The organism is Paenibacillus sp. FSL P2-0136, assembly GCF_037975325.1.
Classification (GTDB): Bacteria; Bacillota; Bacilli; order Paenibacillales; family Paenibacillaceae; genus Paenibacillus_AQ; species Paenibacillus_AQ silagei.
The window spans coordinates 173,015-288,357 of the sequence record NZ_CP150244.1; the positions used below are offsets into that span (position 1 = coordinate 173,015).

Genomic DNA, 115,343 nt, shown 5'->3' on the forward strand with positions numbered 1-115,343 from the left:
AATATTGAGCATCTGCGGCTGTTCTCCAGCAATAAGAATGTGCATGAGCTATGGCCGGTTATTTTCAGTGAGGACCGGGTATCGATGGAACCGTGGTTTCAAAAAGCGCTGCAGATGGAGGGACAGCATTACTGGTCCTTTCAGAAGCGGGATCCCGACCTCATGAAGCGCTACGCAGGGGAAGTGGAGGCTGGTCCGGCCAAGGTGTCGCTGCTTAAAGAGAAAAGCATTCCTGCCGGGCATCATGTCGGGATGGTGCAGGTCGATATGCAGCTGAGCAAGTTCGCACCTAAGGCGTTCACCTCTGTACAGGACAATGAATCGCAGATGATGATCGCAGATGAGGAGCTGAACCTGTTCACCCGGACGGACCACTCCTTCTTGGAGGAGAATCCGGGACTCTCTGCGGCCGTTAAAGAACGGCTGGATGTCTACCGTAAGATGGGCGGATGGGAGATGGATTACGAGGAGAACGGGAATTCATTCCTGCTGATTCAAGCGCCGCTGGAGCAGATTAATGCTTCCCTGGTCACGGTGGTCTCCATGAAGGGATTAATGAAGGATATTTCGCGTACCCGCAACCTGATTATTGGGGCGAATATCGTTTTTATTTTCCTGGTAACGATCATTGCCTATATCATGAACGCATTTATTCTGAAGAATCTCCGCCGCCTGACCGAGACGATGAAGAAGGTCCGCAGAGGTGAGCCTTACGGCAGCATCCGGGTCAACGGCGGCGGTGAGGTCGGGGAGCTGGCCCATCATTTCTCGAAGCTGCTGAATACGATCAATACGCTGGTGGCCCAGGCGGTCCATAAGCAGGCGCTCTCCAAGGAAGCGGAGCTGCGCACCCTGCATAATCAGATCGATGCCCACTTCCTCTATAATACGCTGGAGAATATCAAGATGCTGGCCGAAATCGAGAACCAGCGGACCATCTCGGATGCATTGACCCGGCTGGGCGGCATGATGCGTTATAATTTCAAGTGGAGCGGAGAATACGTCAAGCTGAGGGACGAGATCCGCCATATTGAGAATTATGTGGAGGTTATGAACATCAGGTTCGAGCATACCATCCGGTTAGAGCTGGATATTGACAGCGCTTATCTGGAAGTGGAGGTGCTTAAAATGTCGCTGCAGCCGATTGTCGAGAACAGTGTGAAGCATGCCTGGAACGCGGACGGAGTCGAGCTTACGGACCGCGTGGTGCGGATTAATCTGACGGAGGTTGGGACGGAGATTCTCATTGTCGTGCGCGACAATGGTCTGGGACTGACGCCGGAGCGGCTGCTGGCGCTGCATGAGGCGATCTATGCGAAAGAGGAGCCTGGAGCGGACGCTTCCGGGATCAGCAGCGGAGGATATAAGGCGGGCGGCGTCGGACTGCGCAATGTGCATCAGCGGCTGCAGCTATTCTACGGTGAAGCCTACGGGCTCGAGGTACAGAGCGAAGCGGGAAAATGGACGGCCGTGTACATGTCACTGCCCAAAGTTCTATTGACGGGGGATAACAGCTATGACTAATCTGCTGATTGTGGATGATGAAAAAATGATCCGTTTAGGCCTGAAGGCGATGATTGAACGGGAATATCCGGCTGTCTACAGCATATCGATGGCGGGCAACGGCGCGGAAGCACTGGAGCTGTACAAACAGGAGCGGCAGGATGTGATTATCACCGATATCCGGATGCCGATCATGGACGGAATTACACTGCTGGCGCGGCTGTCTGCGGAAGCAGCGGCGGATGAAGCTCCGGCTGTCATTATACTCAGCGGCCATGATGATTTCGAATATGCCAAAAGCGCGATCCGCTACCGCGTCAAGGATTATCTGCTGAAGCCGATCCGCCGTGAGGAGCTGTTCGAGATTCTGGAGCGGATAGCCAAGGAAGGGGAAGAGCGGGAATCCAGCAGCCACAAACAGCTGCAGGAAGCAGAGGGCTACCGCCGCGAGCTGCGGGCGGCCCGTCTGCGCAGCCTCCTGATGCAGCAGGAGAGCGAGGTATCATCTGCGCAGCAGGAGGAGCTTGCGGGGCTTGCGCTGCCTTTTACAGTAGGGGTGCTGAACTATTATCACAGTGACGGTACACGGATGAAGCCTGGAGAGGTGCAGGGGCTGCTGGAGCAGCTCAGCGGACCGCTGGAGCACAAATTCAAGGAGATCCTGACGGACGGGGATGGGAAGCTGGTGCTTGTCGGAGAGGGGGAGAGCTTCCTGGAGCTGGCAAGGAAGGCCGAATCCAAGGAGCTTACGCGGCTGCTGCTCGGAATCAGCAGCGAGAGCCGCAGTGCCGGGCAGTTCCGCGCCTGTTATCTGGAGGCTTGCCGGGCGCTGCAGTACACCTTCCTGTCGCCGCAGGCCAGCTTCGTGGACTATGCGGATATTCAGGCCGGACGGCTGAGCTTCCCGCTCCCGGAGGAGGAGCTGCGGAAGCTGCTCAATATGCTCGGAACCGGGCGGGAGAAGGAGATCAAGGCGTTGCTTGGGGTTATTTTTCAGACGGAGCATCTGCTGAGGCTGGATCTGAGCTACCTGGAGCATGTCGGGCGGAGTATGAATGAACGCGTACTGGATGAGGTGTTCCGTACACATGGCGAAGCTTCGGTGGAGGTGCTGAAGCTCTACCGCCAAGTGGGCAACCTGCATAACTTCCGCCATTTCCACGACTATTACCGTGCGCTGGAGCATCTGCTCCTGAGCGTTAACGATTATATTATAGGCATCAAATCCGCCCATACCGAGCATGCCGATATGGAGGAAGCGCTGGCGTATATCGAAGCGAATTATGCGCGTCCGCTGAACATGGCGATGGTCAGTAATTACGTGTCCCTGAACTATTCTTATTTCAGTGAGGCCTTCAAGGCCTATACCGGGGAGAGCTTCGTGCTGTATCTCAAAAAAGTCCGCATCCGTCACGCCAAGGAGCTGCTGGCCGATAACCGGGTCAAGCTGGCCTCCGTCTCTGAGTCCGTCGGCTTCGAGAACAGCAAGCAGTTCGCACGGGTATTCAAGGAGCTGGAGGGCATCTCCCCCGGAGAGTACCGGGCGAAGCTGCTGATGGGGCGTTATCCCGGCCAGGCTGAGGATAAGGAGTCTTAGGGCTAGGGCAGATGCTGGAACGATAATGAGCGGGAGTTAAGGGCCGGGTGGCAAGACTTGAGGTTCTGGTCTATGATAGGATAGATGGAAGGTCTGGAGGTATTTGTATGGAAGAGATCCAAGGAACACTGATTACGGCAGATAGGCTTGCCGCCGATTTCCGGCAGCTGGGTGTGCAGGAGGGGATGACGCTGCTGCTGCACTCCTCCTTGAAGTCACTCGGGCAGTGGGTGGCAGGCGGACCTGTTGCCGTGATCCTCGCGCTGGAGCAGGTGCTGGGCGAGGAAGGAACGCTGGTGATACCGACGCAATCCTCATGTCTGACCGATCCGTCAGGCTGGAGCAGACCGCCGGTGCCGGAGGCCTGGTGGCCGGAGATCCGGGAGCATATGCCGGCGTACGACCCGTACCTGACGCCTATTCGCGGTATGGGGATTATCCCGGACTGCTTCCGCAAGCAGCGGGGTGTGCGGCGCAGCAGCCATCCGATTGATTCTTTTGCCGCCTGGGGGAAGCACCGGGATGTCATTATTGACAGCCATAGCCTGGAATATGCCTTCGGAGAGCGGTCGCCGCTGGCCCGGATCTATGAACTGGGGGGAAGCGTGCTGCTGCTTGGCGTGGACCATGGGAACAATACCTCGCTGCATCTCGCGGAGCACCGGGCCGATTATGCAGGGAAGCAGGAGGTTATCGCAGGTGCTCCGATGCTGGTGGATGGCGTCCGGCAATGGGTGGAGTTCAGTGATTACAACTGGAATTCGGATGATTTCGCTCAGCTTGGCGCGGACTTTGACAAGGAGACCGGGCGGATTGCCAAGGGCTTCATTGCAGCATCTGCGGCGCAGCTGGTCCCGCAGCGGGAGATTGTCGATTATGGGGTGAAGTGGCTGGAGCGCCGCCGCAGGTAGACCCTGAATGAGACGATTGGCACATGCTGGTGTCATAGCGGCCGGAATGGTCCAATCATCGATACATAATTGGGTAAAGGGGAATCGGAATTCATGACTACAACGGTGTATATTACAAGACACGGGCAGACGGAATGGAATGTGCAGAAGCGGATGCAGGGTCATCAGGATTCGCCGCTTACGCCACTGGGCGTCCAGCAGGCGGAGTGGCTGGGCAAGGCTATGAAGGATGTCCATCTGGACGCGGTCTATGCCAGCTCCAGCCCCCGGGCGCTGCGGACGGCAGAGATTATCCGGGGCGGGCGGGAGATCCCGCTTACCGCTTATGATGAGTTCAAAGAGATTAACCTTGGCGTCTGGGAAGGCCGGGAGGCCGGTGAGCTGGAGGAGCAGTACCCGGAGCAGCACCAGCTATTCTGGGGGGACCCGGCGCTGTTCAGCATCCAGGGCGGCGAGACCTTCGCAGCAGTGCAGGAGCGTGCGCTCGGCAAGTTGCGTGAGCTCATAGACCTGCACGAAGGCGGCACGATCCTTATTGCCACTCATACGGTAGTAGTGAAGGTGTTGATGGCTTATTTTGAAGACCGGGCCATGGACAAGCTATGGGATCTGCCCTACATTCACCCTACCTGCCTATGCAGAATTGATATTACTGACGGCGTGCCGGAGATTGTGCTGCACGGGGACACCAGTCATTATGTGACCAGTGAGGGCGGGCTGGAGTCCTGAGTAGCAGTTACTGGATAGCAGCACAGCAGGTAGAGCTACGATAAACAGGCGATGCGCATGTGGCATCGCCTGTTTGGCGTGGGGCGGCATAAGGCGTGCGCGGGAATTTTGCACATTGTGCAACACTGGGGCTCGCTAGGGGGCAGTGTGTAGGAATCCTGCATGAAATGCAACAATGGGGCTCGATAAGAACGGCCTGTGCGGAGATCCTGCGCGAAATGCAACAATCCAGCTCCCGTTAGCCCCGAATCGCCCGAAATCCTGCAAAAGCTGCAACAATGTGCCATAACCAGTAACAAATTAAGAAAAATCTTGTATAAAGTGCAACACTGGAGCTTGATAGGGGCGATCTACGCAGAGATCCTGCACGAAATTCAACACTGTCAGCTCCTTAAGGTCCATCTACATAGATGCATTGCCCGTCAGCGCAGCCTCCTGGCGCTGGCGGTCCCGCTGCTCCAGCACAGACAGGTCGCCGTCCAGCGCTTTCAGGCCGGGCAGGCGCAGGGCCACTCCGGCGTAAAGCACTGGAAGAAGACCTGCGGCAATCAAAAGCACAGGAACCCCGTACAGCTCAGCGACCGTACCGGCTGCCAAGGCGCCAATCGGCGACAGGCTCCCGCCAATCAGGAAGCGGACCGAATTCACCCGGCCCTGAAGCTGACCGGGTACGAGCCGCCCGTGCAGGGAGGAGCTTAGGGAACTGAAGAACGGCCCCATCAGCCCGGCGGCGAATACGGCGAACAAGGCGAAGGCATAGCTGGGGATGAAGCCCCACAGCATGGTGACGATACCTGACAAGCCCAGGCTGCCCAGCATGACAGCGCGCCGCTGCTTAATCTCGCCCATGATGGAGATGACCCCGAGTCCGGTGAGATACCCAAGCGCAGAAGCTGTAGACAGCGTACCTACAGCCGCCGCATTGCGGTGCAGCACCTCGCGGACATAAGGGACCATCATCGTCCATATGGCTGTGGAGCTAAGATTGCTGACGGCAGCCATCATCATGATCGTCAGCATGGCCGGGAACCGCCGATAGAACGAGAAGCCTTCGGCTACCTCCCGCAGATAGCCGGACACGGAAACGGCAGCAGCAGGCGGCCCGGCGGGCTTGCCCATCCGGGGCAGCCACAGCAGCATGGCAATCGCAGCCATATAGCAGACGGCGTTGACCCCGAGCGCTGGCAAGGCGCCGCTGGCCGCGGTCAGGATACCGGCAAGCGCTGGACCGAGCAGCACGGCAGCGCCCTTGCAGCCGTCAATGATGGCGAAGGCACGCATCAGCTTGCCGGTTCCGGCGATTTCCGGGATGACGGCCATGGCCGTCGGCAGGAACAGCGCGGAGCAGGCGCCGCTCAGGCTGGCGGCCGCGAACAGCTGCCAGAGCTGGAGATGGCCGGCGAGGCCCATGCCGAGCGGAAGCAGGAGCGCCAGCAGCCGCAGCACGGCAAGGCAGGCCATGAACCGCACGCGGGGCAGCCGGTCGGATAGCGGCGAGCCGAGCAGGCGCAGTACTTGCTCGGGAATCATGGAGCTGAGCGCAAGCGCCCCCATTGCTACCTTGGAGCCGGTCAGGTCATAGACCAGCCACTCCATGGCCAGCAGCCCAAAGGCATCGCCGAAGGCGCTGAGTGAAACCGTGGATAACAATCCGTAATAGCTCCGTTTCTGCAACTTTCTCACCCCTTCAGGTAATCCTCAATTTGCCCAGGCAGATCGTCCAGAGCCTCCAGCCGCAGGCTGTAGGAGACACTTTTGCCGCTGGTGTGAACGATAACCAGACCTGCTGCGCGCAGCGCGATCAGGTGGTAGTGAATCGTGCTTTTGGACAGCTGGACCGCCTTCACAATCTCCGTGAAATTCATCTGGCTGCCGGTAAGCTGCCGGAGAATGAACAGCCGGGTCTCATCCGATAACGCCCGGGTAAGCCGCAGCAGCGCGGCAGCGGGCCGTCCTTCTCCGGGGGGAAGCGCATCACAAGAGTAGCTGGTGAACACAAACTCATCATATTGAGAGGAGATAACCAGCGGACGGGCATGATACTGCGGAGTGATAATAACCTGCTTCAGCGTCTTAGACGGATAGAGCCGCATCCCTTCGGTAGCTGCCTCGTAGATGGCCATATCATTCGTTCCGTCCAGCATCGCTGCCCGTGCTTCGGCCTCCTGCCGCAGCCCTTCTATGATGGCCGGTTCAATGCTGCTGAAATAGCTGTCATTCCACACCCGGATCACTTCAGCCGCAGCATCCCGCAGCCCGGCAAGATTCGCAGGCACACTCTGCCCGAACCGCCCGGCAATGTCGTAGAGCTCCCCCGGAGACAATTCTTCGAACCAATGCAGGAATTCCTCCGGCGTACGCTCTCCGGGACAGCTCCAGATGTAGGGTGAGAGACTGAAATTATCGGTGAGCTTCAGCACTTCCTTCATGCGCTGGAGCATGACAGGGGCAAACTGCGTCTGGACCTGGCGGACCCAGGAGGTCCCGGCATCCATAGCCGTATGATTTTGCTTGCCGATAAAGGCGTTCAGGCTGGTAATGCATTCATAGACAGGCGCGAAGTCCACAGTTACTTTATAATCCATAAGGAATTCCTGCTTTCTGGTGTAGTAGAGATAATTGTTCTATAAACATAGAACTTATATTTGTTTTATCATAAACGAACTTTTCTAGTTTGGCAAATCTTATTATTCAAAAAAAGGCGGTTCCCATCAGCGCATCATGCGCCTTGGGAACCGCCTTTACTGATTTAAACCTCGTATAACGCTGTAGCGTGCGTGCGTTAGTTAATGAATTGCAGCGACTTCAAGGTCTTCTCCAGCATCGTAGCCGCTTCCGCACGGGTAGCCAGCTTCGCCGGAGCGAACGCACCATCAGGGGTACCCTGGATGATGCCTGCGGCGGCGATCTCTGCTACCGCTGCTCTGGACCAGGCCGGGATGCTTGAGGCATCGCGGAATTTAGCCAGTACAGCCGAATCGGCCGTCAGGTTCTTGCCGGTGTATTTCATAGCTTTGGACAGGACGGCTGCCATCTCCTGCCGGGTAATCGGACTGCCCGGCTTGAAGCTGCCATCGGTATAACCGGTAATCAGACCCGCGGCTGCTGCTGTCTGTACAGCATCCGTGTACCATGCGCCAGCACGGACATCACTGAAGGATGTTCCTGTTGCTGCCGGTGCAAGCCCCAGCGAGCGGGTGATCAAGGCTGCGAACTCTGCCCGTGTTATGGACTGGGCAGGTGAGAAAGCGGTGCTGCTGGTGCCGGTAATCACCAGCTTCGAGGCCAGCAGCTCAATGGCCGATTGTGCCCAGTGTCCGGTAGTATCGCCGAAGGTCTTGGACGACTTCACCACAGTGTAATAGCTGTTGCTGTTGCGCTTGATCGTTACCTCTGTATGTCCGTCTGCCGGGCTTGCGAAGACAGAAGGCACGAAGGAAAGCTTGCCCGTGGCCGGGTCATAGGTGACCCCGGTTGCCTCCGAGGCATTCAGTGCGCCAGTGGCGGTAAGGGTCCGCTTCACATAGGTACTGCCGAAGCTGTTCAGCGGTACGCTGGTGGTGCCTGCCTGGGCAGTGACACTGAATTCAATGACGGGTGCAGCAACGGTGATAGTACCTGCCTGTGCGGCGATGGCCTTGTTCAGACCGTCAAGTGCAGCAGGTCCGGCCTGAAGCAGCGAGACAGTGACCGTGAACTCCCCGGTGCCAAGTCTTGCAGCCAGTGCTGATCCGTTCACAACGCTCAGCGGCAGGGAGTAGGAGGCTCCGCCTGATGAGGTAAAGGTAAGCACGGTATCAGGGCGGGCAGCCGCCTGCTGAACCAGCACACTGCCTGGCAGGACAACCTGTGCGCCTCCTGCCGACGCTGTAAGCGGGATGATCAGCTCACTAGAACCGGCTGGCAGTGCGGCCAGCTTCGCTGTAAGCTCTGCTGCTGTAAGCGTGGTAACCTGCGGTGCTGCCGCGCTTGGAGTAGAGGTTACTGATGGCGTTGCCGTAGGAGTCACTCCTCCGGTGCCCCCTGGGCTTCCGCCTTCCGGTGCCGTGGTTGGAGCCGGAGTAGGCGTTACAGTCGGACTTGGGTTTGGAACGGCACCCTTCAGATCGGTGATCCGTCCTTCAACGCTTGAATTTACCGGATTATGCTTCTTCAGATAGGCCAGCAGGACTTCGAAGTCGGGAAGACCCAGTTCATAATAACGTCCATCCGCCTTGGCTGAAGCCAGTGCGCGGTAGAAGTCCCCGCCGCCAGCCATGAAGGAGTTCGTGGACAGAATATAATAGCCTGCCGGATCAATCGGCTGGTAAGATCCGTCCGTCTGCTTGATCTCAACGGAGATGATGCGTTCCCCGGTCTGGGTCACCTGACCGGTCAATGAACTCACAATCTCTGGTTTTTTAGTCGAATCATACGTGTATTTCATCCCCGAGACATGGGCGAAACGTCCCTGGTCGGTTTCGAGGCCGCTGACTGCGTTCTCCAGAGAAGAGATGATCTCTGCGCCGGTAACCTTCAGGGCGACCAGGCTGTTATTGAACGGAAGAGTGGTCAACACTTCTCCCATAGTGATCTCGCCCTTGTCAATCGCCGCACGGATGCCTCCGCCATTCTGAATGGCTACGACGCCTTTGATCGTACCCAGCTCATCCTTGGACACGAAGTTAGGCATCAGCTCGGTGACCTTTTCCGCGATGCTGTCTGCAATCATGTTGCCGATCGGTGTCTCTTCCTTGCGCACCACGCGGACGGATTTCCCGTCAATGTCGCGGTTGGTGTAGAGGTCAACTTCGGAGCGGCCTACGACCTGGCTGCGGACCGCTTCGAGCTTGGAATCGTATGTTGAAGCCAGCTTGGCTTTGGCCGCCGGATCTTCAGCGTATTTGGCTACGTCCAGCAGCTTGCCATTGTACGATACAATGTCGCCGTTCTTGTCAAAGACAACGTTCAGCTCACCCAGATTTTGACCGTATTCTCCCGTCTGGACGACCAGCACAGGTTTACCTGTACCAACGTTGGTAACCGACTCAGGAGGGTTGTCGATCTTGGTATGAGAATGACCGCCGACAATGATATCAATGCCGTCCACAGCTGCAGCGAGATTCTTGTCTACGGTATACCCCAGATGGGTTACCGCGATAATCTTATTAACCCCTTTAGCTTCGAGCATCGATACAGTGTTCTTCGCGCTCTCAATATGGTCCTTGAAGCTAATCTTATCTCCCGGAGAAGATAATCCGACCGTATCCTCAGTGGTCAGACCGAAGATACCGACCTTTTCTCCGTAAACGTCTTTGATTACAGCCGGATAGATGTTCCCGTTATACGCGGTGTCACCTTCGCCGATGGTAACGATATCGTTGTGGTACCGGTCTGCAAGCTCACTGTTCTTAGAGGTAAAGTCAATGTTTGCGCTCGCGAACGGGAATTTCGCCGCTTCCACGAAATTTCTCAGGTATTCAGGATGATCCTTATTCTGATCAAATTCATGGTTGCCGAAGGTCATCGCGTCATAGCCGAGGTCGTTCATGAAATCAACATCCGCCATGCCTTTAAACGTAGTGGAATAGAGTGTCCCTGAGAACACATCTCCTGCATCTAACAGTAGAGTATAGGGATTGCGTTCCTGCTTGATCGCCGTAGCACGCTTGGCAATGGTCTCCAGATGTCCATGCGTGTCATTCGTGTGCAGCACACGCAGAGCGAAGTTGGATAGGTCGAACTGAGCGACTACCGGATCATGGTCGGATGCCCGTCCACGCGATGCCGGGAAGTCTGCATTAAGATGGACAACGTCCATTTCTGCGGATTTCGCAATATTTTTACTCGCCAAAATATGATCCAGTACCTGTGAGTTTCCGTCATACGTATAAGTGTACTGTTCATTAAGCGGCAGCTTGTCAATCAGATTGTCCAGCTCATTGCCTTTGAGAATGTCTACGGTCTTCGTGAATTGGAAATCATTCAAGTCGCCCATGGCAATAATATTCGCCGACGGGTTGGCTGCGAGCACATCCTTGACGAAGCCGTTCACGACGGCGGCAATCTTGTGACGCTGTGTCTCACTTGACAAAACCGGCGGCTGAACGTTCTCAAACGGGCCGTTATCCCCCGACTTGGAATTGAAGTGATTGGCAATCACAATGACCTTCTTGCCTTTGAACTCGAATTGAGCAGCCAGCGGTTTGCGGGATTCTTTAAAGGCATCGTTCGCCGGGTCAATTCTTCCCGGATTGTAGGTGAGCTTGTCCGCAGCCGCATTGTAGCTGACCGCTTGCAGAGCGGAACCCTTCTGTCCGCTGATGCTGTCAGACAGCTTGACTCTTGCCGGATTGTAGAGGAACCCGACCCGGATGTTACCGCCGGGAGCACCGCCGTCTGCTTTATCCGATGGAGCAATATCAATATACTGGTACGCCGGGCCTCCGGCGGTCTGAATCGCTTCGATCAGCTCGGCGGCATTGGCTTCCACGATACCGTTGTCCACCTCGCCGCTGCTGTCCTGCATTTCAACGACGCTGATAATATCCGGCTTCTGGAGATTTACAGCGATGGACTGAGCCAGCTTCTGAATCTTCGCGGCTCCTACGCCAGGGTAATAGTTCTCGATATTATACGAAGCCACCAGCAGCTTGTCCTCAGCTACAGCAATCGTAGAGGTCTCCTGTGTGAAGCTTCCTTGCGTAATGCCGGGCAGACTTCCATTCGCCGGAATAACCTTGAAATTTCCATTGTTGTAGCCGATTACTCCGGTCACATCACCGTTGAATGTATCACCGGTACCAACCTCTTGGCCGGGATTGCCATAGGCGATCAGCAGCCGCTGCGGATTAAGGTTTTTGGCGTCTTTTAGAACAAGTCCGCCTGCCGGTGTAATAACATCGTCCATCGTATTGTCCACTCTCGTAGGAATGTTATATACGGTGGAGGTACCGCCGCCGCTTGTCCAATACGGACTGAGAATCGTAGGAGTCGGAAGTGTAACGAGCATCCCCTCAAGCGATTCATAAAAGTCCATAGCATCCTCATCGGGCTGGAATTCGGTTAGTTTATCATCGTCGATGACTGAGGACGGGATGATCCGCCCGCCTTTGCCCAGAACTACAGGCTCAGGAAGTTTTACGTTTTTGGCAACCGTCTTGATTGTACTGAGTGTAATTTGGGTGGAGGTCAGATTCTTGCTGCTACCCTCATTGTACTCCGACACCATACCCGATACAGTCACATGATCTCCAATATCGGGTTTCAGGCTGGAGTTCGTGCTGTATACGAATATGCCTTCTGAGGTATTGTCGTTGGTATCCGGCTTAGGGTCCTGTATGAAAAAGCCTTTATAATTGCCGTTCGCAAATGTATATCCATACTGGGTAACAATCCCCTCGACATCCGTAACGGTCTGGCCGGCATATTCAGAGGCATGGGATTCCCCTTGAATATCATGGATGCGCGGAGGCGCTGAAGCGGTATAACTGAACGTGAATACTTTGCTGGTCTGGCCCGGAATGGAAGCGATAGCTTTAATTACAGTATCCTTAGTAATCGTAATCGGAACGGTATACAACGTACTGGACACGGTAGGTTCTGAGCCGTCGAGCGTATAATAGACAGCTGCTCCTTCTGTAGGACTGGATAGTGTTACAGAGCCTCCGCTAATGATTCGTCCGGCGCCGGGGCTGGCGGTCACAGAGAAGAGCTCTTCTACCAGACTCTCGGCATTCAGCGGAATGAATTGATAGATATCATTAAACTGTTCAATAACACCGGTGATTCTATCAAAATGCTTTTCTGCGGTCAGTTGAGGCAGGTCAGAGTAAATTCTGAACGGCTGCTCTGCTTGAATGGCGGTGACATTCTTACCGTCTTTACTTTTGATCGTCACATTCTCAAGTGTGACAAGTTTAGCCTCATAAGCTTCACCATTTGCTGTTGTCAGTTCTGCGGCGGTGATTAACTGGGGAGCAGGAACACCGGCATCCGGAGTCACTACACTGTAGTTAAGCCCAGCGGACGGTTTAAGTTCCTGGAGGTTACTGTAGATATCCATAACACCTTGAATATTAACAATATCTCCTGCTTTGGCGAAGTCAGGGTACCCGTACAGCACAAGGCCTGCAGTGCCATCCTGAATGTACATTTTTGCGCCGTCGATGTGTGTAACCGTTCCTTCCGTCCATACGTTTTGACCCTTAGGTGCCGGGCGGACAGAGGCAATATCCTGTTGTTGAAGCAGGGTGTAATCATAACTCCTTACCGTACTGTACACTGAATCCGATACGGCAGCATAGGTCTTGATGGTTGTGGGTGCATTCAGCAGTATGGGTCCGCTGTATGGCTTGAATGCCGCTTCGGCGCCGTCTATGTAGACTGCGGCGTACACGGATGCGCCAACGGTTGAAGTATTAAGGGAGATTTCAGTGCCTGTGGGCCAGGCATTGGCAGACGGAGTGGCAATAACCGGCGCTACAGTCTGACTGAGACCATAATGGCTATTGCGGGGATCAGGGGGCTGGACGGTGAAGTCCTTAGAGTTATTATCGGTATCGAAGGCACGGTTATCTGCAGGTGAAATGTCTGCGGTCTTGCGCACTGCGGCAAGGGTACTGCTTAGTGCGGCTGTAGCTCCGCTGCCTTCATAAGTAGTGGCAGTTCCGAAGCCAACCATATCAACACCTGCATTGGAGGCATCTACAAGGTCAATTTTGCCATTGGTAGCTCCAAGCTTTAATGTTCCTGTATAATCAGGGGCGGGCAATTCAACCGTACCTCCGGTACCAGCCGATTGCTGGATCAGAAAGTATCCCTTCGCGGCAATGGTTCCTGTTAATACTGAGATGTCGGATGTGTTACTTAGGTCACCATTGGCACTGGCATAACGCACCTTCCATCCCTCAAGACTCACTGCTGTATCCGTAGGATTGTATAATTCAATGAAGTCATTTTTGTATTTAGCGCCGCCGTTGCCGCCGCCACCGTAGACTTGTGAGATTACAATATTACTGTTATCCGCTGTTGCCTGTGCACTTTGTCCAGCAGGCGTTAACAGTCCGAGCAGCATTAGCACGGATAACCCTGCAGACAGCCATCTTCGCATCCTGTGAGAAATAACCATGATCCTAAACCCACTCCTCTCAAAACTATGATTGGCATTCCCCATTATTCTACCATTTAATTGTTAAATAAAGGGTCGCTTCATATAAATATATATTAATTTGAGACCAATTCAAAAGAATAATAGAGAAGTTTATTAGAAATGCATAAAAACAGTAGAAATGTTTAGTATAAAATCTATATAAATAGCCCTTCCCCAATATATGGGGAAGGGCTATTATCGATTATTAATAGAAAATCAATTATAGTCGACGTTGTAGAGCCGGAAATCAGCCGTGATTCAATCCCGGTTCAATCCGCTCTGCCCCGCCCATATAAGGCCGTAGTGCCTGCGGGATATAGATCGATCCGTCCTCCTGCTGGTGGTTCTCCAGCAGCGGAATCAGAATGCGCGGCGTGGCGACCGCTGTGTTGTTCAAGGTATGGCAGTATTGCAGCCGCCCCTCTTCATCACGGTAGCGGATGCCCGAGCGGCGGGCCTGGAAGTCGAGCAGATTGGAAGCCGAGTGGGTCTCCCCGTAAGCTTCTCTGCCCGGCATCCAGGTCTCGATGTCATACTGCTTATGGGTCTTCATCGCCATGTCTCCGCTACAGACGGCGACTACCCGGTAAGGCAGCTCCAGCAGCTGAAGAATATGCTCGGCATTGCCGAGAATCTCCTGGAGCATCTGCTCCGATTCTGCGGGATCATTCTTGCACATGACCACCTGCTCGATCTTCGAGAACTGGTGGACCCGGTACAGCCCGCGCACATCGCGGCCGGCCGAACCCACCTCACGGCGGAAGCAGGCCGACATCCCGGCCAGCCGCAGCGGCTGATCCAGCTCCAGAATCTCATCGCTGTACAGCGAGACCAGCGACACCTCCGAGGTCCCGGCCAGCCAGCGCTTCTCGCCTGTCAGCTCGTAGGTCTGGTCCCGGCCGCCGGGGAAGAACCCGGTCCGCTCCAGCGCTTCCGGCCGGACGATCACGGGCACATCCATCGGGGTGAAGCCGCGCTGCATCAGCACATCGAGGGCCAGCCGCTGCACGGCAAGATGCAGCAGCAGCCCGGCCCCCTTCAGCACATAGCTGCGGGGCCCTCCGGCTTTGACACCGCGCGGAAGGTCGATGATGTCGTGCAGCTCTCCGAGCTCGACATGGTCCCGCGCGCGGAAGCCGAACACCGGCGGCGCGCCATGCCGCCGCAGCTCCACATTCGCGCTGTCATCCGGCCCGATCGGCGTATCCGCCGACACGGGATTCGGCGCGAGCAGCAGCAGCTCGCCGCAGCGCTGCTCCGCATCCAGAAGCTCCGCCTCCAGCAGAGTCAGCTGGCCGTTGATCACCCGCACCTGCTCCTTGGCCAGCTCGCCACCCGAAACGTCGCCCCCGCGCAGCAGGCGCTCGACCTCCTTCGTCAGCGCGTTGCGCTCCGCGCGCCGCTGCTCGGTGGCCCGGCGTACCTCCCGCCGCCGGTCATCCCACTCCAGAAGTTCCTCCAGGGGGAACTTCAATCTTTTCCATTCGGCCGTCTTCCGTACAATGTCCTCATTCTCCCTGATCCAATTCATATCCAACATCTGCATCCGCTCCTTAAGTGTGGGTAAAAAAACGCAAAAAACGCCCTCATCCATGGGACGAGGAGCGTCAGCTCGCGGTGCCACCCAGGTTGACCTCATTCACGTATAGCAGCTAAGCAGCGCGGAATCAGGCCCTCTTTGGTCTTCGCGGTAACGGGCGAAACCCGGTAAACTTAGGGAACAGGAAGCTGCTCCGGTCGCAGACGCCTCGCGGTTGGATGCCGGTCGTTGGCCTGGTCGGGATATAGGTTTGCCGTTTATTATAACCAGAGCGGCAGCGGTTTGCAAGCATAAGAGGGGTTTGACAATATTCCTTGTACTCTGCTAGGATTATTACTAATTTAAAGTATTGATGCCCGGCGAAGCAGCCCGGTTTATCCTATTATGCGGACGGAAGAGGTGCGGAAATGGCCAAAATAGTCGTAATTAACGGAACACCCTCGCTGGTCTCACGGATCAATGCCGTGATTGAGTATGCAGAGAATGCCCTGCGGGAGCGCGGGTATGAAGTGGAGCGGATCAATGTGGCGGAGCTGCCTGCGGAGGATCTGATCCATACCAAATTCGAGAGCGAAGCCATCGTCAAGGCGAATGGGCTCGTAGCGGAAGCTGATGCGGTAATCGTAGTCAGTCCGGTATATAAGGCTTCTTACACGGGAGTACTGAAGACCTTCCTGGATCTGGTGCCGCAAAAAGGGCTGGCCGGCAAAATCGTCCTGCCGCTCTTCATGGGCGGAAGTCTTGCACATCTGCTGGCGATCGACTATGCACTGAAGCCGGTACTGTCCGTGCTTGGCGCCCGCTACATTCTTGGCGGCGTCTACGCCGTAGACTCCCAGGCGGTTCGTAACGACCAGGGCGTAGTTGAGCTGGCTGAAGAGCTGCGTTTACGCCTTAACAGCGTGCTGGAGGAGCTGGCGGAGGAGACGGAGCATAAGGTGGGGCGCAAGGCAGGACAGACAGGAGCCGCGGAATAAGGTTACGCTGCCGGTCCGATCATCCTGGTACAATCAAAAGGCACTAAACCACCCGGATGCGGGAGTTTAGTGCCTTTTTGGTTATATAGGAAACTATAATTCCTGCTGTTGTGGAAAAGGTGTGTGTAAATTTGTGATTAAGAGTTCTTTGGGTGATCCGTAGAGTGACTTTGATACTGAATGTGACTAAAGGTATGCTTAAAACCGAATAGGAATATGCTGGTACAATAGCATATGAACCAAATGTATGTGGAAAACAGCATACATTGTGTTCGCATGCAGGCATATGAACCAAATGTATGTGGAAAACAGCATACATTGTGTTCGCATGCAGGCATATGAACCAAATGTATGTGGAAAACAGCATACATTGTGCTCGCATGCAGGCATATGAACCAAATGTATGTGGGAAACAACATACATTGTGCTCGCATGCAGGCATATGAACCAAATGTATGTGGAAAACAACATACATTGTGCTCGCGCGAGTAATTTATATGCTTCGCGCTATAATTATCCTTATCTTTCTCGCTGAAACGGTACCGTCCTTTATAAGGACGGTACCGTCTCTACTTGATATGAATTTTATACCCCTTGAAAGCTCAGCTCCGGCTCCCACAGAACAACCCTATCTCCCGCCAGACTCGCCGGAATATCAATGATCCGCTGGTTGCTGCTTCCCCGGTAGGAGAGGGTAAGGTCTTTGAGCTCTTCGACGAACCGTCCGTCGATCACGACCTGGCACAAGGCCAGCAGCTTCCATTCCGCAGAGCCCGGGGAAGCCGTAAGCTCCTCGTACGTATAGCCGGTATAGATCCAGACCGGGAAGCCCGGCAGCTCGGCGCGCAGCTCGTGTATGAAGTCTGCAGCCTCCTCAGCCGAGAAAAAAGGGTCCCCGCCCGCCAGCGTCAAGCCGTCCAGCAGCGGATTGCCTGCAATCTCCTCTATAATCTCCCGCCGGCGCTCCGGGGTAAAGGCCTCCCCGTAGTTAAAGTTCCAGGTCTTCGGGTTGAAGCAGCCCAGGCAGCGGTGGCGGCAGCCGCTGATGAAGAGGACGGCCCGCAGGCCTTCCCCTTCATTGATCGACTCCGGGTAATATCCGCAGATGTTCATAGATGCTTAACACGGTCCCGGACTTCGGCTTGCTTGGCCGCATTGAAACGGGTCTGATAGTCACCGGTCAGATACCCGGTAACCCTGCGCAGACGGCGGATATGGGTGGTATCCTCATGGGCATTGCAGGTCGGGCAATTCGTGCCGATGACCCCTTCATAGCCGCAGCCGGAGCAGCGGTCAATCGGATGGTTAATGCTGAAGTAGCTGATATCCTGCTCCAGCGCGTATTTAATGATTTTGACGAAGGCTGCAGGGTTGCTCCGGGCATTGCCGTTCAGCTCGACATAGGAGATCGCTCCGGCGTTGCAATATTCATGGAACGGGGCTTCCAGGCTGATCTTCTTGGCTGCGCTCAGTTCATAGTAGACCGGAATGTGGAACGAGTTCGTATAGTATTCACGGTCGGTTACCCCAGGGATAGAACCGAGCACCTTGCGGTCGATCTTGGTGAACTTGCCGGAGAGACCTTCGGCCGGTGTTGCGAACAAGGTGATGTTGAGGTTAAGCTCCTCGCTCTTGCGGTCGCAATATTCACGCATGTGGCGGACAATGGCTACAGCCTTGGCGTGAATCTCCATATCTTCGCCGTGATGCTTGCCGTACATGGCTTTCATGCATTCGGCCATTCCAATGAAGCCCAGCGACAGACTGCCGTGCTTCAGCAATTCGCCTACGCTGTCATCAGGGGCAAGCTGCTCGCCGCCCTCCCAGACGCCTTCACGCATCATGAAATCGGAGGCTTTGGCCTTCTGGGAAGCCTGGATACGGAAGCGGTGCAGCAGACCGTCCAGCGCAATATCCATATAGTGATTCAGGTCGTCGAAGAACCCTTCTTCATCAGCAGCCAGGCGGCGGCCGGTTATCGTGCCGTGGGCCAGTCCAAGACGCACCAGGTTGAGCGTATTGAAGGACAAGTTGCCTTTGCCGGAGCAATGGTTGCGTCCGAAGCGGTCGCCGAGCACACGGGTCCGGCAGCCCATCGTAGCGAACTCGGTATCCGGGTCAGCCGGATCATAATATTGCATGTTCAGCGGAGCGTCCAGGTTGGCAAAGTTCGGATACAATCTGCGCGCCGAGCACTCCGCTGCCTTCAGGAACAGATCATAGTTAGGGTCACCCGGCTGCTGGTTGATGCCTTGCTTGCATTTGAAGATCTGAATCGGGAACACCGGCGTCTCCCCGCTGCCCAGTCCGTTCATCGTGGCTGTCAGCAGCGAGCTGATCACAAGCTGGCCCTCCGGGGAGGTGCAGGTGCCGTAGTTGATGCTGGTAAAAGGAATCTGGCCGCCGGAGCGGCTGGACATCGTATTCAGGTTATGTACCATACTCTCTGCGGCCTGCAGGGTCTCGCTCTGCGTCTCCTTCAGGGCAAAACGGAAGGCGCGCGGATACTGCTCAGCCAGATCGCTGCGGCTCATCGTAATCTCCCCAAGTTCTGAAACCTCTGCATTCTCCTCGAAATACTCCAGACCTTTGCGGAAGAGCTTGGAGAAGGACTTGGTCACATAAGGAGCCAGATCATAATCCAGCTTGTTGGCGGACACACCGCCGTACTGCGCATTCTGCTGCGACTGGAAAATAATCGCCACCAGCGACATCGCCGTCATAATCGAGTTGGGAGGCCGTACGCTGCCGTTGCCGGTGTTGAAGCCTTCACGGAGAAGCCGTTCGAACGGGATGAAGATGCAGTTGGTGGTTCCGATGGCGTATTGATCCAGGTCATGCACATAGACGACATTATCCAGGGTAGCCTGTACCAACTGCGGCGGCATGGTGAAGTTGCGGGCATACCATTTGGAGTATTCACTGCCGAATTTGCTCATTTTGCCGGAGAAGCTCTCCCCGTTCAGGTTGGCGTTCTCGCGCAGCAGATCCAGATCCCGGCTGTCGATAATATCCCGTCCCAGATGAATGACCTCTTCCAAAAGATCCTCCTGTGCAGCTTGTCCTTCGTTATAACGTTTCTCCAGCAGCGTCATTATATAACTCTCTCCTCTCGGGTATTGTAAGCGTTAAAAAAGCACCTCCGGCCGGGAAGGCCGGAAATGCCCGAATGCATGATGCAAAGATCCGGGAAGCGGAAGTTTGCCTGTGGTCTGGGTGGAATATACGAGCAGACACTGGGCAAATAGCTTACGCCCGTTCTTGTATATTCCGCAGAGCCGATACCTGAAGATAATCCACGATCGTCCTCAGGTATCGGCAGCCTCTGGCCCGATTGACGGAAGGCTAACTCTGCTATTGCAGGCCGCATACGGACACCTCCCCTGTTCCTCGCAGGAGTCTAAGCGGTGCCACCGAAACAGGCAGGTCTCCTGGCTTCCGGCAACTCCTCCGGCGCCTTCCCGGGGGGCTTATTCCGCCCCTTAGTGGCATTTAGCCGGAGAATGCGGCCCTGGGCATCGCACCCTGGGAGCATCCGGTTACAGTGGCGGGACCGCAGCGGTTTTGCACCGCGCTTCCCTATTAAGTCGCACCTCTATTACAAGGGGTGAAACACCCGTTTCTACTATATTTTGTTGTTATCTATTAAAGCTACCGCAATATATTGTGTTTGTAAATGTTTTTTTGCAATCCCGCACGGGGAGCGGGTTCGGCGCTTTTACTCACAGCTGATCCACAGTTAGTCCACAGGTAATCCACAACTTTCCTATGAATCTGCCGTGAATTTTTCATAAAATCTCCGAAAATACGCCACAAAGAATCCATAAATAGAGTGCGTCTAATCCTGGTAATCATTTTGACGGATATTAATAGAATGGAGAGGGTGCAGGTGATTTGTAGCAAGCCTGGCGAAGCGTTACAATAAGAGGATAAATAAGAGACTCAGGCACACCAGATAATTAGGAGGGAGATCACAATGGCAATTGGCGAAGTGACCGTTATTCCGATCGGGACAGGCAGCACCAGTCTCAGCAGCTATGTGGCCGAGATGCAGCGTGTGCTGCAGACGGTGGAGGGCATTACCTATGAGCTAACTTCTATGGGTACAATTATTGAGGGACCGGTAGCGCGGATTCTGGCTGCGGTAGAAGCGCTGCATGAGTCGCCGTTTACCGCCGGGGCACAGAGAGTCTCAACCTCACTCAAGATCGATGACCGGCGCGACAAGACCTCGACCAGCCGCAGCAAGCTGGAATCTGTGGAGCGCAAGCTACAGGGAGAGTAACCACAATAGTATCCAATCAGAATCAACCGATAAGGAGCGGATTCTTAATGACAGAAGCAGCACAGCAGATCGGAATTCAAATGTATACACTGCGTGACCAGACGGAACGCGATTTCCTCGGCACACTGGCCAAGGTGGCAGAGATGGGGTACCAGGCAGTGGAATTCGCCGGTTATTTCGGTGTATCTGCAGGGGAACTGCGCCGTAAGCTGGATGAACTTGGCCTGGCGGCCCCTTCGGCGCATGTAGGCCTGGACTTCAGCAGTCTGGATAAGATGGAACAGGCATTAGCCAAAGAGATTGAATACGGTGTAGAGCTCGGACTGCAATATATGATCACCCCGTCGGCACCGCTTCCGCCGAACCCTTCCATAGAGGATGTAACGAGAATCATTCCATTCCTGGAGAAGGCTTCCGCGATGGTCCGGGCGGCGGGGATGCAGTACGGCTACCACAACCATGATTATGAATTCAAAGAGGTTGACGGCAAGGCGGTCATCGATATCTGGCTGGAGCAGATTCCTGCCGAGCATATGCTGGCTGAGTTTGATCTGGGATGGGTATACAGGGGTGGAGCCTGGCCCGTTGATTATGTGTCACGGTACGCCGGCCGTGTTCCGCTGGTTCACATTAAGGACTTCGGAGCAGACAATGAGGAGACCGATCTCGGAAAGGGAGAGGTCGATTTCCGGAGCGTCTTCGAGATCGCGGAGCAGAGCGGAATTCTCTATTATATTGTGGAGCAAGAGGCATATGAGGTATCTTCTCTTGCAAGCGCTAAGCTCGCGCTGGATTATTTCCGCGGGCTGGGGCTGATGCAGGGCTGATGACACAGCAACCAGCGGAAAAAGGGCTTGCGTTTTCCGCTGGAAGAGTTATAATATTTTGTGTTTGGCAGGACAGCAAAGCCTGTTCGCTGGTGTAGCTCAGGGGTAGAGCAACGCACTCGTAATGCGTAGGCCGGGGGTTCAATTCCCTTCACCAGCATCCTTACAAAGTCGATAGTGGCGCGGGTTTCCGGTTCTGGGGACCGCGTTTTTTTATTGTATAGGAAACTATAGTATCCTGCTGCTGTGGAAAAGGTGAGTGTAAAGTTATTGAAATCGTATACAATTGGCTGGTACAGCGGCATATGGACTAAATGTATGTGAAAAACAGCATACATTATGCTCGCAAGTAGGCGCATGGCCCGATGTATGTGAAAAACAGCATACATTATGCTCTCAAGCAGGCACACGGCCCGAATGTATGTGGAAAACAGCATACATTGTGCTTGCAAGCAGGCACACGGCCCGAATGTATGTGGAAAACAGCATACATTGTGTTTGCGCGCAGGTAATCTCATTCACCCGCAGGGTAATTTTGTTCTTGGCCTTAAGCGTGATTATGACCGCATTCACTAACCGGCTTGGTGGCATCTCCCTGGCCGTTAGTACACCAGGATTGGGACTGGAAGGCCAGGAAGATAGCCACCCATCTGTGCTCATTCTCGAAATGAATAAGGACGCCGCCGTCTTGCCATGTGCCATTTTCACTGGCGTACCCGCCCGCATTGCCTTGGTTCATATGAATATTATGAACGCCCTGCCCAGGGGAGAAGCCGAAGTACTTATCGGGCTTATCCTCTTCGGGTCCCCAAGGCTCGCCGAATACGTACAGGGTTGCATCCTGTTCCTGTGCCTCCTTGAGATAAGAGGTGATTTTGTCATAAAGATTGTTGCGGGGATCGCTGTTTTCGGGTTCATTCCGGTTCGTATTAGGCAGAGCTACCATCTTACTGGGAATCACCAGGTTTCCCCTGATATAATCAAGGGCAAGGCTCCGGTTATGTCCGGTGATCTTCGTGAAGCCGGATTCAAGCGTGAGCCAACGGGCCGTTTCTTCCGCTTTGAAATCTTCGCCCACATAATAAAGCACCTGATTTGCAGTGTCCTCCGGTAAATGTTCCGCTTTTGCGCTTGATCTGATATTGATAGCCACCCTGTACTTTTTATTAATATCACCTTCAACCTCAACCAGTACCTGGACATGATTATTTTTGACACCTAGCTTATATATGGTATCCTCATTGGATAATTTGCATTTTAATACCCCGTACCCTTGATCTAATCCGTTACCCATAGTTCGTCAGTCCCCCTTCTTAGCTATTAATGTTTCCCATAGAAGGTCATAGTAATTCTAAGTAAAAGGTGTTCAACATAGGAGGTAAGCTGCATTATGAAATGCCTAACCATTCGCCAGCCGTGGGCCACGTTAATTGCGCTGGGAGAAAAACAAATCGAAACCCGGACCTGGCGGACCGCCCACCGGGGAGAGTTAGCCATTCATGCCGGGATGCAGGTGAATAAGGCGATCTGCCGGACGGAGCCGTATCAGTCGTTGCTGGCCCGTCACGGCTACACTGCGGACAACCTGCCGACGGGCAAGATCATTGCAGTCAGCCGCATTGCGGATTGCTGTGAGGTGACGCCGGAGCTTTCGCAGCAAGGCTGGCCGGGCGGCAATGAATATGTATTCGGCAATTATGCCGAAGGAAGGTATGCCTGGATGCTGGAGGAGGTTGTTCCGCTGGTACATCCCATACCTGCTAAGGGACGTCTGGGTTTCTGGGAATATCCGGTGCTGGAAGAGGAATTGTGAATTTTTTGACGGCAATGTGAAGAAAAATTGCTCCAGATTGGCTGTCAGCTGGTATAATTGGGATATTCGGCGGGAAATCTTCCTATATATAAGGAGAGTTGTGCTCTGAGGCGGTCTACCGCTGGAGAGGGGCAGAAATGCCGGGAAGGAGCGTATGCATAATAGATGGGAAGCCTTCTAATTGCATGGCTTTGTATGCTTTGTTTGTTTCTTGCGTTCAGGGATCAGGTAAGCCGGAGAATCCTGTACCCGGTAGCTGTGGTGGTGATATGCGGCACATTGGGGTATTGGACGTTGTTAATGTAACCGCATCCCGGTGATCATTTAATGCAGAAGTCTGCCGCTTGCGGCAGGCTTCTTTGTTAGCGCTGCTCCATCTTCTCCATACCCAGATATCTGCGCATATGCAGAGTGGCCTGGGCGGCAATCACATCATCCAGCAGCAGCATCCGTTCGTGATAGCCCCTGCAGACAAATTTGGCTTCAACACCCGTCTCCAACCGCTGCTGCTCATAGACCTTCAGACCACGGGCGCGCATTCCGGCACGGACCTCCCGCAGATCGGCAGAAGCGGCATGAGCGGCCGACTGGATTACCTCCAGATAAGGTGCAGGCGTGCGCAGCTCAGAGGCTATAGCAGAAGCATCGCGCTCGAAGGCGGATAGAATAAGCGGCAGCAAAATATAGGATTTGACCAGCAGGTTATCCTGGCTCTCTGCTCTTTGCATCCTTCTCAACCCCTCAAAGAGAACGTATATTCGCATTGTAACTCATCCTTCAAAAAATAATCAATGGTTTTATAAATTAACTCAAATAATGTGATATATTTCACAAAAAAATAAGATGAATTATTTTATATTAAAATTGAAATATTAAAGATTGATAAATAAATCAGCTCAAAGGAGAATGGCAATGAGTCATGAAGGAAGCCTCCGCCGTGGTTTGGTATTCGGGATCATTCTAAGTGTTCCGCTCTGGGTATCGATGATTGGCTGGGTTCAGCTGTTCGGGTCTGCCTAGGCGACATTTTATTCAAAATATATGAAGTCTATTAGCAGGTGTCGTCCCTATGGGCGGCACTTTTTTTGGAGCTGAGATGCCCAAAAATAGGTAAAATTGCATTGAACAGGAGCAGATAATGAGTAGGGGTGGGCTGAGGGCGATAAAATAGGACGAATGCATCAAATTTTAATGATATAAATTGATAGTATTATAGAAAAGAGAGACAAACGGCTATAGCCAATCCTCTGATTTCTCGACTTTTTTCGTCAGTAGATAAAAAAGAGACTCGCCCCTGAACCCTTATGGTACAAGGGATCAATGAGCAACCATCGTAAAAAATAATTTCAAAAAATATACTGGGAGTGGATTGACAATAGGGTGGGAGAGCGGATAAACTGAAATTAGTACAAAAGTAACAAATGTCATAGACTCAACAATGATCTTACATAAGCAAATCTCAATTGCATACCGAAATCATGTACAAACGCAAACCGTATCGAAAGAACGGGACGCAAAGTCAGGAATCTACTGTCTCTAAAGTTGAGGCTAGGGTCGTCCGGCCGCCGTGAAGCTAACCCTTCGTGGCGGTCTTTTTGTTGTTATAGTCGCGTGACAGATTCATAGAATAGTAACTAGGAGGTGTGGACTATTGAAAAAAGGAGTACGTAAAACAGCCGCCATCATTATGGCGGGCCTATTGACCGTATCCAGTGCTTTTACGTGGGGTACGGATGTCAAAGCAGCTTCAGGGGTGCCGTATACGCCAACACCGGTTTTGGGGGTCGCAGGGAATTTTAATGCTTTTATCCTCGGGGATTTTAAACAAGCCAATGATCAGATTGAAGGCCGCCTGGCAGCGGCGGGGGACATTACCCTCTCCGGAGGTTACGGAGTAGCTAGGGCATACAGGGATGCTTCGCCGACGGATGTACTTGTGGCCGGTAAGAATTTTGTACATTTAGGCAGTGGAGAGATCTATGGAAATGTGGTATTTGGGGATAGCTTTACAGCCAATGAGCCTGGTGTCAACATCAAAGGCGGGAAGAAAAATGCCAGCCCGATTGATTTTGCAGCCGAGCAGCAAGCTCTGATCTCCCGTTCCACAGAGTATGGGGCCTTGGCTGACACGAATGAGATCGGCAATAACAATTATGGACAGCTCAAGATAAGTGCACCGGATCGTTTCAATGTAGTTCATTTGGATGCCTCGACACTGGCGAAGACCAACTATATCGAATTCAACATTGCACAGAACGCTACGCTGATTATTAATATAAGCGGGTCTACAGTCAATGTGCCGAGCTTTGCAATGAATAACGGCAGAGCCAGTCAGGTATTGTTCAACTTTTACGAAGCTTCTGAGGTGAATATCGCTTATACCTCATTCTTCGGGACGATCCTCGCACCTAGAGCGGATGTTCATTATGCCGGAGCAGAGTTGTACGGGACTCTGATTGCAAAATCTTTTAGCGGCGGGGTAGAGATGCACCTGGGATTGTACGAGGGAGAGGGGCCGCCGCCGAGTCCGACGCCGACCGCAACGCCGACACCTAGTCCATCACCGACACCAACGCCGACAGTGAAACCAACACCGACGGTAACGCCAACACCGACTGTGAAACCAACACCAACGGTAACGCCTACACCTACAGTGAAGCCAACGCCGACGGTAACGCCTGCACCTACAGTGAAGCCAACACCGACGGTAACGCCGACTCCAACTGTGAAGCCAACACCGACCATAAAACCGTCACCTACACCTGTGTGCACTCCAACTCCAAAGCCAACGCCGACTGTAAAGCCGACACCAACGCCGACCGTGAAGCCGACACCAACGCCAACGGTGAAGCCGACGCCAACGCCAACTGTGAAGCCGACACCAACGCCGACCGTGAAGCCAACACCAACGCCGACCGTGAAGCCAACACCAACACCGACTGTGAAGCCGACGCCAACACCGACTGTGAAGCCGACGCCAACGCCAACCGTGAAGCCGACACCAACGCCGACTGTGAAGCCGACGCCAACGCCGACTGTGAAGCCGACGCCAACGCCGACCGTGAAGCCGACGCCAACACCAACTGTGAAGCCAACACCGACGCCAACCGTGAAGCCGACACCAACGCCGACCGTGAAGCCGACACCAACACCAACTGTGAAGCCAACACCGACGCCAACCGTGAAGCCGACACCAACGCCGACCGTGAAGCCGACACCAACACCAACTGTGAAGCCGACGCCAACGCCAACAGCTGTACCGACACCAACGCCAACAGCTGGACCGACACCAACACCGACGGCAGAACCAACACCAACGCCAACAGCGGGACCGACACCAACGCCAACGGCAGAGCCGACACCAACACCAACGGCAGTACCGACACCAACACCGACGGTAGAACCAACACCAACGCCAACGGCAGAACCGACACCGACGCCAACAGCGGGACCGACACCAACACCAACGGCAGTACCGACACCAACGCCAACGGCAGTACCGACACCGACGCCAACAGCGGGACCGACACCAACGCCAACGGCAGAGCCGACACCAACGCCAACGGCAGAACCGACACCAACGCCAACGGCAGAGCCGACACCAACACCAACGTCAGTACCGACACCAACGCCGACGGTAGAACCAACACCGACACCAACACCAACGGCAGAGCCGACACCAACGCCAACGGCGGTACCGACACCAACGCCAACGGCAGAGCCGACACCAACGCCAACAGCTGAGCCAACATCGACGCCAACGGCAGAGCCAACACCAACGCCAACGGCAGAGCCAACACCAACACCGACGGTAGAGCCAACACCAACGCCAACAGCTGAGCCAACACCAACGCCAACGGTAGAACCAACACCAACGCCAACGGCAGAACCGACATCAACGCCAACAGCTGAGCCAACACCAACGCCAACGGCAGAGCCAACACCAACACCGACGGTAGAACCAACACCAACACCGACGGTAGAACCAACACCGACACCAACGGTAGAGCCGACACCAACGCCAACGGTAGAACCAACGCCAACACCGACACCAACGGTAGAGCCGACGCCAACACCAACGCCAACACCAACACCGACGCCAACGCCAACACCGACACCGACGGCAACGCCAACACCAACACCGACGGTAGAGCCGACACCAACGCCGACACCAGAACCAACACCAGTAACAACACCAGCGCCAACATCGCCGCCGTTCAGTTTCCCTCCAGTGCCTACGCCGACTCCGATTATCGGATTTATCGTGAGCAATGATGTGGTTGTGAATGATGATCCGCTGCCGCTTGGACCTGTAGCAACTCCAATAGCTACAACAGTGCCGACGCCGACACCGGCTGTTGCGGTTGCGCAAATAGCAGCAACACCGGAGCCAACGCCTTCAGCAGAACCGGCACCCGGTGTAGTCCTTATTGATGATGAGGTTCCTCTAGGCGGTGTGCCTGTGGATGGAACCTTGCCGAAGACGGGCGAATCCAGTCCTGCGCCTTATTATTTTGCCGGTTTGGCACTCGCTGGTCTGGGCTTGATTCTTAGAAGAACCACCAGAAACAGCAAACGTAAGTGAGTGACCCGAACTGAGATTTATACAAACAAACGATGATCCTGTAATTTGACAAGGGCTGCTTTCGGAGAAGATGTTCTCCTGGAAGCAGCTCTTTTTTTCGTTGGAAATAAGTGCCCGGATACAGAATGTATGCGAAAAACAACATACAATGTGCCGGTGAGAGAGTCAGCGGACCAATGTATGCGAAAAACAATATACAATGTGCCGATGAGAGAGTCAGCGGACCAAATGTATGTGGAAAACAGCATACAATGTGCCGGTGAGAGAGTCAGCGGATCAAATGTATGTGGAAAACAACATACATGCAATCTGCTGCGGGAAGGCGAGTATGCTAAATGAGTCCACCTGCTTCTTTCAAGAGTCATGCAGAGTACAATGGAGTTGAAGTTTGCGCCTCAGCCGTATTTTTAGTTGGCCTAACTCCCATGCTATACTAGGCTCAAATTAATATGGTTGCTTACTGAAGGAGGAACGTTGATGTGGATGATATACCTGCTTGTGGTGCTGATCGTGGTGGCCGGAGGGGTGGGGTATGCAGGATTCTATTTTTATGGAGTAGCCATTAAACGGGCCCCTAAGGAATTCCTGGCCAAGACCCCAGACCTTAAGATCGATCCGCCGCCGGTGGCCGGAGCCTCGTGGGGAGAAGGAGCGGAGTGGGTGTCCCGGCAGACCTTCCGTGAGGTGGAGCTGATGTCTGAGGATGGGCTCAAGCTGCAGGGCTATTATCTGGCGTCAGAGCGTGCTGCCGGACGGACGGTCATTGTTGCCCACGGGTATTCCGGGAAGGCCAAGGATATGGGAGCGACTGCTAAGAACTATTATGAGAATCTGGGGTACAATGTGCTGCTGCCTGATGCCCGGGGACATGGGAAAAGTGAAGGCGATTATATCGGCTTTGGCTGGCCGGAGCGCCGGGATTATCTGAAATGGATCAGATTCGTCCTGCAGGAGAACGGTCCGGATGCGCAGATCGTGCTGCATGGTGTATCAATGGGCGGGGCTACGGTGCTGATGACGTCCGGGGAGGAGCTTCCTCCGCAGGTCAAGGCGATTGTCGCCGATTGCGGCTACACCTCGGTCAAGGCGCAGCTGTCCTATCAGCTGAAGCGGATGTACCGTCTGCCCAGCTTCCCGTTTGTGCCGGTGGCCAGTCTGGTGACCCGGATGAAGGCCGGTTATTTCTTCGGGGAGGCGTCTGCGCTGAAGCAGGTTCGCAAGGCCAAGGTGCCGATTCTGTTCATCCACGGGGATGCGGATAAGTTCGTGCCTTATGCAATGATGAATGAGCTGTATGAGGCCTGCCGGAGTCCGAAGGAGCAACTGGTGGTGCATGGAGCGGGGCATGGTCTTGCCTATGATACGGATAAAAGCACATACATCCGCACAGTAGGCGAATTCGTGGAACGTTATGTACACAGTCCGGCTGCCGCTGAATCTATACGGTAAAAAAGTCCGTAGAACGTAGACGCGCCCGATATCCGCTGACAGCGGTTATCGGGCGCTAATTATGTTCCACACATGGGGCCTTTCCCTGAAGAACAGAGAAGCAGCCAGCCATGTCTTATCGGTATATTAATCCCCCGCCGTCTGTGAGCAAGACGGGTGTCGTTATTCCTTGTTATTTCCAGCAGCCGTGTGGCGAGAATAATCCTTCCAATACGACAAAAGCCCTACCTCTCTTTTGTCCTTGCGGCTCCGTGGCCGCGCCAGTGTGAATCGGAATGCTATGTTCGAATTTAGTCTCATAAAAGGGATAAGTACTGCAAGAAAACGTAAGATATTGTGTCCAAACCGCCGATAATATAGAGAAGTGATTCATCGGCCTGACATCTTCTTGATGGGGATAAACATACTCGAAAACAAATATTATTTTATTATAGCATGGTCTTCACATAAATGCAACTGTATATTGGGCTGAGGCCGGACGGGGATGAGTGGACAGATGAGACTATACAGAAGCTTTTTGAGAAATCAGATCCGGAACTACATCTTCGGCTCAGCGGTAGCGGTACTCGCGGTCGGGAGTCTGCTTATGTTATCTTCCCTGGAGATCAGCCGGGTTGAATACTACCGCCTCTTACTGGTACTTGCTTGTTCTTTCGTAATAATGGCGTCTATAGAGATTACTGTCTTTCTCAGACAGATCAGGCCCATACGGGCTGCGCTCGTTCAGGAGAATGCTGCGCTATCGATGCTGGAAGAAGCATATCTGCATACGCACCTGCTGCCCAAACGGGCTATACAGCGGATTATGGGGCCGCATCTGCTCGGATTATCCGTTCCGGCTCTGCTGCTGTCGGTGTGGATGATCCATTCTGGCTGGGTCACGTTTCCGTACTTCTATCTGATTCTGGCGATGTGCTGCGCAGTGCTTGTGGCTTGTATGCATTCCCTCATTGAATTCTTCCTGACCTGCACCTCCATTATTCCGCTGATCAAGGAATTCAGGAACCGTGCGCTGGAGCAGTATGGTGTGGATTTTTCCCTGGAGGGCCATGTGTTCGTGCCGATACGCCCCAAATTCTTGGTAAGCTGTATGCTGATCGGCACCTTCCCGCTGTTCCTGTTTATTATGGCCACGCATATCCGTATGAACGGTGAAGGGGATTCGATAGTCGTCGTCGGACTTCAGAGCTACTGGGCCTGGGCGGGGATGGTGCTGCTGATCGGCACGCTGTTCTCCTCCATTGCGGCCTGGCTGCTGACGAACAGCGTACAGCATCCGATCCATGAGCTGTATCAGGCGATGAACCAGGTGAAGGACGGCAATCTGATCCAGGTGCAGGATGAGTACTCCGATGAATTCTCGAAGCTGGTGGCAGGCTTTAACATGATGGTCCGGGGGCTGCAGGCGCGGGAGCAGCAGAGCCGCCAGCTGCTGGACAGCTACTTCTCCACCCTTGCCGTGGCGCTGGACGCCCGCGATTCGTATACGGCAGGACACTCGCTCCGTGTAGCGGAGTATTCGGTGATTATCGGGCAGCTGGCCGGACTGAGGGGGCAGGAGCTGGATGATCTGCGCAAGTCAGCACTGCTGCATGATATTGGTAAGATCGGGGTGAGAGACAGCATCCTGTTCAAGGAAGAAGCCTTAACGGATGAGGAATTCCTCCAGATTCAGAGTCATACGGTGCTGGGAGAGAATATTCTGCGGCAGATTGAACCGGCGGACAAAATGGCACCCTATCTGGGCGGCGTCCGCTCGCATCATGAGCGTTATGACGGCCGGGGCTACCCGGATGGTCTTGCCGGTATGAATATTCCGTTGCACGGCCGGATTATCGCTGTGGCGGATGCTTATGATGCTATGACGTCCGACCGGCCTTACCGGAAAGGGATGGACCATGAACGGGCGCTGAATATTCTGGAGCAGGGCAGGGGGAGTCAGTGGGACCCTGAATTCGCCGGACTGTTCCTGGGGTACTTCGGCCGGAAGCCGGAAGCCTCTAAGGGTGCTCAGCCCGTCCAAGCCGGGTAATTCTATAAATGATTGCATTATCCTTATATTCCTTGCCGAAGCGGATACTATCCAGTTTATGGAGGATCCGCTTCAGCTTTGCGTGCCTATTTTGTGAACTGACATGGAATTACGACAATTAACGACTACATTCATTGAAGGATTGAGGGCAGACCGTTATAATTATTAAGTCTGGATTTTAATTAAAAAATAAGGGAGATTTCTATGAAACGCGCAGATGTGCTGCTGATTTCTATCGTTCTGATTGCTGCGCTCGCTTTTCTCGTGCCAAGATGGCTGTCAAACGATGCTGATAAAGGTGGGCCGGGCAAAGAACTCAAGGCCAACATCACGGTAGATGGTAAGTTATTCAAAACGATAACCCTTACCAAAGAAGAGCAGACTATTGAGGTCCGCACCGAACGGGGCTATAACATTCTTAAGGTGCATGATTACGGGGTCGAGATGTTTGATGCGGATTGTCCCGATAAGGTCTGTCTCGGCTTCGGATTCATCACGCTGCCGAAGCAGACCATCGTATGTCTTCCGCACCGGGTATTGGTGGAGATTGCAAGTGCGGCCGGGGAGGATGAAGTAGATGGCTATGTCCAGTAGTGAATCGGCTACAGCGCTGAAGCGGACCGTAATTATCGCTATATTCGCTGCCGTTGCTGTGGTGCTGAGTATTGTGGAGGCGCAGATCCCGCTCGCAGGAGTGGGGCTGATGCCCGGGGCGAAGCTGGGCTTCGCCAATATTATGATTTTGACCTGCATTTACTTTTTGCGCGGACGCGATGTATTGGTACTGGTGATCCTCAAGACCCTGCTGACCGCCTTCCTGCTCGGTACGCTGTCCAGCCTGCTGTTCAGCCTGTTCGGTTCCCTGTTCAGCTTCATCGTGATGTTCGCGCTGGTGAAGCTCGGCCGCAAAAAATTCAGTGTCATCGGCATCAGCATTGCAGGCGGATTGGCTCACAATACGGGGCAGCTGCTGGCAGCCTCGTTCGTGTTCAATTCAACGAGTATTTTCTATTACCTGCCGGTGCTGCTGATTACCGGTATTATTACGGGCATTGCTGTCGGCTTCGCCGTCCGGTATGTGGTTGACTCGCTATCCAAAATATCCTTGTTTGAAGAGTTCCTGAACGGACCGGGTCACTAGCTGCGGAAGGATGAGTAACATGAATCAAGCGTACAACGATACAAAAGCCGGTGAAAAGCCAGCGGTGATTGCCCTTGAGGGCGTATCCTTCGGCTATGACCCGGAGCATCCGATTCTCCACGATATCAACGTGTCGATCCCGCAGGGCCAATGGGTGAGCATTGTGGGGCCTAACGGCTGCGGCAAATCGACCCTGGTCAAGCTGCTGAATGCGCTGCTTCCGAAGAGTGCAGGCCAGATCTCTGTCTGCGGACATACGCTGCAGGAAGAGACGGTTCAGTCCATCCGGCAATGCATCGGAATGGTCTTCCAGAACCCCGATAACCAGTTCATCGGTCAGACGGTGGAAGAAGATATTCTCTTCGGCCTGGAGGGCCAGTGCCTGTCCTACGAAGAGATGAAGGAGCGGCTTGAATTCTATACTGGTAGGCTCGGGATTGGCCATCTGCTGTCGAAGCATCCCGGAGAGCTGTCGGGCGGGCAGAAGCAGCGAGTGGCCATCGCCTCGATTCTCGCCATGAAGCCAGGCATCGTCATCTTCGACGAGGCCTCTTCTATGTTGGACGAAGGCAGCCGCGATGAGCTGATGGGGATTCTGCGGGACATGCAGGCCGCGGGCAGCTACACGATTCTGCTGATTACCCATGATGCCGATGAGATTCTGGCTTCGGACCGGGTGCTTGCGCTGCACGGGGGAAGCATTACGGCAGATGTATCACCTGCGGAGCTGTTCCGTGATGCGGAGCTGCTGGAGAAGTGTCATTTGCGGGAGCCTTATACTTGGCAGCTAGCCCGTGAACTGGAGAGCCGGGGAATTACGGTGGATGTACCCGCCAGCGAAAAGGAGCTTATAGACACACTATGGCAATACAACTACAGCAAGTAAGCTACACGTATGCCGACCGCAGTATGTGGAAGCAGACGGCGCTGCACGGGATTAATCTGGAGATTGCCGAGGGTTCGCTGACCGGCATTGCCGGAGCCACCGGCTCCGGCAAATCTACACTGCTCCAGCTGTTCAATGGCATTCTTAAGCCGACGGAAGGCACGGTGCAGGTGCTGGATGTAACGATAACTGCTGGGGAGAAATCACCGAGGCTGCTTCCGCTGCGGCGGAGGGTAGGCCTCGTCTTTCAATTCCCGGAGCAGCAGATGTTCGAAGATACGGTGGAGAAGGATCTCTGCTTCGGGCCGCTGAACTTCGGAGTCAGTCTGGAGGAGGCCAAGGCACGGGCCCGCAAGTCGATGACGGACATGGGGCTGGATCTGGCGCTGCTGGAGCGCAATCCCTTCCGGCTCAGCGGAGGACAGATGCGCAAGGCGGCTATCGCTTCCGTGCTGGCAATGGACCCGGACATTGTGGTGCTGGATGAGCCGACAGCCACCCTGGACCCGGTAAGCCGCGCGGAGCTGATCGCGCTCTTGGAGCGGCTGTGCCGCGAGCAGGGCCGGACGATCATCATCGTGACGCACCGGATGGATGAACTGTTGCCGTATGCCGACAACTGGGTGCTGCTTAAGGATGGGGAGCTCGCCTTCCAGGGCAGCGGCGGTGAGCTGGCCGCTGATCCGGCGATTCTTACGCGCTGCGGACTGCGGGTTCCGCAGTCTCTGCGTTACTGGCAGGCTGCCGCCGAGCGCTTCGGCCTTAGCGGCGAGAAGCCGCTCCTTACAGCGGAGGGCCTCGCGGGGCGGCTTGCGGCCTTGCTGGAAGAGCGCCGCATGCTGAATGCCTCCGGCACGGAAGAAATGGGGAATGGCCATGAATGAGCGTCTGCTGCTGGGACGCAGCATTGATACGGGCTCCTGGGTCCATAAGCTGGATGCCCGGTCCAAAATCACCGGGATGCTGCTCTATGTAGCCATCATCCTGCTGTCCACTTCCTGGATATCGATCGGGCTGGTCGCGGTCTTCTCCATCGTGGTGATGGCGACGACCCGCATTCCACTGAAATATTTCATCAAGGCTGCGAAGCCTCTGCGTTATCTGATGCTGTTCATCTTCATCGTACAGGCGCTATCCGTGAAGGAAGGGGAGGTGCTATGGTCGCTTGGCTCGTTCTCGCTGCATGCGGGCGGCCTGCGGATGGGAGCATTTTCTGTCATCCGCATGTTATTCCTGCTGACCTTCACAGCCCTACTGACCTTCACGACGACACCCGCCAAGCTGAATCAGGGACTTGAGGGAGTACTGGCCCCGCTTAAGAAGCTCCGGCTGTCACCGGACCGGATTACGCTGATGATTAGCATCGCGCTCCGCTTCATCCCGACGATTCTGGATGAGGCGCAGATTATCCTGAAGGCGCAGGCCTCGCGCGGAGCGGATCTGAAGGAGCTGCCGCTGAAGGAGAAGGCGCGGATGCTTGTCTCGCTGCTGGTCCCGGTTATCGCCAGTGCGTTCCGGCGCGCCCAGGATCTGATCTATTCCATGGAAGCCCGGGGCTTCCGCATGGATGCGCCGCGCAGCCGGTATCACCGGCTCAGGTGGGGCGCGGCGGATACGCTTTTTGTTGCTATGTTTGTTGTACTGGGAGTTGCAGTTGTATTATTGTAAGACATTTAGGGGGATACGGGAATGGCACGTTATTTTAATGGTAAAGAAGTAGAGTTATTGGCACCAGCGGGAACCTTCGAGATCTTCAAGGCTGTTATTGAATCGAAGTGTGACGCGGTGTATTTCGGCGGTCCGGTGCTTAACATGAGAATGATGCGCAAGGGCTACAACTTGAGTCATGAAGAGATTATCGAAGCCCTGAATATCGCTCATAGTATGGACAAAAAAGTATATATCACGGTCAACAATCTGTTCAGCGAAGAGGATGTGGAAGAGGCCAGAGCGTACCTTAGCTTCCTGGACACGGCCCGCCCGGACGCGCTGATCGTGCAGGATATGGCGGTGCTGGAATTGATCCGCGAGATGGGGCTGAATCTGCCGGTTCACGCATCCGTCATGATGAATGTGCATAATCTGGAGATGATCCACGCGCTGAAGGAGCTGGGCGTCAGCCGGGTGGTTACCTCGCGGGAGATGGATCTGCAGACTGCGAAGCTGCTGGGCGCAAGAAGCGGTATGGAGCTGGAGTATTTCATCCATGGCGATATGTGCTCTGTCCACGGGGCGAACTGTTATTTCAGCTCTCAGGTGTTCGGGATGAGCAGCAACCGGGGCAAATGCATGAAGCCTTGCCGCTGGGATTACCGGATCAAGCGTGACGGCTATGTCTTCCCTGCGGAATATCCGCTGGCGGTGAAGGATATGTTCATGTATGAGCATCTTCCGGAGCTGATTGAATCGGGCATTACTTCCTTCAAAATCGAAGGCCGTATGCGCGATAAAGACTTCATGGTGATGCTGTCCAACAGCTACGGCGATGCGATTGACCGTTATATTGATGATCCGCTGGGCTTCGACCGGACCCAGGATTCCAAAGAGCTGTATAACAACCGTAAGCGTGATTTCTCCACGGCGTATGCTTTTGGCAAACCGGGACTGTCGAATATCAACCGCCGTTATGAGGGAACAGGCAAGTTCTACAGTACTGGCAAAGTATTCAGTACGCCGACTGCCGAGCGTGAGCTATCTGCAGAGCGGGTGACGGAACTGCGGGCACGAATGGCTGAAGACAGACGCAGTACCCTTATCAAGCCTGAGCTGGCAGTGCGTGTGAATAATATGGAGCAAGCGCGACTCGTACTGGAGATGGGAGTAGACAGCTTGTACCTGCCGGGCGATGTGTTTGAGCCGGACCGTCCTTTTACGAAGCAGGATATTAAGGATCTTGGAGCGGTAAAAGGCCATACCAAGCTATATCTGGGTCTGCCGCGGATGATGAACGAGCTGCATTTCGACCAATATGATCATCTGCTGAACGGGGAACGGCTGCCGATTGACGGCCTGATCATTACGAACCTGGGGGCGATCCGCCGTTACCGTGGCACCGGTTACCCGATGATGGGCGATGCCAATCTGAATGTATACAACCATCTGTCAGCCGGACTGTATGCCGGACTGGGCCTGACGAAGCTGACCGTTTCGCCGGAGATGACGCTGGAGCATTTCGCCTCCTTCACCTCGCACAGTGACTTGCCGCTGGAGGTTGTGGTTCACGGAACGCCTGCATTGATGTATATGGAGCATGATCTGTTCGAGAATACAGAGGTGATGGAGCCGATTGGGGAGGAAGACAACCAGTATGTCCGTAATGAAGTGCTGGTGCTCAAGACCGACAAGGGCGAGAACCCGGTCTACCGTGACCAATATGGCCGCTGCCATCTGCTGTTCGCCAAGGAGCTATGTTATCTCCCGATGCTGGGTGAAATGAACGGCCTGGGAATTACAAGCTTCCGGATTGAAGGTGCGACATACAGCATAGAGGAGCTGCGTACCATTATTGCTGCTTATCAGGCTGCAATGGATGGGGCGAAGCCGGTGGAGGAACTGCTGGGCGGGCTGAAGCCGGTCTATGCGGGATACACCCTCGGTTCACTGCAATTCAACTAATGCTAATAATTCAATTTTAAATTAACGCCGAGGAGAGTATAATAAGGGCATATGGCGCAATTATAAGTACCTTTTTTCACAAACTAATCATCTTGAATTATCAGCAGTTGAAAGTGAGGGATTTACATGGAACAGAGCGTCATCATTGGAAGAGAAGCGGTAGCTGCCAAAAGAAAGCAGTATTTCTACCCGTGTACCGCACATTTTTACCGGGATGCCCCGCAATTGGTGCGCGGAAGCATGCAGTATGTCTACGATGAGAACGGCAAGGAATACACCGACTTCTTCGCAGGAGTCTCAGTGGTTGCCTGCGGCCACTGTAATCCGGCTATTACTTCCCGTACGATAGCACAGCTTCAGCAATTGCAGCACACTTCGCCGATCTATCTGACCCAGCCGAATGTAGATTTGGCGGAACGCCTGGAAGAAGTGCTGCCGGGCGCGCTGCGCCGGACATTCTTCGTCAACAGCGGCTCGGAGGCGAATGAAGGGGCGCTGCTGCTGGCGCGGATGCATACCGGCCGCAAAGGCTTCATCGCCCTGGAAGCTGGCCTGCATGGCCGGACCAATCTCACTATGAGTGTGACCGGGCTGCAAATGTGGAGAACCGATGCCTACCTCGATGAGGATGTAACGTTCATTAAACGCCCGTATCATCCGGAATTGACGCTGGAGGAAGCGGCGGCGCAGTCGATCCAGAATCTGAAGGAGGTACTCGCTGCCCAAGGAGACACCATTGCCGCCATGATCGTGGAGCCGATTCAAGGGAACGGCGGGATCGTCATGCCTGCGCTGTCCTATTTCGGTGAGGTGAAGGCGCTGCTTGAGCAGTACGGTGTACTGCTGATTGACGACGAAATCCAGACCGGCTACGGCCGGAGCGGAGCTATGTTTGCGATGGAGCATTTCGGCGTCGTGCCGGACATTATCAGCATGGCCAAGGCGCTGGGGAACGGAGTGCCGATCGCTGCCTTTTCCACAACGGATGAGATTGCGGCATCGCTGAACAAGCCTTCCGCCTCGACGTTCGGAGGGAATCCGGTCTCAGCGGCTACGGCGCTGGCGGTGCTAGACTACATCCGTGATGAGCGGCTGGCAGAACGTGCGGCTGAGCTGGGCGGGCAGCTGAAGCAAGGCTTGCTTGCTCTCCAGGAGCGTTACCCTGCGTTGATTACCGACGTACGGGGCAGCGGACTTATGCTGGGGGCCGAGCTGGCCGGTTCGGAGACTGAGGATGCGGCTGCGGTGACAGACTATGTGCTGGAAGAGCTGAAGGACCGCGGATACCTGATCGGCAAAAACGGTATAGGCCGCAACGTCCTCGCCTTCCAGCCGCCGCTTGTGGTCACTTCCGGTAATATCGATGCCCTGCTGGATGCACTCCATGAAGTGCTGCAAGCGATCCACTGAGAAAGAGGCCTAACAATATGGTTATCATTAATGCTTTTAAACATACGGCGCTTAAAATGAAAATGTTCAGCGAGCTGGTGATGTTCTCGCATACGCTGTTCTCACTGCCTTTTGCCATCATCTCGATGGTCTGGGCGGCGGGAGGCTGGCCTTCCGGCCATATGATGTTATGGGGACTGATCGCGCTGATCGGGGCACGCAACGGGGCGAATGCGTTCAATCGTCTGGTAGACCGCACCTTCGACGGCAATAATCCGCGAACCGCCCACCGGCATCTGCCGCAGCGTCTGCTCGCAGAGAAGGAAGTCATTCTGTTCATTATCATCAATTATGCCCTGTTCATTGTGGCCTCCGGGATGCTGAACCTGCTCTGCCTGGTGCTGTCCCCGGTAGCCATTGTACTGATCTCATCCTACTCTTATACGAAGCGGTTCACCTTCCTGAGCCATCTGTATCTGGGCTTCGTGATTGCTTCGGCGCCGATTGGCGCCTGGTTTGCGGTTACCGGGAATATCGCGTTCACGCCATTCGTGATCGGAACCGTGGTGATGCTCTGGATTGCCGGGTTTGATATCATCTACGGGACTCAGGACATTGAGTTCGACCGGAAGAACGGCTTATGGTCCATCCCGAGCTTCTTCGGCCTGGAGAACGCGCTGCGGATCTCCAAGGGGCTGCATTTCATTATGGTTATGCTGCTGCTGTTCCTGTACGTCTGGCGTGATCTCGGCTGGATGTATCTGGTGGGCATCGGCATCGCTACGGTACTGCTTATGACAGAGCACAAGATTATCAAGCCTGCCAACCGTAAGCTGATGAAGGTGGCTTCTTATAATTTGAATCAGGTGATCAGTATGGTGATCTTGCTGTGTACGCTGATTGATTATTTTTACGTTAATTAGGTTGGGGGGGGGAAGGAGGGTGGGGAGCTGCACTGCGCGGAATGTTTGGACTTCCGGTCGCTGTTAACTTCGGATTCCCTGATTCGAGCCGCTGAACGCGGTAGGAATCCGAAGTTAAAGGCGAACGCTGCCGCTCCTACAGTTCCAAAATTCCTCTCCGTTCCGTCCTAACCTCTCCCTGAGCAACACTAACTTCAAAAAGACAACAGGCCTACCCAGCGGGGGGCGGCAGAAAAAGCGCGAATAAGCTTAGAGCTTCGCGCTTTTCTTCATTATGGGGGGGCAACCCCAAACCCCAAACCCCAAACCCCAAACCCCAAACCCCAAACCCCAAACCCCCAAAACCACAAATCACAAACCAATAGCTAAACTCACTCACGTACGCTCCGCTGCGTTCGCTATTTAGCGGATGGGTGAGATGTGGGCGGTTAAGTGTATTTCGTACAACTAAAAGACATCCAAAAAGCTAATTTCGTATGATACATGTATTCTGTACAACTAAAAATAATGAAAAGTAGCTTTTGAGGGCATTCCAGCCTAAATAGGTGTACAGAGTGCAATTAAAGCACCTGCCAGCTCATTAGAGGGGACTTTAGTTGTACAAAATACAATTAGCGCGGCGAAGTGTGATAAAAAACAAAAAAACGAGCCTTACTCAGGCTCGTTTACTTAATATGTGTTAATACAAATAGTGTGAAGGGTGGAGCGTACAGTATGAACTAATAAAGCAGCGTGGAGCTTGCAGCATCATAATACAGCTGAGCTACGTAAGCATTGTACGAAAGCTTACAGATGCTAACCGATTGCAACAGCCTTGGCCAGGTATTCTCTGCTGACGGCCACAATGCGTTAGAGCATCGCTGGCTATAACCCATTCAGTCCGGAGCTCAGCGGTCACGCCCAGCGAAGTACTGCAGCAGGGTTTCCAGATCGGCATGCGCCGGGAAGCTGGAGAGCTGCTCCACAATCGCAGCAGCCCGGGCCAGATAGTCCTGGCTGACGGCCTCTGAGCGGGTTAGGGCGTCACTGTTCCTTACCAGCTCCAGGACTTGTTCGATGTCGGCGGGAGATGAGCCAGGGCCTATTCTGCGGATGACAGGGGCAAGCTCGGCATCCTCTAAGGCAAAGAGCACCGGAAGGGTAACCTGGCCGTGGCGGAGATCGCTGCCGGCCGGCTTGCCTAGTACATCCGCCGATTGCGTGAAGTCCAGGATATCATCCTGGATCTGGAACGACATCCCCAGCGCTTCGCCGAAATCATAGAGGAGCTGGGCTGTCTCTGCGCTGCTCTCCGCCGACAGTGCGCCTACCCGCAGGCAGGTGGCCATTAGCAGCGCGGTTTTGTTACGGGATTTCTCCAGATATTGCTCCAGCGTAAGATCATAATCGAAGGCATGCTCTAATTGCTGATATTCGCCTAGACACAATTGGGAGGTGGCAACAGAGGACAGATCGTGAACATAACGGTCCTTATCCCCGGTGTACTTGCTGAGCAGTTCAATGATGCGGGCAGACATATAATTACCGATATGAACAGCGGATAGAATGCCTGTCTTGATATGAAGCGCAGGCTCGCCCCGCCGCAGCTCGGCGTTATCAATAATATCGTCATGAATCAGTGAGGCCACATGGATAAATTCAGCCGCAGCGGATAATTGCAGAGTTCGGCGTCCGGCAGGTCTCAGGCCAAACCGGCTGCCGACAATAACCATCAGCGGGCGGAGGCGTTTACCGCCGGAGCCTGTTAATTCAAGAATGCTCTGCGCCAGCTGCGACTTTTTGGGAACATCCTTATCATGGGTGACCAGATTCTTAATTTCACGGTTAATTTCATTCAGATCAATATTCAAGGCTTCATGCAGCTTCATCGTTCATGTTCCCACCTGTCAAATGGCTTTACTGGTACGGCTTCGTTGTCTGCGCTCCTGAATGAGGAATTCATCCAACTCCCGGGCCGGATTGTGTTCGGTGAACTCTCCATTTGAACGTGCGATCTGCATTTTTTTGATGGAAGGGGCCATGTAGGCCACCAGATCCAGCTCCCGGCATTTCACTGCAAACTGCAGATAGAAGCTGTACAGGTAATCTCCATCCAAAATGTTACGGGTCAGGTCAGGATGATGTGGGACACATTCCATATGGCGCTGTGCTGCCACGGTAAGAATGGTATAAATGCCTAGCAAATGGGTTTTGCGGTCATATTCCAGATCATGGCGTTCCAGTACCGAGAGCATTTGCTCACATTCTGCCGGAGAGAGAGACAACTGAATTCCGGCGATCTTAGACATCTCAGCCTGAAGCAACCGGAATGTATCTTGGGCGATTTTTTGGTTCACAAGCTTCTCTCCTTCATGTCGGTTTTGCTGGATGGAACCGAATCCCTGATTATCCCTACAAAACCATTTTGTTGAAATCGAACATATAAATGTACTTTCACCTCGTTAAACAAGGAGAGTAATGTGTCCTAGGGACACATTACTCTTAAGAATATCCTATTCAGCTTGCAGCAGCGCAGCTTGTGCATACGCCGCTGTTATAAATGAATGTAGTTCTTAACCACCGGTTACCCGGTTCATCAGTCGGTATACAGATACCAGCGCCGGACGAGAGGTATTCTCTTCCACTGCTTCTTGAGCCAAGGAAGAACATAGTAATCCAGGCTGAACACGGTGCCGGAACCGCCGATGCAGGCAATCGCTGCCCCAACATACCAGAGCATTTCTGTTGCTGCCATCTTGGTGGTCCAGATCATAACCGCCATACCTATCGTGGCTATAGCAGAGATAGCTGTGAACAGACCGACGATCAGCATTACACCGAAGACGATCTCGGCACAGACCATACCGATTTGGAACCATTTGGCCAGGAAGGTGTAAGAACCATCCGGGTTATAGAACATGAGATCCATGAACCAGTTAGAGATATCATAAATGAAGCCTGGAACCGGAAGAGCCGATACAGCTTCTTTGGCAGTGGATACTGCGGAAGCGGCAGATTGGGCATCTACGGTAGTTTTGACTGCATCCACAGCCTGACTTGCTGCCGATGTGGCGTCTGCATAAGGAGCCGCAGGAATCAGGAAAATCTTATTCGGATCAACCCAGATCTTGCGGATCTTCTCTATACCTTCATATAACCACATTCCCCCAAGGAGCATACGGAGCGGAACGAGCCAGAAGTTCGGCGAGCGCTTGGAGAAGTAACCGCCAACGAAGCTCTTGCGGTTCTCAACATGGAAGAACTCGTGCATCATGTAAGTCCAGACCTTATTGAAGCCTACAACCTGTGACAGATAGAACATATTGATGAAATGTTTGGACAACATAGCCATGAAGCCGGTCAGCATGAAGAACTTGCCCGGAAGACCAACGTTCGCTACACCGTAGCGGCTGCCGATCGAAACCATGGTGCCGTGGAAGCCTGGTTTGTATGCTTTTTTAGGCGTACCCTTGATGTCGGCAGTGATATTGCCTGCGATAACCGGAGCCGCTTGTTCAGCATTCTCAACCATTTGCGGAACTGGACGTTCTTCGCCTTCAGGGATGAAGAAGATGTTATCCCCTACAACATACACATTCTTATGGTCAACACTTTCAAGGTGTTCATTGGTAACAATACGTTTGCGGCCTTGCTGCTGAACATCAAGGTTGCCGACAATTTCGGAGCCTTCAACACCGGCTGTCCAGACAATTGTCTGTGCATCCACGATGTTCTTCTCGCCGAGGGCAACAGAGCCTGCGCCTACTTCGGTGATTTTGGCGCCTGTAACAATTTCTACCTTCAGCTTGCGCAGACGGGCTTCGGCTTTCTGGATCAGCTTATCCGGCAGGATAGGCAGGATCTTCGGAGCCATATCAGCCACGATTAATCTCACTTCGGAAGGATCGATGAAGAATTCTCTGCAGAGCTCATCGCGCTGCTCGGCCATTTCACCTACAAGCTCAACGCCGGTAAAACCGGCACCGATAATTACGAAGGTCAGCATAGCGCGGCGTGTAGCCGGGTTCTTTTCCTTCGCAGCTTTGGTGTACATGTCGCGGATTTGACGCTTCAAGGCAACTGCATCATCGTAGGACCAGAAGGAGAAGGTGTTCTCTTCTGCTCCGGGGATTCCGAAGAAGGTTGGCTTGCTTCCTGTGCCGATGACCAGATAATCATAAGCATAAGTGGCTTTGTCGGACTTCAGCTTCTTGTTCTTGAAATCAATGTTGCTGATTTCGTCCAGAACAACATCTACCTTCAGGCCGGCAAAGATTTTCTTCAAGTCAATTTTGATCGAATCCTCAGGTGCGCGATTCGCAGAAACCTCATGCAGCTCAGTCAAAAGAGTGTGGTATGGATTTCGGTCGATCAGTTTGATTTCTACATCTTTGTCGTTCTTAAATTTCTTTGCCAGTTTCTTAGCCGTGAGTACGCCGCCGTAGCCGCCGCCCAAAATGACTATTTTCTTCAAGAGAAACTCACCTCATTCATCTGATTAGCTGCAAAAGGGTAGCGAATAATTATTTCGCGCCTTCGAGTGCTTTTTGTGCAAGTGTGAAATATTCACCAACGTGGATGGATACGCCGGAGATTGCATCTGTTTTACCTTCAGCATCCAGGGTAGGAGCTACGCCTTTGTTCTCAAGGAAGTATTTCTCGGCAAGGGCGATTTCTTCATGCCATTCAGCAGCAGCGCCGCCGGCTTTCATGCCGTATTTGCCGTCTACAGAATATTGTTTCTTATCGTCGCCTGCAGCATTCACACCGCTGAAATTAACAGCTACAACGTTGCCGTTAGCAACAGAGAGAGCTACTGTGGACTTCCAGCCGGATGTAGCATCCATTTCGCCTTCAGCAGTATATCCGCCATCTTTGTATGGGCCTGCTTGTGCAGGGCCGGCAGCAAGTGCAGCCTGAGCCGCGCCAACGAAATCACTAACGTGTACGGATACACCGGAGATTGCATCTGTTTTGCCTTCAGCATTTACAGTGAGAGCAGCAGGATCTTGTTTTTCAATCAGGTAGGCTTCAGCAAGAGCAGCCTGTTCATGCCATTCGGACTTCGCTCCGCCGATTTTTACCAGGCCGTAGTTGCCGTCTTCAGATACTTTTTTCTTCAAATCGCCCGCTTTTTTAACATTGAAAGCATTCCAGTCAGCTTTGGTGATTTTGCCGCCTTCTACAGTCAGTTGTGTAAAGGTCTGCCAACCAGTCTCTGGATCGGCATCCACTGTACCGTAGTAGGTTCCGTCCTGGTACTTGCCTGTTTCGGCTGCAGGTGCAGTAGTTGCTTCAGTTGCGGCAGTAGCAGTTGCTACAGGTGCTGTTGTTGCAGCAGCGTTCTCTGCTTTGTTGCTGTTGCCACAACCTGCGAGTAAAGTACCCAATACCAGAGCGCTCGACAAGATTACAGAAGCTTTTTTCATTTTGATATGACCTCCAAGAAAATAGTTTAAAATATATATATTAAAATGTAAAACATTTTAATAGCGGTGGAAGTGATAAAAATCACTTTATAAATGATAAATGTCACTTTCATCTCGGTCTTAAGTCCCTTTTTGTAGCAGGCATACGACATATATCGGCAGGCAATAAGAAAAAATTTAATCATATCGTTTCTTGTTCGATGGCATTTTAGCACAAGCTATGGAACTATCATGTGAAAATAATCACTTAAATCATAAATAAATTTACTTCTGAAGTATATCAAATTTTAAGATAGTTGAATAGCTTTTTAAAAAGACTTTTATGTGACAAAAGTTGAGTTATTCTGCATGGCTTCATGCAATTGCAGGTGCAGCCCCTGCACAGCCAGGAGATTCAGCCAAAAGTCATGGGGGTAATAGTTCACAAGCAATTATAAGCTTTCGCCAGACATTAAATAGACAACTAAGGAGATGAGCTTGTAGTGGATAACAATGTGATCAAAGGTAAATGGCTGCAGATTAAAGGTGAAGCCAAGAAGCAATGGGGCAAGCTGACAGATGACGACCTGGATATCATCGATGGTGAAAAAGACAAGCTGGTAGGCAAGCTGCAGGAGCGTTACGGCCATTCCAAGGATGAAGCCGAAGCGGAGTACCATAAATGGGAGTCCTCCCACCGCAGCTAATCAGAAGGATAATTTAAAGCGTAGAACATATAAATTCTTATATTTCAAGGAAAAAGCGCAAATCGTATCTGATTTGCGCTTTTTTGCTGTCCCCCGGACATTCCGCAGCCATCACTCTCATACATATACATATGCAATAGCCCTCACGCTTCATGTTTTTCATTCCTCCAGTATGATACTATAAATATTATTGTGAACTTATTTTCGCTGCAGGAGTGAAGCCATGGAATATGTCAAAATCTTTTTTGTGAATACAGCTTTACTAATCACTCTGTCGTATCTGGCGAATCTAATATACAAGTACACTGTAACCCACGCATCCGAGCCTGTAAAAAGAGTAAGCTGGGTGCTGCTCGCGGTCTTTGCAGGGTGGATCAGTACCTTTTTCGGCTACAGACTGCATGAGCATGTCATTTTTGACCTGCGGTATGTACCGCTGATCATCTCTACACTGGCTTACCCCCAGCCCTTGGTCCTGATTATCATCGGAATCGCAACCGGGCTTACGCGCCTGACCTTTGGAGTGAACGAGGCAGCGCTGGTAGGCGTGCTGAATCTGACTATCCTGGGCTTTGTCTGTGCCGCGCTAAGCGTATGGATGAAGCGTTCGTCTGCGTCGGTGATGTATAAGGGGATTGCTACTATTCTGGTAGTCAATGTAGTGAATGTGCTGAATATTGCCGTATTTGGGGTCATTCCCACACATGATTACATAACGAAGATTCTGCCGGTTACCTTTCCCGCAGGCCTTGTCCTCAGTGCGTTGTTCGCGCTGATTATCCGCGATTTCCATCTGGACCTGATGCGTACAGGACAGATCATTAGAGCGAATAAGCTGTTGTCCGAGCAGACGGAGGAGTTGCATAAGAATAAAATTGTGCTCGAGGAAAGAGCCAAGCAGCTCATGCTAGCCTCACAGTTCAAATCGGAGTTCCTGGCGAACATGTCCCATGAACTAAGAACCCCGCTGAACAGCATTATCAACCTGTCCCAGATGATTGAAGAAGGCGATGAGTCCCTGAGTACGGAGGAACTTGCTGAATATGGCGGGATCATTCACCGCTCCGGGGAGGATCTCCTGTCGCTCATTAATGATATTCTCGATCTGTCCAAGGTGGAGGCAGGGAAGCTGGATATTATTATAGAGGATTTAAATACCAGCGAGGTCCCTGATCTGCTCGTCCAGCAGTTCGGCGTCTTAGCCAGACAGAAGCAGCTCACCTTCAGTGTCTCCCTGGACGAAGGGGTGCCTGCGGTAATCTACACGGACCCCCAGCGGGTGCAGCAGATTCTGCGCAATCTGCTCTCGAATGCGTTCAAGTTCACGATGACTGGCGGGGTCACTATGAATATCCGTGTAGTGGAACGTCAGGAGGGGTCTGCTGCACAGAAGTGGATTGCCTTTGAGGTGCAGGATACCGGAATCGGCATTCCCCCGGAGAAGCATGATCTGATCTTCGAGGCCTTTGAACAGGCGGATATCAATGTCAGCCGCAAGTATGGCGGTACGGGGCTGGGTCTGTCTATCAGCAATGATCTGGCCAGGCTCCTGGGCGGCTTCATTACCCTGCATAGCCGCGAAGGCCAGGGCAGTATATTCTCCTTACATTTACCACTGCATTCAGGCGCGTCCGTATAATCCCCGCAGCTCCAACTTTATTTGTGATTTCGGTGTATTGACAGGAACCTGGTGCTGAGTAGAATGAAGCAAAAGCCGCATCAAAGGAGAGTCAACACCCCATGAACATCATGAGAAACCGGCCGCTGCGGAACCGTTCCAAGGATTTGCGCAAGGTCTCCGTACACCGCAAGAATCTGCAGATCGCTACCTTTGAGGGGATACCATCCACCATATTCCAGGTGCTGCTGCAAGGCCAATTTCTTACAGGATTTTTGTTATACCTGGGTGCCAGCTCCAGTCAGATCGGATTTGTCCTCGCGCTTACTACGCTGGTGAACGTCGCACAGATCGGTGTGGCTTTCCTGATTCAGAGGCTGCCGAGCCGCAAGTGGGCGCTCGTGACTTTTATTGGCTTACACCGGCTGTTGTGGGGATCTACGGGCCTGGTTCCGTTTATTTTTCCGCAAGAGCACTGGGTTACTGCCTTCATCGTACTATATACCATTGCCTTCATTGCCAACACTGCCGGCGGTGTGCTCTGGAATTCGGTCATCAGTGACCTGGTGCCTGCAAGGGTCCGGGGCCGGTATTTCGGTATTCGCAATACGTTCCTTAATGCGCTGGGAAGCCTGGTGATGTACGGAGGCGGTATTATTCTTGACCGTTATCCGGGCGGACACGGATTCCTTATCCTGTATATTGTAGTGTGGATTTTCTCGATCTCGAATATTGTGGTGTTCTTCTTCTACCCGGATGTGCCGTTTGAGAAATCGGAAGAGAAGGACTTCCTGCCGATGCTCAGGAAGCCGCTTCAGGACAAGATGTTCATGAAATCCACGCTGTTCCTGTCTGCTTGGCTGCTGCTGCAGAACCTGACCGTGCCGCTGTATTCCTATGTCATGCTGCAGCTGCTGAATATCAATTATGAGAAGCTGTCCCTGCTGAATGTCGCGCAGACGGTCTTCATGATGGCCAGCTTCTATGTATGGGGCAATCTGAACGCCAGGCACAGCAACAAGAAGCTGCTGCTGTGGACGCTGCCGATTATCGCGGTCTCTTCCCTGATCTGGGGACTCTTGTCTGTGCTGCCGATGCTTCCGGTATTATTTGCGGCCCATATTGTGTTCGGCGTGGGTGTGGGAGGCTTCAACCAGCTCGCCTTCAACTTCATTATTGGCGATACGCCGAAGCGCGAACGGCCGATGTATATGGCGATGTATGCGGCGCTTACCGGTCTGGCGGCCTTCTTCGGCCCGCTGCTGGGCGGCCGTATCTATGAATGGATTAAGGAATGGCCCCAGTGGATGCAGATCTACGGCATGCAGTTAGTGGTAGGCGTGCTGATGATTCTGCTGGCACTGCTGCTGGGCCGCCGTATTCTGCGGGATGAATAAGGAGGAATAGAAGGAGGCTATTTCGGTGACAAGAATTGCACTGGTACTGGGAGCTACAGGGCTGGTCGGCAGTGCGCTGACCCGGGACCTGCTGGGCGGGAATTGGGACGAGGTCCGTGTTCTGGTCCGCCGTCCTCTTGCCCTTGAGCATCCGAAGCTGAGACAGATTCAAGTGGATTGGGACCGGCTTGAGCAATACAGCGAGCAATTCGCCGGTGTATATGCAGTATTCTGCTGCCTGGGAACGACGATTAAGCAGGCGGGCTCGCAGGAGCAGTTCGAACGGGTGGACCTGGAGTATCCGCTTGCGGCTGCGGCCCTGGCCAAAGAGCATAATGTGAAGCAGTTCCTGGCCGTGTCCTCTATGGGAGCCAGCGCCAAATCGCGCACCTTCTATAGCCGGATCAAGGGGCGGACGGAGGAGGGCCTGATTGCTGCCGGATTCCACGGCCTGCATCTGTTCCGGCCTTCTCTGCTCCTTGGGGACCGGGCAGAATTCAGGCTGGGTGAACGCGCCGCAGCTGTGGTTATGAAGGCGCTGGATTTCGCGATGGTCGGTAAGGCTGCGAAGTTCCGGGCCATTCCGGCTGCAACGGTAGCGCGGGCGATGATGAACATTGCCCTGGCCGATACAGGTGGCGTTCATATCTACACCAATGAGGTTATTCATGTGATCGGCAAGCATTAGCTGGGCATCAGGGTTTGCAAACCGCAGACCCCAGGACTTACAATAAGCATACGATTAGAATGTACATAGCGGTCTACAGGCCGCGTACAGCATGCAGGAGGCATTCACTATGACCAAAAAACAAGTAGCTACAAAGAAAGCTCCAGGAGCGATCGGCCCTTACAGCCAGGCCATTGTTGCCGGCAACTGGGTCTACACTTCAGGCCAGCTGGGAATGGACCCGGAGACGGCGGAACTGCCGGGCAGTGTGCAGGAGCAGGCACGCCAGTCGCTTAACAATGTGAAGGCCATCCTGGAAGAGGCCGGAGCATCAATGGATCAGGTAGTGAAGACAACTGTGTATCTGAAGGATATGAATGATTTCGCGGCGGTTAACGAGGTGTACAGCACCTTCTTCACCGAGCCTTACCCGGCCCGCAGTGCCGTTGAGGTAGCCCGTCTGCCGAAGGATGCGCTGGTCGAGATCGAAGCGGTAGCACGCAAGAAATAAGCCAGACCGGATGCATCCGGTCGAGGTAGGTTACAGGGAAATCCCCCGCACGTGAATCAGGCGTGCGGGGGATTTTGCGTGCATATATAAGCATATCTACATAGATTGAACTTTAAAACTTGAGGAAGGGAAAAGTGGCGGAAGGGAATTTTGGAACTGGAGGAGCGGTAGCGACCGCCTTTGTCTGCGGATTTCAACCGTTGAAAACGGGATAAATCAAGAAATCTGCAGACAACAGCGGCTGGAAGTCCAAAACTTCTCTGGAGTCACGGCTAATCCCAAAATAGAAAACCATTAGTTCAATTTATTTAGTATCTGCTGCGGGAACGGCGCGGAGTCAGCAGCAGCCAGATACTGTAGAGCAAGAGAAGGCCTGCTGCAATCAGGCCGGTGAAATACACCTCATTCGTGTCCTTATGCTCGATAGCAATGGCGATATAGGCCCAGACGAAGACGAGCGGATAGATGCTGTCACGGTACGGGTAGCTTACCAGCACAGCCAGCACAGCACCGACGCAGAGCATGATGACGGCCCAGAACGGGCCGCTGAGTCCGAAGCCTCCCCAGTCGTTCTTCACCAGCACAACGCTGACATTGACGATGGTGGCTACCGAGATCCAGCCGAGGTAGAGGCTGAACGGCAGTTTCACGAGCCATTTCTCGCCTGTCGTGGGATCTGCGATGAAGCGGGTTTTGCGGTAAATGACGATCAGGGAGAGCAGCAGAAGCACCATCGCCACCAGCGACAGCTCAATGTACAGGTAATGCCAGAGGAGCAACCAGCCCATATTGAAGAGACAGCTGAGCATGAACCAAATCCCGATTCGCTGGACGGAATCCCTGCCCCCGGTATCGCTTCGGAACTGATAAATAATGAATCCGGCCAGCAGCAGATAGATCAGGGACCAGATGGAAAAAGCATATCCGGCCGGTGTGAGGTACGTATGATACCTGTCCGAGATTTCGGCGGTGCTGTTCCCGCCAAGCGGCAGGACGACCGAAAGGGTATTGACGGCAATGACGCCGAGGAAGAGCAGTAAATTCCCCCACTTATAAGGATTAGTTCTAGTCATATGACCACTCCCTAACTTGTTTGATAACTACGTTTTGGCCTTGGCCTATATAGAATATACCCGCTGTGGCGGCAATTCAGACTAATCCGGCAAAAAAAATGACCAATTGGTCATAAGAATCGCGGATAGTATTCCTTAGGCCCGGGGTAATATGTAGTCAAGAAGTAGATCAGCAAGCAGCGAAGGGAGAGAAGATTCATGGAGAGCAGTGAGGCGATACGCCCCGAGAAGATGGGGCCGATGGTGATGAAGGAGACCTGGAACACGCCGGGCAGCGTGGTGTCCTGGGAACGCTCCGAGAATATCTACATCGTCCGGGGGGAATGCGCCGGGATGGCTTTTATCTTTCTGAGCGATGATATGTTCCGGATGAAGGTCTTCCATAGCAAGGTACCGGACCTGACCACCTCGGAGGCTGTGCTGAAGGAGTGCTGTATTCCGCATCTGTTTCCGGTAGAGGAGACGGAGGAGCAGCTCATTTTTTCTACAGGCGCCATCCGGCTGATTATTGAGAAGGCCTCGTTTCTGCTCCGTGTGGAGAATACATCCGGGAAGGTGATCATGCAGCAGAATCTGGCGAGCTGGAACCCGCGCGGCGCAAGCCATGCGGAATATGATATGCAGCCGGACTCGCATTTCTACGGACTGGGTGAGAAATCGAGCTTCCTGGACAAACGCGGGGAGCGTTATACGAACTGGAACACTGATGTGTTCGCCCCTCATCTGCCGGAGATTGAAGCGCTCTATGAGTCGATACCGCTCATTATCCACATGCACGGTGACCTCTCCTACGGGCTGTTTCTGGATAATACGGGCCGGAGTGATTTCGACATGCGCTCGCACGGCGTTGCTTTTACCATTGGCTGTTCTACGGGAGCGTACGATATCTATTTCATTAATGGGCCCGAGATGAAGGATGTCGTCCGAAGATACACCACGCTCACCGGCCGGATCGCACTTCCGCCCAAGTGGGCGCTCGGTTATCACCAGTCCCGCTACAGTTACATGAATCAGCAGGAGGTGCTGCAGCTGGCCAAGACCTTCCGTGAGAAGAACATCCCATGCGATGTGATCTATCTGGATATCCACTATATGGACGAGTACCGCGTATTCACCTTCGACCCTGTCAACTTCCCTGATCCGCAGAAAATGATCTCGGAGCTTGCGGAGCTGGGTGTGCGCATTGTCCCGATTGTAGATCCCGGCGTCAAAAAAGACCCCAAATACGAGGTGTATAAGCAAGGGGTGCTGGAGAAGCATTTCTGCCGCCGCCTGGAGGGCGATATTTTCTTCGGTGAGGTGTGGCCGGGGATCAGTGCCTTTCCTGATTTCAGCGACAGCCGGACCGCCGAGTGGTGGGGAGATCTGCACAAATACTACACAGAGCTTGGCATTCAGGGCATCTGGAACGATATGAACGAGCCTGCGGTCTTCAATGAGACCAAGACGATGGATCTTGATGTGATGCATTTCAACAACGGGCGGCCGGTGACGCATGAGGAATACCATAACCTGTACGGGATGATGATGTCCAAAGCGACCTATGAAGGGCTGGCCGAGCATATGGGGGGTGAGCGTCCCTTTGTGCTGACCCGTGCCGGGTATGCGGGCATCCAGCGCTATGCAGCCGTATGGACCGGCGATAACCGCAGCTTCTGGGAGCACATGGCGATGGCGATGCCGATGGTGCTCAACATGGGGCTGTCCGGGCTGGCCTTCTCGGGGCCGGATATCGGCGGGTTCGCCCATCATACGTCGGCGCAGCTGCTGGTGCGGTGGACGCAGATGGGCGTCTTTTTCCCATACTGCCGCAATCACTCCTCCATCGGTACGCTGCGCCAGGAGCCGTGGTCCTTCGGGGAAGAGGTGGAAGGGATTTTGCGTGAATTCATCGGACTGAGGTACCGCTGGATGCCGCATTTGTATAATCTTTTTCATGAAGCGGAAATGAGCGGTCTTCCTGTCATCCGTCCGCTGGTGCTAGAATATCCGCGTGATCCGCATGTCAGTAACCTGTGTGACCAGTTCCTGCTGGGTGAAAATGTGCTGATTGCCCCGGTCTACCGCCCGGATACGGATCACCGCTCCGTCTATCTGCCGGAAGGCTGCTGGCTGGACTATTGGGACGGGGAGATCCATGAAGGCGGACGGCATATTCTTGCGGCTGCACCGCTGCACATCATGCCGATGTATGTGAAGGCCGGCAGCTTCGTGGCCGAAGGCCCGCTGAGACAGTATGCGCTGGAGGACACGGAGGAGACGATCATCTTCCACCTCTACGGGGCGGAAGCGGCTGCGGGCTTCTCTTCGTCCTTCAAGCTGTATGAGGATGACGGCCACAGCTTCAGCTACCGCAAGGGGCAGTATACGGAGCTTGCCGTGCAGGCCGAAGGCGGGCAAGGTCTGCTTGCACTGAAGTGGGCGTATGCGGTGCACGATTATAAGCCGCGCCGGGAGATGCTCCGCTTCGCGCTCTGCTATCCGTTCTTCACTGTCGCTGCGGTGGAGGGACTGGCAGAGATTAGCCTGGAGCAGCTGAATGAGGGGGCACTGGGCTGGGCCCGGAACGGCAAGAACGGCGCGATCATCGTACAGGTAGCGGATGCTGCCGGGGGCGGGGAGCTGCGGATTCTGGCAGGTACGGATTAGAGGGCAGGTAGCTGTAGCCCGTAAGATTTTGGTAGTCCAGCACGAGTTGCTGCACAGGATTTCAAGACCGGCTAGCCTGGAGAGGGCGGGCCGGTTCTTTCTGCTGCAACGCTATCTGGACAGTAATCGCCTGATCTGAACAACAATCTGCTGAAAATCACAGAAAATGTGCAGAAAAGTTTTTAAATATAGGCTTTTTCGTATAAGATGAAGGGATGAAGAAAAAGTTGCAGCAGATAACGTAACAGGAAGGCTGTGCGGCTAGAGCTATTGCTGCCGGTGCAGCTTCATAATATATTTCTCGCGCAGCAGGAGGCAGTCTTCCGGATTGGAAGGGCTGCTCTTGCTGTTTGCTCACAAGAATGGAGATTAACCAACAATGATTAAGCATCTGTATGCAATATGGTTAGGGGACGTATTATTCTGCTTCTCGGGCGAAACCTCCGAGCCGAAGGTGGACGCATGGACACGCGTAATCAAACGGCTGGAGCTCCGCAGCGGCTGGCGTCCTTTTGCGGGTGCTGCACTGCGGCTGGCGGAAGTGAAGTATCCTGCGGCCGCCGCCGTGGAGGGCAAACCGGCGCGGCGCGGACTGCCCGGACGCACGCTGGAAGGGCTGGCGCTGTCGCCGAAGGATGCCTTCGAGCTGCTGCTGGCCTGGGATGAGCAGGCGAGCCGTGCCCAGGGCATTGAACCCGGGGGGGAGCTGCGCTACTGGTCGGCAGCCGCCCGCTTCGCGCTGGAGCTGATGGGCAAGGGCGGGATTGTGCCCGGCGCCCAGCCGCCGCGCAAGATCGGTTCGCGGCGGCGCGGCGGCGAACAGGCCGCTGCCGTATGCTGGTCACCGGCGTTCCGGGAAGAGGCGGATAAGGAGTTCTTCCTGCAGATGGCGGCTTCCATGCCGGTGCTTGCACTTGGCACACACGTAGCTGAGGAAGGCGACCTGTCCTCGCGGGAGGAAGCGGGCGGGTATGTGCTGTATTCCTTCCTGCAGGCGGTCATGACCGCCGAGATCAAGAATGTGGTTGCCGCCCATGAGAGCGTGCTGTCGCCGTATAAGGCTAATTACCGCCGCGGCTATTCTCCACTGACGGAGCTGTGGTGGAACAGTCTGCTCACGGGCAGCCGGGATATCCCCGTGCAGGGGACTCCGGCTGAGGTAACGGAGCTGCTGGCAGTGGTGAACGAGACGGCGGGCCATGAGGTGCCGCATTTCGAGACTGAGGAGGCCCGCAGCGGACAGCTAAGCCTGGGCCTGCGGCTGGAGCCTCCGGCGGAGGAGAGCGAGCTGTGGCAGCTGACCTTCTGGGCGGAGAGCCGGGAGGAGGGGGAATTCTGGATTCCGGCGGAAGCGGTGTGGAGCAGCCGGGAGCGGGAATTCACCCTATGGGGCAAGCGTTACCGCAATATTCAGCAGCAGCTTCTGGCTGCGCTGGGACGGGCGGCGAAGAGTTCGCCCGACATCCGGCGCTCGCTGGCTGAACCGGCCCCGCGCGGGATTGAGCTGCCGCCGGAGCGGCTGTATTTCTTCCTGAAGGAGAGCGTGCAGCAGCTGCGGGAACGGGGAATTACCGTGCAGATGCCTTCGCGCTGGAGCCGGGAGGGACGGCGGCGGATCGGCATGAGAATGAAGATGCAGCCCCCGGCGGGTGCAGCGGATGGCCCGGTGCAGTCTGCGCTGGGCATGGAAGAGCTGATCTCTTTCCGTATTGAAGCCTCTCTGGGAGATTCAGACATCACAGAGGAGGAACTGAATGCCCTGGTGGAAGCAGGCGTGCCATTTGTGCGCTTCCGGGGAGAATGGATTGAAGTGGACCCGAAGGAGGTTCGTCAGGTCCTGAGATATATTAAGCGTGGTGAGAGCGGAGAGATGACCGCAGCCGACTGGATGCGCCTGGAGGCTGAAGATGGTGAAGAGCGGCTGTGGAAGGGCATGTCGGTTACCGGCATGGAGACCTCTGGCCTGCTGGCCTCCCTCATGCACGGCGATGTGCTGCGCGGGATGCCGCTGCGTCCGGTGCCGGAGGATCTGAACGGAACGCTGCGGCCATATCAGGAGCGGGGTTATCAGTGGCTTACGGCACTCAGCAATCTCGGCTTCGGCGTCTGCCTGGCTGATGATATGGGCCTCGGCAAAACCGTGCAGGTCATCACCTGCCTGCTCGACCGGGCGCTGAATGCCCCGCCGGGCGAGAAGCAGGAGCCTGTGCTGATCCTCTGCCCGACCTCGCTGCTGGGCAACTGGCAGCGGGAATTGCAGCGCTTCGCCCCTTCGCTTAGCTTGCATATTCACCATGGAGGGCGGCGGGTGCGCGGCGAAGGATTCAGGGAACTGGCGGCCAGCCATGAGATTGTGCTAACTACCTACCATCTGGCGGGCCGGGACAGCGAGGATCTGGCCGGGGTACGCTGGTCCACGGTTGTGCTGGATGAAGCGCAATACATCAAGAATCACCGCACCAAGCAGGCGCAGAGCGTCATGAAGCTGAGCGCGCCGCACCGGATCGCAATGACCGGGACTCCGGTGGAGAACCGGCTGGGCGAGCTGTGGTCGATTTTTCATTTTCTCAACCCAGGTTATCTGGGGACGTATCATTCCTTCCGCCAGCGTTATGTGTCGGGAGAGGGCGGCGAACGGCTGCGTGAGCTGCACCGGCTGGTCTCGCCCTTCCTGCTGCGGCGTCTCAAGAGTGACCCGGATATCTCGAAGGATCTGCCGGAGAAGCTTGAGCTGAAGTCCTATTGTCCGCTTACGGAGACCCAGGCCGCGCTGTATCAGGGGGTTGTGGATGAGATGCTAGGCGTCATCGGCGAGCGTTCGGGCATGGCCCGGCGGGGGCTGGTGCTGTCTTCCCTGACCAAGCTGAAGCAGATCTGCGATCATCCCCAGCTGTTCCGCAAGGACGAGGGGCGGAGCCTGCGCAGTGAGCCTTCGGGCAAAATGGACGTCATGTTCGAGTTGCTCGACAGCATCTCTGAGCTTGGCGAATCGGCGCTGATCTTCACCCAGTATGTGGCGATGGGCGAACTGCTGGTCAGCCGGCTGGCCAGACGATACGGGCAGACGCCGCTGTTCCTGCATGGCGGCATCTCGAAGCGTGAGCGCGACGAGATGGTGCATGCTTTTCAAGAGGGGGACGGTCCGGCCTTCTTCGTTCTGTCGCTTAAGGCGGGAGGCGTAGGCCTCAATCTGACACGGGCGAATCATGTGCTGCACTATGACCGCTGGTGGAACCCGGCTGTAGAGAATCAGGCGACGGACCGCGCCTTCCGGATTGGACAACATAAGAATGTACAGGTGCATAAGCTGATCTGCCAGGGAACGCTGGAGGAGCGGATCGACGAGCTGATTGAACGCAAAAAAAGCCTGTCCGAGCAGGTCGTCGGCTCCGGTGAGAACTGGTTAACCGAGATGTCTAACCATGAGCTCAAAGAGCTGATTGAACTCCAGGGACAGGACTGGATGTAAACAGGGCAATACATTGTAAGGCAGAAGGAGGCAACATCTATGAATGAGCTGCTGGAGCTGCGGCTGGAGGTGCTGCCCGGGGTCATTAAGGCCACCGGGAGTGTGGGGCCTGCTGCTGAAGGAGCAGACAGACGCAGCAGCAAAGCCGGAGCAGAGATAGAGAAGCAAGGGGAACAGGGCCAGCGGGCGGAGCCGGTGCGGCAAGGAGAGCGGGTGGAGAATAAGCAACTGGTGCAGCAAGGGCAAAAAGAGCGGGTGGAAGCAGTGCCGCAGGTACGGCAAGGACAGCAGGCGCCACTACCGCAGGTGCAGAGGGAGGCTGTTACTCTGCATATTCCGCAGTGGACACCCGCCCGGAAGAATGAAGTGCTGCATCAGCTCGCTGCGCATCCGGGCGAATTGTATGATCTGCTGCAGGGCAGCCTGAATGGCGGGCTTGCTGCACTGGAGCTGCTGCCTGTAGATGACGAGCTGAGGCTGGCTGCAGAGGAACAGGGCACGGGTCTGTTGCCTGCTGAGGAGCTGGTGCAGCGGGTCCGGCAGCAGCTGACCCAGGAGCCGCTGCTTGCGTTCGCCCTGCGCGGACTGTCCAAGGAAGAGCTGCTCTCCGGCGTATTCGCCTTGTGGGCGGAGCAGGAGAACGAACGGAGCACTGAAGAAGACGCGCCTGCGTCTGTGTCGCTCGCGTCCGAGCTGGCCCGGCTGGAGCGCAAGGGTCCGGCCGTATCCTCTGGAGAGTGGCTGGCTGAGGCAGCGGCTGAAGGCTCTCTGCACCAGCCGGGGCCGCTGTTTCACGAGATCTCCTCACGTCCGTTTCCGGCTATGCCTGAGGTAATGGAGCCGGAGGAGGATTGGAGCGCACTCCTGCCACAGACACCCAAGGCGCGTGAAGGGCTTGCGCTGCTGATGCGCCGGGTCTCGGAAGCTGCTGCGAAGCGCGCGGCGGGCTTGAATAAGCTGTAGCTGAGCGGGTTCGTGAGATGGGGCTTGAGTAAACTGGAGGAGCACGGATAGGTGTGATGGGAATGAATGAGCAATAGGCTACATTGTTTATGCGGCGACTGAAACTGCTCTTTAAGTAATATAGAGGGTAAACTAGGCCAACTGGTGAAAATGGATCGGATGCCGGGCTCGAATGTAAGAGTTGTTCTACCAAGTAACATTAGTTTTGGGAGCAGTGCGCCGGGTAGGTTGCGAGGTGGCTGCACGGGATTAAAGTGGATAAATCCCTCTGGTTCAGCCAGAAGTCGGCGTGCGGACATTTTGCTACTATTCAGCAGGCGGGAATGAGGAGCAGAAGTGCTCCTGAATTGGATCAAACCGGGCGGTAGGCGGGAATGAGGGGCAGAATTGCCCCTGAATTGGCCCAAACGGGGCGGTAGGCGGGAATGAGGAGCAGAAGTGCCCCTGAATTGGCCCAAACCGGGCGGTAGGCGGGAATGAGGGGCAGAATTGCCCCTGAATTGGCTCAAAACGTGCTGGTAGGCGGGAATGAGGAGCAGAAGTGCCCCTGAATTGGCCCAAACCGTGCGGTAGGCGGGAATGAGGAGCAGAAGAAGTGTCAGAAGTGCACCTCACTCCCGTCCTGATCGCCAGAAAAAAGTGAGCAAAACAAAAGAGGAGCACACAAGTGCCCCTCTAGTAGCCGGATAAAGGCCTAGCTGCGGCCAGTTCACCCTAAGTTTATGTGTGTTCTGTGCTGCGCAATTAAGACTCGTTGCCGCCGCTGCCTTCTGACAGCTCCAGGATCTCCCGGCGCAGGCGGAGCATCTTCTGATCCAGCTCATCGGCAGCACGGGCGGCTTCCTTCAGCTCCTCGGCCACATGGGAGGGCAGCTGTTTGTCGAATTTATAGTAGAGAATATGCTCCATGCTGGCCCAGAAATCCATGGCTAACGTACGCAGCTGCATTTCTGCCTTCACCCAGCGGGTGCCATCAAGCAGTACCAGCGGTATAGCCACGATAAGGTGCAGGCTCTGGTAGCCGTTCGGCTTCGGGTGGGCAATATAATCCTTAATCTCAAGCACACGGATATCCTCGCGGGCGCACAGGTGGTCCACCAGCCGGTAGATATCCTTCACGAAGGCGCAGACAATCCGCATCCCCGCAATATCATGGATGTGCTGTTCCATATTATCCAGGTTAAGCTCATAGCCCTTACGCTGCATTTTTTGCACAATGCTCTTCGGTTCTTTGATCCGGCACTTCACATGCTCAATCGGGCTGAAGCCGTCACGCACCTGCCACTCGGTCCGGATGATATCGATTTTATTCTCAAGCTCATTCAGAGCATGACGGTACAGCGCCGGCAAAGCCTTGAAATTCTCAACCTGCTTGGCAAAATCCTCGTTAATCTGCCACTTCTGCATATCCTTCACATGGACCTGCAACTTGTTCAATGTTACTTGTGTACTATCATATTCTTCCACTGAAACTCTCCCGGTTTTCGTTATTTGTGACTGTAGACCATGAATGGATGACTACGGCAATCTTATACAGCGCTAGCTGCGGTTCTGATTCTATTTTAACCGATGTACAGCCCCGGAAGCAAAATAAAACCGTAACCCTGACCGAAGAGAAACATTCTTCCCTCCGGCGCGTATTAGCTCAGTATAGGCTTTAGGCCGTCCTTATGGTGCAGCTCCGTTCATCCTTATTTGTTGGTGGGAGAGCCTGTGCCGTAGCCTTCATCCTGATAGCCTGTATTCTCCAGCTTCTGCAGGACGTTCAAGCCTTCGATCTGAAGGCGGGTCTCGTCAGTGCCATGGTCGTGCAGATACTGGAACAGGCGGATGGTGGTGGCATCGAACTGCTCTGCGGCATCATCATGATCGGCTGACTTGTAGGGAACCAGAGCACGCCGGAAGGCGTAGTCATCCCCGCTGGCCAGATCGGCCAGAAGATCCTGAAGCACAGTCAACCCGTCACTGGACAGCAGAACCTCGTACTCACTGGAGTCGCCTCTCTCTTCCTGAATCAGACCGTGATTCACAGAGACGAAATATCGGTTAAGGTTATCGTCAGGCACAATTCATCCCTCCATCATTCGATAATGTACGGGTACGCAGGAACGGATCCAGCAGAAGGCAATATGTATGATTGCTTCTTCCGCAGCATACTCATTCCAATAAGAACGCTAACCGCCTCTACTTGGTATTTACCACATGACGACAAATAATGAATCTACCGTGGACTTTTGGTATGATAGAATCACGTTTCCGCTGCTGCGTGGGGCGGCAATCGGAATGTAAGGATATACGCGGCTGCGAATCAGCCTATTCTCACTCTGGAGAAGGAGGAACTACAATGAATTTACTGCAACGCATTAAAGACGGTGCCAGCCGGGTGAGTGAAAAAGCGCAAAGCTCGGTGGAAGTGAGCAAGCTGAATGGGCAGATTTCGGATATTGAGCATGAGATGCAGGTTGAATTTCTGAAAATGGGGAAGCTGTTCTACGAGGGATATCGTTCAAGGGATATGTCGGTGGCTGAAGGCCAGATGATCGAGCTTGCGCGGGGCTGTAACAAGCTGCAGGAGCAGATCGAGGACGTACGCTCAAGAATTGCCGAATTGAGAAATGAACGCTTGTGTGCCTGCGGTCAGATCGTAGGGCTGGATGCCAATTTCTGTCCGCATTGCGGACGTAAGCTGGAAGCACGCAAGCCGGAAGATAAGGAGATTTCACTGCGTAAAGAGCCGTCTTCGGCCGCCGCCGCTACTGCAGCACCGCCTGTGGTTACCGTACATACGGTGCTGGAGCATGAAGATGAGGAAGACCAGTACTACGGCGAGGAAGAGCTGACCGAAGCGGAACGGGAGCTGGCCAGAAGACCCGAAGCACGTGTGCAGTATGCGGAGGTGCTGCCTGAACTGGAAGAAGAGGCAGAGCTGGAGGATGCGGACCGGATGGCTCCAGGTTCTGACCGGAGCCGCCGGGAGGCAGATGAACTGGAACGGGAACGGGAGCGGCAACTGGAGCTGGACCGCCGGATCAGGGACTGGAAGGCAAGTGAGCCAGCCGAAGAGCGGGTAGCCGGAGACGCGGATACACGGGAGATTGTGAACTGCCAGATCTGCCGCGCCGATCTGCCGAAGGGCTCCATGTGGTGCCCGCGCTGCGGCTCGGAGCAAATATAGACAGTGTAGTACTGACAGCTTAGGGGGACAACATAGATGGAACAGTTGCTGCTGCATCTGCGCAATTTGGGTTTCACAGAGATGGAATCCAAAATTATGGTTGAGCTGGCCACCAAGGGCCAGGCTTCGGGCTACGAAGTGGCAAAGCAGCTAGGAGTATCAAGATCGAACGTATATGCGGCGCTTCAGCGCCTGACTCAGCAAGGCTACGTGCGCTGCGGAGAAGGGGAGCCGGCACGCTACAGTGTGCTGGACCCGGAAGAGCTGGCCACGATGATATCCGGCCGGGTGCAGGCCTCGCTTGCCTATATGGAGAGTGAAATGCCGCGCGGAGGTCCGGTCAGCCCCTCCTTCTACAACGTGGAGGGTGACCGGAATGTCATGGGAGAGCTGGTCCGCCAGCTGAATCTTGCCGCCCAGGAGATTGTAGTGGATGTATGGCGGGAGGAAGCCTCGCTGCTGCGCAGTGAGCTTGAGCAGGCGGAGAAGCGCGGAGTGAAGCTGCTGTGGGCTTTTGACGGCGGTGATGCTGTGCCAGCACCTTATCCGGTATGGCCGCCCCTGCCGGGGAAGCCGGAACGCAGCGGAGGCCGGAAGTTCTCCTTCGTCGTGGACCGGAGCTGGTGCATGCTCGGCATGCGTTATGAGGACGGGAGCGCCCAAGCCGTGATTACCGAGCATCCAGTGCTTGTGGAGCTGCTGCTCAAATCTTTTACACAGGAATTGGTATTGTTCGAGCTGGAGGAAGATATGGGCCCCGAACTGCAGCGACGCTACGGGGAGCGCTATAGCCGGATCTACAGCAAATATGTGCTGCATGATCAGGAGGAATCGGGGGAAGAGCCGGAGGAATAGGGCTGCAATAGTAAGTGCCCAAGTTCACTAAGCAAGGGAGGTGACAAGCATGGAGTGTATTGTACATTTTGAAGTGCAGCATGCAGAGGGCGTCAAGCCGCTGCGCGGACTGCTGTTCCTGGAAGAGGGCAAGACCCCGGGAGAGCGGGAGCTGGTGGAGATGTTCAAGGACATGAAGTTCAACGTCCGGCTGGATAACCGGGAGAAATGGATTTTCAAGCCCGTGGCTCGGGGAGAAAGTTATTCCGAGATCCGCATTACCAGCTTTGACAACGGGAAGAAAAGCAGCACGACGGAGGGTGAGCTGAAGTCGATTGTCGGCAACCTGCTGCCCCAGAAGCCAACCGGGATATAACCGGAGCAGCGGGGTTCCAGCGGTTTTTGTCCAAAGATAAGAATGTATATGCTTCGCGCTATAATTATCCTTATCTTTCTCGCTGAAACGGTACCGTCCTTTAAAAGGACGGCAAAGCCGGTTCAGCTTGGCCAGCAGAATTACTGCTGCTAGCGGAGGATATCTTTGTGAAGAAGGTCTATTCCTGCACGAAGCAGGAAACGGCCCCGGCGGAAACGTGAAATATGTAACAAGGAGCAGGCCCAGGGGAATACCCGGGGCCTGCTCTTTGTGTTGGGAAATATCATTCCAACTTCTTCATTAGCCAGACCAATCTGCTCCTAACGGACCTGAGAGACCTTATCCCCTGGAAAACACCGCTTTTGGTGTCTTATCGGACCGAGGTGACCTTAAGGTAGCTCAAAACGATACTTAAGAGCAGTATTTCAGAGAATAAGCTCCGTGTGGTCCGTTACCTGCCTAATTTATGACTTTCATCTAGAATAAGAGCGCCTCAGTCCGTTACGCGGAGCCACATATGTGCCCACCGCGCCCAGCCCCGCCGCGCCCAGCCCCGCCGCGCCCGTCCCGCCGCGCCCGGCCTAGCCGCCCGCGCGGCAGGACCCCGCGGCGTCGGCAGCCACCGCCGGGGCTGCCGCCAGCGGCGAGAGCACGCGCAGCGCGCCCGGCTCGCAAGCCACGGCCAGCGGCGCTGTGCCGAGCGCTTCGCCATCGCCGATGGCGTGGCGCGGCTGCGCGAAGTGCACGGCTACGCTGCGTCCGCGCAGCATGGTGACATAGGGCAGCTTCGTGTGCCTGCCCTTCACCACCGTCGGGAACAGCCGCAGCAATTGCCCGCGGCTGACCCCGTGCACGACGCAGACGTCAAGCAGGCCGTCGCCTGATTCCGCCTGCGGGCAGATCAGCAGCCCGCCGCCGTAGCTGGGCAGGTTGCAGACCGAGACCAGCCACGCCTGGTCGAAGGCCTGCTCCTTCCCGTCGCAGGTCACGCTGACGCGGCAGGGCTTGAAGGTCATCAGCGTATGCAGCACGCCGATGATATAGGCTAGGCGCCCGGCGCCAATGGCGTTGCACAGCCGCTTGTAGCGGCTGCCGTTCACATTGACGGCCACCTGCGCGTCGAAGCCGCTGGCCACCGCCGTCAGGGTGAGCCGGGCTGCCGCGCTGATCAGATCGGCTTCGATGCAGTGTTCCTGCAGCGCGGTGTCCAGCGCAGCCTCAGGCGCGAGCGGGATGCTGAACCCGCGCGCGGTGTCATTGCCCGAACCCGCCGGGATGACTCCCAGCGGGACCCCAGTGCGCCGCAGTGCGCCCAGCACACTGTGGATCGTGCCGTCGCCGCCGACAATGATGGCGGCGCGCCAGTCCTCGCGGCGGGCAAGCGCCTGCAGCACCTGACTCTCTGCACTGTCAGCGCTCTGGGTGAACAGCGCTTCATACGAAACAGTCCGCGCCGCAAGCAAGGCCTGTACGGTGTGCCAGGTCCGCCGTCCCGCCCCGCCGCCGGAGCGGGGATTTATGATGAACAAATACATGGATGCTTCCCCCAGCCTGTAGATTCCTGCATGTCTTATCCCATTGTAAGGAGCGGGCAGGCAAAAGGGAAACTATTTTCTGCTGCGCGGAGCTACATCTACAGCTACAGCTGCCGCAGCTGGCTTTCGGCGATCTCTCCCACCCAGGGGAGCTTGAACCATCTGCTGCCAAGGGCATGGTAGATCATCAGGAGCCAGACTGCGAAGCTGCATAGGGAGATCAGGGCGCCTGCCAGATTACCGAGAAGCGGAATGAAGCCGCTGAGCACATGGGCGATCATAAGGACTCCGAAGGCAATCAGGGATTGAAGCGAGTGGAACAGGACAAAGCGGCTGCGCTTCTCCAGTGCAAGGAAAATAATCGCCCCGATGAACGGGAAGAAATAACACAAGGCGGCGGCAAGGTTATCGGGCAGTCCGGTCGAAGATCTGAAAGGCGACAAAGGGCTCACTCTCCTTGGATTGTAGAAGAAAAAGGCAAAGATTATTCGTGCTTCTTCCCTACAAGCCTATGAGGTGTCCGGGCAAAGTATGAGCTGTGCGGAATGCTGTCCAATAATTTTTGGGGATAGGGGGCATACTATGAGTAGGTTCCCAAACGGGAGGTCAAGCATATACTATAAAAAATTTCCATTTGCATTTTTACATGGAAAGGTGGAAGTTAATCTGGAATATGATACAATATAACGATAAGGCCCGAAAGGAGTGATTCAGCAAGTGGCTCTTCGGGTAATTAAAGTGTCAAGGTGTCTTTGCAGTGGGACATCCTTACTCTCAGCCCAAATCACGACGAACCTGCTTCACCGGCAAGGCGGATTTCCAAGTTCATGGAATGGTAGTCTGGACGGGTAATGCAAGCCGCGTATGTGTAATGGTTTCTTACTTGCATTTCAAGGTTACGGCGAACTTTTCATCATGCATTCTCTACAACGGAGCATTCATTTTCAATGTTTTGGGAGGGAACTGATCATGGCAAGTAAAGGTCATAACGAAGTCAAGGAAAGTCTGCGGGAAATGACACGTATTTTCCGGCCCAAAGATCCCAAGAAATTTGTGAAAGAGTACGTCCGGAAGTATCGGATCACGGGAGGATACGAGGAAGAGCTGACCATGGTTGTGGAGCATGAGCTGGTTAGAATGAATTCTTCCGTCTCCTGAAGAAGCGGGCAGAGAGAGTGATTCTGTTTCGTGCTGTTTGATGCCGACAACTATACATTTAATCTACATTCAAGCGATAACATCCATGAGGATTCTCATAAACCGTGCCCGGGCAGCCTTCTGCTTCTGGAATCGGTTTTTTTTGTATGCATTTTGCAGATCATCTTCGTATGTCAAATGAATGTTTAGACACAAATACATATGAATACGCTTCAAAAGTAGTTTAACAGTTTTCCGGGAAAATTGAAAGCGCTTATAAAATCAGTATTGACAAGCTTTCCGCGACTTCAAAATGATTATGTGAATTTGTTGTGAACGATTGACAAAAACGTAGACCGAACTTATATTAATAGTGATTGTTATAATTGACAGGAAAATACTCTAATCTACGAATTCGGGAAAAGCGGGGTAGATCAATGATGAAAACGTGGCAGGCTGGTAAGCGGCTTCTTCCCATGACAGCAGCACTTGGACTCCTTCTGGCCGGATGCGGGCGGGAGGACTTGTCGGTACTCAGACCGCAGGGACCCGTAGCGGAAAGCTCTTACGGACTGATGAAGCTGTCGATCACGATCATGATTGTGGTGCTGCTGATCGTCTTCTCCATTGCGGCTTATGTATGGATTCGCTTCCGCCGGAAGAAGGATCAGGATGAGATTCCGAAGCAGGTGGAGGGCAGCTTCAAACTGGAGGTGCTATGGACGGTCATCCCGCTTATTCTCGTCATTGTGCTGGCGATTCCTACGGTGAAGGTGGTCTTCGCTGCCGGCAATGATCATTCGGATGACAAGGACGCCATCAAGGTCAAGGTGACCGGCCACCAGTACTGGTGGGAGTTCGAATATACGGATTACGGAATAACGACCGCGCAGGATCTGATTATTCCTACAGGTAAGCACATTGCCTTTGAGCTCAGCACCAAGGATGTGCTGCATTCCTTCTGGGTACCCTCGCTGGCCGGGAAAATGGACACCAATCCCGACGGCACGGTGAACCGCTTCAGCTTCAGTGCACCGAATGAAGGCGTTTACCGGGGGAAATGCGCGGAGCTGTGCGGACCCTCCCACGGGTTCATGGAGTTTAAGGTGAAGTCGGTCAGCGGTGAGGCCTTTGACAAGTGGGTGGCTTCAATGAAGGCGCCGGAGTCGGTGATGCCGGAAGATCCAGTACTGGCTGAGAAATTCAAGTCCCAGTGCCTGACTTGCCATGCGATAGGCAGCATGCCTGCATCACCGGTGGCTCCAAGCCTGACCGGAATCGGCTCCCGTGAATCGGTTGCAGGAATTCTGCTTAATGATGACACTCGAGAAGACGGGGCGCCGGTCCTTGAGAATCTGAAGACTTGGCTGCATGATCCGCAGAGCGTGAAGCCCGGCAACAAAATGCCGAACCCGAAGGATATGGGCTTAAGTGATGAAGAGATCGACGGCATTGCCGAATATCTGGCCGGTTATACGCTGGAATAGGGGCCTATGACTGAAGCGGAAGCAGCATATTTGATAAGGGGGTACATACCTTGGCTCACGCAGCGCAATCCTTGCAGCCCTCCCAGCCCTTGCAGCCCGGCCACAGCGCCAAGCGGCATACCGGGCTGATGGACTGGATTACCACCGTCGACCACAAAAAAATAGCCATCCTGTATCTATGGGCCGGCGGCCTTTTCTTCGGCATTGGCGGCCTGGAGGCGATCCTGATCCGTATTCAGCTGATTAAGCCGATGAATACCTTCCTGGATGCCCAGACCTTCAACGAGCTGATTACGATGCACGGCACGACCATGATCTTTCTAGGAGTCATGCCGGTTATTTTCGCGCTGATGAATGCGGTGATTCCGCTGCAGATCGGCGCGCGGGATGTCGCCTTTCCTTTTCTCAACTCGCTGGGCTTCTGGACCTTCCTGTTCGGCGGTCTCTTGCTTAACTTGAGTTGGGTGATGGGCGGCGCGCCGGATGCGGGCTGGACGGCCTATACCCCACTTTCAAGCACGGGCTACAGTCCCTCACACGGAGTGGACTTTTATACGATAGGGCTGCAGATTGCCGGACTCGGCACACTGATTGGCGGGATTAACTTCCTGGCTACCATCATCACGATGCGTGCACCGGGGATGTCCTTCATGCGGATGCCGATGTTCGCCTGGGCTACCTTCATTACCTCAGCCATTATTCTGTTTGCATTCCCTGCGGTTACCGTAGGACTTGTCCTGCTTACCTTCGACCGGATTCTGGACGCCAATTTCTTCAATGTTGCCGGAGGGGGCAATCCCGTGCTGTGGCAGCATATCTTCTGGATCTTCGGGCATCCCGAAGTGTATATTCTGATTCTCCCGGCCTTCGGCATCATCTCCGAGGTCATTCCGACCTTCTCGCGCAAGCGGCTGTTCGGGTACAGCTCCATGGTCTTCGCGACAATTCTGATCGCCTTCCTGGGCTTCATGGTCTGGGCGCATCATATGTTCACCACCGGCCTCGGTCCGGTCGCGAACGCCTTGTTCTCCGTCTCTACGATGCTGATTGCCGTCCCGACCGGGATCAAAATCTTCAACTGGCTGTTCACCATGTGGGGCGGACAGGTACGGTTCACGACCCCGAATCTGTTCGCGGCCGGGTTCATTCCTACCTTCACGATGGGCGGAGTAACCGGGGTGATGCTGGCCTCCGCGCCGGCGGACTTCCAGTTCCATGATACGTACTTCGTGGTGGCGCATTTCCACTATGTAATCGTTGGCGGTCTGGTGCTCGGGCTGTTCGCCGGGCTGCACTACTGGTGGCCGAAGATGTTCGGGCGGATGCTTAGCGAATCCTTGGGCAAGTGGACCTTCTGGACCTTCATTATCGGGTTCCACTTAACGTTCTTCGTGCAGCATTTCCTGGGACTGATGGGGATGCAGCGGCGCGTATTTACCTATTTGCCGAACCAGCAGTTCGATACGCTCAACCTGGTCAGTACGGTGGGGGCGTTCCTGATGGGAGTGGGCATGATTATCTTCCTTGTAAATGTGTTCTTGACCTCCAGACGACCGGCGGATGCGCCGGAAGACCCGTGGGAAGACGGGCGGACCCTGGAATGGACGATCCCTTCGCCGCCGCCGGAATATAACTTCAAGCAGACGCCGCTGGTGCGGGGCCTGGATGCTTTCTGGAAAGAGAAAATGGCCGGGCATAAGGCCATGACCCCGGCGGAGCCGATTGGTCCGATTCATATGCCGTCGGCTACGATTCTGCCGTTCCTGATGTCCGTCGGTATCTTCATTGCGGGCCTTGGCTTCATGTTCAGCCGCGATGAATTCAGCAGCAGCATCATGAGCTTCCTGTTCAATAATTATATTGTTACAGCGCTGGGGCTTCTTATTACCTTCGGATCGATGCTGATGCGGTCGCTGTTCGACGATCACGGCTGGCATATTGAACCCGAAGAGCTGGAAGGAAGGTGAGCAGAGATGACAACGGCACATGCTGAAGCGGCGGACGGTACACTCCCGCATGAACCCGAGAAAGCGACCCTGGAAGGACGCAATAAAGTGCTGGCCTTCTGGCTGTTCCTCGGAGGGGAAGCGGTGCTCTTCGGCACCCTGTTCGCTACCTTCCTGGCGCTGCGTAATCAGACGAATGAGGGACCCTCGGCGGCTGAGCTATTCCATCTGCCGCTGGTCGCGGCAGCGACCTTCCTCCTCCTGGTCAGCAGTCTGACCAGTGTGTTCGCCATTCAGGCCATGCACCGGGGAAATGTGGCCCAGCTACGGAACTGGCTGGTGGTGACTGTCCTGCTCGGCCTTGCCTTCCTGATCCTGGAGATCTACGAGTTCAGTGTATATATCCGGCATGAGGAATTCGGGATGACGACGAGTGCGTTCAGCTCGGCCTTTTATACGCTGGTCGGGTTCCATGGTGCCCATGTCGCCTTCGGGATTCTGTGGATCTCCGTGCTGATCGGGCAATTGGCGCATAAAGGCTTGACGGTCGTTACTGCACCGAAGATCTATGTCTCAGCGATGTATTGGCATTTCATTGATGTGGTGTGGGTCTTTATCTTCACAGTCGTATACCTGCTCGGAAAGGTGGGGTGAAGCCATGACGACGAAGCAGCCTTCTTCAGATTCTGCGGTGAAGCACCGGCACCGTCCGGAAGGACCGCAGCGGCATATTGTGGTGTTTGTGTTCTCCGTGGTGCTGACGCTGATCGCCTTTGCCGCGGTGGCGGCCGGAGGGGTGAATGCTACCTTTGCGATTATCCTGCTGCTGGTAATGGCTGTGCTGCAGGTGTTCCTGCAGATGGGCTTCTGGATGCATCTGAAGGACAAAGGGCATATGCTCCCGATTATCTTCATGCTGGGCGGATTTTTTATCGCAGGCACCTGTATTGTAATGGCGCTCTATTGGGTATGGTGGGATTGATTCTATCTCCGGGGAGGTCTTGAGGATGATACCGGGATTGCAATATTTCAGCTTTACGGAATTATGGAGTCCGTTGTTTCTGGCCCTGATGCTCCTCCTGACTGCCGGATATTTTGTGCTGATCGGTCCGCTGGCCTCCCGTTTTGAGGGCAGCACTGCAGTCCCCTTCTGGCGGAGGGGGCTGTTCTTATGCGGAATGCTGGCCCTCTATCTTGCGCAGGGAGGACCTGTCAGTCTGCTGGGACATATCTTATTTTCCTTCCATATGGTGAGTATGGCCTTATCCTATCTGGTGGCGGTCCCGCTGATTATGCTCGGTATCCCCGACTGGTGCTGGCGCGCTCTGCTGCGGGTGAATCCGCTGAAGGGACTGGCTTTTCTCGCGAAGCCGGTGGTGGCGGCCCTGCTCTTCAATGGCCTGTTCTCGCTCTACCACATCCCCGCCATCCATGATTATGTCATGCTGCATTTCACCGTTCACCGTCTGTATTATGGCATCCTGTTCCTGACCTCGGCGCTGATGTGGTGGAATTTGATCAACCCCTTGCCGGAATACCGGGCGCTTAGCGGTCTGGGGCAGGTGGGCTTCATCTTCCTGAACATGGTGCTGCTGACACCAGCCTGCGGGCTGATTATTTTTGCGGGCTCCCCCCTCTATGCTACGTATAGCGACCCGGGCACCTGGGCGAAGGCGATGGGCTACTGTGTACCGCAGAGTCCGGCTGCATTATTGCAGGCTTTTGGCGGTCCCGGCTTCTTCGGATCTCTGTCCCCCAAGGTAGATCAGCAGGTCGGCGGCATCGTGATGAAGTTCATTCAGGAATTTATTTTCGCCTCGATGCTTGCTTATGTGTTCTATCATTGGTATAAAAAAGAGAACGGACAAGAGGACACAGAAGTGTCCGCGTCACCCTCTGCCCTGGCGGAGGAGGTCTGAACTATAATGAGCTGGTAAGTACCGAGGGGGATATTCATGGATATTTTCACATTGTTTCCTACGATCAGTACATCGTTCATCGTCATAAGCGCGGTGCTGGTGGCCATCGGCTGGAGACAGATCATTCAAGGCAAACGCGAGGCGCATAAGAAGACGATGATTGCGGCTGCGGTGGCAGCGATTCTGTTCTTCCTGGTGTACTCGTCAAGAACGGTGTTCGTAGGCAATACCTCCTGGGGAGGACCCGATGAGCTGACGACGATCTACCATGTCTTCCTGATCTTCCACATCGTGCTGGCTACCGTCGCTGCCGTATTCGGCATCACCACGCTGACGCTCGGCTTCAAGGCCAAGTATGCCAAGCACCGCAAGTGGGGCAGAGTGACCTCCGTCATCTGGTTTATCACCGCTATTACGGGAGTCGCCGTCTATGTCCTGCTGTATATCTTCTATCCGGGCGGACATACGAAGCCGGTCTGGGAAATCATCCTAGGCGCTTAAGCCGAGGGAAGAGAAGCCCTGGATCATAGGGGAAAAGCCTGTCCATCTGCCGCCGCTGCGGGGGAGGGGCGGGTTTTTTTGGGATTAGGGGCTTGGAGTGGGCCGAATGTAATCGAAAAACCGATCACATTGGGCGGGCGGAGGGTGTGCGTGCGAAATGTAATCGAAAAACCGATCACATTGGGCTGGCGGAGGGTGTGCGTGCGAAATGTAATCGAAAAACCGATTACATTGGGCTGGCGGCGAGCGTATGGGCAAAATGTAATCGAAAAACCGATTACATTGGTTTGGCGAAAGCCTACCCGCCCCGGCTGATCCCGCGAGATAAATAAAAATACCTGCAAGCTCCGAAAGGGAGCTTACAGGCTGTTAAATGAACCAAGAGCTACAACCGGAACGAAGACACCGTGCTCTGCAGCTCCTCAGCCAGGCTGGCCAGGGACTGGGCGGAAGAGGCGGTCTCTTCGCTGCTGGCGGCGGACTGCTGGGTGGTGGCGGAGATGCTCTCCACGGCAGCGAGAACGTTGGTGGACTGGGCGGCTTGTTCTTCGCTGGCGGCGGCGATTTCGGATATTTTCTGTCCAGCGTTGTTGACCATCGTCACGATCTGATGAAAAGAAACGCCGGTCTTCTGCGACAGCTCCGCACTCTCCTGCACAGCGCTCACGCTGTAGCGTGTATTCACCTGCATCCCCTTGATGATGCTGGTGATCTGCTTAGTGGCCTCGCCGCTGCGCTCGGCCAGCTTGCGCACCTCATCGGCCACCACCGCGAAGCCGCGGCCCTGTTCTCCCGCTCTTGCGGCTTCAATGGCGGCATTCAGAGCAAGCAGGTTGGTCTGATCTGCAATATCCTCGATGACATCAATAATCTCGCCGACCTTCTGCGAGTCCTCCTCAAGCTTAGCCATCTGTCCGCTGACAGCCTGCATACTCTCCATCGACTCCTGAATGATGCTGTTCCCGTTCTCGGCAATCGTAACGGTCTCATCGGAGATGACCGAGGCCTGCTCGGTATTCTGGGCTACAGAGTGGATCGCGCTGGACAGCTCTTTGAATAACTCGCTGATGGTCCCGGCATCATCCGCTGTGGTCGTGCTGCCGCTTGCCACCTCTTGCGTACTGGCGGAGATCTCCTCGGCGGCGGCGGACAGGCTCTGGGAATGCAGCAGGATGGAGCCCACAGTGTTACGGAGGTTGCTGACCATCTCGTTCACCTTGGCAGCCAGGATGCCGATTTCATCTCTGGTGTCGATATCGGATTGGCTGCGCAGGTCGCCGTCAGCCACCTTCGAGAGAACCTTGACAACCTTCGCCAGCGGATTAGAAATAATCCGGGAGATGATATACCCTAGCAGGATGCACAGAATGACTGCACCGATAATGATACTGAGGGTAATATTACGCGAAGAGCTATAGAGTGCGGCTCCGCTCTGTCTGGCCTGATCCGCTTCCTTGGTGTTGGTGAGAATCAGCTCGTTCAGAATATTCTTCAAGGTATCGCCTTGGTTGTTAAGCGTGCTGCCGCGCAGCATCTCCAGCAGCTTCTCGTCCTGTCCCGTCAGGGAGAGGCTGACAAGAGAATCGTACGTTAACAGATAGTCATTCCATGCCGCTTCAAAAGGGGCAATGGCTTGAACCGATTCCGCGCTCAGCTTGGTTTTGCGGAAGGCCGCGATGTTATCGAGTACGTTCTGCTTCTCTTTTTTATAATCGTCCACCCGCTGCTGGCGTTCCTCAGGGGTCTTCTTAATGTACAGATCCCTGACGATAACGCGCATGACCGAGAAGCTGTTCTGTGAGCTTTGCAGGGAGGAGACGGGAACCAGATTGTTCACATACATATCGTCCAGACTGTTATTAATCGAGCCGAGGTTGCTGAGACCGTAGAGGCCCACGAAGGAAAGAATGACAGCGACGGTCAGGAAGGACGAGATTAATTTCACGCTTGTTTTTAGATTATAGAACCATTTCATACCTGTTTCCCCCAGTAAAGATGATTTTGTTAAGCGAAGACTCCCGTATTGAAAAATAAGCTGGCTGTATCTATGATCAGAGCGATATTGCCATTTCCCAGGATGGTAGCTCCTGATATGTTCTCAGTCTTGCCCATGTAGGCGCCGAGCGATTTGATTACGATATCCTGATTGCCGATAAGTGTATCCACGGCCAGTGCCAGCCGTTTCTCTCCCCGCCCCACGATAATCAGCGGAATGGATGCTGATCTGCCGCCCGCACCTGCGGGGAGCCGCAGGATATCCTGCAGCCAGACCACAGGTACGAGCTGCCCCCGTGCGGTAATGACAGGCTGGCCCCGGACAGAGCTGATCTCCTCTGGAGTGACGCGAACAATCTCGGCCACACTGCTCATGGGAATCACGAAGGTGGCTCCCCCGGCATGAACGAGCAGACCCCGGATGATGGCGAGCGTCAGGGGCAGACGAATCCGGAAGCGGGTGCCTTGCCCCCGCGTGGTCTCGATATCGATCATGCCGTTAATCCGTTCAATATCATTACGGACGATATCCATTCCGACCCCGCGGCCGGAAATATCGCTGATGTGCGGGGCGGTGGAGAAGCCGGGCCGGAAAATAAGCCGCAGCGCCTCATCCTCAGTCATCCCGCCGGCCTCTTCAGCCGTAATGATGCCCTTCCGCAGGGCAGACTCTGCAATCAGGCTGGAATCAATCCCGGCCCCGTCGTCCTCGATGACCAGGATGACCTGATTATCCTCATGGGAGGCCGCGACGCGGACGGTTCCGGTCTCGCTTTTGCCGGCGCTGCGGCGGATTTCAGGGGTCTCTATACCGTGATCAACGGCATTGCGCAGCAGATGGATCAGCGGGTCGCCAAGCTCTTCAATGAGCGTCCGGTCCAGCTCCGTCTCCTTGCCTTCAAGAACCAGTTCAACCTGCTTGTTCAGGGAGCCGGACAAGTCCCGGACCATGCGGGGCAGACGGTTGAACAGCTGCTCTATCGGCAGCATCCGCACCTTAATCATGCTCTCCTGCAGTTCCCCCGTAATCATAGCCAGATGGTCGGCAAGCTGGCCCAGCTCCTCTGTCAGATCATTGGTTCCGTATTGCTGGTGGAATCTGCGGTTCAGCAGATGGAACCGGGTCTGATCGATGACCAGCTCACCCGCCAGGTTCATCAGCTTCTCCAGACGCTCCACCTGGACGCGGATCGTTTGCGGCTTGGTTTTGTCAGCGGCAGACGGCGGGGATTCTGGTACTTCCGGGAGCTCCCGGCTCCCCGTCTCCGGATGGGGCGGTCTCACGAATTCACCGGGACGCGGGGAATCGTTAAGCACTTCTTCTATGTATATACGATCAACATCCATAATGGATAAGACCTCCTGACGGAGCTCCTCGATATCAATCTTAGGCGACAGCAACCAGGAGGCCTCGTCGATCCGGCTGTCGTGGTCCTCTATCTCTTCCAGCTCCGGCTTCATGCGCAGGACGGCAGCGACACTCCGCAGCTTGGCATCGATCAGGTGAAGACGGGGCAGCTTCATCTCACAGCCGGAAGAGAGCCACACATGCACCCAGAACAGCTGGAGGGGAAGCTCTGCCTGACTTGTCTGCACAGCAGGGACCTTATCCTCCGGCTTCTGCAGCTCCTCCGCTGCGAATGTACTCAGCCGCTGCACCAGACCGGACACATCTGTGGTCTCCTGATCCGTAGCAGCGATCTCGCTCTGCAGCGCGCGCATTCCATCCAGCGCTCCGAAGAACAGGCGGATCAGCTCCGACGTGACCGTCCGTTCCCCTCCCCGCATCTGATGAAGCAGATGCTCCAGATGATGCGTGACTTCCTTCAGCCCGTTGTAGCCCATAGAGGCCGAGGAGCCCTTAAGAGTATGGGCCGCCCGGAAGAACTGCTGGATTCCGTCTTCTGTCTCCCCGGTCTGCTCCAGCCTGAGCACCTCATCCTCGATCAGCTGCAGCTGGTCCTCCAGTTCCTCCAGAAATATCCCTCGGTATTCCGATAAATCAACCATGGTTCGCCTTCTCTCCGTTTAGCCTTTGTTTAGTCTCGCAGCAGGATCTCATCCAGTCGCAGAATGCCGACCAGCTCGGAAGAAGAGAAGCCTACTCCGTTGAAGAAGGAGCCGCTGACTCCAGAGAGGCTGCCCTGTGCAGGCTGAATATCGCTGAAGGTCGTCACTTTATTCACGTTGTCGACAATAACGCCCAGGGATTCCTCCTGGTGATGGACCACCAGAATGCGTGTGTGTTTGGTCGGCTCCACTTCTTCCATCTGAAGCAGCACTCTAAGGCTGAGCACCGGCACAATTTTACCCCTGAGGTTGATAATGCCCTTAACGTAGTGACGGCTGCTGGGGATTTCCGTTATTTCCTGCATTCTTATAATTTCATGAACATCTGAGATCGGGATCGCATAATGCTCGTGATCTACCCCGAATTCAACATATTGTTTCTGCAAAACGGTCTCCATAGTTACCCTCCGGCTTCTCATATTACTTAGCTGGCCCGCAGCCGCTATTCTGTCTCCGTCCCCCTCCTGAGTTCTTCGCGTTACCTTCTGCTGATCTTGTGTATTCCGGTCTTTGGCCATTCCTGTGTGATAATGGGACAAAATACCACAAAAATGTCGTACAATATCACTTATGCGACATGTCTATTCCTGAGGAGTGATGAAAAAAGAATGAGCCAGACCGAATTTAGCCGTACGGCGCTCAGCTTGGTGTACCCGGAAGAGGGCTACCTAAGCGATGATCAGATTGTTCAGATGTTTATGGCTACCTGCTGTACGAATGTTAATACAGGTCGGAATTATAAGCGGGCGATTGCCGATTTCCGCAGATTTATTGCAGGCACCTCCTTAAGGGCAGTGACCTGGAGGGAGATAGAGGCGTATAAGATTTTCCTGACGCAGGGGGGCTACAGTTATCAGAGGCAGCTGGCACCGGCAAGCATAGCGGCATTCCTTGCGCCGTTGAAGTCTTTTTATAAATGGGGGAGTGACCAGCATATCGGGATTTTTGCGGTGAATCCGACCTCTTCGGTACGCATCCCCAAAATAACCGTTACCAGCCGCAAAAACTTCCTGACCAAACGGGAGGTGGGGGAATTACTGAATGTACTGGAGAAGCAAGGACTGCGCAATTATCTGATCGGGCTGACGCTGGTAGTGCTCGGTCTGCGGGTGTCAGAGCTGACGGCGATGAAGTGGGGGGACTTCCATAATGATCTGCTGGAGACCTCGGTCTGGCTGACCGTGGAGAACGGCAAGGGGGGTAAGCCTAGAGAAATTAAGGTTCCGCCAACCCTGTGGCAGCTGTATTCCAAGTTGTCTGATACTTTGCCAGGGAAGGAAGAGGTCACCCCGGAGCAGCGGATGTTTCCGTTATCTTCACGGCAGGTGGAACGGATTATCAAGAATGCCGGAGAAGCCAGCTCAATTGAGAAAAAGCTGACCCCGCACTGGCTTCGCCACACGAATGCCACGCTGGCCTTGCTCCAAGGAGCGTCGCTTCAGCAGGTTCAGGAATCGCTGGGGCATTCCCACATCAACACCACTCAGCGTTATCTCCACACCGTTCAGCAGATTCAAAAGGCTGCCCCGGATTTTGTCGAGGACAGCCTGCGCACGTTCATTCAATAGATTAGATTCGACAAAAATTGCAGAAGCACGAATGGAACATAATTGTGGAAACAGAGGGGCTGATCCAGCGAAGTTTCTATACAGAAGTTAGGAAATGACCTATAATAAACGCATGGCTGCTTGATTATGCGCAAGTATGCATGGTTTATCGTATTTTACTCAAAAAAAGTCGCATAAGTGATATTGTACGACAAAAAACGTCAAAGTATACATACAGACTTAGCTTCATGTGGTTTGTTGCATCGAAATCCGGCCCTTGTGCCGCAAATCCCGCGTATGCTCCAATAATAAAGTCCAGACTCCGCCTATGTGCGGGGTTTTTTTCGTGCGTGGAATCGAAATACTAAGAATAGTAGAGTTTTTCTGTTGACAGTGGAAAACACAGGTCATATACTGTGTATATAGATATATACAGTAAGCACACACAGATACACACTGAGGCTAGCTGATCTGCCAGCTCCTGCCGTTCAAGACGAATAAAGCGAGGTTAGAAGTTATGACAACATTAAAGCAAGCGTGGGTCATCGTACGCAGCGAATTCCACGGTGACCGCTGGAAGCTGCTGTGGGCACTGCTGTTCTCGCTCCTGTTCATGGGATATTTTGCCGCACTGTCAGGAATGGTCATCGACGATACGCTAACAGGACATGACAAGCAGTTGCTCAGCGATGTTCTGATGGTTACGATGATGCTCATGCTCACGATCACCTTCTCTCGGCGGACAATGAAGTATATCTCGGAGGATTCCTATACCCGGATGCTGGCGTATATGCGGGCGTTGCCGGTACCGGTAGCAGCTATTCTCTGTAAAAGAAAGCTGGACACCCTGCTCGCCGTTGCCATGAACAGCACGTTGTTCTTCAGCCTGATCTATCTGCTCAGCCCCGGAATACGCGCTGAACTGCCGCCTGCTTCGTATCTGGCTTTTGCTTTTACCTGGATCGGTTACAGCCTGATTGTCGCTGGCATGTACATTATCATCGAGTTCTCAGTCAGCGGTGTTATGTACTTCTGGATCATCTCAGCCGTCATGCTGCTGGCGCTGGGCATGTCGGGACTAGTCTACCTGGCGGGAGGCAATATACTGCTCGCCACGGTCGCTGTATCCAAGGAGTGGGGCCTATTGTCTCCCTTGATGTGGGGGGCGCTGGCACTTGGCGTGCTATCGCTTCAGCTATTCTCCAGATGGACGATTCACCGGCTGAAGAGCCGTGATCTCGTATGAGACGGGGCAAGGCGTTCATCCGGGGGCCGGGCCTGGAAGGCAGGTGTAAATGATGTGGATACCTATACAAATTAATGAGAACAGCGCAGAGCCGCTGTACCATCAGATCGAGACGCAGCTCAGATCGCTGATTATCTCAGGTGCGATTACAGAAGGGACGCTGCTTCCTTCCATCCGCGAATTCGCAGGTGACCTGAAGTGCAGTGTCATAACGGTCCGCCGCGTCTATCAGGATCTGGAGAACGAGGGCTTGCTGCGGACCCGGCAGGGGACGGGCACCTTCGTATCCCATATCGGGACCGGAGCCATGGAGGACTATAAGCAGGAGACCGTCCGCAAGGCGCTGGAGAGCGCCGTGGAGGCGGGACTGTCCGTCCATTGCAGCGAAGAGGAACTAACCAGGCTGTTCACAGAGATCGTGAAGAACAAATACGGGAAGCAGGCAGAAAGAGGGGGAAGCTGATGGGACAGCAAGCCATAGAACTGCGGGATGTATGGAAGAAGCGGCGCAACAAGACCATCGGGCCGATGAATCTCCGGCTGCCGCAAGGATATATTACAGCGCTGGTGGGCCAGAACGGCGCGGGCAAAAGCACGCTGCTGAATATGCTCCTGCAGCTGATTTTGCCGGATGAAGGGGAGATCCGCTGGTATGAAGAGACTTACCGCGGTGTGCTGCCGATGGAGCTCCGCCAGAGCATCGCTTACGTGCCGGAGATGCCCCAGCCTGAGGAGAACTTCTGGACACCCGGTGAGGCGGCCGCCTTCCGCAGCCATTGGTATCCTTCCTGGGACCAGAGCTACTTCGAGGAGCTGGTCCGCAAGTTTGAAGTGCCAGAGAATGCCAGACTGGGTAAAATGTCCAAGGGCGAGCGCCGCAAGTTCGAGCTTGCCGCCGCCCTCGCGGTGAAGCCCCGGCTGCTGCTACTGGATGAGCCGTCCTCGGGCCTGGACCCTTTTGCCTGGAAGATCATGATTGAGACGCTGCAGAGATACATGGATGAACACGAGGCCACGATTGTCATCTCGACCCATATTGTTGAAGAAGTCCGGCGGCTGGCGGATTATATCGTGCTGATGCACCAGGGGCAGCTGCTGGGAATGACCGAGAAGGACAGTCTGTTTGGTTCATGGAGTGAAATATGGGTTCAAGTTGAGGGAGAGCAAGAACTGCAGGAACTGGCAGCCGAGCTGCCGCAGGCGCTGGAGCTGAAGCTGGAAACGCCGGGTGTGGCTTCATTTTTGACCCAGCAAATTTATCTGTATGAGAAACGCATTCACGATTTGGGCGTAAAGGTACTCAAGAGCCGCAGCCTGGAGCTGGATGAAATCCTAAGCTTATGGACCCGGGGACATCGTCCGGTTCTGATCGACCAGAAGAGAGGGGAATAAGAATGGAAGCATTGCAGTTGAAGCAGGTAGTGAAGCAGTACGGTGAGAAGACGGCCGTCAACGGAATTAGTCTGAAGGTGGAGCAAGGCGAGATTTACGGTCTGCTGGGTGCCAACGGCGCCGGCAAAACAACGACCATGCGCATGGTGCTTGGCCTGATCTATCCCGACGAAGGGAGCATCCTGTATAACGGCAAGCCGTACAGTAAGGAGCTTCAGCATCTGATGGGCTATCTGCCGGAAGAACGGGGATTATATCCGAAGGTCAAGGTAAGCGATCAGATTATCTATCTGGCTCAGCTGCGGGGGATGTCCGCGAGTGAAGCGGATAAGAGCCTGAAGTACTGGCTGGAGCGCTTCGATGTACCGGAATATTACAATAAGAAGATTGAAGAGCTGTCCAAGGGAAATCAGCAAAAGATGGGCTTCGTCGCCGCTGTGGTCCATAAGCCGAAGATTCTGATCCTGGATGAAGCCTTCAGCGGCCTCGATCCGGTCAATGTGGAGCTGCTGAAGGATACCGTCAGAGAGATGCGGGATCTGGGAACGAGCATTCTGTTCTCCACGCACCGCATGGAGCATGTTGAGGAATTATGCCGGAATATCACGATTCTTGACCGCTCGAACACCGTGGTTCAGGGAGATATCCGTGAGATCAAGAAGGGGTATCCGCGGGAAGAAGTTGTACTGCGCACCGCCGGGGAAGTGAACGGACTTGCCGAGCTTGCCGGAGTTACCGGAGTGCAGCGGCAGGAGCGCGGGTATGTTTTAACCATCAATGACCTGGGAGCGGCGCAGCGCATTCTTCAACTGGCTGTGGCTCAAGGCGAGGTCGAGCATTTCGAGATTAAGGAACCGACGCTAAACCAAATCTTTATCAGAGCGGTGGGTGAATCCAATGAATAAAATGGCAACTATTATCGGCTTCACATTCAAGAACAAGGTAAGAACGAAATCCTTCATGATTACAACCCTGATTCTGGTGCTTCTGCTTAGCATTGGGATGAATATTCCTTATCTAATCAAAGTGTTCAACGGAGAAGACGGTGCCAAGGACGCGACACAGATCGGAATAGTTGCCGAGCAGGGCTTCCGGCCTGCCGAGCTGCTGCTCGCTTATACTCCGCCGGCTGAAGCCGAAGATAAAGTCGTATTTACCGCTTATCCTTCCGCTGAGGATGCTGCGCTTAAGCAGGGGCTGGAGGATGAGAAGATCGAGGGATACCTCACCTTCGCCGCAGAGGGCAGTGAAGGGGTGCCTCCGGTAACGTATCACAGCAAAGACGGAGAGATCGACAGCGAATTAAAAACGAATCTGCAAGCTGCTCTGCAGCAGGTGAATACCGGCCTGATTGTCGGAGACAAGCTGACCGAGAGCCAGGTGGCGGCGATCTTCGCTCCGGTGTCGATTGATACCGCACAGCTAAGTACTGACGGGGCTGCAGGTAGCGCAGATCAGGATCAGTCCAAACCCATTATCAACTATGTGATTGTCTATATCTTACTGATTCTGTTCTTCATGTCGGTGATGATGACCGGCAACATGATCTCGGCCGAGATTACGTCGGAGAAAAGCTCGCGCATTATGGAGATTCTCATCACCAGCGCCTCGCCACTAACCCAGATGTTCGGCAAGGTCATCGGAATCTTCCTCGTCGGTCTGATGCAGATCGCCATTATCTCGGCTGCCATCGCCGTCAACCTGATGCTGCCGCATAATTCCACGATCCTGAGCGATTTCGATCTGAATCTGGGACAGTTGAATGTCAGCATGATCGTCTATGGCTTCATCCTGTATATCCTGGGCTACTTCCTGTACGCCCTGATGTATGCCGCTGTCGGCTCCATTGTCAGCCGGACAGAGGATCTGGGGCAGGCCGTGATGCCGGTCATGATGCTGGGCTTCGTCAGCTTCTATCTGCCGCTGTTCAGCATCTCGAACCCGGATACACTGCTGGTGAAGGTAGCGAGCTTCGTACCATTCACCTCTTCGCTCAGCCTGCTGCTCCGCATCGGGGTCGGGGAGGTCGCCTTCTGGGAGATCATGGTCTCGCTGGCGATCCTGCTGGCTACAACCTTCCTCTTCGGCTGGCTCGCCGCCAAGATCTACCGCACCGGCGTCCTGATGTACGGCAAGCGCCCTAGCATCAAGGAGATCAGAAAAGCGATGAAGGCTTATAAAATTTAGGATTTGACGGAAGTAGTGTGATGGATTTCTCGCAGGGAGCAGTTACCTCAGGTAACTGCTCCCTGTTGTATATTCAGCCATCCCCTCCAGGATTCAAACCCCTTGTTTGATTAAACTCCAGAGGCGTTCAAACCGTTCTTGGTAGTCTGGTGAATTCCAGGATCCTTTAAAAGAGGGGAGACTAAACACTGCAAACGCAGATAGAATGGCCTCTGCCCGTTCAAATTGAGGATCATGATATTCCATGAAACCATCAATTATTTGATAAGAATCCCAAAGCACATCACGTAATACCAATGGATTACTGTCCACATATTGTGTATTCAAGGCGAACATTTGGGGATTCTCATTATAAGCGCGTTTTTTGGCATTAACAAATGCCCATAGCCAATCGTGGAGCACTTCCTGCGGGGAGGCTGAATTAGTCATGTTTATACGGATTTGTTCTGAAATCATCCGGTTGAACCAGCCTTTAGCTACTGCCGCCCACAGTTCTTGTTTGTTTTTGAAATGTTTATAGAGTGCAGCATGGGTGATGTTCAATTCATCCGCTATTTGAGAGAGCGTCACCTCAGATTTTTCCGTACGCTCAATTAATGTCTCGGCAGTTTCAATAATAAGCTCCTGTGTGATTTTAGCCATTTGTTGTGGCAGGTGAATGGGGGAGTGCAGGCACTTACGATTAACCCCCCAGTGTAACACCATGCTGCCAACCCTTCTTTCGTTAATTAATAATATCCACTTATAGTTTAGCATGAAAAAACAAAGTAACAAATGTTGACTTTTGTAACTTCTAGTCTTATGCTTGGTGTGCAAGTTACAAATCGTCGTAAATGTTACTTAGGATCTTGCGGATAGGAGGGTATTAATTATGAAGGCGGCACAGATCACCAAATATTCCAAACCGTTTCAAGTTGAAGTGCGCGATATTCCAGTCCCGGAAATAAGTGATTACGAAGTTTTGGTTAAAGTAAAAGCGGCGGCGGTTAACCACTTGGAGCTGCTCATCGCTACCGGAAGCGTGAAGTTAATCCAGGACTATGAGTTCCCCTTGACCCTTGGTAACGAACTCACAGGTGTTGTTGAGAAGATGGGTAAGAAAGTCGCTGGCTTCAAAGTAGGTGATGCCATTTACTCCCGCCTGCCGCTGCGAAAAATTGGAGCATTTGCCGAATATGCGGCGGTTCATGTAGAGGCTATGGCTCACTTGCCGGGTAATCTGGATTTTGTAACCGGTGCGGCTGCGCCTTTAACAGGATTGACAGCCTATCAAAGCCTGCATGAAGAGTTAGCTGCCAAAGCTGGCGAAAGAGTGTTCATTCCAGGGGGCTCTGGTTCATTTGGCCAAATGGCGATTCCTATCGCTAAAAGCATGGGGCTGAAGGTCATCGTCAGTGGAAGTCCACAGGCGCGCGAACGTACAATGGCCGCGGGAGCAGATCAATACATTGATTACAAGGCGGAGAACTACTGGGAACGACTTCGTGATCTTGACTATGTGATTGATACCTTGGGCCCCGGTGAATTTGACCGCGAACTCTCCATTATTAGACCAGGCGGCCATCTTCTTTCTCTACGGACCGGACCAAACAAACGATTCGCCAAAACTATGGGCTTGGTAGGTTGGAAGCAAAAACTATTCAGTATTGCTGGTGCTAAGTATGATCACAAAGCCAAGAAGAAGAAGATTGAATATCATTTTGTGTTTGTACGCAGTGATGGAGAACAATTACGGCAAATCACAAAAATCATTGAAGAGAACCAAATTATACCCGCGGTAGACGCCAGGGAGTTCCACATTGAAGATATTAATGAAGCTCTAAATCTGGTTGCTACAGGTCACCCCCAAGGGAAAGTGGTTATCCGATTTTAAATATTCATATAATTATTTACCGATCGTTCTCAATATGTTATATTGAATTTATAGGACATCACTGCATGATGAGATTAGGTTATTATATCTTCTCCTGTGCATTTTCTAGAACGATCATTCTCATATAGGGAGCGAATACAATGAACATTTCTGAACAAGTGGCATTGGTTACTGGAGCAAACCGGGGGCTTGGCCGCCAGCTTACGCTTGAACTTCTAGCTAGAGGGGCTAAGGTCTACGCGGGAGCAAGAAATCCGGAAACTCTGGATATTCCAGGAGTTACACCTGTAAAGCTTGATGTTACCAACCCTCAAGAGGTAGCGGCAGCAGCCAGCCAGGCTAAGGATGTTACGATTCTGATCAACAATGCAGGATCATCTACAGGCGCTTCTTTGCTGGAAGGGGATGTGGAGCAGATCCAGCTGGAATTGAATACGCATTTCTTCGGTACGTTATCCATGGTTCGCGCTTTTGCACCGGTCATCGAGAATAACGGGGGAGGATCGGTTCTGAATATTCTTTCCGCATTATCCTGGTTTAGTGGCGGAGCTGCGGGTGCCTACACGGCGGCAAAGGCTGCAGCATGGGCGCTGACGAACGATCTTCGTTTGAATCTGTATCCCCGTCATATTAGAGTAGCAGGCTTACATGTGGGTTATATGGAGACAGACATGACGGCCGGCCTGGATGCTCCCAAATCAAACCCTTCAGATATTGCGAAAATAGCTATTGACGGCATAGCAGCCGGCAGCTTCGAAATTCTTGCCGACGATACCAGCCGTATGATCCAAGCCGGACTTGCAGGCGGCGTGTCCGCCCTCTACCCGAATCTGTCCTAATCCCAATATTACGCAGTAGCAGCGGCGCAGAAAGAACGGGCTTCCATATTTAACCTGGAACACCTCTTGGAGGGATTCAAGGCGGAGAAGGCCTTGGCTAAAGGAAAAGTATACAGGAATCCCGATGATGACCAATCTGGTCAACCATCGGGATTTTTGTTCTAAATAAGTAGTTTGCTAGAGAAGTATTAAAAATTATCTGATGTATTATCGTCGCAAAAATCATGTATGACATCCTCAGCATCGTAAAGAGACACTTCAAGGTTGATTCACTTGATATTTTTTCCAAGCGATTGATTAAGGATAGGAATGTTAATAGAATAACCGGGGCTTCCGGCGATTTCTGCTTCGCGCCATGGAGAAAGTGACGCTTGAGGTCGGATGGCTTTCCCTTGCTCATAATCTGCTGGAGCAAGCCGCCAATGACCAAAAACGCAGAGCAGCGATCCTCCAATAACGGGAGAATCGCTGCTCTGCTCACTTTTTGTAGCATTAAGAATGAAGTGACAGGTCTTCCGCCGTAGAAAATCTACTTTGGGGACAGCCCCTTCTTTTTTATTGTTTAGGAAGTTATTATGATTCTTATACCTCTAGAAACGGAGGATTGAGATGAATATAAAAAGGATAATAACAGCTGCCATTGCATCAATTACGGTATTCGGATTCCTAACGGGTTGTTCCAATCTTTCTTCTGAATTAGATGAATTAGCAGCAGCAAGTCTGTCGGCAGAGCAAATTAAGGAGCTTCGTAAAGAATATCCTTTATCCACCTGCTCTCCTGTAAATGTTGATTTGCGGGATTTAACATTCGAGGAGGTATTGGATCATACGGACACGTTCATAGTTGCTGAAGTCATTCAGCAACTGCCGGATTTCAGCGTGGATCTGATAACTGAACCTGGAACTCCAGAGGGTAATTTAGCGGAGAAATTGAAGGATTCCGGTCTGGAGCCTTACAAGCCTATGTTTACCTCTTTTCAAGTTAATGTAGATCAAGTAGTTACTGGTGAAGAGGTTGAAGGGACCTTTAACCTGATTTATGACTCTGAGTTCAAGGGGATTGAACCAGAACTTAAGCCGGGAATGAAGATCGTCGCTGCAATCAAAAAAGGGGTAGGGGAAGAGCAAAAAGGAAGCTACTCTTTCACCCGTTATGGGACATATTATGTAGTTGATGGTGACTATGTTCTATCTGCATTCCAGGGACAGAGCGAAGAGATGAAAGCTTTCTCCAGGGATACCAACGGTTACAAGCTGAATCATCTCATTGCTGAGATTAAAGAGCTGAAGGAGAATTAAATAACGATAACTTATTGGCATAACAACAAAACACCCATCCGCCCCATAAAGGAAGATGGGTGTTTGCTATACACAATTATTTTTACGATAGTCGGAGGGGTTGATTCCTGTCCATCTTTTAAATTGTCTGCTGAAGTGAGAGAGGTTCTTGTAACCTAAACGACTTGAAATCTCATTTAAAGATATCCTGGGCTGCTGGAGTAGTATTTTGGCTTCCTGTAGCTTTAAGTCGGATAGATAGGTGCGGGGCGACATTTTATATATTTTTTGAAATACCTCTAATCCGTAGTTGGGGCTGATCCCAAGCGAAGCAATGATGGGCTGGATGTGAATGGTGTAATCTGAATTTCCCTGGGTGCAATTTTTCTTAAAAGCTCTCTTGATGGCTTCGGCAATTTCTTTGGCATACTTCGCAGTGGTCATGGATTCGTTAGCATGTATCCCCGTCTGTACCGGCTGGATATCTACAAGCACCTCCAATAACTCGAACAAGACCATTTGTGCTTTTAGCTTTGCTTTGGTGAACGACAACTCAGGTTCATGCAGAATATCGGTCCATTTTTGAAGGCATTTTTTCAGCTGGCTATGATACAAATGGGAGGGCTTATAGACCCAGTCACAGTTCTTCATAATTCTCATCCGTAAGGAAGGCTCGTCTATATCAAAATGAGCGCAGAAATAGGTCATCGATGTAGCGGAAATGCATTTATTCGTATGCTCGAACCCAGGCGGAATCAGCAGAATATCATCACTGTTCACAATGAATGGTTCATGATCTATCCTAGTCTCTTGAGCCCCATCCAGCACAATTAGAATCTCAAAGGCATGGTGGGATTCTGTAGTCATGCTCCAATCGGCAGGAACGGTCTGTGTATGTGCGCCAAAAAAGCGTATATTCCAATCAATGCGCGGCAGCAGCAGCGTCTGTGCACCTGTGAGATAGCTATTCATATGTTCCAATTTGCAGCACCTGCCTTTGATTTGGGTAAATCTAGCCGTAATCATCCCATCGCATAAGTACGTTAGTAGTTATTATAATATACATAGACAACAGGAAAAGGGTAAATAATATGGCTAAACAGCGAAGGGAAGCAGAGAAATGACGAAGATTAATAATCCTATAATCCCTGGGATGGCACCAGATCCCTCTATTATTAGAGTGGATGATGTGTATTATATTGCGACATCCACGTTTCATTGGAATCCCGGCGTTCAAATTTTCAAATCAACCGATTTAGCGAATTGGGAGCTGACTGCCTCCGTATTAAATAAAGGTGAAGTGAATTTGAGGGGGACCAATACTCCGGCCGGGATCTGGGCGCCGCATCTATCCTATGATTCTAGGGCGAACCGGTACTGGTTGGCCTATTCGCATATGTTAAACATGGCAGGCCGTGAATTCAACTCGGATTCCTATGCCATGTGGGCAGAAGATATCCATGGACCTTGGTCGGACCCCATCTATCTGACATCCATAGGTTTCGATCCGGCGCTCTTCCATGATGAAGATGGCAAGCACTATGTGTCCATCCTGGAATGGGAGACTCGTGAGGGGTATCAGGCACCTGGACATATTGTGATCGCTGAATTTGATTTGAATGAGGGTAAGCTGGTTGGACATTGGCACCGGGTGACGCAAGGCTTCACCAGCCGCGGCTGTGCTGAAGCACCGCAAATTTATAAGTATAAAGATAAATACTATCTTTTATTAGCTGCGGGCGGAACTGGTTATGCTCATGGCGTGGAGGTGGGACGTGCGGAGAATATTTTTGGTCCCTATGAACCGCATCCGTCGGGGGAGCCGATCATCACCTCCTCGCCGCGCCATTTATTTTCACTTGGGAATCCGGATGCCGGGCATTTTGAGATGTATAATCCAAGCTCGATCATGCAAAAAGCAGGTCACGGCTCATTAGTGCAAACTCAAACAGGCGAATGGTATATTGCTCATCTCATGTCACGGCCTGTGGAAGGAACGCTCTTAAATCCATTAGGCCGTGAAACCTCTATTCAAAAAATGCATTGGACAGAGGATGGCTGGCTGGAAATGAAGGATGGATCGAATGTGGCGAAAATGGAAGTTGAGGGGATGACAGGTGTTGAATTAGAGGCCGATGGAATCTCTCATGACGTATTTGATGATTTTAATCAGGAGAAATATGATCTTCATTTTCTGACTCCGTACCGGGACCAGCAAGCGGCATGGGTGAATACGGTTGAACGTCCGGGTTACTTACGCATTCATGGAGAGAATTCTTTTTTCTCGCAGATCCATCCGGCGATTATGGCCACACGCGCAACTTCCCTTCATTATGAAGTTCAAACCAAGGTGGAATTTCATCCCGATCACTACTCGGAAACGGCCGGTCTGGGGCTATACTATGATTCGAATAATTGGCTGTACGTTCACTTGACCCACTCCGAATCAGAGGGTACCGTTCTATACGTACTTCAGGCCAAGCTGGGGCAACGCATTGAGCTGGTCCACCATTACATTCCAGTCCCTGAAGACACAGCGGAGCTCAAGATTATCTATCATTCAGGCATCGCGAGTATCCTTTACCGTTTCGGGGATAACGGGGATTGGCAAGCTTTTGTAGAAAACATTGATGTACTCTATCTGTCGGATGAAGGCGTGAACGGGGAGCCAGGGGAGATTGGCGGATTTACAGGCTTGTTCAATTTCATCGGTTCCGTTGATGCCCACCAGCATGACTCCTTCGCTGATTTTGACTACTATGGAGTGAAGAATTACTAGCCAAGGACGCCATACGTTCTTCCGCCTGGGTGTGCCCGGAGCCGTGGTGAACTGGTGAAAACGCCGGAGATGGTGTACCTTAGTAGTATTAGTCTTTAGGAGTGGTGAAGTGTTGTGAAGAAAAGTAGACAAACCCCCGTGCTGGTCGCGGCCTCGATCCTGCTGATTATTATCAGCAGCCTGATCCCGTCGGATCAATCGACTTGGCTGGGGGCGTTACAGACCCTTCTGCTGGGAGCCGGCCTGCTCGGCTGCTGTATGGCTTTTTGGCGGTTTGCCAAGGGCGGCAAGGGTGGTAAGGGCAAGAGCTGAGTTCTATGTACTGAACGGTTGGTGGAGACAGGATGAGTGCATGGGATGATTGAGCTATGTAAGATGGGCCAAGTACTGCATGAGTGCTGGCGCTGAGAGTCAAGGACGAAGTCGCGGCGGATGCTGCGGCTTTATTTGTTAGAATTTATATGTTTTGGGGTCCCCGCAAAGTACCTGAGGCATCATCGATGCTAAAGCCCCACTTTGTGGGGGGATGTTGTTTTGTAGGCGGACTCAGCGGCCCTTATTTTGTGAAAAAGACCGATTTTCTCCCCGTTGCGGACTGAGAGGACCTTAAAGGGCAGTATGGAGCGCAAAATGAGGCGGAATGGGTTAATTAAGCGCCTCTCAGTCCGCATGGCCTTCGGAATGGTCCCATTTGCCGAAATAGCGGATCGGTAGTCCGCATGGCCCGCTATCCATCTCCTTTTGTCGCATCCGTCCCCTAATTCGGCCACATCCAACTCATTCCGCCGCACTCATTCCTATATCCCGCGTATCCCGCGTTATTCCCAGTCTCAACCCGCCGAAGGGCGGTGCACAGCAGGCAAGGCTGAATGGGCGGCTGCCATCTGTTCGCGTATTCCTCTGAGCCGGGCCTTGAGCTCGGGGATGCTGCACTCCAGGATCTGGCTGATGTCGGGCAGGGGGAGCTGGATGCCATACCACAAGACACTGGCAACGTGATCGTCCCAGCTCAGCGGCGCAGAAGCACAGCGGCTGGTGTCGTGGGCGAGCATGGCACACTGGCGGATGCACTCTCTGTAGGCAGCCGCAGCAGCGGCGTCCCCTGAGAGGCGGCCCTTCAGCCATAGTGGATGGAGGGCCACGAAGGTGGCGGTTGCAGCTTGTTCGGCGCGGACGCCTTGCTCTAGCAGCAGGCAGCTAAGCGCATAGACGGGACCGCTATATTGCTGGGTGTAGTGGTTGAATCCGGCAGCGGCGGTTAGTTTGGGCGATAAGGGGTCAGGCATGTGGTCACTTTCCTTCCTGAATCTATACTGTGCAGTTCATTCCAGCGCGCAAAAAACCGCAGGCAGAGGAGGACCTCTGCCTGCGGTTGTGGGTAACAGGCTTAAGACGCCTGGCACAAAAGCGTGGCGGATCAGGGCTCTCTCTTGGCGCTTACGAGGTTAGCTGTCGGATTCGGACGGTGAGAGTCGCCCTACCTGCCGGAGACCTGCGCGTGGCATTCTCCTTCGGATTCACCCCAAGTCGGCCTGACGGCCGGATGGTTCCCCCGTTTTCCACATGACGGAAATTCAGCGTGCATGCATATGCTCATTTTCATGAATGCATTCATTTGCTTTCAACACGAATCATACTCTCTTCAGAGGGGGTTTGTAAAAATGGAAAAGAGTGCTATTCGCCTTATTTTCAGCAAATGGCTGAATGGCTGTGCATAGGGAAGCCAAAACACCTATATGTAGCAGATTATCTGCCATTTATCTCGCTCAAGCGCTGTTTTTTATTTTTGGCAGACGACGGTGGGGAAGAAGGATTCTCCATGTATCAGCTCACCACCAAAGCGGCTCATTCTGATTCTTCCAGGCAATAATCCGCTTCATCTCACGAACGGTTCCTGTTGTAATCTCATAGTCGCTGCGTTCAGCGGCATGAAGGTCCAGGAAATGCAGCATCCCTCCATAAGTCCCCACGGCCAGCATGGTCTCATCCGGATCGACAGCTAATCCAGAAATGGTGCTTCCGGCATAATAACGCCACAGCTCCCGCCCCCCTGTATCAATGAGCCTCAAGTAGCCATAGGCATCGCCAATGACAACACCGTCCTTCAGTGCCGCCGCCGCATATACCCGGGCTTCCTCGTTAACAACCGGATATTCCTGATCGGACGGGAGCTTTCCTGCTTCCGCATCTTCAAGGGACACAGCAAGGGTAACGCCATTATAGAAGTGGCAGGCATTGTACCATACGCTATGCTGGTCCTTCGTAAATATAGTATAGTGCGGGTAACTGGATTCCGGATTGAATAAGTGAACCTGCCCTGAAGTTGTGTCATATAAAAGATGATCACTGCCCTGGCTGCCATAGGCAATCCATCTTCCATCCGGAGAGACGGCACCATGCGGCATGTCGATCTCGATATGCTCCATCTCATCTGCTTTATATTCTTCGAGATCAGGATGCAGCAGCTTCACCTCCCATAGCTTCTCCTGCGATTGCTGGACCAGAAAAATCCCCTGGCTCGTAACAAGCAATAATGCTTGGCCCCCGTTAAAAGGAATGACTTGCTCCAAGGGTAACTCCTGATCCAGGCTGTCTATGTTCAAAACAGTAAACTCCGGGTCCAGCGCTTGAATCGTGCCATTCAGCTCACGCCATGAGAGATCTGCTACAACTTTTCCTTGTAGAGTGCTGTTCATGGATTGCATAATGGTAATGCCTTGAATTCCGGCGAGTGCATAGAACTGATTGTCAGGAGATGCCCCAACCAGGCTAAACTCGTCGAATACGGAAATAACATCCTTATGTACTGCTACAACTACATTCTTCTCCCAAGGTGAGCCGGTGCTGAACACCAGAGCATCATCACTGATGAAATGAATACCGCGAATTGCCTGCATCTCCTTCTGGAAGTGCCCGGAGAGCGGCCACGTTGCCGCCGGTAGTTGCTCCCGCAGCTCAGTAATCTCACCGTGCTCATTAGCTCCTCGAATCATCTTATAGATTTTGGCGGCGAGGCCCCCGCGTGTATCCTCTGCGGGTTCTTTTCCCGCTTTGTCCCAGCCTTCAGTCAGTCCTTTATGTACGAATTGATTAACGTCGCTCGCATAACGCTGTCCTTCTTCACGCCATTTGGCGGCATGCTCATCCTGTAGCCACTTCAAAGGATCAATCCTCCTTGTCCAGATATATATAAATATACAATTATTCCATCGATGAATCGCAAAAAAAAGGCGCTGCTCCTGTTGAGAGGACAGCACCTTTGTGTATATTACAGAACAGCAGCATCCATAAGCTCCTGAAGCTCAGGGAGATTGAAGCCCTTGACCGCCCGGTCCCCGGATACGGTGACTGGAATGCCCATGAAGCCCAGCTTCTCCACTTCCTCCTGATAGACGGAGCTGGTCATCACATCCCGGACCTCGAAGGGAATGCCCTTGCTCTCCAGCAGCTGTTTGACCTGATTGCACTCGCCGCAGCCGGAGGTTGAATAGACAATTACGTTCGCGCTCATTGTTCCACTGCTTCCTTTATCGCTTTTTGGGTAATCTTCCAGTGTGAGGTGTTCCAGCGGACTTCGCTGTCCTCCAGTAGGAAAATCTGCGGGGATTCATGCTTGATCCCGAAATCCTCAGCAATCTGATTGGAGACAGGACGGTCTTCGATCACATGGACCACGGCTGCAGGAGTATCTGAATGCTGTGTATAGGCCTGGAATTCCTCGTTGGCCTTGGCGCTGATCGGGCAGGTGGTGCTGTGCTTGAAGAGCAGTTTTTTGCCAGGCTGCCCGATATATTGCTGTAATTCTTCCTTAGTGTGGATTTGTTGAATAGACATCGTAGGATCACCTTCCTGGGTAAGAGTTAATGAAACCTGTTGTCAACAATTGTGTTGTTAACAACTATTAATCATGATTGTAGCATAGTTCAAAATTAAAGCAAAAGTAAAGTTCTGCTTAGCCTGCCCTCCCTTGCAGGATGTTGTTAACGGCCTGCAGCCATGCTAATGTGAGAGGGATGGACCTAGGCTCGTAGCATAATTATGCAGATAGGAGGGGGGAGCTCATGAAAAGGGTTGCCTGTGTTACCGGTGCTGACCGTGGACTGGGATTATGCCTCGTTCGTTCTCTTTTGGAGAGTAAATACATGGTGTTTGCCGGACAGTATTTGCCGGACCCTGCGCTACTTGAAGCTTTGAAAGCGCAATACCCGGATAGCCTGAAGCTGGTTCCTCTCGATATCGGCAGTGCAGGGAGCGTAAAGGAGGCCGCGCGGAGTATTGCCGGAAGTACAGGGCACCTTGATATGATTATCAATAACGCAGGGATTATCCACAAGTCTGATGATGCAACAGTGCTCGTGGATATGGATGATGAAGCGATGGCGGAGATTTATAACGTGAACACGCTGGGTGCGCTGAGGGTGAGCAATGCATTGATGGGCTTACTGCTGCAAGGCCGCCAGCGTCTGGTGGTTAATATCTCGTCGGAGGCCGGAAGCATCGGGCGGAACAAGCGGATCAATATGTATGGCTACTGTATGTCGAAGGCCGCGCTTAATATGCAGTCTTCGCTGCTGCACAATCACCTGCGTGCGATGGGCGGACAAGTGCTGGTCTTCCATCCCGGCTGGCTGCAGACCTATATGAACGGGGAGAAGGATGCAGAGGCGCCTGTAACTCCTGAAGAATCAGCAGGCAAGATTATGACGATCGTTCATAACCACAAGATGTATCTGGCCGAAGAACCGGCTTATATCGATCTGGACGGCAATCTCTGGCCCTGGTGACAGCGGCAGGGGGAACGAATCAGGGGTGACACTGACTTTCCGGTCAGGCTAACTTGGCAAAAGAGAGGTGTGTGTAGCATGTCTTCATACAAAGCATTGGCGTTCGGCAGCTATACCGAAGTGAAGTATCATCCCTTCGAGGGGGTAGACCGTGAGCTGGAGCAGCTCCTTGAACCGGAGTTCCAGGTAATTTGTACGGAGGATTACGAACGGATGAACCGGACAGAATTGGAAGAATGCAGACTGGTGGTCTCCTATACGGAATTCTCAGAGGAGCAGTTACCCGCTGCGCAGAGCGGAGCCTTGCTTGCTTATGTGGCTGGCGGCGGCGGGCTGCTTGTCGTGCATAACGGCATATCTCTGCAGCGTAATCAGGAACTTGGGGCGATGCTCGGTGCCCGGTTCACCCATCATCCGGCATTCACAGCGCTGGAGATGAAGGTAAGTGCGCCGGAGCACCCGATTATGGAGGGGAGCTCTGATTTTGTCATAGAGGACGAGCCTTACTATTTCGAGCAGCATCCCTACTTCAAGACAACGGTGCTGGCCGAATATCCGCATGACGGGGCGATGAGACCGGCGGCATGGTGCCATCCCTTCGGCGAAGGCCGGGTGGTCTATCTGATGCCTGGACACCATCTGCCTTCCTTCTCTTCAGAGCCGCTGCGACGGATGATCCGCAGAGGCGGATTATGGGCTGCCGGAATGCTATAGTACGTGGCGCTTATGAACAAAGGCAGGATACCGCTTGGATAACATGCGGCGTCCTGCCTTTGTGTAGAGGATGGGATGATCAGCTATGATGCCCTATTTGGGGGGCTTAGCCTCAGCAACAGGGACAACCCCGTTCTGATGAAGAGCCTCCAGTACCTCTGCCCGCAGCGTATCGGTGAAGGCAGCCCAGACTTTTTTGCCGACATCCAGCTCTTGGCGTCCAATCGATTGCAGCGTCTCAAGCCATACCCGCTTGTCATTAATGAGTCCGAGCTGGTCCTGGATGTCCTTATAGAAGGCTTCATGGGCATGGAATTTCTGATCCAGCGCAAAATCAGCCGCATTCGCCGTATACCGCAGTTCCTTGGCGGCGATCCTCAGCTCATGAAGAGCTTCGAAGGCTTCTTTTGATTCAGCTTGAGGACCCTTGAATAAGGTCTTGCAGGCTTTTTTCTTCTGTTCAAAGGCGACTTCAAGCTCGCGCATGGCGACATTGGCGTCTTTTTTGGCGGCGAGGGGCTCTAGCCCTGTCTCGATAAAAGGTGTCCACATCGCTTCGAGCGCTTGGCCGGACAGCTTGGGCAGTGCCTTCTTCAGCTTCTTGCGGGCGCTCTTCCGTGTATCCTTCTGGTGTTCGATTACCGACTTCAGCAGCTTGGCAGTCTTCTTATCACCAGCCGCCTTCGCCGCCTTGCGCCGGGCTTCAAACGACCCGATCAGCACATCTGCATCACGGACTCTGCCGAGCTTCTTCTGGGCCTGCTTGAAGCTGTCATACAAGTCTGCCGTTGCAGTATGGCCCGGATCAAGAATGGACAACAGGGTCAGCAGCTTGCGGCTATTGACTCTGGCCTGATGAATATCCTCATCGTTGAACTCTTTGCGAGCATCCTTGCTGTAGTCTTGAAAGTTGATGTACAGCTTGCTCATGGCCTGTTCCCATTGCCTGGATTTGCTTAGTTGCCTGTCTTTTGCCTGTGGTTCGGTTGTCATGCAGCATCACTCCTAGAGGTTGTGTATAGCATGAGCTTATGCGCGAATCTTATGGCTGGTATATTCTTCTGTACTACATTAAGGATAACGGGTTCGCTTCGCTATTTCAAATCTGTAAGGGCATACACTGCCGGTTGTACGGTGCGGGGAGAGATCGGTTACAATGTGAATAGTTAACGGAGTTAAGATTGGCCAGGGCTTATAGATAGAAAGGGGAATCAGCATGCGGAGTGAACCTTATGATGTACTGGAGAGCGGGGCGGCGGGAATACTGCCGGAGCAGATGGTCCTCTTCACGCATACCAGCGGTGAAGCAGGGGAAGAAGGGGAAGAGGCATCTGCGGAGGATATGCTGATTCCGTTTGCTTTTGAAGAGGTGCTGTGCCGTGATGTCGGGGCCGGTAAGGTCCCGCCGGTGCTGCATCTCTGGAGCCACCCCGGCGGAGTAGCGCTGGGGCTGCGGGACAGCAAGCTGCCCCGCGCAGCAGAGGCGATGCAGGCGCTGGAGCAGCAGGGCATCCGTACGGCAGTCCGCCATTCGGGCGGCGCTGCGGTGCCGCTGGATGCGGGAGTGATCAACGTGTCCCTGCTGCTGCCGAAGCCTGCGGGCAAGCTGGACTTCCACGATGATTTCCGGCTGTTGGCTTCGGTGATTACCGAAGCGGTAGCGGCGGGCTATCCGCAGGCAGCAGCGCAGATCCGGGCAGAAGAAGTCACCGGGTCGTATTGCCCCGGTGACTTCGACCTGGCGATCGGCGGCCGTAAGTTCTGCGGCATTGCCCAGCGCAGACAGAGTAGCGCATACTTCGTCCACGCGTTCGTGATTGTGTCCGGCACGGGGCTCGCGCGCGGAGAGTGCATCCGCCGCTTCTATCAGGATGCAGCGGACGGCGATGCTTTCCTGGACTATCCGCGCGTGCGGCCGGAGACCATCGCCGCGCTCGCGGAGCTTGGCGGCCCGTCTTCGGCGGCCGAATTCACTGCGGGTATCCGGCAGGCGCTTGCCGGCCGGGGAACCCGCCTGCTGCCGGCGGAGCTGCTGCAGCAGGCGACGGGCTACAGCCTGCGGTACAGCGACCCGCAGGTGCTTGAAGCAGCGCGTATGCTGCGCGAGAGGTACGCCCGCTGAAGCGGGCGGCTACTGGCGGCAGCGACGGGTGGCTGAATGTATGCGAAAAACAGCATACAATGTGCAGGTTAGAGGGCGCACGGACCAAATGTATGCGAAAAACAGCATACAATGTGCAGGCTGGGGTGTGTGCGGGCCAAATGTATGCGAAAAACAGCATACAATGTGCAGGCTGGAGTGTGCGCGGGCCGAATGTATGCGAAAAACAGCATACAATGTGCAGGCTGGGGTGTGCGCGGGCCGAATGTATGTGAAAAACAGCATACAATGTGCAGGCTGGGATGTGCGCGGGCCGAATGTATGTGAAAAACAGCATACAATGTGCAGGCTGGGGTGTGCACGGGCCGAATGTATGCGAAAAACAGGCATGACAAGACAGAGGCCTTGTCACCCCCAGGAATGAAAATAAGTGGGTGGCATCCGTCGCAACCATTCTAAATGAGGCTGTAGTCGTCAACACTACATATACAAATCAAAGGGCGGAAACGGTTACTGGGATACACCCCGTGCGAAAAACCGTTCTATTGCGCTTTTCGAGCATCGCCTATTGTAGCCCCCCAAAAGTACGTGTATTAAATTACACTCACTCGAGCGCATGATTTGTAAACTGACGATGGAGGATGGTTGGAATGGATGCTGTACGTATGTGTTGCGCTGGTCTAGACGTGCACCAGGAAACCGTTGTGGCCTACGTGTTGAAAGGACCGATCGAACAGAAACCACAATGTCACCTGAAAACCTTTGGGACGACAACCCGAGAATTGCTAGGCCTGCAAGATTGGCTGAGTGAACACGGCTGTCGGGAAGTGGTGATGGAGAGTACCGGCGTGTTTTGGAAACCGGTATGGAACATCTTAGAGGGCAGTTGTGATCTGGTCTTGGCCAACGCCCAGCGGGTAAAGAATATGCCGGGTCGAAAAAGTGACATGCAAGATGCGCGCTGGTTAGCGCAATTGCACCGTTGCGGGCTCATTGAAGGCAGTATGGTGCCCGAACAGGACATCCGGGATTTGCGGGATTTGACCCGTTACCGGAGTAAGATGGTGCAGGCGGTGACGGCGGAGAAGAACCGCATCCACAAAATCCTGCAGGATGCCAACATCAAGCTAACCACCTTTATGTCCGATCTATATGGGGTTTCGGGACGGGGCCTGCTCCAGAAGATCATGGACGGCGAGGTCGTCGACGAAATGGCCGTTAAAAACCTGGTCAAAACCCGTTTAAAAAAGAAAGTTCCACAGTTGCTAGACGCGCTCAATGGCAAGTTGCGCCGTCATCATCGGGAGATGATTCGAGACCATTGGGACCACTTGGTTTATTTGGAGAAAAGGATCACGGAACTGGAAGCTCGAATCGAGGCGAAGGCAGAACCCTACCTGGAGGTAATTGAACAAATTGACTCCATCCCAGGAATTGAGCGGACGTCTGCCGTGACCATCTTTGCCGAAGTGGGGCCGCATGTCGCGGAAATGTTCCCGAGTGATGCGCAGTTTGCATCATGGGCGGGGGTGTGTCCAGGGAACAACGAAAGCGCGGGAAAGCGAAGAAAGTCAAAAACGATGCAAGGGAACAAGCACCTGAAAGGGGCGTTGTGTCAGGCGGCTTGGGCGAACGCTCGCTCCTCGAACCGGATCGGCCAATTCTTTCGACGAATTCGTAAGAGACGAGGCGATAAAAAAGCAAACGTCGCCACCGCACATTTGCTGATTCGAATCCTCCATGCCCTGATGCGGGAGAAAAGGTCATACCAAGAAATAGACGTCTCACTAGGCGATGAGACGTCCAAGAAAAACCGGTTGGATCGGTACGTGCAATATATCCAGCAGTTAGGATATAGCGTGCAACTAAATCCTACCCCATAGTCTTCCCTTTTTCAAAAAAAACGAAACGTTTTTTGGGGGCGGTGGGTCTTTTTTTGTCAAAATCCAGTCTGCGGCGCATTTTCCGATACTTTATTTTCGTATTAAACAGCATACAATGTGCAGGCTGGGGTGTGCGCGGCTGAATGTATGCGAAAAACAGCATACAATGTGCAGGCTGGGGTGTGCGCGGGCCGAATGTATGCGGAAAACAGCATACAATATGCAGGCTGGGGTGTGCGCGGGCCGAATGTATGTGAAAAACAACATACAATATGCAGGCTGGGGTGTGCGCGGCCGAATGTATGCGAAAAACAGCATACAATGTGCAGGCTGGGGTGTGCACGGGCCAAATGTATGCGAAAAACCGAACACAATGTGCACGCGCGAGGGTGAGCGGGCCGGAGGCAGTTCAAAAATATTTAATGGGGGCAAAAGATGCCGCCCCCCGCGATAATCCTCTACGTCTGCACCGCCCCTACTACCTATACAACTCCGGACGCCGGTCCGCGAAGACCGGGATCTGCCCCCGTACCTCCCGGACCCGGGCGAGGTCAAGCTCGCCGCGGAGGATCTCTTCGCCCCCGGAGGCCTCGCTGACAATCTCGCCCCAAGGATCGATGATCAGGGAATGTCCAGCGAAGGTATTGGCCGGATCTGCCCCTGCCCGGTTACATGCTACAACGTAGCACTGGTTCTCAATCGCCCGGCTGATCAACAGCGCGCGCCAGTGAGAGAGGCGGGGCAGCGGCCATTCGGCGCTGATGAACAAGATCTCCGCCCCTCCGGCCATATGGACGCGGACCCATTCAGGGAACCGGATGTCATAGCAGATCAGCCCGGCACAGAGAATGCCTTCCAGCGTGAACAGTCCTTTCGCACCGCCGGGCTGGAGGTAGAGATGCTCCTCCATCAGCTTGAACAGATGCAGCTTGCTATACTCCCCGGTGCACGCCCCGCTGCGGTCAAAGACATACATACTGTTCGTAACGCCGCCGTTCTCCTGCCTGACGGCAATGGAGCCGGCAACGATATTCACGCCGTATTCCCGGGCCAAACCTGACATTAAGGCACCCGTGGTATGTCCGCCGGGATCTGCGATTTCGCCCAGCCGGGTCAGGTCATATCCCGTTGTCCATAGCTCGGGAAGAATGATGCAGTCTGGACTGCCGGCGGCAGCCTCACGAATTTTGCGCTCGGCGGCAGCATAATTCACCTCCGGTTTGCCAAATGCTATATCGAGCTGAATCAGGGCTATTTTCATACTGGCAGCCTCCTCCAAAAATTATTAGTTGACGGGTCAATGAATTGGGTGTAAAGTATGTTTTGTCGAAAAGGTTTTGCACAATTTATTTGCGTGAGGGGGTTAATCTTGAGCGAAGTTCAGCCCGATGAACATAAGATCTTCGAACTGCTACAGGCCCTGCACAAAGAAATCGGCCCCAAATTCGAGCGCTGCGCCGGCATGACTCCGACCCGCTTCAGGCTGCTGCAAGAGCTGTACCGGATTTCCGAGATCAGTCAGATTTCCCTGCAAAAGCTTCTGGAAATCGATGCAGCAGCGGTTACCCGCCACTTAAAAGGGCTTGAAGAGAACGGGATGATCGCCCGCCGCAATAACCCAGCCGATAATCGGGTGACTCTCGTCTCCCTGACTGGTCAAGGCCGTGAGCATATCAATGCCTACCGGGAGAACAAGACCGAGTTCATCAGCGATCTGCTAAACGGATTCAATGAACAGGAGCGCACTGTGCTCGCAGAGATGCTTACCCGGCTGCAATATAACATTAATTTACTGTAGCCGGAAACAATAATCAAACCATTTTAAAGGAGCAAATTATCATGAACACTACCAAAAACAATGATTACATCAGCATTATTACAGGACGCCGCTCTATCCGCAAATATGATTCATCCGTCAAAATCAGCAAAGAGGAAATGACAGAGATTCTTACTGAAGCCACGCTGGCGCCTTCCTCCGTGAATATGCAGCCTTGGCGTTTTGTGATCATCGAAAGCCCGGAAGCCAAAGCTAAGCTGGCCCCTATTGCCAAGTTCAACCAGACTCAGGTCGAAACCTCCGCAGCGGTGATTGCCGTATTCGGTGATATGAATAACTTCGATTACGCTGAACAAATCTACGGAACGGCTGTAGAACGCGGACTTATGCCTGCCGAGGTCAAAGAAAGACAGCTGGCCGCCCTGGGCGCCCACTTCGCCAAGCTGCCCGCAGATGTGAACAGAGAGACCGTGATGATTGACGCTGGTCTGGTCTCCATGCAATTGATGCTGTCCGCCCGCGCACACGGGTATGACACCAATCCGATCGGCGGATTTGAAAAGGATCAGATCGCTGAAATGTTCGGTCTGGACAAAGAACGCTACATTCCGGTCATGCTGATTTCGATCGGCAAAGCACTGGAAGAGGGCTACGCCTCCGTCCGTCTGCCTATTGACACGATTGCCCAGTGGAAATAATACTCTATACCCATGAAATTCTAGGAGGAATATCCAAATGATTATTATCCATGCGCTGCTTCATGTGAATCCTGCACGGGAGGAAGAGTTCCTGGCCACAGCGAAGCCGCTGATTGCCGCCACACACGAAGAAGAAGGGAACCTGTCCTACGAGCTGTATAAGCATGCAGCAGACGGAAGTCTCTATATTATGGTTGAGACCTGGCGTGACCAGGCCGCCGTTGCCGCTCACAACACAAGCCCTCACTTCACCGGCTTCGCCGCCAAAGCGGGAGAATTCCTGACCGCACCGCTTGATGTTAAGGTGTATAGCGCTGAGGAATTGAGCAAATAATTACGTTATCAAGTGATTAACCCTATACAATCTGGAATTCCGGGATGCTCCGGCAGTCTAATGACTGCTGCGGGCATCTTTTTTTTAGAGAATAATTTATATGTTTTAGGGTCCCCGCAAAGTACCTGAGTCATCATCGAAGCTAAGGCCCCACTTTGTGGGATTATTTTGATAGGTGCCATGCCGTTTATAAAACGTACAAGCCGGGTATCTTACCTTACCCTTACTTGGCTTGTCATTTGCTGACGAAGCAAGGCGGGGAAGAACGAAGGAGATGAAGACAGCATGACTAATCTACATAATAATCACCGGTTAACCTCAATCCCTGCTGCTGCCGAGCAGGACGGGCAGCTTCAGCAGGATCTCATAGATTACGTGAATTATCATATTTCGGGCGGCTCCCTGGCCTCGCTTACCGAAGGCGCGGAGGAGGCTGAGCCGGCGTTTACCCCTCTTTTGCAAAATGATACCGCACGCGCTTACCGGCAGGAGTGCGGTGGCGTCATAACCGATATGCAGCAACTCGGGCAACTGCCGGGTATAAGCCAGGAATGGCTTAATCAGCTCGCGGATACAGTAGCAGGACTCGATTCCGGAAAGCTCAGGGCTCTGGCCCCGCAGACCACCCGGCATAACCGGGTAGATCCTTATGTGAACGGACCGCAATGTCTGGACATGCTGCTCGGCGAGATCGGCAAGGCTGAGCGTTATATTCATCTGTCCGTGATGCTGTTCTTCAATGACCATTCAGGGAACCTTATCGCTAGTGAGCTGCTTCATGCACTTGAGCGCGGGGTAGAGGTTAGAATCATGGTGAATTATACGGTCACTGCGCTCGGATACGGCCAGAACCTAGAGGTGGGGCAATTCTCCAAGATTGCCGGGCGTCTGGAGCAGGCAGGTGCGAGGCTCCTGGATACCTTCCACTCCTATTACGGTGCAGAGGAATGGGCTGCGAAGCGCAAGGTGCTGAAGTCACAGGGCGTGCCTGAGAGCATCCTTTTTCTGCAGGATAAGGTTCAAGAGGATGTAGAAGTGACCGGGCTGAATGTGATTGACCACCGCAAATTCATGATTATAGACGGAATAACTTCCGTTATCGGCAGTCTGAATATCGGGGACCAGTATACGTTCGCCTCCCCCATTCAGGAAGCCCCGGATCAGCAGGTGGATGGACGTCCGCTCGGTATCCCCGCGAAGGAAGAGGAGTGGCATGACGGCTGCTTCCGCATTCAGGGGGCTGTGGCCCAGTCGCTGAACGCTGTTTTTCACTCCAGGTGGCTGCTGCTCGGGGGAGATCACTTTGACCTGGCGTCACCCTTCTATCGTCCTGCGGTGGACTATGCATTTGGGGAGCAGGAGTGTACGCTCTTCGCGAGCTTTCCCGGCAACCCGGTGAATCTGATTCAGCAATATATTCTGGATGTGATCACCTATGCGGCCGATGAGACTCTTATTGTGAATCCGTATCTGATCGATCAGGCCTTCTGGGACCGGCTGGGTGAAGTGGGGCCGGAGCGCGCCAGCCATCTCGTCATATGCAATCCGCTGGAGATTAATGACCATCCGACGAACCGGGCGGCGGTGCGCAGCAACATGTACGTTCCCTTTTGTAACGGCGTATCCTTCTATGATTATAGTGCGACTGAACGCTTCTCCCACTGGAAAATCATCTACGACCACAGAGCGCAGGCGGTATTTCACGGCTCTTATAATATTAATGAACGGAGTGCCTGCCATGATTACGAGCTGGGCCTGCTGGTGAAGGGCAGAAGCCTCGCGGAGAAGGTGAAGCGCATGATTGATTATGACCTCAGCGTCTCCCGCAAAATCACTGACAAACACGAGTTCTTCAAGCATCCCTGGCTGCATCCCAGCACGTATCTGAACAAAGCAACGCAGAATTACACCTGATATCCTCTCCGGCGCCCGGTCATGTATAATGACGTTATACCAATGAACGAAGATGGAGCTAATGAAGATGAACATACACATTCTTGGACAAGGTCCCCGGACCGGGGAAATCAGATTCGCGGCAGCACAATGGGGGGAAGCCAGAGCCATCTGGTGCGGGCCGCCTGTTCAGCCGGGTGAGGAATGGGTGGCAGAATGGGAGCTGCCGGCGCTGTTCATGAGCTGGGTCGATATTCTGCCTGCTCCCGGCGGTGCCTTTGGCCTGCGTATCGAAGGGGACACGGTCATCCTGACAGGCGTGCTGGAAAATATAGAGGAGGACGGCACGGGTTATCTGCGGATCGGCCGCGACCTGATCATGTTCGAATGCCTGGGTGAACCGATGGCGCTGGGCGGCTTCGTCGAGCTGAGGACCCGTGAAGCGAGGCTGTATCCGGTGAATCTGTAGGGGCCGCAGGGCCCCCGGCGGACGAACTATTTCCTGTCCCGGCATAGCCACCTTCAGGCAAATGAGCTAATATAATATAGATTGAAACAAGTAACACATAAGGAGCAGAAGTCTGATGAACAGCGATATTCAACAATTTAAGACGGAATTCTTCAAGGCGCTGGCGCACCCGATGCGGATTCGGATTCTGGAGCTGCTTAGCGAAGGCGAGAAGAATGTGAACGAGCTGCAGGCGATCCTGGGGTCGGAAGGCTCTGCGGTATCCCAGCAGCTGGCCGTCCTCAGGGCCAAAAATGTGGTCACCAGCGTCAAGGAAGGGACCACTGTCATCTATGCCCTACGTGATCCTCTGATTAAGGAGCTTTTGGCTGTAGCCAGACAGATCTTTGACAATCATCTGGTGAGTACCATTTCCCTGCTTGAAGGCATCCGCAGCGAATAACCCCGGGCTCCGGGGGGCGGATTACCCCGTTGACAAGAGCAGCGGGCAGGAGTAATGTGGGTATTATATTCAAATAATCAGATATTCAGAGAAAAGAAGGTTATAGGATGACAGGGTGGGGCCGTTTCAAAGGCTATAACATTGCTTCGCTGCGCAAGGATATCATTTCAGGGACAATCGTCGGCGTTATTGCCATCCCGCTTGGGATGGCATTTGCTATTGCTTCCGGTGTGAAGCCGGAGTACGGAATCTATACAACCATTGTGGCCGGCATACTGATTTCCTTATTCGGCGGGTCCAGGTTCCAGATTGGCGGGCCTACGGGTGCATTCATTCCTATTTTGTTCGCTATTGCCATGCAGTACGGGTATGAGAATCTGCTGATTGCCGGAATGATGGCCGGGGTGATTCTTGTCTTGATGGGTGTTCTGCGGCTGGGGGTATTGATAAAGTTCATTCCGAAGCCAGTGACCATTGGTTTTACAGCGGGGATTGCCGTTATTATCTTCAGCGGGCAGATTGCGAACTTCCTTGGCCTGAGGGACATGAAGCGGCATGAGAGCTTTATCGACAATATGAAGGAGATCGGGGCGCATCTCTCCACAATCAATCTGTACAGCATTCTGACTGCGGGAGTATGTCTTGCTGTAGTGGTGCTGGGGTTGCGGTTTGCCCCGAAGGTGCCGGGTTCTCTGATTGGACTGTTGTGTGCCACGGTTATCGCAGCCCTGTTCTTCAGCGGCAAGGTGACGACCATCGGCTCCGCCTACGGAGATATCCCGAATACACTCCCCAGCTTTCACTTCCCGGTCATTACGTGGGAGAAAATCAAGCTGCTGATCCGTCCGGCCTTTGTCATTGCGCTGCTGGGGGCCATTGAGTCGCTGCTCTCCGCAGTCGTGGCCGACGGCATGTCGGGCAGCCGCCATGACAGCAACCGTGAGCTGATCGGCCAGGGGGTCGCCAATATCGCCGCGCCGCTCTTCGGCGGGATACCGGCTACCGGTGCGATTGCCAGAACTGCCACCAATATACGCAGCGGTGCCGCTTCTCCGCTCTCCGGGATCATTCACGGTGTGGTGGTGTTCCTGATCCTGCTGCTGTTCGCCCCTTACGCCTCCAGCATTCCGCTGGCAGCGATGGCTCCGATTCTGATGGTCGTAGCCTGGAATATGAGTGAACGCAAGGAATTTCTCCACCTGCTGAAGCTGAAGACCGGGGATTCACTGGTGCTGGCGATTACCTTCCTGCTGACGGTATTCGCTGATCTGACCGTGGCGGTAGAGGTGGGGCTGATCCTGGCCGTTGTGCTCTTCGTCAAGCGTATGGGTGAGGTGCATAGAATCTCCAAGGTGCTGCCTGACCCGTCTTCCGTCAAGGTCGAGGCCCATATGGTAACAGAGAGCCACGACTGTCCGCAGATCGGAATCTACAATGTGGAGGGACCGCTGTTCTTCGGCGCTGCCTACCGCTTCGACCACACCATGCCCGAGCTCGGCCCGGATCAGCCTAAGCTTATCCTGCTGCGCATGGGCAAGGTGCCGCTGATGGATACGACAGGCGAGGCCAATCTGGCAGCGCTGGTGAAGGAGCTGCAGGCCGCTGGCGGCAGACTGATGATCTCAGGCATCCAGAGCCAGCCGCTGGAGCTGCTCAAGAGAACGGGGCTGTATGACCGGATTGGTGCCTCCCAGTTCTATGATCATACCGGTGAAGCGATCAATGATGCGCTGGGCAGCGTGAACCCCAGCCGGTGCCGGGGCTGCGCGCATGCGGCCTTCAGAGAATGCAGCGCCCTCTCGGGGCTGGAGGAATCCTCATCGCGCAGCGCTGCCTTCAAAGGGCGCACTCCGGCGGTGGCTCGCAAGCTGAGCGGCGGGGTATAATCCTTGTAATCCGGAAAAAGAAATCGCCTTTTTGGTAAAATGGAGGGTCCGCCTTCCATTCCAAAAGGAGCGATTTCTTTGTCGTTTAATATACCAAGTACCCGCTTTATCATATATTATTCTAAGTCTCCTGTGTGCAGAATCATATCGACCAGACCTGGGAAACGGGTATTTAAATCATCTTTTCTGAGCGAATAAAAGTGCTGTTTGCCTTCTATGCGCGGCTGGATAATTCCAGCTTCACGAAGCATTTTAACGTGATGGGACAACGTTGATTTTGAGATGTGGTCGACTTCAAAGGCGGAGCAGCGTTTCTCGCCAGAACTGGCTAGACAATAGGCAATCTTCATACGCAACGGGTCACCTAATGCATTACAGACCGTGGTCAGATGCATCTCTGAAACTGTAGGTATCGATAAATTTCTCATAAGGTAGATACTAGCATATTCAATATCTTCTTTCAATGTTCGAAAATTTTCGAATTATCATTTACGTTGCTTATAGAGTGTGATATAGTTCTTCTTATGTTGAATAGTTCGATAATATTCGAACTATAAAACCCGACTAAATATAACACTACAGAAAATTCAGGAGGTAATAAAATGTCTAACACAACAACTGCCGGTAATACCACTAACGCTCAACACACGGATAAGAACATAACCATGTTAAATAACTATTTCCGTTTGTATGATGCCTCCCGCACCGACGATCGGGCTATGCACGATTTGTTGTCACTGTTCACGCAGGATGCTGAAATTGTGTCGGGCGGGAGAAGCCGCACAGGATTCGAGGTAGTGATTAAGACTTTTTATGAACACAACAAAGACATTAAACATATGTGGGACGCATGGGTACTTCAGCCTGATGGCAGCTACCTGACCAACTGGGCAGTATGCGGACAAGCTGCCGATGGCACGGTCTATGCGAAGGCGGGTATAGATATTATGCGTGTGAATGATATGGGGCAGATTATGTATCTGAAGAACGTGCAGACGACTGAGGAAGAGTACAGTGAATTTAATTCGTAAGCGAAATTTATGTCTTTTCAAAATATAAGAATATCCTTCTATTAAAAGACGGCAAAGCCGTCTCCACTAGTCACCGCATTTCCCGCTAAACCTCCCGTATTGGACACTCCTGCCCCATATTTGTACAATTATATCATTGGACTATATCGAGGTAAGGAGATTATCCTTCATGAGAGAACTGAATTATACCAAGGTGTTCATCCTTCTGGCTGCTATGACGGGGGCAACGCTTGCGGTGTACCGCGTAGTTTCCTTGCAGACGGATACGTTCTATACCTTTCTGCTCTGGAATCTGTTTCTGGCTTGGGTGCCGTTCTTCTTCTCCATGGCTGCGCATGAGCTGGATAAGCGGAAGATCGGGGGGCTGCTGATTTTGCCGCTGGGCGTAGCCTGGCTGCTGTTTTTTCCGAATGCGCCTTATATTATGACTGATCTGATCCATCTGACTGTCCGCAAAAGCAAGTATATCGTCGGCGGAACGATCCAGAACCGGTACTGGTATGATCTGACCACCCTCCTCCTGTTCACCTGGAGCGGCTGGCTGACCGGATTCTTCTCCCTGTACCAGTTCCAGCACGTGATCTACCGGAAAAGCAACATGCTGCTCTCGTGGGTCTTCGTCCTGTTCGCCTGTGTCATGGGCGGCTACGGCGTCCTGCTTGGCAGAGTCTACCGGCTGAACAGCTGGGATGTGCTGACGGACCGCCATCAGCTCTACCGGCTGGTCATGGACAGTCTGAACCGGCAGTCAGTGTTCTTCAGCCTGTTCGTCGCCTTTGTGCTGCTGGTGATCTATGCCACGATGTATTGCCTGCTGAACGGGCTGGCGGGCGGGAGCCGCAGGAGTTATTCCGAGGGCCGGAGGAAGAGAGGTTAAGTGTCCTCCTCATCGCCGAGTTCAGGCGGAAGCTCCATGTCCATCTCCAGCTCAGGAGCCGGAACATACTGGTAGCGCTCCAGGTCAACCACGCCCCGTTCATCGAAGATAACGCCCTCTCCGGTTAAATATAGCTGCTGCAGGGAGGCGGATTCGTCTTCGGTGAGCGAGATCATTCCTTTGGCGTTGATGACCCTGTGCCACGGCAGCTTGTACTTCCTGCTCATGGAATGCAGAATGCGCACGACCTGCCGGGCCGCCCGGGGACTTCCGGCCGCCCGGGCAATCCCGCCGTAGGTCATGACGGAGCCTTCCGGGATCGACTGAATAATGAGAATAACTTTTCGCGTGAATGGTGTCATTTTATGTGCTCCTTTTACCTTTCTCTGTAACAATCCCACCGCTGTTATCTAACTGTACTAACCATAACATAAAGCGGCTGCTGCAAGGAGCATTTGCCTTAGTGGAGCAGCGGCTGACGATATCATACGAAGCCTGGACTCAACCGGCCCCTCTTTTACAGAGCGGGCTTATTTGCTGTGCCGTTCAAGGTCCGGGCGGCTTCTGCTTCTCCTATCCAGCAAATTCTGGCGAATAGGAGTTAGAGAGACGGGGGATAATCAGAGCAATAGATCTCTGAGGGGAGTGATAGCGGTGAAGAACAAGCAACCTGCACTGAACAGCGAAGCTGCCGGTACCCTATCAGCGCATCCTCCACTAAGCCCTTCGCTGGAGGAGACGGTGGATCGGCTGCGGAAGATATTCAATAACGACGGGACACTAAGAGTAAGGATTATAGAGAACAGCCAGGGCGCTTCCGTCCGCTGCGGGCTAATCTATGTCGATGGAATGGTGGACCGGAATCTGATTCAGACGGGGATTATCAAGCCGGTACTCGCCTACCAGCCCGCAGAAGAAGAGCACCGGGACCCTAAGGTTCTGATGGAGAGAATCCGGTTGACTGTCATTGATACCCCAGATGTCATGGTCTCCGAGGAGATGGATGGACTGATCGGGGCGGTCGTCAGCGGGAAGGCGGTGCTGCTGCTGGAAGGCTATGCCGGAGGGCTTCTCATCAATGTTCAGGGATGGGACTCCAGAGCGATAGAAGAGCCTACTACAGAGAAAACGGTACGTGGCCCCCGTGAGGGCTTCACCGAATCGCTGCTTGTGAATCTGACCCTGATCCGCCGCAGGGTGCGCGACCCGGATCTGAAATTTGAATTCACGGAAATCGGAACACGCAGCAAGACGCAGACCTGTATCTGCTATATGGGGAGCCTGGCCTCTCCCGACATTATTAAGGAGCTGTATGACAGGCTGGAGAAGGTGGAGCTTGATCTGATTCTGGACACGGGTTATCTGTCCGAGCTGATCCGTGACGAGCCCTACTCTCCGTTTGAAACCGTTGGAAGTACCGAACGGCCGGACACACTTGTGAGTAAAATCATGGAGGGCCGGGTTGCGGTCCTCGTCGAAGGCACCCCTTTTGCGCTGACCGTTCCTTATGTATTCGTTGAGAACTTCCAGGCCAGTGAGGATTATTATATCAACTATTATTTTGCATCGTTTAACCGTGTGCTTAGAGTGTTGGGAGCCTTCATGTCGATCAGTATCCCGGCCGCTTATATTGCCCTTGTAACCTATGCCCAGGAGATGGTCCCCACTCTGCTCCTGCTTAGTATTGCGACTGCCAGGCAATCGGTGCCTTTTCCAACCATAGTGGAAGCGCTGCTTATGCTGACCATCTTCGAGGTGCTGCGGGAAGCGGGGGCACGGATACCGACAGCGATTGGCCAGGCTGTAAGCATTGTCGGGGCGCTGGTGCTGGGCCAGGCTGCTGTGGATGCGAGGATTGTCAGTGCGCCGATGGTCATTGTGGTGGGATTGACAGGGATAACGACGCTGCTCAATCCGAGGCTGACCGGACCGCTGATCATAGCCAGACTGGTGCTGCTGGGCACCACCTTCTTCCTGGGCCTCTACGGGTATTTCTTCGGTCTGCTCGGTCTGGTCATTCACCTAATGAGCCTGCGCTCCTTCGGCGTCTCATACATGCTCGGGGTAGGCTCGATCCGCCCCCAGGATATTAAGGATACAACCGTCCGGGCGCCCTGGTGGGATATGAACTTGCGCCCTGCGGTGATTGGCATGCGCAACCGGAGACGGAAACCGGCCAAGAGACCGGCCAAGCGGTCATGAGATCTCTGCTGAGAAGGTGTACCTCTCTTATCGCACTGTTGCTGCTGCTGAGCCTGGGACTCACCGGCTGCTGGAATTATGCCGAGGTGGATGATATGGCGATTGTCGCCGGAGTGGCCATTGATAAGAATGAGAATGGGAAGCTGCTGCTTACAGCAGAGGTAGTGGATACAGGCGGGTCGGCGGACAAGGCCCAAGCGGGCTACAAGATGGTCAGCCTCAGCGGGAATACGATGTTTGAGATCGTCCGCAATATGATCTCTATGACAGGCAAGAAGCTTTTCTGGAGTCATGCGAAGGCAATCATCATCAGTGAGGAAGCGGCCAGAGAGGGGCTGGTCAAAGTCATTGACTGGTACAGCCGGGACACGGAGACCCGGTCGGATGTGTTCATCTTCGTGTCTGGAGAGAAGACGGCCCGCGAGGTGCTCAATCTGAACAGTACCACGGAAGCGATCCTGTCCTTTGAATTGGCCCAGATGATGCGTGACGAGAGGTATACGAATACCGCCCCGACTGTGGAGATCTGGGATTTCATCGACAAGCTGGAGACTTCGGGGATTAATGCGACGGCTCCAATCATTCATATTCACCGGAAAAATGGTGAGGAGAGCGAAAGGGTGGTAGGTACCGCCGTATTCGTGAAGGACCGGATGGTGGGCAAGCTGAGCGGCGATGAGACGAAGACGATGCTTATCGTCAAAAATGTACTGAAGGGTGGGGTGCTGGCTGTAGATGATAAGCGGGGGAATCCCGCGTATTCGCTGGAGATTATCTCCAATCAGACCAAGCTGAAGCACCAAATGGTGGATGGCAAGCTCCAAATAGACATTCGTACTGTAACCAAGACAGCGCTGGATGAGGTGATGACACCGGATGGATTCCTTAAGGATGAGACGCTTCAGGATATCGAGCAAAGGGCAGCCGAGCAGCTGCAGGCAGATATTCTTGCGTTAATTCATAAGATGCAGCAGGAATACGATGCTGATATTTTTGGCTTTGGCGAGAGCTTGTACGAGAACCAGCCTAAGCTCTGGGACAAAGTGAAGGACCGCTGGCCTGAGGTCTTTGCCGGTCTTGAAGTGAGCGTCAAGTCCAAGGTGACGATACAGAGCAGTGCCAAGACTTCGCGGGCCATCCGGCTGGGGGATTAAGCATGGTCATTTACGTGGTATTCATCTACGCATTGATAGCGGTCATTGATCCGTATGGGCTGCGGAAGAAGGGAATGAAGCGGGATTTCCTGGTCTGCTCCGCCCTGTATCTGATCTCCTTCGCGCTGGCCTTCGCCTTGTCGATGCACTGGGAGATTCCCAGTCCGTCCCCGCTGTTTGTGGATTGGGTGAAAAAGCTATATTAGAGCGCACCGCTGAAGGAGGAGGAGAGTGTGAGCAAAGAGACTATTCCGGCTGGCCAGTCGATCAGCATCGCTGTATTATTTGTCACCGGTGCTTCATTGTTCCTGGGAACCTCGTCACAGTCCGGCAACAGCAGCTGGATTGCCCAAATGTTGGCGATTCTGCTGGCGATTCCCCTTATGCTGATCTATGCAAGACTCCATGTCCTGTTTCCGGGCAAGGATCTGTATGACATGCTGATTGAAGTGTTCGGCTCCGTCCTGGGACGGATGCTCTGTTGTCTGTATATCTGGTATGCTTTACATCTGGGCGCGCTGGTGCTGCGCAATTTCGGGGAGTTCAGCAAGACCGTGGCTTTAACCGCAACTCCGATGCTCGCACCCATGCTTATGATTGGCCTGCTCTGTATGTGGGTGGTCCACGCCGGGATCGAGGTGCTTGGAAGAAGCGCCAAATTCCTGCTGCTGTTCTCGCTGATTGTAATTGTGATCTTACAACTACTCTCCGTACCCAAATTTGAATACCATCATTTGAAGCCGCTACTCCATACCAGATTCAACCTTATTCTTGCAGATACAGCAGGCTCGTTCACCTTCCCTTTTGCCGAGATTGTAGTCTTCCTTGGCGCATTCAGCGCTATTCCGGCCAAGGGCTCTGCCAAGCGGGTGCTGGTCAGCAGCACATTGATTGCAGGGGGGATCATTATTATGATCACGCTGCGCAACCTGCTGATGCTCGGCCCTGATATTCTGTCCAGCCTGTACTTCCCCTCATACGTGGCGGTCAGCCGGATTAACATAGGCGATTTCGTTACCCGGATCGAGGGCTCGGCGGCCATTGTGTTTGTTACGGCGCTCTTCGTCAAGGTCAGTCTGTGCCTGTATGTAACCTGCAACGGGGTAGCGAAGGTATTCAAGCTGGGGAGCTACCGGTCTGTAGTGCTTCAGATGGGGCTGATCATGATCTATCTGTCGGACTTCATATATTCCAATATTATGGAAATGGAGGAGTTCGCTTATCACATCTACAAGGTATATGCCCTCCCGTTCGAAGTGGTGATTCCTGTGGTACTATGGATTACAGCCGAGCTTCTTGCCCGCAGAAGGAACAGTAGACACAAGGCCCTTCCAGAGCAGCAGCCGGAAGGTTCATAGAGCAGCGTCAGCTATTCAGCCCCGCCCTGCGGGGCTGTCCGGTTTTCAACCTGTGCTGAAGTTAGCTATAATGAGAGGCAAGAGAGAATCTCATAGAACAGGTAGGAAAGGCGTGGATGATAGATGAGCGTATCCAGCATTGTAATGTCCTCACATTGGGGCAGAGAGGTCAGACATAAGCTTATTACGCAAGGCTCCAAGATGCTGGCTGTGGTGTTTCCGGGACAGAATTATTCCGCCGAGCGGCCGCTGCTGGATTATGCGGGCAAGCTGGCCCGGGAATACGGCTGTGACCTGCTGCTGCTTGAATACGGCTACCAGGCTGCGAGAGTATCCTTCAAGCGCGAGGAGATTGATATTGTTGCCGAGGAATGCAAGATTGCGCTTGCTTCACTTCCCGACTACGAGCAGCTTTTGTTCATCAGCAAGAGTATGGGGACGATTATTGCGGGTAAGGTTGCGTCGGAGCCCGGAGTGGGCGAGAAGGTCTCGCATCTGTTCCTTACACCTGTTCCCGAGAGCCTTCCGTTCATACGGCAGAGCCGGGGCAGTGTAATTTATGGCGGGAGTGACCCGATGTTCACCGGGCAGCATCCTGCCGAGCTTAGCAGCATGAAGCAGGTAAGGGTATACAGGATTGACGATGCCAACCACGCTCTGGAAGTGGATAGCGTCAACGAATCACTGGCTGTGCTGCTGGTTATTATTAATTTCTATCATGAGTTTTTCCGCGATTCACTATAAAGGGAGATGAGAGCATTTACTCGCGGATCAGTCTGGATTAGCCTGGAGGGCTTGATATGCAGGGGAAGGTAATCGGTCAAGGCAGAACGGCGGAAGTGCTGGAGTACGGGGAAGGAAAGATTCTTAAGCTGTACCGCGATGACGTTCCGGAAGAGCATGTGGACTTAGAATACCGTTTCAGTAAATGGGTCTATGAACAAGGTGTTGCTACTCCGCAGCCCCATGAGCGGGTAGTGGTAGAGGGCAGACCGGGAATTGTGTATCAGCAGATCGCCGGTCCTACCCTGTTACAGCAGATGAACCGGAAGCCGTGGCTGAACTTCAGCGGCTTCAAGCAGATGGCCGGCCTGCATCATAGCCTTCATCAGCTCGATGGCATGGGCGAAGCAGGTGCGCAGAAGCAGCGGCTGGAGCAGCAGATTATCGCCGCGCCCATGCTTGAGACGGAGGAGAAGACGCAGATTCTGTCCCGGCTCGCACAGCTGCCTGACGGGGAGAAGCTGTGTCATGGAGATTTTCACCCGGACAACATCCTGATGGACAGCAAGCTGTGGGTGATAGACTGGATGACCGGCGTCCGCGGCAATCCTGCAGCAGATGTTGCACGGTCGGTGATCATGTTCAGTATCGGGTCCATGCCTGAGTCGGCTTCTGTGTTCACTAAGGGGTTCTTAGGGTTCGCCAGGAAGCGGCTGACCGCGCAATATGTCCGCAGATATCTGAAGCTGTCAGGCTTGACGCTTGCAGATATCAACCCGTGGATACTGCCGGTAGCAGCCGCACGGCTGGTTGAGGGACTTCCGGTTCCCGAGAAGGAACTGCTGGTCCGCGAGATCCGCAGACGCATGAGAGCATAGCGCTGCGGGCAACAGAATAATAGATGATATAGAGAAGGCGGAACGCAGATGAATACATACATTGCCTTACTGCGCGGCATTAATGTCGGCGGCAACAAAATCATTAAGATGCAAGAACTGAAGGCGATGTTCGAAGCGCTTAAATATGAGCATGTACGCACCTACATTCAGAGCGGCAACGTTGTGTTCGAGAGTGAAGGAGCCTCCGTTTCCGGACTTGCCGGGACCATCAGCCAGCGGATTCAGGAGACCTTCGGCTTTGAGGTGCCTGTAATCATCCGTTCTCTGGAGGAGCTGGAGGCGGTCATCGCCGGTAATCCGTTCCCGCAGAGTGAACAGGAAGCCTACAAGCGCCTGTACGTCTCGTTTCTGGCAGCGGAGCCAGCTGCTGAAGCACTGGAGAAGCTCCGTCCCTATGAGGATGGAGCCGATAAGGTGCGGGTGATCGGCAGGGAGCTGTATGCCTTCTATGAAGTGAGTGTGAGCGAGTCGCCGCTGTTCAAGGTGTCATTCGACAAGCTGCTGGGAACGGCGCTTACCGCGCGCAACTGGAACACCCTGAATAAGGTAGCAGCGCTGGCCCGTAAGCCGTAAAGGAAATAGTAGCTCTCCCAAATACCCCACCAGGATGTATCTCTTGGTGGGGTATTTGGCGTGTCCGGCACGTTCAGCAAACATTCAGCGGGCATTCATTGCCGGTTAAGGTACGGATGCCATAATACACCTAAGAAATGAACGAATCGGAGTGGATCAAACGATGAAAATACTGAAGAGGCCGGGTACCGATGTTGTACTGGTAATGATTATGCTGCTGGCAGCCGTCCTGTACGGATACGGAATCTGGAATGACCAATATGCGAATACGTACTATACAACCGCAGTGGGCAGCATGCTGCAGAGCTTCCATAACTTCTTCTTCGCTTCCCTGGATTCAGCAGGGTCTGTAACAGTCGATAAGCCGCCGGTAACCTTCTGGCTGCAGACCTTAAGCGCGCTGGTTTTCGGCCTGCATGGCTGGAGTGTCATTCTCCCGCAGGTGCTCGGCGGTGTAGGCTCGGTACTCTTAGTCTATCTGCTGGTGAAGCCAACCTTCGGACGGGCGGCGGCACGGCTTGCAGCGCTCGTTATGGCGGCCACCCCGGTAGCAGCGGCGGTAAGCCGGACGAACAATATTGATGCGCTGCTGGTATTCACTTTACTGCTGGCAGCATGGTTTCTCTTCAGAGGCACCCGGACCCACCGGCCGGGTAGCCTGCTCGCCGCCTTCGGGCTTATCGGTGTCGCCTTCAATGAGAAGATGCTTCAGGCGTATATGGTTCTTCCGGCCTTTTATCTATTCTATCTTTTGGCAGCCCAGGTGAACTGGAAAAAGAAGACCGGCACCCTTGCAGCCTGCACTGCCGTACTGCTGGCAGTGTCTCTATCCTGGGCTGTAATTGTCGATTCCATTCCGGCAGATAAGCGGCCTTACATCGGGAGCAGCGGCACCAATTCTGTGCTTAATCTGGCTTTTGGCTATAACGGTGTGTCCCGTCTGACCGGTGACCGCAGCACTGGAGGAGCCGGGAGCGGGGGCTTCAGCGGCGGCATGCCCGGAATGAACGGAATGAACGGAATGAACGGGGAAATGCCGGACTTTAGCGGTGAATTCCCGCCCATGGATGGAACTGGCGGACAAGGGGGCGCGGACGGACAAGGGACGATGAACGGCCGAGATTCCGCCGCCGGGGACAATCAGAGCCGTGACAGCGGCGGGACTGCTCCAGGCCAGGACGGACGCGGTGGCGGAATGGTGCCGGGCGGTCAGGACGGCGGGCGGCGCGGTGAAGGAGCGGACGGCGGCTTCGGCGGGTTCGGAAGCCCGAACGGACGCGGCGGGATGAACGGCGGCGGCATGTTCAACACAGGCACTGCCGGTCCGCTGCGGCTGTTCCAGCAGGAGCTGTCCGGCCAGGCGAGCTGGTTGCTGCCGTTCGTGCTGTTTGGCAGCATCGGGATCTTGGCCAGCCTGCGCCGCAGGAGCTTCACCCGGCAGCATAAGGAAGCCATCTTCTGGCTGGCCTGGCTGGTCCCGGTCATGGGATTCTTCAGCATCGCCGGCTTCTTCCACCAGTACTACCTGATTATGATGGCTCCGCCGGTGGCGGCGCTGGCAGGTGCAGGCTGGTCTCAGCTCTGGAGCTACTATAAGGAGCGGCAGACCTGGCTGTCGTGGCTGCTGCCCGCAGCGGTGCTGGCTACAACGGTGCT

Annotated in this window: 99 protein-coding genes, 1 tRNA gene and 3 riboswitches (2 of these 103 running past the window's edge); of the genes, 70 read left to right on the forward strand and 30 right to left on the reverse strand. The window is 53.7% G+C overall.

Annotated features, from left to right (window positions below; translation table 11 throughout):
• The 4 genes from NYE26_RS00745 to NYE26_RS00760 all read left to right on the forward strand — a co-directional run.
• On the forward strand, nucleotides 1-1,524 hold the 3' portion of the coding sequence (locus NYE26_RS00745; protein WP_339253194.1) for a histidine kinase. It extends 375 nt beyond the left edge of the window; only the last 1,524 of its 1,899 coding nucleotides appear in the window; the start codon falls outside the window, past its left edge; its stop codon occupies nucleotides 1,522-1,524.
• Nucleotides 1,517-3,100: a response regulator gene (locus NYE26_RS00750; RefSeq protein ID WP_339253196.1), complete on the forward strand. Its 1,584-nt coding sequence runs from the start codon at nucleotides 1,517-1,519 to the stop codon at nucleotides 3,098-3,100. Before NYE26_RS00745 ends, NYE26_RS00750 begins: the two co-directional genes overlap by 8 nt.
• A 107-nt stretch (nucleotides 3,101-3,207) precedes the next feature.
• On the forward strand, nucleotides 3,208-4,011 hold the full coding sequence (locus tag NYE26_RS00755; protein WP_339253198.1) for an AAC(3) family N-acetyltransferase: 804 nt from the start codon (nucleotides 3,208-3,210) through the stop codon (nucleotides 4,009-4,011).
• A 93-nt stretch (nucleotides 4,012-4,104) separates the two neighbouring features.
• Entirely contained in the window at nucleotides 4,105-4,740 is a 636-nt protein-coding gene (locus tag NYE26_RS00760) for a histidine phosphatase family protein (RefSeq protein ID WP_036732690.1), read from the forward strand.
• Nucleotides 4,741-5,142: 402 nt separating this feature from the next.
• Here the strand turns inward: NYE26_RS00760 and NYE26_RS00765 are convergent, their stop codons facing one another.
• The 4 genes from NYE26_RS00765 to serS all read right to left on the reverse strand — a co-directional run bounded on the left by NYE26_RS00765 (nucleotide 5,143) and on the right by serS (nucleotide 15,410).
• A complete protein-coding gene (locus NYE26_RS00765) occupies nucleotides 5,143-6,414 on the reverse strand; it encodes an MFS transporter (protein WP_339253200.1) in 1,272 nt (423 codons plus the stop codon).
• 5 nt (nucleotides 6,415-6,419) lie between these two features.
• Entirely contained in the window at nucleotides 6,420-7,325 is a 906-nt protein-coding gene (locus NYE26_RS00770) for a metalloregulator ArsR/SmtB family transcription factor (RefSeq protein ID WP_339253202.1), read from the reverse strand.
• A 197-nt stretch (nucleotides 7,326-7,522) separates the two neighbouring features.
• Nucleotides 7,523-13,831, reverse strand: coding sequence for an S-layer homology domain-containing protein (locus tag NYE26_RS00775; RefSeq protein WP_339253204.1), 6,309 nt, complete (start codon nucleotides 13,829-13,831; stop codon nucleotides 7,523-7,525).
• A gap of 286 nt (nucleotides 13,832-14,117) precedes the next feature.
• Complete coding sequence (gene serS / locus NYE26_RS00780; protein WP_339253206.1) at nucleotides 14,118-15,410, reverse strand: serine--tRNA ligase; 1,293 nt, start codon at nucleotides 15,408-15,410, stop codon at nucleotides 14,118-14,120.
• A 407-nt stretch (nucleotides 15,411-15,817) separates the two neighbouring features.
• Here serS and ssuE point away from each other — a divergent pair, with 407 nt between their 5' ends.
• A complete protein-coding gene (gene ssuE / locus NYE26_RS00785; RefSeq protein ID WP_036732673.1) occupies nucleotides 15,818-16,387 on the forward strand; it encodes an NADPH-dependent FMN reductase in 570 nt (189 codons plus the stop codon).
• Between the two features lie 585 nt (nucleotides 16,388-16,972).
• Here the strand turns inward: ssuE and nrdG are convergent.
• Together nrdG and NYE26_RS00795 are read right to left on the reverse strand one after the other, a co-directional pair.
• Nucleotides 16,973-17,500 (reverse strand): anaerobic ribonucleoside-triphosphate reductase activating protein, encoded by a 528-nt coding sequence (nrdG, locus tag NYE26_RS00790; RefSeq protein ID WP_339253208.1) that lies wholly within the window; start codon nucleotides 17,498-17,500, stop codon nucleotides 16,973-16,975.
• A complete protein-coding gene (locus NYE26_RS00795) occupies nucleotides 17,497-19,482 on the reverse strand; it encodes an anaerobic ribonucleoside triphosphate reductase (RefSeq protein WP_339253210.1) in 1,986 nt (661 codons plus the stop codon). The genes nrdG and NYE26_RS00795 overlap by 4 nt, the downstream gene beginning before the upstream one ends.
• Before the next feature lie 308 nt (nucleotides 19,483-19,790).
• Nucleotides 19,791-20,022, reverse strand: a riboswitch (cobalamin riboswitch).
• Nucleotides 20,023-20,363: 341 nt separating this feature from the next.
• On the opposite strand from NYE26_RS00795, the gene NYE26_RS00800 reads away from it, so the two are divergent.
• The 3 genes from NYE26_RS00800 (at nucleotide 20,364) to NYE26_RS00810 (ending at nucleotide 21,659) form a co-directional block, all read left to right on the forward strand.
• The gene (locus tag NYE26_RS00800) at nucleotides 20,364-20,672 is read left to right on the forward strand and encodes an MTH1187 family thiamine-binding protein (RefSeq protein ID WP_036732667.1); all 309 of its coding nucleotides are present in this window, start codon (nucleotides 20,364-20,366) and stop codon (nucleotides 20,670-20,672) included.
• A 47-nt stretch (nucleotides 20,673-20,719) separates the two neighbouring features.
• Entirely contained in the window at nucleotides 20,720-21,499 is a 780-nt protein-coding gene (locus NYE26_RS00805) for a sugar phosphate isomerase/epimerase (RefSeq protein ID WP_339253212.1), read from the forward strand.
• Between the two features lie 88 nt (nucleotides 21,500-21,587).
• Nucleotides 21,588-21,659 (forward strand) — tRNA-Thr (locus NYE26_RS00810).
• Between the two features lie 387 nt (nucleotides 21,660-22,046).
• Here NYE26_RS00810 and NYE26_RS00815 read toward each other — a convergent pair.
• Nucleotides 22,047-22,793: a YukJ family protein gene (locus tag NYE26_RS00815; RefSeq protein ID WP_339253214.1), complete on the reverse strand. Its 747-nt coding sequence runs from the start codon at nucleotides 22,791-22,793 to the stop codon at nucleotides 22,047-22,049.
• 96 nt (nucleotides 22,794-22,889) lie between these two features.
• Between NYE26_RS00815 and NYE26_RS00820 the strand changes: the two genes are divergently transcribed.
• Complete coding sequence (locus NYE26_RS00820; protein WP_339253216.1) at nucleotides 22,890-23,312, forward strand: ASCH domain-containing protein; 423 nt, start codon at nucleotides 22,890-22,892, stop codon at nucleotides 23,310-23,312.
• A gap of 362 nt (nucleotides 23,313-23,674) precedes the next feature.
• Here NYE26_RS00820 and NYE26_RS00825 read toward each other — a convergent pair whose 3' ends face one another.
• Nucleotides 23,675-24,040 (reverse strand): hypothetical protein, encoded by a 366-nt coding sequence (locus NYE26_RS00825; protein ID WP_051478700.1) that lies wholly within the window; start codon nucleotides 24,038-24,040, stop codon nucleotides 23,675-23,677.
• A 749-nt stretch (nucleotides 24,041-24,789) separates the two neighbouring features.
• A riboswitch (cyclic di-GMP riboswitch) is annotated at nucleotides 24,790-24,882 on the forward strand.
• Nucleotides 24,883-24,963: 81 nt separating this feature from the next.
• On the opposite strand from NYE26_RS00825, the gene NYE26_RS00830 reads away from it, so the two are divergent.
• From NYE26_RS00830 to NYE26_RS00880, 11 genes are all read left to right on the forward strand, one after another.
• On the forward strand, nucleotides 24,964-27,897 hold the full coding sequence (locus NYE26_RS00830) for a choice-of-anchor A family protein (RefSeq protein ID WP_339253218.1): 2,934 nt from the start codon (nucleotides 24,964-24,966) through the stop codon (nucleotides 27,895-27,897).
• Nucleotides 27,898-28,380: 483 nt separating this feature from the next.
• On the forward strand, nucleotides 28,381-29,346 hold the full coding sequence (locus tag NYE26_RS00835; RefSeq protein ID WP_339257276.1) for an alpha/beta hydrolase: 966 nt from the start codon (nucleotides 28,381-28,383) through the stop codon (nucleotides 29,344-29,346).
• A 517-nt stretch (nucleotides 29,347-29,863) separates the two neighbouring features.
• Nucleotides 29,864-31,378: an HD domain-containing phosphohydrolase gene (locus tag NYE26_RS00840; RefSeq protein ID WP_339253219.1), complete on the forward strand. Its 1,515-nt coding sequence runs from the start codon at nucleotides 29,864-29,866 to the stop codon at nucleotides 31,376-31,378.
• Between the two features lie 204 nt (nucleotides 31,379-31,582).
• On the forward strand, nucleotides 31,583-31,972 hold the full coding sequence (locus NYE26_RS00845) for a NusG domain II-containing protein (protein WP_036700638.1): 390 nt from the start codon (nucleotides 31,583-31,585) through the stop codon (nucleotides 31,970-31,972).
• Nucleotides 31,956-32,519, forward strand: a complete 564-nt coding sequence (locus NYE26_RS00850; protein ID WP_209994599.1) for a Gx transporter family protein — start codon at nucleotides 31,956-31,958, stop codon at nucleotides 32,517-32,519. The genes NYE26_RS00845 and NYE26_RS00850 overlap by 17 nt, the downstream gene beginning before the upstream one ends.
• A gap of 19 nt (nucleotides 32,520-32,538) precedes the next feature.
• A complete protein-coding gene (locus tag NYE26_RS00855; RefSeq protein ID WP_339253222.1) occupies nucleotides 32,539-33,405 on the forward strand; it encodes an ATP-binding cassette domain-containing protein in 867 nt (288 codons plus the stop codon).
• Nucleotides 33,381-34,289 (forward strand): energy-coupling factor transporter ATPase, encoded by a 909-nt coding sequence (locus tag NYE26_RS00860; protein WP_339253224.1) that lies wholly within the window; start codon nucleotides 33,381-33,383, stop codon nucleotides 34,287-34,289. Before NYE26_RS00855 ends, NYE26_RS00860 begins: the two co-directional genes overlap by 25 nt.
• Nucleotides 34,282-35,073 (forward strand): energy-coupling factor transporter transmembrane component T, encoded by a 792-nt coding sequence (locus tag NYE26_RS00865; protein WP_076085408.1) that lies wholly within the window; start codon nucleotides 34,282-34,284, stop codon nucleotides 35,071-35,073. The genes NYE26_RS00860 and NYE26_RS00865 overlap by 8 nt, the downstream gene beginning before the upstream one ends.
• 21 nt (nucleotides 35,074-35,094) lie before the next feature.
• Nucleotides 35,095-37,020 carry a U32 family peptidase gene (locus NYE26_RS00870; RefSeq protein WP_339253226.1) on the forward strand — a complete coding sequence of 642 codons (1,926 nt, stop codon included), beginning with the start codon at nucleotides 35,095-35,097 and terminating at the stop codon, nucleotides 37,018-37,020.
• A 126-nt stretch (nucleotides 37,021-37,146) separates the two neighbouring features.
• Nucleotides 37,147-38,430, forward strand: coding sequence for an aspartate aminotransferase family protein (locus tag NYE26_RS00875; RefSeq protein ID WP_339253228.1), 1,284 nt, complete (start codon nucleotides 37,147-37,149; stop codon nucleotides 38,428-38,430).
• A 17-nt stretch (nucleotides 38,431-38,447) separates the two neighbouring features.
• Nucleotides 38,448-39,332, forward strand: a complete 885-nt coding sequence (locus NYE26_RS00880; protein WP_051477771.1) for a UbiA-like polyprenyltransferase — start codon at nucleotides 38,448-38,450, stop codon at nucleotides 39,330-39,332.
• Nucleotides 39,333-40,219: 887 nt separating this feature from the next.
• Here the strand turns inward: NYE26_RS00880 and NYE26_RS00885 are convergent.
• The 4 genes from NYE26_RS00885 to NYE26_RS00900 all read right to left on the reverse strand — a co-directional run bounded on the left by NYE26_RS00885 (nucleotide 40,220) and on the right by NYE26_RS00900 (nucleotide 44,740).
• Nucleotides 40,220-41,200 carry a polyprenyl synthetase family protein gene (locus tag NYE26_RS00885; protein WP_339253231.1) on the reverse strand — a complete coding sequence of 327 codons (981 nt, stop codon included), beginning with the start codon at nucleotides 41,198-41,200 and terminating at the stop codon, nucleotides 40,220-40,222.
• Between the two features lie 18 nt (nucleotides 41,201-41,218).
• Nucleotides 41,219-41,668, reverse strand: a complete 450-nt coding sequence (locus NYE26_RS00890) for a hypothetical protein (RefSeq protein ID WP_036722118.1) — start codon at nucleotides 41,666-41,668, stop codon at nucleotides 41,219-41,221.
• A 239-nt stretch (nucleotides 41,669-41,907) separates the two neighbouring features.
• Entirely contained in the window at nucleotides 41,908-43,785 is a 1,878-nt protein-coding gene (locus NYE26_RS00895; protein ID WP_036722120.1) for an FAD-dependent oxidoreductase, read from the reverse strand.
• 49 nt (nucleotides 43,786-43,834) lie between these two features.
• Nucleotides 43,835-44,740: an FMN-binding protein gene (locus NYE26_RS00900; protein WP_339253233.1), complete on the reverse strand. Its 906-nt coding sequence runs from the start codon at nucleotides 44,738-44,740 to the stop codon at nucleotides 43,835-43,837.
• 482 nt (nucleotides 44,741-45,222) lie between these two features.
• On the opposite strand from NYE26_RS00900, the gene NYE26_RS00905 reads away from it, so the two are divergent.
• From NYE26_RS00905 to NYE26_RS00925, 5 genes are all read left to right on the forward strand, one after another.
• Nucleotides 45,223-45,426 carry a CsbD family protein gene (locus NYE26_RS00905; protein WP_036695255.1) on the forward strand — a complete coding sequence of 68 codons (204 nt, stop codon included), beginning with the start codon at nucleotides 45,223-45,225 and terminating at the stop codon, nucleotides 45,424-45,426.
• Between the two features lie 223 nt (nucleotides 45,427-45,649).
• The gene (locus NYE26_RS00910; protein WP_339253235.1) at nucleotides 45,650-47,065 is read left to right on the forward strand and encodes an ATP-binding protein; all 1,416 of its coding nucleotides are present in this window, start codon (nucleotides 45,650-45,652) and stop codon (nucleotides 47,063-47,065) included.
• 101 nt (nucleotides 47,066-47,166) lie between these two features.
• Nucleotides 47,167-48,441, forward strand: coding sequence for an MFS transporter (locus NYE26_RS00915; protein ID WP_339253237.1), 1,275 nt, complete (start codon nucleotides 47,167-47,169; stop codon nucleotides 48,439-48,441).
• Between the two features lie 25 nt (nucleotides 48,442-48,466).
• Nucleotides 48,467-49,129: an oxidoreductase gene (locus tag NYE26_RS00920; RefSeq protein ID WP_339253239.1), complete on the forward strand. Its 663-nt coding sequence runs from the start codon at nucleotides 48,467-48,469 to the stop codon at nucleotides 49,127-49,129.
• A gap of 109 nt (nucleotides 49,130-49,238) precedes the next feature.
• Nucleotides 49,239-49,619 (forward strand): RidA family protein, encoded by a 381-nt coding sequence (locus NYE26_RS00925; RefSeq protein ID WP_036722134.1) that lies wholly within the window; start codon nucleotides 49,239-49,241, stop codon nucleotides 49,617-49,619.
• Nucleotides 49,620-49,927: 308 nt separating this feature from the next.
• On the opposite strand, the gene NYE26_RS00930 is transcribed toward NYE26_RS00925, so the two are convergent.
• Nucleotides 49,928-50,692 (reverse strand): tryptophan-rich sensory protein, encoded by a 765-nt coding sequence (locus NYE26_RS00930; RefSeq protein ID WP_339253242.1) that lies wholly within the window; start codon nucleotides 50,690-50,692, stop codon nucleotides 49,928-49,930.
• 198 nt (nucleotides 50,693-50,890) lie between these two features.
• Between NYE26_RS00930 and NYE26_RS00935 the strand changes: the two genes are divergently transcribed.
• The 3 genes from NYE26_RS00935 (at nucleotide 50,891) to NYE26_RS00945 (ending at nucleotide 57,773) form a co-directional block, all read left to right on the forward strand.
• Nucleotides 50,891-53,341, forward strand: a complete 2,451-nt coding sequence (locus NYE26_RS00935) for a TIM-barrel domain-containing protein (RefSeq protein ID WP_339253244.1) — start codon at nucleotides 50,891-50,893, stop codon at nucleotides 53,339-53,341.
• 379 nt (nucleotides 53,342-53,720) lie between these two features.
• Complete coding sequence (locus tag NYE26_RS00940) at nucleotides 53,721-56,810, forward strand: DEAD/DEAH box helicase (protein ID WP_339253246.1); 3,090 nt, start codon at nucleotides 53,721-53,723, stop codon at nucleotides 56,808-56,810.
• A gap of 39 nt (nucleotides 56,811-56,849) precedes the next feature.
• Nucleotides 56,850-57,773: a hypothetical protein gene (locus NYE26_RS00945; protein WP_339253248.1), complete on the forward strand. Its 924-nt coding sequence runs from the start codon at nucleotides 56,850-56,852 to the stop codon at nucleotides 57,771-57,773.
• A 744-nt stretch (nucleotides 57,774-58,517) separates the two neighbouring features.
• Here the strand turns inward: NYE26_RS00945 and NYE26_RS00950 are convergent.
• Both NYE26_RS00950 and NYE26_RS00955 read right to left on the reverse strand, forming a co-directional pair.
• Nucleotides 58,518-59,180: a GTP pyrophosphokinase family protein gene (locus NYE26_RS00950; RefSeq protein WP_051477780.1), complete on the reverse strand. Its 663-nt coding sequence runs from the start codon at nucleotides 59,178-59,180 to the stop codon at nucleotides 58,518-58,520.
• Nucleotides 59,181-59,464: 284 nt separating this feature from the next.
• On the reverse strand, nucleotides 59,465-59,839 hold the full coding sequence (locus tag NYE26_RS00955; protein WP_339253250.1) for a hypothetical protein: 375 nt from the start codon (nucleotides 59,837-59,839) through the stop codon (nucleotides 59,465-59,467).
• Between the two features lie 278 nt (nucleotides 59,840-60,117).
• On the opposite strand from NYE26_RS00955, the gene NYE26_RS00960 reads away from it, so the two are divergent.
• Genes NYE26_RS00960 through NYE26_RS00970 form a run of 3 tightly spaced genes read left to right on the forward strand, consistent with a single transcriptional unit; the run spans nucleotide 60,118 to nucleotide 62,158 of the window.
• A complete protein-coding gene (locus tag NYE26_RS00960) occupies nucleotides 60,118-60,948 on the forward strand; it encodes a zinc ribbon domain-containing protein (RefSeq protein WP_339253252.1) in 831 nt (276 codons plus the stop codon).
• A 36-nt stretch (nucleotides 60,949-60,984) separates the two neighbouring features.
• On the forward strand, nucleotides 60,985-61,803 hold the full coding sequence (locus tag NYE26_RS00965; protein WP_339253254.1) for a helix-turn-helix domain-containing protein: 819 nt from the start codon (nucleotides 60,985-60,987) through the stop codon (nucleotides 61,801-61,803).
• A 49-nt stretch (nucleotides 61,804-61,852) separates the two neighbouring features.
• Complete coding sequence (locus NYE26_RS00970) at nucleotides 61,853-62,158, forward strand: hypothetical protein (RefSeq protein WP_339253256.1); 306 nt, start codon at nucleotides 61,853-61,855, stop codon at nucleotides 62,156-62,158.
• 581 nt (nucleotides 62,159-62,739) lie between these two features.
• Here NYE26_RS00970 and NYE26_RS00975 read toward each other — a convergent pair.
• Nucleotides 62,740-63,693, reverse strand: coding sequence for a diacylglycerol kinase family protein (locus NYE26_RS00975; protein WP_339253258.1), 954 nt, complete (start codon nucleotides 63,691-63,693; stop codon nucleotides 62,740-62,742).
• 104 nt (nucleotides 63,694-63,797) lie between these two features.
• Entirely contained in the window at nucleotides 63,798-64,136 is a 339-nt protein-coding gene (locus NYE26_RS00980; RefSeq protein WP_076086522.1) for a hypothetical protein, read from the reverse strand.
• Nucleotides 64,137-64,662: 526 nt separating this feature from the next.
• Between NYE26_RS00980 and NYE26_RS00985 the strand changes: the two genes are divergently transcribed.
• The 7 genes from NYE26_RS00985 (at nucleotide 64,663) to NYE26_RS01015 (ending at nucleotide 70,683) form a co-directional block, all read left to right on the forward strand.
• Nucleotides 64,663-64,851, forward strand: coding sequence for a hypothetical protein (locus NYE26_RS00985; protein ID WP_019913840.1), 189 nt, complete (start codon nucleotides 64,663-64,665; stop codon nucleotides 64,849-64,851).
• 416 nt (nucleotides 64,852-65,267) lie between these two features.
• Nucleotides 65,268-66,317 carry a cytochrome c oxidase subunit II gene (gene coxB / locus NYE26_RS00990; RefSeq protein ID WP_209877254.1) on the forward strand — a complete coding sequence of 350 codons (1,050 nt, stop codon included), beginning with the start codon at nucleotides 65,268-65,270 and terminating at the stop codon, nucleotides 66,315-66,317.
• A gap of 128 nt (nucleotides 66,318-66,445) precedes the next feature.
• A complete protein-coding gene (ctaD, locus tag NYE26_RS00995; RefSeq protein WP_076086550.1) occupies nucleotides 66,446-68,284 on the forward strand; it encodes a cytochrome c oxidase subunit I in 1,839 nt (612 codons plus the stop codon).
• 6 nt (nucleotides 68,285-68,290) lie between these two features.
• Nucleotides 68,291-68,917 carry a cytochrome (ubi)quinol oxidase subunit III gene (locus NYE26_RS01000; protein ID WP_036722156.1) on the forward strand — a complete coding sequence of 209 codons (627 nt, stop codon included), beginning with the start codon at nucleotides 68,291-68,293 and terminating at the stop codon, nucleotides 68,915-68,917.
• Nucleotides 68,918-68,921: 4 nt separating this feature from the next.
• Nucleotides 68,922-69,245 carry a cytochrome C oxidase subunit IV family protein gene (locus NYE26_RS01005; RefSeq protein WP_036722158.1) on the forward strand — a complete coding sequence of 108 codons (324 nt, stop codon included), beginning with the start codon at nucleotides 68,922-68,924 and terminating at the stop codon, nucleotides 69,243-69,245.
• Nucleotides 69,246-69,273: 28 nt separating this feature from the next.
• Complete coding sequence (gene ctaG / locus NYE26_RS01010) at nucleotides 69,274-70,182, forward strand: cytochrome c oxidase assembly factor CtaG (protein ID WP_036722317.1); 909 nt, start codon at nucleotides 69,274-69,276, stop codon at nucleotides 70,180-70,182.
• Nucleotides 70,183-70,218: 36 nt separating this feature from the next.
• Complete coding sequence (locus tag NYE26_RS01015) at nucleotides 70,219-70,683, forward strand: DUF420 domain-containing protein (RefSeq protein ID WP_036722160.1); 465 nt, start codon at nucleotides 70,219-70,221, stop codon at nucleotides 70,681-70,683.
• A 385-nt stretch (nucleotides 70,684-71,068) separates the two neighbouring features.
• Here the strand turns inward: NYE26_RS01015 and NYE26_RS01020 are convergent, their stop codons facing one another.
• From NYE26_RS01020 to NYE26_RS01030, 3 genes are read right to left on the reverse strand one after another with little or no spacing between them, the layout of a single operon-like run.
• Nucleotides 71,069-72,658 (reverse strand): methyl-accepting chemotaxis protein, encoded by a 1,590-nt coding sequence (locus tag NYE26_RS01020; protein ID WP_209877246.1) that lies wholly within the window; start codon nucleotides 72,656-72,658, stop codon nucleotides 71,069-71,071.
• Between the two features lie 29 nt (nucleotides 72,659-72,687).
• Complete coding sequence (locus NYE26_RS01025; protein ID WP_339253263.1) at nucleotides 72,688-74,688, reverse strand: chemotaxis protein CheA; 2,001 nt, start codon at nucleotides 74,686-74,688, stop codon at nucleotides 72,688-72,690.
• A gap of 29 nt (nucleotides 74,689-74,717) precedes the next feature.
• The gene (locus NYE26_RS01030) at nucleotides 74,718-75,146 is read right to left on the reverse strand and encodes a chemotaxis protein CheW (RefSeq protein WP_339253265.1); all 429 of its coding nucleotides are present in this window, start codon (nucleotides 75,144-75,146) and stop codon (nucleotides 74,718-74,720) included.
• A gap of 210 nt (nucleotides 75,147-75,356) precedes the next feature.
• Here NYE26_RS01030 and NYE26_RS01035 point away from each other — a divergent pair, with 210 nt between their 5' ends.
• The 6 genes from NYE26_RS01035 to NYE26_RS01060 all read left to right on the forward strand — a co-directional run bounded on the left by NYE26_RS01035 (nucleotide 75,357) and on the right by NYE26_RS01060 (nucleotide 81,120).
• Nucleotides 75,357-76,316 (forward strand): tyrosine-type recombinase/integrase, encoded by a 960-nt coding sequence (locus NYE26_RS01035; RefSeq protein ID WP_339253267.1) that lies wholly within the window; start codon nucleotides 75,357-75,359, stop codon nucleotides 76,314-76,316.
• A gap of 496 nt (nucleotides 76,317-76,812) precedes the next feature.
• A complete protein-coding gene (locus tag NYE26_RS01040; RefSeq protein WP_339253268.1) occupies nucleotides 76,813-77,541 on the forward strand; it encodes a hypothetical protein in 729 nt (242 codons plus the stop codon).
• A gap of 52 nt (nucleotides 77,542-77,593) precedes the next feature.
• A complete protein-coding gene (locus NYE26_RS01045; RefSeq protein WP_209877957.1) occupies nucleotides 77,594-78,004 on the forward strand; it encodes a GntR family transcriptional regulator in 411 nt (136 codons plus the stop codon).
• On the forward strand, nucleotides 78,004-78,933 hold the full coding sequence (locus NYE26_RS01050; protein WP_339253270.1) for an ABC transporter ATP-binding protein: 930 nt from the start codon (nucleotides 78,004-78,006) through the stop codon (nucleotides 78,931-78,933). Before NYE26_RS01045 ends, NYE26_RS01050 begins: the two co-directional genes overlap by 1 nt.
• Nucleotides 78,934-78,935: 2 nt before the next feature.
• Complete coding sequence (locus NYE26_RS01055) at nucleotides 78,936-79,838, forward strand: ATP-binding cassette domain-containing protein (RefSeq protein WP_036722182.1); 903 nt, start codon at nucleotides 78,936-78,938, stop codon at nucleotides 79,836-79,838.
• Nucleotides 79,831-81,120 (forward strand): ABC transporter permease, encoded by a 1,290-nt coding sequence (locus tag NYE26_RS01060; RefSeq protein WP_339253273.1) that lies wholly within the window; start codon nucleotides 79,831-79,833, stop codon nucleotides 81,118-81,120. The genes NYE26_RS01055 and NYE26_RS01060 overlap by 8 nt, the downstream gene beginning before the upstream one ends.
• Before the next feature lie 93 nt (nucleotides 81,121-81,213).
• On the opposite strand, the gene NYE26_RS01065 is transcribed toward NYE26_RS01060, so the two are convergent.
• Nucleotides 81,214-81,825, reverse strand: coding sequence for a TetR/AcrR family transcriptional regulator (locus tag NYE26_RS01065; protein ID WP_200869499.1), 612 nt, complete (start codon nucleotides 81,823-81,825; stop codon nucleotides 81,214-81,216).
• Nucleotides 81,826-81,991: 166 nt separating this feature from the next.
• Here NYE26_RS01065 and NYE26_RS01070 point away from each other — a divergent pair, with 166 nt between their 5' ends.
• The 3 genes from NYE26_RS01070 (at nucleotide 81,992) to NYE26_RS01080 (ending at nucleotide 85,131) form a co-directional block, all read left to right on the forward strand.
• A complete protein-coding gene (locus NYE26_RS01070; RefSeq protein ID WP_036722185.1) occupies nucleotides 81,992-82,993 on the forward strand; it encodes an NADP-dependent oxidoreductase in 1,002 nt (333 codons plus the stop codon).
• Nucleotides 82,994-83,133: 140 nt separating this feature from the next.
• The gene (locus tag NYE26_RS01075) at nucleotides 83,134-83,832 is read left to right on the forward strand and encodes an SDR family oxidoreductase (RefSeq protein WP_036722186.1); all 699 of its coding nucleotides are present in this window, start codon (nucleotides 83,134-83,136) and stop codon (nucleotides 83,830-83,832) included.
• Between the two features lie 609 nt (nucleotides 83,833-84,441).
• On the forward strand, nucleotides 84,442-85,131 hold the full coding sequence (locus NYE26_RS01080) for a hypothetical protein (protein ID WP_339253276.1): 690 nt from the start codon (nucleotides 84,442-84,444) through the stop codon (nucleotides 85,129-85,131).
• 66 nt (nucleotides 85,132-85,197) lie between these two features.
• On the opposite strand, the gene NYE26_RS01085 is transcribed toward NYE26_RS01080, so the two are convergent.
• Complete coding sequence (locus NYE26_RS01085) at nucleotides 85,198-86,082, reverse strand: AraC family transcriptional regulator (RefSeq protein ID WP_339257280.1); 885 nt, start codon at nucleotides 86,080-86,082, stop codon at nucleotides 85,198-85,200.
• A gap of 148 nt (nucleotides 86,083-86,230) precedes the next feature.
• Between NYE26_RS01085 and NYE26_RS01090 the strand changes: the two genes are divergently transcribed.
• Both NYE26_RS01090 and NYE26_RS01095 read left to right on the forward strand, forming a co-directional pair.
• Complete coding sequence (locus NYE26_RS01090) at nucleotides 86,231-87,889, forward strand: family 43 glycosylhydrolase (RefSeq protein WP_339253278.1); 1,659 nt, start codon at nucleotides 86,231-86,233, stop codon at nucleotides 87,887-87,889.
• 114 nt (nucleotides 87,890-88,003) lie between these two features.
• Nucleotides 88,004-88,201, forward strand: coding sequence for a hypothetical protein (locus NYE26_RS01095; protein WP_339253280.1), 198 nt, complete (start codon nucleotides 88,004-88,006; stop codon nucleotides 88,199-88,201).
• 518 nt (nucleotides 88,202-88,719) lie between these two features.
• Here NYE26_RS01095 and NYE26_RS01100 read toward each other — a convergent pair.
• From NYE26_RS01100 to ytxJ, 4 genes are all read right to left on the reverse strand, one after another.
• On the reverse strand, nucleotides 88,720-89,175 hold the full coding sequence (locus NYE26_RS01100; protein ID WP_339253282.1) for a hypothetical protein: 456 nt from the start codon (nucleotides 89,173-89,175) through the stop codon (nucleotides 88,720-88,722).
• A gap of 134 nt (nucleotides 89,176-89,309) precedes the next feature.
• Nucleotides 89,310-89,479: riboswitch (cyclic di-AMP (ydaO/yuaA leader) on the reverse strand.
• 239 nt (nucleotides 89,480-89,718) lie between these two features.
• A complete protein-coding gene (locus tag NYE26_RS01105; RefSeq protein WP_339253284.1) occupies nucleotides 89,719-91,050 on the reverse strand; it encodes a hypothetical protein in 1,332 nt (443 codons plus the stop codon).
• Nucleotides 91,051-91,157: 107 nt separating this feature from the next.
• Nucleotides 91,158-91,400: a glutaredoxin family protein gene (locus tag NYE26_RS01110; protein WP_036722203.1), complete on the reverse strand. Its 243-nt coding sequence runs from the start codon at nucleotides 91,398-91,400 to the stop codon at nucleotides 91,158-91,160.
• Entirely contained in the window at nucleotides 91,397-91,723 is a 327-nt protein-coding gene (ytxJ, locus tag NYE26_RS01115; protein WP_076083788.1) for a bacillithiol system redox-active protein YtxJ, read from the reverse strand. Before ytxJ ends, NYE26_RS01110 begins: the two co-directional genes overlap by 4 nt.
• A gap of 227 nt (nucleotides 91,724-91,950) precedes the next feature.
• On the opposite strand from ytxJ, the gene NYE26_RS01120 reads away from it, so the two are divergent.
• Complete coding sequence (locus NYE26_RS01120) at nucleotides 91,951-92,673, forward strand: SDR family NAD(P)-dependent oxidoreductase (RefSeq protein ID WP_076083811.1); 723 nt, start codon at nucleotides 91,951-91,953, stop codon at nucleotides 92,671-92,673.
• A 78-nt stretch (nucleotides 92,674-92,751) separates the two neighbouring features.
• Nucleotides 92,752-93,387, forward strand: coding sequence for a ThuA domain-containing protein (locus tag NYE26_RS01125; protein WP_339253287.1), 636 nt, complete (start codon nucleotides 92,752-92,754; stop codon nucleotides 93,385-93,387).
• Between the two features lie 93 nt (nucleotides 93,388-93,480).
• Here the strand turns inward: NYE26_RS01125 and NYE26_RS01130 are convergent, their stop codons facing one another.
• The gene (locus tag NYE26_RS01130) at nucleotides 93,481-94,380 is read right to left on the reverse strand and encodes a CHAD domain-containing protein (protein WP_339253289.1); all 900 of its coding nucleotides are present in this window, start codon (nucleotides 94,378-94,380) and stop codon (nucleotides 93,481-93,483) included.
• A gap of 223 nt (nucleotides 94,381-94,603) precedes the next feature.
• Between NYE26_RS01130 and NYE26_RS01135 the strand changes: the two genes are divergently transcribed.
• Together NYE26_RS01135 and NYE26_RS01140 are read left to right on the forward strand one after the other, a co-directional pair.
• Nucleotides 94,604-95,509: a lipoate--protein ligase family protein gene (locus tag NYE26_RS01135; RefSeq protein WP_339253291.1), complete on the forward strand. Its 906-nt coding sequence runs from the start codon at nucleotides 94,604-94,606 to the stop codon at nucleotides 95,507-95,509.
• 629 nt (nucleotides 95,510-96,138) lie between these two features.
• Nucleotides 96,139-97,371 carry an IS110 family transposase gene (locus tag NYE26_RS01140; RefSeq protein WP_339253293.1) on the forward strand — a complete coding sequence of 411 codons (1,233 nt, stop codon included), beginning with the start codon at nucleotides 96,139-96,141 and terminating at the stop codon, nucleotides 97,369-97,371.
• Nucleotides 97,372-97,849: 478 nt separating this feature from the next.
• On the opposite strand, the gene NYE26_RS01145 is transcribed toward NYE26_RS01140, so the two are convergent.
• A complete protein-coding gene (locus NYE26_RS01145) occupies nucleotides 97,850-98,632 on the reverse strand; it encodes a carbon-nitrogen family hydrolase (protein ID WP_339253295.1) in 783 nt (260 codons plus the stop codon).
• 108 nt (nucleotides 98,633-98,740) lie between these two features.
• Between NYE26_RS01145 and NYE26_RS01150 the strand changes: the two genes are divergently transcribed.
• From NYE26_RS01150 to NYE26_RS01180, 7 genes are all read left to right on the forward strand, one after another.
• A complete protein-coding gene (locus NYE26_RS01150; protein WP_051477777.1) occupies nucleotides 98,741-99,169 on the forward strand; it encodes a MarR family transcriptional regulator in 429 nt (142 codons plus the stop codon).
• Nucleotides 99,170-99,210: 41 nt separating this feature from the next.
• Complete coding sequence (locus NYE26_RS01155; protein ID WP_155991204.1) at nucleotides 99,211-99,846, forward strand: nitroreductase family protein; 636 nt, start codon at nucleotides 99,211-99,213, stop codon at nucleotides 99,844-99,846.
• A gap of 37 nt (nucleotides 99,847-99,883) precedes the next feature.
• Nucleotides 99,884-100,180, forward strand: a complete 297-nt coding sequence (locus tag NYE26_RS01160) for a putative quinol monooxygenase (protein WP_076083848.1) — start codon at nucleotides 99,884-99,886, stop codon at nucleotides 100,178-100,180.
• 285 nt (nucleotides 100,181-100,465) lie between these two features.
• Nucleotides 100,466-102,094, forward strand: coding sequence for a phosphatidylserine/phosphatidylglycerophosphate/cardiolipin synthase family protein (locus tag NYE26_RS01165; RefSeq protein WP_339253299.1), 1,629 nt, complete (start codon nucleotides 100,466-100,468; stop codon nucleotides 102,092-102,094).
• 67 nt (nucleotides 102,095-102,161) lie between these two features.
• Nucleotides 102,162-102,542 (forward strand): hypothetical protein, encoded by a 381-nt coding sequence (locus NYE26_RS01170; protein ID WP_339253301.1) that lies wholly within the window; start codon nucleotides 102,162-102,164, stop codon nucleotides 102,540-102,542.
• Between the two features lie 115 nt (nucleotides 102,543-102,657).
• A complete protein-coding gene (locus tag NYE26_RS01175; RefSeq protein ID WP_036700195.1) occupies nucleotides 102,658-102,984 on the forward strand; it encodes a metalloregulator ArsR/SmtB family transcription factor in 327 nt (108 codons plus the stop codon).
• Between the two features lie 107 nt (nucleotides 102,985-103,091).
• Complete coding sequence (locus NYE26_RS01180) at nucleotides 103,092-104,870, forward strand: SulP family inorganic anion transporter (protein ID WP_339253303.1); 1,779 nt, start codon at nucleotides 103,092-103,094, stop codon at nucleotides 104,868-104,870.
• A 116-nt stretch (nucleotides 104,871-104,986) separates the two neighbouring features.
• Here NYE26_RS01180 and NYE26_RS01185 read toward each other — a convergent pair whose 3' ends face one another.
• Complete coding sequence (locus NYE26_RS01185; RefSeq protein WP_339253305.1) at nucleotides 104,987-105,298, reverse strand: metalloregulator ArsR/SmtB family transcription factor; 312 nt, start codon at nucleotides 105,296-105,298, stop codon at nucleotides 104,987-104,989.
• Nucleotides 105,299-105,472: 174 nt separating this feature from the next.
• Here NYE26_RS01185 and NYE26_RS01190 point away from each other — a divergent pair, with 174 nt between their 5' ends.
• Nucleotides 105,473-105,901, forward strand: coding sequence for a nuclear transport factor 2 family protein (locus tag NYE26_RS01190; protein ID WP_339253307.1), 429 nt, complete (start codon nucleotides 105,473-105,475; stop codon nucleotides 105,899-105,901).
• A gap of 169 nt (nucleotides 105,902-106,070) precedes the next feature.
• Nucleotides 106,071-106,778 carry a DUF1361 domain-containing protein gene (locus NYE26_RS01195; protein WP_339253309.1) on the forward strand — a complete coding sequence of 236 codons (708 nt, stop codon included), beginning with the start codon at nucleotides 106,071-106,073 and terminating at the stop codon, nucleotides 106,776-106,778.
• Here the strand turns inward: NYE26_RS01195 and NYE26_RS01200 are convergent.
• Nucleotides 106,775-107,140 (reverse strand): MGMT family protein, encoded by a 366-nt coding sequence (locus tag NYE26_RS01200; protein ID WP_036722238.1) that lies wholly within the window; start codon nucleotides 107,138-107,140, stop codon nucleotides 106,775-106,777. The genes NYE26_RS01195 and NYE26_RS01200 overlap by 4 nt on opposite strands.
• Before the next feature lie 292 nt (nucleotides 107,141-107,432).
• Between NYE26_RS01200 and NYE26_RS01205 the strand changes: the two genes are divergently transcribed.
• From NYE26_RS01205 to NYE26_RS01240, 8 genes are all read left to right on the forward strand, one after another.
• Entirely contained in the window at nucleotides 107,433-108,980 is a 1,548-nt protein-coding gene (locus NYE26_RS01205; RefSeq protein ID WP_339253311.1) for a spore germination protein, read from the forward strand.
• Nucleotides 108,977-110,134 carry a Ger(x)C family spore germination protein gene (locus NYE26_RS01210; protein WP_339253313.1) on the forward strand — a complete coding sequence of 386 codons (1,158 nt, stop codon included), beginning with the start codon at nucleotides 108,977-108,979 and terminating at the stop codon, nucleotides 110,132-110,134. Before NYE26_RS01205 ends, NYE26_RS01210 begins: the two co-directional genes overlap by 4 nt.
• A gap of 2 nt (nucleotides 110,135-110,136) precedes the next feature.
• Nucleotides 110,137-110,340, forward strand: a complete 204-nt coding sequence (locus NYE26_RS01215) for a hypothetical protein (protein ID WP_339253314.1) — start codon at nucleotides 110,137-110,139, stop codon at nucleotides 110,338-110,340.
• Between the two features lie 27 nt (nucleotides 110,341-110,367).
• Complete coding sequence (locus NYE26_RS01220; protein WP_036722242.1) at nucleotides 110,368-111,492, forward strand: endospore germination permease; 1,125 nt, start codon at nucleotides 110,368-110,370, stop codon at nucleotides 111,490-111,492.
• A gap of 123 nt (nucleotides 111,493-111,615) precedes the next feature.
• Nucleotides 111,616-112,236 (forward strand): alpha/beta hydrolase, encoded by a 621-nt coding sequence (locus NYE26_RS01225; RefSeq protein WP_036722244.1) that lies wholly within the window; start codon nucleotides 111,616-111,618, stop codon nucleotides 112,234-112,236.
• Nucleotides 112,237-112,292: 56 nt separating this feature from the next.
• Nucleotides 112,293-113,093 carry an aminoglycoside phosphotransferase family protein gene (locus NYE26_RS01230; RefSeq protein ID WP_339253315.1) on the forward strand — a complete coding sequence of 267 codons (801 nt, stop codon included), beginning with the start codon at nucleotides 112,293-112,295 and terminating at the stop codon, nucleotides 113,091-113,093.
• A gap of 48 nt (nucleotides 113,094-113,141) precedes the next feature.
• Nucleotides 113,142-113,687: a DUF1697 domain-containing protein gene (locus NYE26_RS01235; RefSeq protein ID WP_339253316.1), complete on the forward strand. Its 546-nt coding sequence runs from the start codon at nucleotides 113,142-113,144 to the stop codon at nucleotides 113,685-113,687.
• Between the two features lie 163 nt (nucleotides 113,688-113,850).
• Nucleotides 113,851-115,343: the 5' portion of a glycosyltransferase family 39 protein gene (locus tag NYE26_RS01240; protein ID WP_339253318.1), read on the forward strand. The gene runs 727 nt beyond the window's last position; the window shows 1,493 of its 2,220 coding nt (coding positions 1-1,493); its start codon is at nucleotides 113,851-113,853; the stop codon falls past the right edge of the window.

Bases quoted from the DNA above. Each gene is read 5' to 3' on its own strand.
- NYE26_RS00750 (WP_339253196.1), top strand. From the start codon at position 1,517: ATGACTAATCTGCTGATTGTGGATGATGAAAAAATGATCCGTTTAGGC.
- NYE26_RS00755 (WP_339253198.1), top strand. From the start codon at position 3,208: ATGGAAGAGATCCAAGGAACACTGATTACGGCAGATAGGCTTGCCGCC.
- NYE26_RS00760 (WP_036732690.1), top strand. From the start codon at position 4,105: ATGACTACAACGGTGTATATTACAAGACACGGGCAGACGGAATGGAAT.
- NYE26_RS00770 (WP_339253202.1), bottom strand. From the start codon at position 7,325: ATGGATTATAAAGTAACTGTGGACTTCGCGCCTGTCTATGAATGCATT.
- NYE26_RS00775 (WP_339253204.1), bottom strand. From the start codon at position 13,831: ATGCGAAGATGGCTGTCTGCAGGGTTATCCGTGCTAATGCTGCTCGGA.
- serS (WP_339253206.1), bottom strand. From the start codon at position 15,410: ATGTTGGATATGAATTGGATCAGGGAGAATGAGGACATTGTACGGAAG.
- ssuE (WP_036732673.1), top strand. From the start codon at position 15,818: ATGGCCAAAATAGTCGTAATTAACGGAACACCCTCGCTGGTCTCACGG.
- nrdG (WP_339253208.1), bottom strand. From the start codon at position 17,500: ATGAACATCTGCGGATATTACCCGGAGTCGATCAATGAAGGGGAAGGC.
- NYE26_RS00795 (WP_339253210.1), bottom strand. From the start codon at position 19,482: ATGACGCTGCTGGAGAAACGTTATAACGAAGGACAAGCTGCACAGGAG.
- NYE26_RS00800 (WP_036732667.1), top strand. From the start codon at position 20,364: ATGGCAATTGGCGAAGTGACCGTTATTCCGATCGGGACAGGCAGCACC.
- NYE26_RS00805 (WP_339253212.1), top strand. From the start codon at position 20,720: ATGACAGAAGCAGCACAGCAGATCGGAATTCAAATGTATACACTGCGT.
- NYE26_RS00815 (WP_339253214.1), bottom strand. From the start codon at position 22,793: ATGGGTAACGGATTAGATCAAGGGTACGGGGTATTAAAATGCAAATTA.
- NYE26_RS00820 (WP_339253216.1), top strand. From the start codon at position 22,890: ATGAAATGCCTAACCATTCGCCAGCCGTGGGCCACGTTAATTGCGCTG.
- NYE26_RS00825 (WP_051478700.1), bottom strand. From the start codon at position 24,040: ATGCAAAGAGCAGAGAGCCAGGATAACCTGCTGGTCAAATCCTATATT.
- NYE26_RS00835 (WP_339257276.1), top strand. From the start codon at position 28,381: ATGATATACCTGCTTGTGGTGCTGATCGTGGTGGCCGGAGGGGTGGGG.
- NYE26_RS00845 (WP_036700638.1), top strand. From the start codon at position 31,583: ATGAAACGCGCAGATGTGCTGCTGATTTCTATCGTTCTGATTGCTGCG.
- NYE26_RS00850 (WP_209994599.1), top strand. From the start codon at position 31,956: ATGGCTATGTCCAGTAGTGAATCGGCTACAGCGCTGAAGCGGACCGTA.
- NYE26_RS00855 (WP_339253222.1), top strand. From the start codon at position 32,539: ATGAATCAAGCGTACAACGATACAAAAGCCGGTGAAAAGCCAGCGGTG.
- NYE26_RS00860 (WP_339253224.1), top strand. From the start codon at position 33,381: ATGGCAATACAACTACAGCAAGTAAGCTACACGTATGCCGACCGCAGT.
- NYE26_RS00865 (WP_076085408.1), top strand. From the start codon at position 34,282: ATGAATGAGCGTCTGCTGCTGGGACGCAGCATTGATACGGGCTCCTGG.
- NYE26_RS00870 (WP_339253226.1), top strand. From the start codon at position 35,095: ATGGCACGTTATTTTAATGGTAAAGAAGTAGAGTTATTGGCACCAGCG.
- NYE26_RS00875 (WP_339253228.1), top strand. From the start codon at position 37,147: ATGGAACAGAGCGTCATCATTGGAAGAGAAGCGGTAGCTGCCAAAAGA.
- NYE26_RS00880 (WP_051477771.1), top strand. From the start codon at position 38,448: ATGGTTATCATTAATGCTTTTAAACATACGGCGCTTAAAATGAAAATG.
- NYE26_RS00885 (WP_339253231.1), bottom strand. From the start codon at position 41,200: ATGAAGCTGCATGAAGCCTTGAATATTGATCTGAATGAAATTAACCGT.
- NYE26_RS00900 (WP_339253233.1), bottom strand. From the start codon at position 44,740: ATGAAAAAAGCTTCTGTAATCTTGTCGAGCGCTCTGGTATTGGGTACT.
- NYE26_RS00910 (WP_339253235.1), top strand. From the start codon at position 45,650: ATGGAATATGTCAAAATCTTTTTTGTGAATACAGCTTTACTAATCACT.
- NYE26_RS00915 (WP_339253237.1), top strand. From the start codon at position 47,167: ATGAACATCATGAGAAACCGGCCGCTGCGGAACCGTTCCAAGGATTTG.
- NYE26_RS00925 (WP_036722134.1), top strand. From the start codon at position 49,239: ATGACCAAAAAACAAGTAGCTACAAAGAAAGCTCCAGGAGCGATCGGC.
- NYE26_RS00930 (WP_339253242.1), bottom strand. From the start codon at position 50,692: ATGACTAGAACTAATCCTTATAAGTGGGGGAATTTACTGCTCTTCCTC.
- NYE26_RS00935 (WP_339253244.1), top strand. From the start codon at position 50,891: ATGGAGAGCAGTGAGGCGATACGCCCCGAGAAGATGGGGCCGATGGTG.
- NYE26_RS00940 (WP_339253246.1), top strand. From the start codon at position 53,721: ATGATTAAGCATCTGTATGCAATATGGTTAGGGGACGTATTATTCTGC.
- NYE26_RS00945 (WP_339253248.1), top strand. From the start codon at position 56,850: ATGAATGAGCTGCTGGAGCTGCGGCTGGAGGTGCTGCCCGGGGTCATT.
- NYE26_RS00950 (WP_051477780.1), bottom strand. From the start codon at position 59,180: ATGCAGAAGTGGCAGATTAACGAGGATTTTGCCAAGCAGGTTGAGAAT.
- NYE26_RS00960 (WP_339253252.1), top strand. From the start codon at position 60,118: ATGAATTTACTGCAACGCATTAAAGACGGTGCCAGCCGGGTGAGTGAA.
- NYE26_RS00965 (WP_339253254.1), top strand. From the start codon at position 60,985: ATGGAACAGTTGCTGCTGCATCTGCGCAATTTGGGTTTCACAGAGATG.
- NYE26_RS00970 (WP_339253256.1), top strand. From the start codon at position 61,853: ATGGAGTGTATTGTACATTTTGAAGTGCAGCATGCAGAGGGCGTCAAG.
- NYE26_RS00975 (WP_339253258.1), bottom strand. From the start codon at position 63,693: ATGTATTTGTTCATCATAAATCCCCGCTCCGGCGGCGGGGCGGGACGG.
- NYE26_RS00985 (WP_019913840.1), top strand. From the start codon at position 64,663: ATGGCAAGTAAAGGTCATAACGAAGTCAAGGAAAGTCTGCGGGAAATG.
- coxB (WP_209877254.1), top strand. From the start codon at position 65,268: ATGATGAAAACGTGGCAGGCTGGTAAGCGGCTTCTTCCCATGACAGCA.
- ctaD (WP_076086550.1), top strand. From the start codon at position 66,446: ATGGACTGGATTACCACCGTCGACCACAAAAAAATAGCCATCCTGTAT.
- NYE26_RS01000 (WP_036722156.1), top strand. From the start codon at position 68,291: ATGACAACGGCACATGCTGAAGCGGCGGACGGTACACTCCCGCATGAA.
- NYE26_RS01005 (WP_036722158.1), top strand. From the start codon at position 68,922: ATGACGACGAAGCAGCCTTCTTCAGATTCTGCGGTGAAGCACCGGCAC.
- NYE26_RS01015 (WP_036722160.1), top strand. From the start codon at position 70,219: ATGGATATTTTCACATTGTTTCCTACGATCAGTACATCGTTCATCGTC.
- NYE26_RS01020 (WP_209877246.1), bottom strand. From the start codon at position 72,658: ATGAAATGGTTCTATAATCTAAAAACAAGCGTGAAATTAATCTCGTCC.
- NYE26_RS01025 (WP_339253263.1), bottom strand. From the start codon at position 74,688: ATGGTTGATTTATCGGAATACCGAGGGATATTTCTGGAGGAACTGGAG.
- NYE26_RS01030 (WP_339253265.1), bottom strand. From the start codon at position 75,146: ATGGAGACCGTTTTGCAGAAACAATATGTTGAATTCGGGGTAGATCAC.
- NYE26_RS01035 (WP_339253267.1), top strand. From the start codon at position 75,357: ATGAGCCAGACCGAATTTAGCCGTACGGCGCTCAGCTTGGTGTACCCG.
- NYE26_RS01040 (WP_339253268.1), top strand. From the start codon at position 76,813: ATGACAACATTAAAGCAAGCGTGGGTCATCGTACGCAGCGAATTCCAC.
- NYE26_RS01045 (WP_209877957.1), top strand. From the start codon at position 77,594: ATGTGGATACCTATACAAATTAATGAGAACAGCGCAGAGCCGCTGTAC.
- NYE26_RS01050 (WP_339253270.1), top strand. From the start codon at position 78,004: ATGGGACAGCAAGCCATAGAACTGCGGGATGTATGGAAGAAGCGGCGC.
- NYE26_RS01055 (WP_036722182.1), top strand. From the start codon at position 78,936: ATGGAAGCATTGCAGTTGAAGCAGGTAGTGAAGCAGTACGGTGAGAAG.
- NYE26_RS01060 (WP_339253273.1), top strand. From the start codon at position 79,831: ATGAATAAAATGGCAACTATTATCGGCTTCACATTCAAGAACAAGGTA.
- NYE26_RS01065 (WP_200869499.1), bottom strand. From the start codon at position 81,825: ATGGTGTTACACTGGGGGGTTAATCGTAAGTGCCTGCACTCCCCCATT.
- NYE26_RS01070 (WP_036722185.1), top strand. From the start codon at position 81,992: ATGAAGGCGGCACAGATCACCAAATATTCCAAACCGTTTCAAGTTGAA.
- NYE26_RS01075 (WP_036722186.1), top strand. From the start codon at position 83,134: ATGAACATTTCTGAACAAGTGGCATTGGTTACTGGAGCAAACCGGGGG.
- NYE26_RS01080 (WP_339253276.1), top strand. From the start codon at position 84,442: ATGAATATAAAAAGGATAATAACAGCTGCCATTGCATCAATTACGGTA.
- NYE26_RS01085 (WP_339257280.1), bottom strand. From the start codon at position 86,082: ATGAATAGCTATCTCACAGGTGCACAGACGCTGCTGCTGCCGCGCATT.
- NYE26_RS01090 (WP_339253278.1), top strand. From the start codon at position 86,231: ATGACGAAGATTAATAATCCTATAATCCCTGGGATGGCACCAGATCCC.
- NYE26_RS01100 (WP_339253282.1), bottom strand. From the start codon at position 89,175: ATGCCTGACCCCTTATCGCCCAAACTAACCGCCGCTGCCGGATTCAAC.
- NYE26_RS01110 (WP_036722203.1), bottom strand. From the start codon at position 91,400: ATGAGCGCGAACGTAATTGTCTATTCAACCTCCGGCTGCGGCGAGTGC.
- ytxJ (WP_076083788.1), bottom strand. From the start codon at position 91,723: ATGTCTATTCAACAAATCCACACTAAGGAAGAATTACAGCAATATATC.
- NYE26_RS01120 (WP_076083811.1), top strand. From the start codon at position 91,951: ATGAAAAGGGTTGCCTGTGTTACCGGTGCTGACCGTGGACTGGGATTA.
- NYE26_RS01125 (WP_339253287.1), top strand. From the start codon at position 92,752: ATGTCTTCATACAAAGCATTGGCGTTCGGCAGCTATACCGAAGTGAAG.
- NYE26_RS01130 (WP_339253289.1), bottom strand. From the start codon at position 94,380: ATGACAACCGAACCACAGGCAAAAGACAGGCAACTAAGCAAATCCAGG.
- NYE26_RS01135 (WP_339253291.1), top strand. From the start codon at position 94,604: ATGCGGAGTGAACCTTATGATGTACTGGAGAGCGGGGCGGCGGGAATA.
- NYE26_RS01140 (WP_339253293.1), top strand. From the start codon at position 96,139: ATGGATGCTGTACGTATGTGTTGCGCTGGTCTAGACGTGCACCAGGAA.
- NYE26_RS01145 (WP_339253295.1), bottom strand. From the start codon at position 98,632: ATGAAAATAGCCCTGATTCAGCTCGATATAGCATTTGGCAAACCGGAG.
- NYE26_RS01155 (WP_155991204.1), top strand. From the start codon at position 99,211: ATGAACACTACCAAAAACAATGATTACATCAGCATTATTACAGGACGC.
- NYE26_RS01160 (WP_076083848.1), top strand. From the start codon at position 99,884: ATGATTATTATCCATGCGCTGCTTCATGTGAATCCTGCACGGGAGGAA.
- NYE26_RS01165 (WP_339253299.1), top strand. From the start codon at position 100,466: ATGACTAATCTACATAATAATCACCGGTTAACCTCAATCCCTGCTGCT.
- NYE26_RS01170 (WP_339253301.1), top strand. From the start codon at position 102,162: ATGAACATACACATTCTTGGACAAGGTCCCCGGACCGGGGAAATCAGA.
- NYE26_RS01175 (WP_036700195.1), top strand. From the start codon at position 102,658: ATGAACAGCGATATTCAACAATTTAAGACGGAATTCTTCAAGGCGCTG.
- NYE26_RS01180 (WP_339253303.1), top strand. From the start codon at position 103,092: ATGACAGGGTGGGGCCGTTTCAAAGGCTATAACATTGCTTCGCTGCGC.
- NYE26_RS01185 (WP_339253305.1), bottom strand. From the start codon at position 105,298: ATGAGAAATTTATCGATACCTACAGTTTCAGAGATGCATCTGACCACG.
- NYE26_RS01190 (WP_339253307.1), top strand. From the start codon at position 105,473: ATGTCTAACACAACAACTGCCGGTAATACCACTAACGCTCAACACACG.
- NYE26_RS01195 (WP_339253309.1), top strand. From the start codon at position 106,071: ATGAGAGAACTGAATTATACCAAGGTGTTCATCCTTCTGGCTGCTATG.
- NYE26_RS01200 (WP_036722238.1), bottom strand. From the start codon at position 107,140: ATGACACCATTCACGCGAAAAGTTATTCTCATTATTCAGTCGATCCCG.
- NYE26_RS01210 (WP_339253313.1), top strand. From the start codon at position 108,977: ATGAGATCTCTGCTGAGAAGGTGTACCTCTCTTATCGCACTGTTGCTG.
- NYE26_RS01215 (WP_339253314.1), top strand. From the start codon at position 110,137: ATGGTCATTTACGTGGTATTCATCTACGCATTGATAGCGGTCATTGAT.
- NYE26_RS01225 (WP_036722244.1), top strand. From the start codon at position 111,616: ATGAGCGTATCCAGCATTGTAATGTCCTCACATTGGGGCAGAGAGGTC.
- NYE26_RS01230 (WP_339253315.1), top strand. From the start codon at position 112,293: ATGCAGGGGAAGGTAATCGGTCAAGGCAGAACGGCGGAAGTGCTGGAG.
- NYE26_RS01235 (WP_339253316.1), top strand. From the start codon at position 113,142: ATGAATACATACATTGCCTTACTGCGCGGCATTAATGTCGGCGGCAAC.